This window comes from Afipia broomeae ATCC 49717 (genome assembly GCF_000314675.2).
Taxonomy (GTDB): domain Bacteria; phylum Pseudomonadota; class Alphaproteobacteria; order Rhizobiales; family Xanthobacteraceae; genus Afipia; species Afipia broomeae.
This window is the reverse complement of sequence record NZ_KB375283.1, coordinates 162080-271167: the sequence shown is the minus strand read 5'-3', so window position 1 is coordinate 271167 and position 109088 is coordinate 162080. Positions and strand designations below refer to the sequence as shown.

Genomic DNA, 109088 nt, shown 5'->3' with positions numbered 1-109088 from the left:
ACGCCCGCGCGCGGCAGCGGTAAGGCGGCTTACCTCGCCCGCTTGCGGCGAGTGGCGTTGAGGCGACAGCGTGCGCCACTTCAATTTTCCGATTCAATTTTCAAACAGCATGCGCGTGTGGGGCTCGCCCCACCCGCGCCAACGAAAGGCGTGCGCATTCGCTCTCGCGATTGATCGCGAGTTGATCTGTTAGTTGCCCCAAACAATGAGGGGCATGGAGCGCCGCGAGGCGCACCTTGTGTTCGTTTCGCTCCCGGCATCGCGTGCGAGGCGATGTGAGGTCCGAAAGCGCATCGCCTTGCGGCGCTCCATTGCGGCGATTTTGGGCGAGGGGACCGTACTTCCGGGTGCGGACGGGGGAGGTTACTCGACCCCTGATCCGGACGGCTTTCGCCGCCTTCGTCCGCTCCGCGTCCAGCCGGCGAACGGCAGAGCCACGTAGTTGGCCCGGACGGTGACCCCAGCCTCCCGGACGCGTGTGTGCGAGACACGCGCGCAGGCGCCGCATCCCGCTCCGCTTCAAAGCGCCCTCGAGAAGCGCCCCTCACGAACAGGACAGGGCGAACTTAAGCGCGCTTCAGAGCACGGGGACGCGTATCCCCATCACGAAATGTTGCAGCCACCGTCATTGCGAGGAGCGAAGCGACGAAGCAATCCATTTTTTTGCTGATAAAAGCACGAGGCAGATGGATTGCTTCGCTTCGCTCGCAATGACGAGCGTGGCGATACATGCCCAAAAGAAAAAGCGGAGGCGAGAGCCTCCGCTTTTTGATTTTTGCTGCGCCTTGGAAAAACGTGAACCTTACCCCAGCCGGCCCGCTGCGTGAGCGAGCAGGGTGTAGACGAGGCCCGTTTCCGAGACGAGATGGCTGCGCAGGGCCGCCGGTCCGCGTTCGTCGCGCGAGACTTCGTCGAGCAGGCGTTCGAACTCGTTGATGTAACGGTCCACCGTCTGCTTGAAGTTGCGGTCGGCGCGATACTTGCGGGCGACCTCGTCGAACGCCTTCTGGCCGGCCGGTGTGTAGAGCCGCTTGGAGAACGCCTTGCGTTCGCCGCGCTGATAGCGATCCCACATTTCAGCCGCGAGTTCGCGGTCCACCAGCCGGGCGATGTCGAGCGACAGCGCTTCAAGCGGGTTTGCGGACTGACGCGGAGCGGACGGCGCGGCACGGCCGCGTGCGCCGTCGTCGTTGTCCGAACGGTTCAGCAGATCGGACAGCCAGCCGTCATTGTTGCCGCCATTGCCGACCGGGGAGACCGGGGGCGCTTCGGTGCGGCGCGGCGCAGGGCTGGCCGGGCCGAACTCCGGCGCGGGCAGGCTGGATGCGCTGGCAACGTCGCGCGGACGCGGCGCAGGGCGCGAGGCGGTCTCGGCGCGGCCGCCGGCTGTCGCCATCACGGTTTCTTCCTCGCGATAGACGGTGCGGGTGGTCGGCGCAACGTCGAGGCCCTTGCCGTGGCGGGCGACGATGCGGTTCAGCTCGGCCAGCGCTTCGATCTGGTCGACGATCACCTTGCGCATCTGCGCGGTGCTCTCGGCCGCTTCCTGCGGCACTTCGAGAACGCCGCGGCGCAGTTCGGCGCGGGTGGCGTCGAGTTCGCCGTGCAGCTCGGAGGCCATCTGCTTCATGCCGTGCACGATGGTCGCAAACTTGTCTGCGGCCTGGCGGAACATGTTCTCCGCCTCGCGGGTGCCCTGATCGTACAGTTCGGCCATGGCTTCGGAGGTCTGGCGGCGCTCGTCCTCGACGGCCATGCGGACCGCTTCGAACTGGCGGCTGACCTCAGCCGAGCTGGAGCCCGCGGTCTGCGCCACGATCTGCGCGATGTCGCGTGCCCGCGTTTCGGCCGCGGCGAGCGAGTCGTCGAGCAGGTTGGTGAAGCGCGAGAGACGCTCGTCGAGGTCGTGGGTCCGCAGGTCGATGGTCGAGACCAGCGATTCCAGCAGGGCGTTGCGTTCGGCGACGGAGTCGCTGGCACGCTCGTTGCTCCGCTCGATCAGGGTCGCGGCCTCGGCGAGGGCGCGGCCGTGGTTCTCGAACTGCGACGAGATCGAGTTGAGGCTTTCCAGCGCGCCCGAGGTCTTGGCGGTGAACAACCCGAGCGACTGTTCCAGCGTTTTGGTGGAGTCGCCGTTGCGGCTGGTGACATCGTTCATCGTCGAGACGAACTCCGCGACCCGCGTAACAAGCGTGCGCTCGAGCGAGTTGAGGTTGTCGTGGGCGCCGGTGAGCACTTCCTGGAGCAGGATGTTGCCTTCACGCAGCCGCTCGAACAGGGCGAGCGTGTCGGTGCGCAGGATCTTCGAGGTCTCCTGCAGCTCGTTGATGGTCGACGTCGCCACCTGACGTGACTGGTCGATCGCCGCGCGCGAGGTCTGGTCGATGTCCTTCAGCGACTTGCTGACGGCGCCGATCGCGATCTCGCTGGCGGTGTTGATCTGGCGGGCCAGATCCGAGGAGTTGTTCATCATCGCGACGGTGAATGCGCCGCCGTGATTTTCGATCGACTTCAGCGCGGAGTCCGCGGCGCTGCCGATGGTGGACGAAATTTCCGCGGCCTTGCTGCCGAGGGCTTCGACCAGTGCACCGCGGCGCGTGTCGACCAGCTGCGAAAGCTGCTCGGTCTGCTCGCGGACGCCGTCGGTGATCGCCTCGACCTTGCCGTTGAGCGTCGCGCCGAAGCGGTCGGTCGAGACCGCGATGGTGCGCTCGATTTCAGCGGAGGCCGACTTGATCTGCGCGGTCGCGCTGGTCGATGCGACGGTGAGGGTGTTCTCGGCTTCGCGCGCGGCCATCTGGATGGAGCGCTCGAGGTCGCCGGAGACCGACTTGAGGCTGGTGCCGACGTCGCCGGAGATGCCGCGAAGATGCGCGCCGACCTCGCCGGAAATATCCCGCAGCTGGGTGCCGACATCGCTGGTGATGCCGCGAAGCTGCGAGCCCACTTCGCCCGACACCGTCTTCAGATCGGTGCTGACTTCGCCGGACACGGCCTTGAGCTGGCCGGTGATTTCACCGGAAACCGCCTTGAGCTGGCTGCTGACGTCGCCGGAGAGCGAGATCAGCGACTGCTGGGCGGTGCGGGCGCCTTCCTGGATCGTGGTCGAGGTATTGGACATCAGGCCGGTGAGGGCGCGCTCGGCTTCCTCGACGCGGGCCTTGATCGCCTGGGTCATGTCTTCCGAACGCGAGCCGATCGCCTCGGCGGCATGCTGGCCGCTGGTGGTGACGCGGTTCGCCGCTGCCTCGACCCGCGTATCGAGCAGGTTCTCGAACTGCGCGACGCGCGCGCTGATGTCCGAAGCGAGGGAGGAGACGTTGAACTCCAGATTGCCCTGGATGTCCTTGATGCGCGCGGTCATGGCGCTGGCCATATCGTCGACGCCGCCGGTCAGCATATTCATCACCTGCGTGCCGCGCGACTCCATGGCCTCGGCAATCGAGGCGGCGCGGTTTTCGACCACCGACGCGAAGGCCGCGGCGCGGCTGTCGAAGGTCTGCACCAGCGATGCGGTGCGGGTATCGACGGTGTCGGCGAAGGCCGCGGTGCGGGTGTCGATGGTGTCCGCGAAGGCGGCGGTGCGGGTGTCGATGGTGTCCGCGAAGGCGGCGGTGCGGGTTTCCAGCGCATCGGTGATTGCGGCCGTCCGGGCATCGACGATGGTGGCGAAAGCTTCCGCTCCGGTGTCGACCCGTTCGGTGATCGCCGCCGTGCGCGCCTCGATGAGATCGGCGAAGGCCGTGGTGCGGCTGTCGATCGTATCGGTAAAGGCAGTGGTGCGGTAGTCGATCGATTCCTTGAACGCCGTGGTCTTGTCGTTGATCGTTTCGGTGAATTCGGCGGCGCGGGTGTCGAACACCTTGGCGATTTCGGCGGTGTGCTCGCCGAGTTTCTCGGTGAACGCCATGGCGCGGCCGTCGATCGCATCGGTGAAGGCGCTGGTGCGCGTATCCATCACCGTGGTGAAGGACGCTGCGCGGTTGCTGACCGTGTCGCCGAAGGCGGCGGCGCGGCTGTCGAACGTTTCCTCGAGAGCCTTGGTGCGGTTCGCAACGGTCTCGTCCAGCGCGTTGACGGTGGAGAGCAGGGACGTGTCGAGGCTCTCGATCCGGGCTTCGATCGCGGTCTTGAAGCCGGTGAGGCTCTGATCGAGCTTGTTGTGAATCTCGTCGCGATGCGTGGTGACGCGGGTGTCGAAGGTGTCGACATAGGCCTTGAGGTTGTCGGCGAGGCCCTGGGTGTGCTCGCCCATGCGTTCGACGATCTCGCCGCCATAGGTTTTCACCGTGCGGTCGAATTCGGCGATGTGGCGGGTGATCAGGGCGCCGAGCGTGCCGCTGTCGCGCGCGAACTTCTCGGCCAGCTCGTTGCCGTGTTCCTTGACGATGCCGTCGAACAGGCCGATCTGGTTGCTCAGCGTCTCGTGGGCGCTTTCGGTCTGGCTCACGACCTTCGCCACCAGCGTATTGATGGTGACGTCGAGCGCTTCGCCGGCCTTGTCTCCGCTGGACAGAACGCGGTCGGCAAGGCGATTGCCGGCCTCGTCGATCTGCTCGGAGAGCGTGGCGCCACGGACATCGAGCTCGGAGAGCAGGGACTCGCTCGAAACCCTCATCGATTCGACGATTTTGTCGGTACGTTCCGCAACGCTGGCAACGATTTCCTCCGAGCGGGCGGCGATGCTGTCGACGATGGTCGCCGAGCGCTGTTCGAACTCGCCGGTCATCTTGTCGAGGCGTTCGTTCAGGGCGTCGTGGACGCGGTCGGCGAGGTCCGCGAATTCCTCGTGGACGTGGCCGGTCTTGAAGTTGAGGCTGGCGGTCAGCTTTTCGCTGGCGTCGAGCACGCTGGCGGCGGTCTGGGTGCTGGCTTCCTCGAGGCGGTCGAGCAGGTCGCCGCCGCGCTCGCCGAGCGCGATGATCATGTTGTCGCCGGCGCTGGAGAGCGCGCGGGTGATGTGTTCGCTGCGTTCTTCGAGGGCGCCGGTGATGCTGCTGGCCACTTCATCCACGCGCGATGCGATGGCGTCGCTGATCAGGGCAATGTCCTGACGCAGATCGATCTGCACGCCGGAAATGGCGTTGCGGACCTGTTCGGCCTGGCCGACGAGGTTGTCGCGCTGAACCGCGATGTCCTGGAGCAGGGCGCGGATGCGCACTTCGTTGTCGCTGTAGGCACGCTCCAGCGAGGAGACTTCGTTGGCGACGAGGGCCTCGAGTTCGCCGGCGCGCGCGACGGCACGCTCGACGCCGTCACCCATGGCCGCGACTTCGCGGCGGATCGCCTGACCCACGGTCACGATCGCGCCGTTGGCGACATGCTCGGGCTCCGAGAAGCGGACGGCCATCTGCGCCATCGACTGAGCGATCATGCTCATTTCCTGGCTGCGCCACGCCATGTTGGCGATGAAGTAGAACAGCAGCAGCGGTGCAACGAGAACGGCGATCAGGCCGATCAACGCCAGCACACCGGCGCTGCCCTGGCCGACGATTGATTCGAGTGCGGGCAGGAAAGCGAACGCAAGGAAGCCGACGCCTGCGATCCACAGGCCCGAAAACAGCGTCGCGACAGTATAGGCGTTGCGCCGCGGGCGGCCCTTCTGGATGGTCTGGAGAATGGCGCCGATGGTTTCGCGGTCGTCATTGGCGGGACTGCGGTCGAAGCTCGGGACGCCGAGGTCGTCGGCAACAGGCGAACGCAGGTCGGCGCCGCGGCTGGCAGCGCCAAGCGACGGTTCATTGCGCGCCAGATTGTCCCGACTGCTGTCGGACGGAGGCAGATCGCCGATGTTCAGAGCTTCCTGGATCGCCGAAAGGGCGGCTTCAGTTGGATCCTTGACCTTCGGATTTTTCGCCATGTGTCCCGCACGCCTTTATTTTTTACGCATCCGCAAGTGGCACCGCAGCCAGGGCTGCGCGCCGTCGAATGTTCCCCGATACCGGTAGACGAAACGAAGTTACGTTCGCCGATTTGTCCCGCCGGTTGTCCCGCACTTCCGCAAACATCCTATTGGCTCGGTGGGTCGAATGAAATGGGATGGGTTAATAGATTTTTAATCATCGTTAACACCGGCACGGTTAACGCTTTCAGAAATCAACAGTTTTCAAAAGCACTTTGGTATTTCTAGGCGGCGAGGCGGCGAAAACATGGCTAAATCGCGGCAGACACCTAATACATTTCATTAACCATTGGTGTGATTGCCTGACGGTGTTTCCGGCCGGATTCGATCCGGCGCCGTCAGCAATTCGGATGGGTCATGTCACTTAACCTGGAGCGGTTGAACTGGATGCCGTCACCACCGCTCGTTCCAGAAGACTCCGCCATCGACGTCCAGCATCTCGGACGCATGACCCTCGGCGAAGCCGCGCTTGAAGCCGAAGTTCTCGGGCTTTTCGCGGCCCAGAGCGCCGATCTCGTCGCCCGCCTCAAAACCATCCCGGCGGACGCGGCCGCGCTGGCGCATACGCTGAAGGGGTCCGCGCGGGCGATCGGCGCATTCCGCGTGGCGGAAGCCGCCCTCGGCGTCGAAGCCGCCATGAAGAGCGATGGCGACGTTGCAGGCGCGATCACGCTGCTTCAGCGCGCGGTCGAGGAAGCCAGAGCCGCGATCGGCCAGATGTTGAACCGGTCCTGACCGGCTTTTCCGCACGGCTTTTATCCCCGGGCAGTGCTGGCGTCTGGCCAACTGACCCGTTATAGGACGTCTCCAACTGAATTATCCGGGCAGCACGTCAAATATGGTCAAGATCAATTTCACCGATCACTCGGGCACGACCCGCACCGTCGACGTCGAGGCGGGCGCGACCGTCATGGAAGGCGCGATCCGCAACGCAATTCCCGGCATCGAAGCCGAGTGCGGCGGCGCATGCGCCTGTGCGACGTGCCATGTGTATGTCGATGAAGCCTGGCGCGAGAAGGTCGGATCGCCGACGCCGATGGAAGAGGACATGCTCGACTTCGGCTACGACGTGCGGCCGAACTCGCGGCTGTCTTGCCAGATCAAGGTGACCGACGAACTCGACGGACTTGTGGTGTCGACGCCCGAGCGTCAGGCGTAAGTTCGCTATCGTCCTCCGGCTCCTCAGCCGGAGGCGGAATTTGTCGGGCAATAATCCATTCGATAATCGCGGTCACAAGGCCGACGACGAACGCGGCGGCCACGATTCGCGTGTCCGCCTGCATCAGCATCGCAACAATGCCGAAGATCCAGATCGCGCCGGTCAGCCGGAGCGCGATCGCGAGCGTCGGCGGCAGAGGATGCATGGCCCGAACTCAGAACGGCACTGACGCGCGGGCGCGATAGGTCCAGAGGGCCGCGCCACTGCTGCTGCCGAGCCCGCCGCGCTCCGCGCCGACGGAGATCTGCGCACCGTTGGCGAACTTCAGATTGGCGCCGCTCGCGACACGCGCCGACCAGCCGTCGAGGATGGCGGCTGACACGGTCGCAAGGCTTGCGGGCGGAACGGCCGCAGTGTCGCCGTTGAAGTAATAGTCGCCGTACAATCCCACATACGGCGCGATGGCGACCGACGACCACATCACCGGATAGGCGAGCCGGAGCCCCGCGCTGGCACGGCCTGTGGTGAAGTCGCGCGCGGTTTGAACCGTGCCGAGCGTGTCGGTGTAGGCGTTCTCGTGCTCCCACAGCGCGTAGATGCGCGCCGACGGTTCGATCATCAGGCCGTAGGTTTCATACTTGCCGGTCAATCCGCCCGATACCAGCCAGCGATTGCCGGTGAATGAGCCGGAGGCAGTGCCCGCGGTGCCGTCATAGCCGAGGCCGGAGTATCCGACCGCGGCATCGAAGCGGATGGTCTGGGTGATCTTCCAGCCGAGATAGCTGCCGACCGTCCAGCCGTCGCCCTTCATGCGGCCCTGCAACTGATCCGAACGATAGTCGAATGTCTCGTAGCCACCGAATGCGCCGATCAGGAAGTTCGGCGCAAGCCTGCGCGTAAGACCAGCAAGCACGTTGATCTGGTTGCCATAGAGGGTCGACGTGCCTGCACCCGCCGCGCTCCATCGCTCGAGCGTTGCGCCGCGTACTTCCGCCCAGCCAAGCCAGTCGCGCGGTTCGACGAAACGCTTCGGGGCCTTGACCGGTCCGGCATAGGCGAGGGCATCGAAAGCGTCGTTGACGCGCGACTTGTCCGAGGTCGCGCCGAACGGAGCGGCCGAACTCACCTTTGACGAAGCTTTCGGATCGTCACTGCCGCTGTCGGCGGCGAAGTTGAAACGGATGCCGCTGTTGTTCGGGCTGACCAGCGATCCGCCATCGTCGGCGAAGCCTTCGTTGACGGCATTGTCGATCGCACCGGAGATCGCCTGACCGGAGAACTGGCTCACCACGGGCGTCGCCATGGCTTGCAGCGCGCGGAGTTTCAAACTGTCGGCGGGAATGTTGATCGACTGCATCAGCGGCGATGATGTGCCGCTCGTAAAACCGGGGCTGCCGCTATAGCTCGCGGTGATGGTGTGGCTACCCAGCGCCAGCGCGGACGTGGTGAGCGTTGCGACGCCTGCAGACACGCTGGCGCTGCCGAGCGTTGTCGCACCGTCCATGAAGGTCACGGTGCCGCCGTTCGGCGCACCAGCGCCGCTTGTGACGCTCGCGGTGAATGTCACCGGCTTGCCTACGTCGCTTGGATTTTGCGACGACGCCAGCGTTGTCGTGGTGGTGGACAGGCTGATGGTCTGGGACAGGGCGGAGGATGTCGAACCATTATTGTTGGTGTCGCCACCATACACTGCGGTGATGGAATGCGGTCCCGCAGACAGGGCCGAGGTCGAGAAGGTGGCGCTTCCCGCCGATACAATTCCGGACCCGAGCAGCGTCGCGCCGTCAAAGAACTGCACCGTGCCGGTGGGATTGGTGCCGGTGACTGTCGCGGTGAAGGTTACGGATTGTCCGAACGGACTCGGATTGGCGCTCGAGCCGATTGTGGTGCCTGACGTTCCCGCACTGACCGTCACCGGAAAAGTGGGCGCAGCGTTAGCGTAGTTCGTATCGCCGCTATAGGTCAGGCTCACGGTGAAGTTGCCCGCGGCCGCATAGGTATGCGTTGTGCTGGCGGTTCCACTGCTCAGTGTGAGAACTGTGTTGGATGAACCGTCACCGAAGTTGATCGTCGCCGTGCCGGTCGGAGCCGGCACCCCCGACGCGCCAGGGACCGTCACTGAAAATGTTGACGCCTGGCCCACGACAGCGGGCGACGGCGTGATGTTCAGACCAGGCGAACTGGTGACCTTGTTGACGGTCTGCGTCATGCTGGCCGAGCTTGCGACATAGTTGGTGCTGTCGCCGCTATAGTTCGCGGTCACGGTCTTATTGCCCGCTGTCGCATAGGTATGACTGATGGATGCCGTACCGCCGCTGAGCGTGACGGGTGTTGCCGCTGTGCCATCGCCGAAGTCGAAGGTGACGGTGCCGTTCGGAGTGCCGTTGGATGCGGTGCCGGTCATGGTGGCGGTGAAGGTCACCGATTGTCCGGCGATGCTCGGACTTCCGCTGCTCTGGATTTCCGTCAGGCTGGCATTGGCCGGGCCGGGCGTACATGTGACCGTGATCCAGTTCGAGGCGCCGCCTGCGCCATTGTTATAGATGTAGGCGGTGATGGAGGACTCGTTGCCGGCTGCAGTGAGTGTAATGGTGGAGAAATTCGGAGGGTTGTTTCTCTGCACGCTCCTCTGGCTGCCATCCGCGAACACCAGATAGACCAGGTTTAACGAGCCGTCATTGGTGCGGGCAGTCGCGGTCAGCACATCGCCCGGGGCGAAACGCTTGCCGGTGATGCTACGCGAGGCCATCGGCGTTGAAGTGGACGCGGAGACGTCGAGTTCGCCATTGTTGACGGCGTCGCAGCCTGCCGATGCCCATGCGCTTGACGTGGCCGAGACCGCCAGAAGGCCACCCGCCAACAGCGCGAACGCGGCTCGTTTGATCGCCGCGATCCTCTCAACGCACCCCATGCCCCACCCATCACTCCATGCTCCGTCGCCAACCCGGCGGCGGAGGTCTCAGCAGGAAACGTGTGACAGATCGATTTGGAGGCGTCTTCTCATTGCGCGCACGCGTTCTGTCCGGATGCCTAAAATCCGAATCTTTTCCGGCTTGTGGCGTAGCGGCCACAGGGGGCGGCGCGAGAAATTTTTTGGTGATGAAATGGAAGCGCGAAAAATACGGGCGCAACAAATTCTTACGTCATGAAAGGTGACGTGAAGCCTCGCCGATACGCTCTCCAACGGACATGTTTTACCAAGAGGGCCAAAGGCCGTCTTCTCACTCCGCGCAAACGCCAAACTTTTTCGCGCTACACGCGCCGTGTGATCTCAGAACGTCTGACTGACGCCGAGGCGGGAGACGTAAGTGCTGGCAAGCCCGGTGAGGACATCCATCCCGTCAACGGCCTGCGCTGTGGACGGAATGGCAAGCGCGGCCAGCGCAGTGCCAGCCAGCAGCGCGGCGCGCCATCGTGAACGCGTTAAAAGTCCAGCCTCAGCCATTGACGGCTCCCCAACCGGCCTTGGCCTAACAAATCGGGAAAAAGCCGTCTTCTCATTGCGTGCAAACGCTCGGCCCCAAGGCTCAAAAAGAGAGTCTTTTCAGGCCTGTGGTCCGGGTGCCACAGGGTTCACGCGTTGAGAGACATCGCCCGGACATCGCCCGGCGTCATGCCGTAGGCGCTGCGGAAGACGCGGTAGAATGTCGCGATGCTGTCGAAGCCGCAGGCATAGGCGATGTCCGCGACCTGCCGCGCCGGTGTGAGGCCGAGCAGCCGGCGTGCTTCCTTGAGGCGCATCGCTGTCAGCGTTCGCGCGAAGGACAATCCCGTCGGCTCGAACAGCACATGCACCTGCCGCAGCGAGATCGCGAGTTCGGCGGCGACCGTCGCGGACGACAGATCCGGGCGGTGCAGATCGCGGATCATGATCTCGCGCGCGGCGTGAAGAAATCCGGCACGCAGCGCGGCGCGGCCTTCGGGTGAGCCTTGCGCAAGGCGGCCTCGTGCGATCAGGGCAAGCCGGGCGATGGATTCGATCTCGCCCGATGCCTGAAACGGGTCGTGCTCCAGTGCGCTCAGCGTCGCCTTGATCAGCCGGGTCAGGCGGGCGCCCTGCATCAGCGGTTCAGGAAAGAGATCGTGGGTCCGCGCGCCGAGCGCGAGATCGTTCGTGAGCGGAATCTTCAATGTGCGGAAATCGAAGCCGTCCGATCGTTCCGGCGTTCCCGCGAACATCATGTTCGAGTGGCTGATGGTGACATCGCCTTCGCGCACCAGATGCACGCGGTCTCCCTTGATCTTCATCCAGCCCGGCCCGCGGATCTGCAATCCGATGCTCAGACTGTCGCTCGAGACGCGCGCGATGTCGGCCGGTGTGCGGCTGACGCGGTAGGACGATGCTGTCATCTCCGCCAGCACGGCGTTTCCAATCGGTGTCGCGGAAAACCGGCCGTGGAAGTCGGCGCGTTTTTCACGCTCCAGTTCGATGGTGACGCCGAACAGACTCTTGCCGCGCACTTCGCACCAGTGGTCGAAGCGATCCTGCGGACGAATGTCGTCGGTGGAGAAACTCAGCATCGCAGACGATCAGTCGAGGACGGCTGCGGTCCGCGCATCGCCTGGCGTGATGCCGTAGACATTGCGGAACACGCGGTAGAACGTGGCGGAGCTGTCGAACCCGGACGCCTGCGCGATCTCCGCAACGGGCTGCATCGGTGCATTCCTCAGGAGCCGCAGCGCTTCGGCGGCACGCATCGCCGTCAGCGTGCGTGCGCAGGACATGCCCGTCGGTTCAAACAGCAGATGCAGTTTCCGCGGCGAGATTCCGAGTTCGGCCGCTACCGCCGCCGGTGTCAGGTTGGGGCGATGCATGTTGCGCGCGAGGACATCGCGGGCGGCGTGCAGAAAACCGAACCGCAGCGCGGCGCGGCTCTCCGGTGAGCCGTGCCGTACACGCCCCTGGGCCAGCAGTGCGAGCTGCGCGAGGTGATCGACGGCGAGATCGAAATCGTTGTCGGGATTCCTGGCACAGTCCGCGGCCAGTGCTGTCAGCGAAGCGGATATGACGGTTTTCAAGCGCGGATTGTCGCTCAGCAGCGCCGGCGACAGACCTCGCGCCGCGCGAACGAGATCCTCGCGGCCGGTGAACGGAATTTTCAGAACGCGCAAATCGAAGCCGTGCGTGGTTGCGGGCCGGGTCAGGTAGGGCAGGTCCGTATGGCTGATGGCGATGTCTTTCGCCGCCACCACGAACTCGCCGCCGCCCTTGCTGTTGAACCAGCTCGCGCCGCCGAGCTGCTGATAGATGCAAAGACTGTCGCCGGGGGCGCGGGCAACATCGGCGGCGGTGCGCGACACCCAGTAGGATGAGGCCTGCATCTCGCTGATCATTGCCCCGCCCGCGGGAACGGCCGTAAACCGTCCCCTGAAATTCTGCCGCTCATGCTGTTTCAGCGAGATCGTCACGCCGAAAAGATTGCGGGCACGTACTTCGCACCAATAGTCAAACCGATCCTGTGGACGGAGATCGTCGGTGTTGAAGCTGAGCATGACGGACGACTGGCCCGGTTATCGCAAGTTCGCCTCAAAGATTTAGAGGCGAACCGCCACGGCGGCAACAGCAATTGCGGGGCAGGTTGTCGCTATGCGCGCAGCATCCAGGGCTGAAATCGCTCGATGATCTCGGGCGTCAGCGGGGTCGGTTTGCGGGTCGTGGCATCCACCAGAACCGTGACCGCTTCCGCCGAGGCGGTGCAGACGTCGCCCGCGAACACCACCTGCGCGAAGGTCGCGGAGGTCCGCCCGAGCTTCGAGACGCCGATCCCCAGCTCGAAGCTTCCAGGCCAGTGCATTTCGGCGCGGAAATCGATGGCGAGATGCACCAGCATCCAGCTCAGGCCCTTCGGCATCAGTCCGCGGTCGCCGCTGCGCAGCAGCGTGACGCGCGCCGTCTCGAAATAGGTCGAATAGACCCCGTTGTTGACATGCTTGTTGGGATCGAGGTCGCCGTAGCGGACGTTATCGGCCAGGCGGAACGGGTAGTCTTCCAGCTTGAAACTGGACTGTGGGCGGATCGGCGCGTTCAACGAATAAGTCTCCGGATTTATGCACCCTTACCTGAAAAAAGCCGGTCGTCACAAGCCGGTGGAGCATGCCCGCCAGCCCGAAAATCCCTTCCCCAGAGGGGCCGTCTTGGCTAGACAATGCCCTTAAAAGCGGCGCCTTACGCGCCCGCACCTCGATCTTTCTCCCATTACAGACCGGAACGAGCATGACCGACACGATCAAAACTGATGTCCTGATTATCGGCGCCGGCCCCTGCGGGCTGTTCGCCGTGTTCGAACTCGGCCTGCTCGATATGAAAGTGCATCTGGTCGATATTCTCGACAAGCTGGGCGGACAGTGCGCCGAGCTTTATCCGGAGAAGCCGATCTATGACATTCCGGCGATTCCGATGGTCACCGGGCAGGGCCTCACCGATGCCCTGATGGAACAGATCAAGCCGTTCAATCCGACCTTCCATCTCAACGAGATGGTCGAGACCATCGAGAAGATCGGCGACCCGCTGTTCCGCGTGACGACCGACGCCGGTCAGGTGTTCGAGACCAAGGTCGTGGTGATCTCGGCAGGCGGCGGCTCGTTCCAGCCGAAGCGTCCGCCGGTGCCCGGCATCGAGGCCTATGAAGGCACCTCGGTGTTCTATGCCGTGCGCAAGATGGAGCAGTTCCGCGGCAAGGATCTGCTGATCGTCGGCGGCGGCGACAGCGCGCTCGACTGGGTGCTGAACCTGCAGCCGATCGCCAGGCGCGTGACGCTGCTGCATCGCCGTGACGACTTCCGCGCGGCGCCGCACAGCGTCGATCAGATGCGCAAGCTCGTTGCCGCGGGCAAGATGAATCTGAAGCTCGGACAGGTGACCGCGCTCGAAGGCGAGAACGGTATGCTGTCCGGCGCGATGGTGAAGGGCAACGACAACGAGACCTTCAAGATCGACTGCAACACCATGCTGCCGTTCTTCGGACTGACCATGAAGCTCGGTCCGGTCGCGAACTGGGGCGTCAAGCTCGAGAACAATCTGGTGCCGGTGGATACCGAGGCGTTCGAGACCAACGTGCCCGGCATCTTCGCCATCGGCGACATCAACACCTATCCCGGCAAGCTGAAGCTCATTCTCTCCGGCTTCCATGAAGGCGCGTTGATGGCGCAGAAGGCGAGCCGCTACGTCTTCCCGGACAAGCGCGTTGTGTTCCAGTACACCACGTCGTCGTCGAGCCTGCAGAAAAAGCTCGGCGTGAATTGAAGCGTTCGAGTTTTTCAACCTGTCATTCCGGGATGCGCCTCTTGGCGCAGGCCCGGAATCCATTCTTTGTCGCAACCTTGGATTTCGGGTTCGCGCGAAGGGCGCGCCCCGGAATGACGGTTTTTCCGATAGTCAGGCTGATTATTGTCTTGTAGGCGTCGCCGGCGAGAGCGGTTCGCTGACCACTGGTGCTTCTGACAGACCAAGTCCCAGCACGCTCATTGCGGCGGGGAGTGCCGCGTCCGCCATTGCGGCATGACCTTCGGCGGTCGGATGGATCGCACCGCCATAGACGGCGGAGAGCACGCCCCACGTCGCGTCATGAATGTCGCCCGGCTGGTTGGTCGGCGCTTTCTGTGCCTGCGGATAAGTCATCGCCGTGAAATAGCTGTCATTGGCATCGCGGATCCAGCGCGCGCGCGGCGAGTACGGACGGAAGTCGCTGGCGCCCGCGCCGCAGACCAGCGGATTGTTCGCGGCATCGACGATGTCCGCGACGAAGCTTTCGCCCTTTGCGGAGAAACATTCACGGTCGAACGGCGGATCGGTCTCGGCGCGCGCGCAGAACCCGTGACTGGCGAAGGCGGCTTGATGCTGATCGACGAAGGTCATGCGGTCGCGCGCGGGATTGCCGCACAGCACGCCGCCGGTGCATGTCGCCAGCTTCTTGAGCGACGGCAGAAACTCGCTCTGCACGAATTCGGTGACCTCGGCGAGGCGCTGCGGGTCGGCGTTGAATGCGGGATGAATGTCGAAGCCGGCGCGTCCGCCGGGGCAGGGGGCGCCATTCAGCAGCGACGGGTTCGCGTAGGATGTGTAGATCACGCGCGAGAGGTCGCCGCCGACGAAAGGTTTCAGCGCCTGCCGCAGTTTGTTGAAATCCTGCGGCAGTTCGCGTTGCAGGGTGGAGCGTGCCTCATCGACCGAACTAAGGACGCCGGTGCGCCGTGACAAGGCGCGTTCGGTCTGCCGTTCGACAATGACGTCGGCGACAAGTCCCGAGAAGTCGACATCGTTGGCGCCGATCGAGAGCAGAATGAGATCAAGCCCGCGATCCGGCTGGCGCTTCGTTGCCGCGGTCAGCGCCTCGCGCAATTCGGCGATCTGCGCATTCACCGTGCCCTGACAGGTCAGGCTGTTCTTGCCGACCACGCATTCGCGGGCGCGCTGCGCGCCGAACATGCCCTCATCGATCGTCGCGCCGGTGCAGGCCAGCGGCAAATAAGTCACCGCGATCTGCGGATTCTGCGCGGCCAGCGCGATCGCCATGCGGGCCTGGTAGCTGTAGAGCGAACGGTGGCACGCCGGATTCATCCATTGCGCGCCGGCGCGCTGCCAGTTCTGCAGGCTGGTGCCGTCGGAGGTATCGCAGGCACGCGCGCCCTTGAAGCCCGCGCGGCCGGGTCGGAAGTACATTCCAGCAGGCCCGCCGAGATAAGAACGGAAACAGAAGCCATCGTCGCTGAGCGTCACTGCGCGGTCCGGGTTGCCTTCGCCCGATGCGATCGAGTCACCGAGGCCTGCAATGAAAATGTCGCGCACCGCGATCTGTGTCGTGACCCGTTGCGGTGCCTCCGATCCGCTTGAGACGTCCACGGTGACGGGCGTCGGCCGGCCGTAGCGGACGCGCAGGTTGATCGGCTCGGCGCAATCGAGCGTCGACTGCCGCGGCGGATCGCCGTCCTCGAAGGTCCATGCGCAGGTCGCGCCGACCGGCACCGCGCCGGTGAGACGGATCGTCACCGGATGATCGGTGGGCGTGAGATAGCTTTCCTTCACGCCGTCGCGCGTGCAGGGCTCGCTGACACGGCCCGTTGCATCAATGCACAGGCGTCCCAGTATGTTGCGCGCCCAGCCGCGGCCGTCGCTCTGCGTTGCCAGTGCCTGTTCGGATTCAAGAATGGAGCGGCCGCTGAGCGACGCGATATGAAGCTGGAAATCGCGCTCCTCGCGAAACAGGCGGAAGCGATTGCGGACTTCCCACGAAATCTGCATCGCCGTCGTGAGCTGCGGAACGGGCTGTGCGACGGAAGGCGGCACGAGCGGCGTCTGCGCCGCAGCAGCACTTGCCATCGCGCCGCCGAGCGCCGCGATCAGGAGCGATAAGCGGATGACGCGCGACTTGAGCATGAGGGTTTGAAGCCGACGGATAAGGCCAAAATGTGGGGCGGGGCTGAAACCTAAGATACGTTTCGCGACCCCACAAGCCACATCTTTGTGCGCAGAATTACTCCGCGGCCTGCTTCGGCTTCGACTGTGGAGGTGACGATTGCGCGACGGCGGGCGCGGGCTGGAGTTTTCGGCTCTGTTGCCACGGCAGGATGACGCTGAGCCACAATTCCCGGATGCCGAGGATCGTGATCGATGTGGCGAACGGGATCAGGAAGTAGAGGATGCGGAACACCAGCAGTGACGCCAGCAATTCCTCCTTGCCGAGCATCGGCAGGCCGACCAGCATCGCCGCATCGAACACGCCGAGACTGCCGGGCGCGTGACTGGCAAAGCCGAGCAGGGTGGCGAGAATGAACACGACGGAGAGCGTCACGAAATCGAGGTCGGGGCTCGACGGCGCGAGGAGATACATCGCAAACGCGCAGAATCCGAGATCGACCACGCCGATCAGGATTTGCAGCGCCGTAAGCGGCGCTGACGGCAGATGAACCTTCCAGCCGTCCTTGCCGAGCTTGCGGCGGCCCTTGCCGGTGGCGATCCATGTCAGATAGATGCCGATGCCTGCGAGCAGACCGACGCCGATCAACTGGTTGATGCTTTCGGGCAGCAGATCGATCGATGATGCGGCGGCCGGGTGCCAGATCATTCCGATGCCGAGCACGAAGGTGTTGCCGAGCCAGAATGTCAGGCCGGAGATGAAACAGATTTTCGCGACATCGATCGCGGTCAGCCCCCAGTCCGAATAGATGCGGAAACGGATCGCGCCGCCGGTGAACACCGTGGCGCCGATGTTGTGGCCGATCGTGTAGCTGGTGAAGCTCGACAGCGCGGCGATGCGATAGGGAACGTGCATCTTGCCGATCGTGCGCAACGCGAAAAGGTCATAGAACGTCAGCGTGAAGAACGCGCACAGCACGCACACTGCGGCGAGCGCGATCTGGCCTTGGGATTTTTCGGCAAGCGCAGTCAAAACGATCGCCGTATCCACGCCCTTGAGGGTGCGGAACAGATGCATGATCGCAATGGTCACGATAATTAGGCTGGCAACGATCCCGAGCCGTTTCCAGCCGATTCGTTCCCTGAAAACACGCCCTAGCGTGCTCAACACTTGTTGCATTCGTCCTCCCGGCAGGGCGCGTAACCTATAGAAGCCGATTGAGGCGACAGTGAGCAAGCGGCTGCGGCGGTACTCATACGCGAAATCCCATGCTTGGAAAATAGGTCGTTGTGCGGCGCAAGGTGCCGTTATTGCTAAGAAACCGGGGCCGGCCGGGCTGTCATCTTTGCTTCATATCAGGCCGGATGCCGCGATTCATCGATTAGCCGGATATGGGAAACGAAGATGCTGTTGCAAAGGGTGAGAGACGCCAATCCTTTTCATTGGTTGCGATGATCTTCAGGAACATCCGCGTCTTCTTGATGGAATCTATGCGCTCAGGCAGAGCAGCCGTGTTGTAAAGGATTGTCGACGAGGAAAAGGCAGCCGACCGGAAGCTGACACAACTGGGCGAAAATGGGATCAACCAGAAGGCGGCAAGCCAGCCACGGCTACGATTCAACGTGAGGCTGAATGAGGCAAAAAGCCGCGCCGGCGCAAGCTCGGGGCGGCCTTTCATGCCAAGGGATCAGGCCCGGCGCATTGCGAACTTCGCGCCGCAGAACGCCATGACGGCGCCAAGCCCGAGGGCGGCGAGACCTGCGAGCACACCGGCCAGTGTCGGGATCGCGCTCGGTGCTGCCGCGGCCTGACCCGCGGCCGCCAGCATGATAACGCCGACCACGACCAGAAACTGCCGCAGCCGAAGCGAGATCTGACCGGATACTGCGCTCTGCATCAGCGACGCGGAAATGAAGCCTGCCAGAAACGCCACCGCGGCGATCAGCCACCAGGCCAGCGCGGCACGCGCGGGCATCAGTTCGGGCACATCGGTGCGCCACAGGTCGCCGAGATTGAGATTGAAGCGCTGGATGATGATGTGGATGCCGAGCGCAAGCAGCACGCCGAACAGGATCGATGCGGCAAGAACGATAGTTTGCGAGAAATAGGCAGGCTTGGCCATCAGGGTGTTTCGTCCGGGCACGGCAGGCTGCTATGACTTGTAGAATAGCGGCCGGTGGTCCCGCAAGGTGACCGGCCCCCGATTGCAGCCGATTGAAGGATTTTCATGCTCTCGCAATTGTTCGGTGCCACGCCGCGCGCCGGAGTGAAAGGCCTGGAGGTGGCTGGCGACGGCACGCAATATATCTTCAAGCCATCACTGGTCGGGGGCGCGTCGCAATTCGACCTCACCGGCGAGGGACTGTCCTGGCAGGTGAGAGGAAAGCATGGTGTCTGGCCGCTGGAGAAGATAGCGGCGATTCGTCTGTCGTATCGTCCGGTGTCGATGCAGTCGCGGCGATTTCGTGCCGACATCGAGGACACGCGCGGCGAACGCGTGACGCTTTACTCAACGACGTGGCACACCGTCGCGCTGATGTCGCCGCAGGACAACGGCTACCGCGCGTTCATCGTGGAATTGCATCGCCGCCTTGCCGCGATCGGCAGCAAAGCCGTGCTGGTGGTCGGAATTAACCCGGCGATCTACACGGCGGGGCTTGTCGTGCTTGGACTTGTCGGTGTCTCAATGCTTGGATTGCTGATCCGTGCGCTGATCACGGGTGAGTTTGCCGGCGCGCTGTTCCTGATCGGGTTTGCTGCGCTGTTCGGCTGGCAGATCGGCGGCTTCCTGCGGCGTAACAAGCCGCGCATCTACACGTTCGATGCTTTGCCGAAGGACGTCCTGCCGTAACAGGAGGTCAGCTCGGCCGGGCGTCGTTGGCCGGCCCGGCCAAACCTTACCGCCCGATGATGGGGATCACCCTCTGGCGGCGAGCGGACCATAGTCCAGGATGAAGCTGGAGAGAAGTCAGCAGAAACGGCGAAAACCGTTTCGTGATGGGTGTGCAACCTTAATGCCGCACCACGAGCACTGAGCATTTTGCATAACGCACGACGTGCCCTGCGTTCGAGCCGAGAAAATAACTCTGCATCGAGGGCCGGTGCGATGTCATGACGATCAGGTCGGCGCCGATGTCGGCGGCTTCCTCGAGCACCTCATGATAGATGCCACCCTGGCGCACGGTGACCGAGATGCGCTTGCTGTCGATTCCGGATTCGCGCGCCACGATGGCGAGCGCTTCCTCGGATGACTGGCGCTGCTGAATCTCGAAATCGGGCGGCACATATTCCGCCAGCATCACCGGCGTGATCGGCATCACGTTGACCAGCCGCACCAGTCCGCCGGAGGATTTCGACAAGGACGCCGCCGTCTCGATGGCCGGTTTTGCGAGATCGGTATCGGCAAGGTCGATGGGGACGAGGATAGATTGAAACATCGGTCTCTCCGGTCGCGCGCGTTGGAATGATCACGATGGATTCGTTGGCGGCAAGATGCAAGGCCGCTTCACCTGAGGGCGTTACGCCCCCTCAGATCCTTCGCGCAGCAGCTTCGGGCTTGCGAAGCGCTCGAGCCGTCCGGTGCGAAAGCCGACCTTCTCCCAGTCGTCGATCTTGAAATCGATCACGGTGACGCCCGCCGTCGGCAGGTTGCTCGCCAGCGCCTGACGCCCGGCGGAATCGCCGCTGGCGACAAGGCCGAGCGCCAGTTCATGCAGTCCCGGGTTGTGCGCGAGAATCAGCAGACATTGCGGATCTGCATCCGCGACACCGTGAATGATCCGCAGCAGTTCGGATGGATCGGCGCCGTACAATGCCGGCAAATGTTTTACCCGCACAGATGGCATCGCTGCGCGAAGCAACTCCCAGCTTTCCTGGGTGCGCGTTGCGGTCGATACCAGCACGAGGTCCGGCCGATAGTCGTGCAGGGCAAGCCATCGCCCCATCTCCGCGCCGTCATGCCGGCCGCGCTCGTCGAGACGGCGATCCTGATCCCTGCCGGAAGGGGCGTCCCGCTCGGTCTTGGCGTGGCGCAGCAGGATCAGACGGCGCATATCGTGATCTCGTTTCGGTGGGCGTGGCAAATGATGCGAACTTCGGTGGTGAACCACTAGGGCACGGCCCGGAATAGTGTACAAGCTTACGTCCGATATTGTGACGGACGGGGACACCGTTACACCCAGAAAATACAGCTTGCGACAGGCGATCTTGGAACAGCGACCATGGACAACCCTTCGGTGAATTCGTCGGCGGATCTGCCGGGCCGCCCGCGGCTGACGTTCGACCTCGATGTCGACATCTGCGTGATCGGGGGAGGGCTCGCTGGTCTGACCATGGCGCGGGAAGCGGCGCGAATGGGCGCAAGCGTCGCGCTCCTTGAAGGCCGTGAGATCGGGTGGAATGCGTCGGGCCATAATCTCGGCACCGTCATGCCGGGCTACGGCATCGCGGTGTCCGATTTGATCGACCGTGTCGGCTTTGATAACGCGCGCGAACTGTGGTCGCTGGCGCAGGAAGGCGCCGACTATGTCCGCGCCACCGTGACCGGCAACGCCATGCCCGGCGTGACGCTGACGGAAGGCGCGCTCGAAGTTTCCACAGTCGATGCCGGCGATGAACTCATCAGCCGGTTGCAGACGCTCGGAGAAGATTTCGGCACCGAGATCGAAGGCTGGCAGATCGACCGCGTTCGCGAGACGCTGAAAACCGATCGCTACTTTCATGCGATTCATTTCCCGAAGGCGTTTCAGATCGACGGGCGGCGATATGTCCATGGTCTTGCGGCGCTGGCGGAAGAGGCGGGCGTGCGAATCTTCGAGGACACGCCCGTGATCGGTCTCGATCCGGCGGGCATCCGCAAGCGCGTCTTCACGCCGTCCGCGAAACTGCGTTGCACCCATGTTGTGCTCGCGGGCAATGCGCATCTTGGCGCGCCGGGCCGGCGTCTCACGGCAACGCTGCTGCCGACATGGCGATACGCGGTGCTGACCGAGCCGCTCGGCGAGCGGCTTGCCGATGCGATCACCTTTCAGGGGTCGGTCACCGATACCCATGACATCGATCACTTCCGCATTGTCGAGGGCGACCGGCTGTTGTGGTCGAGCCCGGAAACGACATGGCAGGGCGATCCGCAGCGTTATGCGAAGCGCATCCAGAATCGCATCTCCGCGTTTTTCCCGAAACTCAAGCAGGTCGGGATTGCCGAGGCCTGGAGCGGGATGTTCGGACAGACCGTGCACGGCATGCCGCAGATCGGCGAACTGCAACTGGGTCTTTGGGTGCTGAGCGGCTTCGGCCGCCAGGGATTGAACACGACGGCGATGGGCGGTCAGCTTCTCGCGCGCAGCATTCTGCATGGCGATGATCGCTGGCGGCTGTTTTCGCCGTTCGAGTTGGTCTGGGCCGGCGGCTCGGCCGGGCGTGCGGCGGGGCAGGTGTTCAACATCTGGTCGCGCGGCTATTCGAATGCGGCCAGCGCATTGTCGCGCTATCGCGAGCGCGCCCGCGGCCGCGAACAGATGCGGGAACGCGCCCGGGAGGCGCGGATTGCGGCGGCCAGGGCGCAGACCGCCCGATTGAAATAACACTCTGCCGGCGGGGTTATTGGAACATGAGGGCTGAGGCCGTTCCGGCCTCGCGGGAAAGTGAGCCTGCGGCTGGAGCGTTGCTGTAACTTTTCGCGAAATGGACCGTAGATCGTGATGGACAGCCCGTTTCCCGACTTGCACGGAGCTTTGACGATGATCGACCGCCGTATCCTGCTCGCATCCGCGATGAGTCTCGCCGCATTTTCGGCATTCCGCTGGCTTGGTCTGGGCAGTGCCAGTGCGGGTGAAAAATCCGCCGAGAAATTCGAGGTCGAGAAGACGCCCGAGGAATGGCGCAAGCAGCTGACCCCCGCCCAATATAATGTGCTGCGCGAAGCCGGCACCGAGCGCCCGTTTACCAGCCCGCTGAACAAGGAGAAGCGCAAGGGAACCTTCACCTGCGCCGGCTGCGACCTGCCGCTGTTTGCCTCCGAGACCAAGTTTGACAGCGGCACCGGCTGGCCGAGCTTCTATCAGGCGCTCCCCAACGCCATCCTCGAGAAGTCCGATCGCAGCTACATGATGGTGCGGACCGAGACCCTGTGCCGGCGGTGCGGCGGCCATCTCGGCCATGTGTTCGACGACGGCCCGAAGCCCACCGGCCTGCGCTACTGCATGAACGGGCTGGCGCTGACCTTCAAACCCGCGGACGGCTCATCCTCCTGATTTCGCGCGGCAATTCTTGCCCGCTAGGCAATTGTGCCCCGGTCTTTTGGCCGGGGTATTTCTTTTAGTGCATTGATATTGCAGCATAAATGCTGTTGGCACGGCGCTTGCGATCTCTTCTTCGAATACGGCCATGGCTATGGACACACCGGCGGGCCGCCCGGATCGAAGTTGGAGAAAATGTAATGGGTCTCTTTGGCGCACTCACCACGTCCGTCGCAGGTCTTCGTGCTCAGTCCTATGCGCTCGAAAACATCTCCGGAAACATCGCGAACTCGCAGACAACAGCGTTCAAGCGCATCGATACGAGTTTCCTCGACCTCATTCCCGAAACCGGCACCAACAACCAGCTCGCCGGCAGTGTCGCGACCAACTCGCGTGAAACCAACACGGTGCAGGGCGACGTCCAGAAGGCCGCGGTTTCGACTTACATGGCGATCAGCGGCGACGGCTTCTTCGTGGTGCAGAAGCCCGGCAGCTTCACCGACAGCAACCCGGTCTTCAACGGCGTCAACAACTACACGCGCCGCGGCGACTTCACGCTCGACAAGAACGGCTATCTGGTGAACGGCGCCGGTTATTATCTCGAAGGCATTCCGATCGACCCGACCACGGGCAACGTCACCGGCAGCAATCCGCAGGTTCTGAAATTCGGGGGCGACTTCCTGCCCGCGCAGCCCACCTCGACCGTGACCTATCGCGCCAACCTGGCCTCGTATCCAATCACCACGAAGAGCGACAAGTCCGTTCCGGGTTCGGAACTGCTCAACGTCGGCGACTTCACCGTCAATCCGAGCACGGTCGGCACGCCGCCGCTGCCTTATCTCGACAACGTCGGAAGCGGCGCGTCGATGAACAGCGCGCTGACCACCGCGACCAAGATCAACGGCACGACCGCGCTGTCGGGCGCGCCGAACACCAACTCACTGTCGGCGAGCTTTGCGGCTGGCGACACGATCACGGTGAACGGAACGCCGATTACTTTCACCGACGCATCCAGCGTTCCGCCGAACCAGAATGACGCGACCCATATCCCGATCGGCAGCACCATCGATCAGCTCCTCGACAAGATTGACGGGCTGAGCGGCAACTCCGCGCTGTCCTCGACCGTCAGCAACGGCTCCGTGCAGTTGCATACGGGTCTGGCGAATAACCTGGTTATCACCTCGAGCAATGCAACGGCGTTTGCTGCGCTCGGGTTCTCCGGCACCGTCACCGTGAATCGCCTGGGTGGCGGTTCGGCGGGCGCCGGTCAGGTCATCGGCTCCGACGCCGCGACATTCATTTCGCAATCGATCGCGGGCGGCGCCACCACCGGCTACGACATCTCCGGCTCGCCTGTCAGCATCCAGTTCCGCTGGGCGAAGATGGACTCATCCACGCTCGGCCCAGGTCATACCGACAAGTGGAACATGTTCTATCAGGTCGATCCGAACGCGACGGGCGGCGCGACGGCCTGGCAGAATATGGGCACCGATTTCACGTTCAGCGCAAACGGACAGCTCACCCCGGCGGTGGCATCGGTGACGCTCACCACTCCGACCATCAGCGGCATCACGCTGGGCAACGTCACCGTGAACTTCGGCGTCAGCGGCCTGACCTCGTTCGCCGATGCCAACGGCAACGCGCAGGTCAACGACATTCACCAGGACGGCTTCCCGGCGGGTTCGTTGCAGACGGTTTCGATCGGCGACAACGGCCGCGTAGTCGGCAACTATTCCAACGGCCGCAACATCGATCTGGCGCAGATCACGCTGGCGACGTTCAACGGCGCGAACTTCCTGAAGCGCCTCGATGGCGGCGCGTTCGAGGAGACCGATCAGTCCGGTAACGCGGTTTTCGGAAAGGCCGGCACCATCACGGGTTCGGCGCTCGAAGGATCCAACAGCGATATCGCGGACGAGTTCACCAAGCTGATCGTTACGCAGCAGGCTTATTCGGCGAACACCAAGGTCATCACCACTGCAAACCAGATGGCGCAGGATCTGCTGAACGTGCTGCGATAATCGCTGAACACATCGTCGCGTGATCCGACCTGAGATGGGCAGTATGTTATGGGTCTGAGCCAAGCTCTTTCAACCGCGATGGCCGGCTTGCGGGCAAACCAGGCGTCGCTCGCGCTGGTTTCGTCCAACGTAGCGAACGCGGAAACGCCGGGTTACGTCCGTAAGACGACCAACCAGATCCAGACCGCGGTCGGCAACGGCGCCGGCGTCGAAACCATCGGCGTCAATCGCGTCCTCGACGATTACATCCAGAGCCAGTTGCGGACGGAAACCTCGGGCGCGGCCTACACCCGCACGCGTGCGAATTTCCTGAACAACCTCCAGAGCGTCTATGGTGATCCGGATTCGTCTGCCACGATTGAAGCGGCATTCAATTCGCTCACGACCGCGCTTCAGGCGCTCTCGACGAGCCCCGACTCGCAATCGGCGCGCACCGGCGTGCTCAATGCGGCGCAGGCGCTGGCCCAGCAGTTGAATTCGACCTCGCAAGGCATCCAGGCTCTGCGCAACAGCGCCGAGACGGGGATAGCCAATTCGGTCTCCACGGCCAACAACGCCCTGACCCAGATCGCCAAGATCAACCGGCAATTGCAGGGCTATGCCAACCAGGACGCCGCGACGGCGGCGTTGCTGGATCAGCGCGATCAGTTCATCACGCAGTTGTCGGGACTGATGGACGTGCGCGTGGTCAAGGGCGAGGGAAATCAGGTTTCCGTTTACACGACCTCGGGCACGCAACTCGTCGGCGGCTCCGATGCGGCGCAACTGTCGTTCAACACTCAAGGCACGGTCACGCCGGAGGCGCAGTGGAACGCTGATCCGTCAAAAAGCACGCTCGGCACCATCTCCATTTCCTATCCGAATGGCGGAAGCATCGATCTCATCTCCAGCGGAGCAATCCGCTCTGGATCGATCGCGGCGTTTCTCGAATTGCGCGATAAGACGCTGGTGCAGGCGCAGGACCAGGTCGACCAGCTCGCGGCAGCGATGGCGAGTGCGGTGTCCGACAAGACCACAGGCGGCACTGCATACCCGCCAGCCACGCCTGTTCCGCCGCCCGGCACGCCCGCCGGCTTCGATCTTGATCTTGCCGGCCTTCAGGCCGGCAACACCGTTCATCTGACCTACACCGACAATATCACCGGCGTTCAACACAATATTTCGATCATCCGCGTGGATGATCCGAGCGCGCTGCCGCTGAAGGACACGGCGACGATCGATCCGAACGACAAGGTGATCGGCGTCGATTTCTCCGGCGGCATGTCGTCGGTCGTCTCGCAGCTCAATGCTGCGCTGGGCGGCGCCAGCATCCAGTTCTCGAACCCGGCCGGCTCGACGCTGCGTGTGGTTGATGACGGCGCGACCGGCTTGTCAGACGTCAATGCCGCATCGGTCACGACGACCGCAACATCGCTGACCGGCGGCGGTCCGCAGGTCGCATTGTTCACCGATGGCGGAAGACCTTACACCGGAGCGATCACGGCATCCGGTTCTCAGCAAACGGGCCTCGCGGGACGCATCACCGTCAATTCCGGATTGCTGGCGGACTCGTCGCGCCTGATTGTCTACAGCACGAGTCCCGCGACACCAGCCGGCGACACCACGCGTTCCGACTTCATCCTGTCGCAACTGACGTCCGGCACTTACAGCTATTCGGCAACGACCGGTATCGGCTCGAGCAGCACGCCCTATAAGGGCACGCTGCTCGGATTCACCCAGCAGTTCACGAACATGCAGGCCAATGCCGCGAGTTCGGCGCAGCAGCTCTCCGACGGTCAGGACGTCGTGCTGAACACGTTGCAGAAAAAAATGGATGCGACCTCGGGCGTGGATATCGACACCGAAATGGCCAACCTGCTGGCGCTGCAAAACGCTTACTCGGCAAATGCCCGCGTGATGTCCACGGTCAATTCGATGTTTCAGTCATTGATGCAGGTACTGTGAGGATCTCATGACAATCGATGGCGTTAGCGGCCGGACTTCGTATCTCGGCTCGTCGATTCTCAATCTGAAGAGTCAGCTCGACACGCTGACGCAGCAGCTCGCTTCTGGAAAGAAGGCGACATCCTATGCCGGTCTCGGCGTCGACTCGGGAACCGCGACGGGGCTGCGCGCGCAGATTTCGTCGATCGCCGCTTTTGCGAACACCGGCACCGTCCTGAATACGCGCATCAATGTCGCGAACCTGTCCTTGCAAGGCATCAAAGACGCAGGCAGCCAGGTCAAGGCTGCGGCCGCAGGCGCAACGCTGAATCTCGACAGCAACGGCAAAACCGCCGGGCAGAAGACCGCGATGGCGTCGTTCACGCAGGTTATCGCGCTTCTCAACACCGAAGTCGGCGGGCGTTACATGTTTTCCGGCCGTGCCACCGATACACCGGCGACAGAGCCGGCCGATGTGATTCTCAACGGCAGCGGCACGCGCGCCGGGTTGAACCAGATCATCGATGAACGTGGTCAGGCTGACGGGATCTCGGGTCTAGGCCGGACAGTGATCACGTCGCCGACGCCGACCTCGGTGACGATCGGCGAAGACGTCGCGGGATCTCCGTTTGGCCTCAAGCTGAGCGCGATTACGACGACCTCGGCGACTGCGACCGTGACCGGCCCCGCGCCGCCGGCGGCGCCTCCCGGCGCGCCTTCGGAAATGTCGGTCGATCTCGGTGCGACCAATCCGGCCGATGGCGACAAGGTCCGCTTCACATTCAGCCTGCCGGACGGCACGTCTGAAACCATCGAACTCACGGCGACGACGACGACGCCGGTGCCTGCCGGCGGCTTCGCCATCGGCGCCGATTCAACGGCGACCGCCGCCAATCTCAAAACCGCGCTCAACACCGCGGTCGGCGCCTTGTCGAACACCGCGCTGGTCGCGGCTTCCGCCATGGCCGCATCCGACAACTTCTTCAGTTCGTCGCCGCCATTGCGGGTCGGCGGTTCTCCGCTCAGTACCGCAACGACGCTCGTGAACGGCACCGCCACCGACACCGTGTCCTGGTACACCGGTGAGGACGGTCCTGATCCGGCGCGCGGAACGGCAGTTGCCGGTATCGATCAATCCATTTCGGTGCAGTACGGCGCGCGGGCCAACGAAGATGCGTTCGTTGCGCAGTTGAAGAACATCGCCGTCTATGCCGCGGTATCGACCAACGCGAGCAATCCGAACGCGAACGGTCAGCTCACCGCACTGAACTCGCGGATTGTCGACAATCTCGCGGTGCATCCGGGTACGCAATCGATCCAGGATATCCAGGCCGATTTCGCCGGTGCGCAGGCTGCGATCCAGACGGCGAAGGATCGGCAGACCCAGACCGGGTCGGTTGCGCAGTCGATGCTGGATTCGATCCAGGGCATCAACGACAACGAGGTCGCAACCAAGATACTTGCGCTGCAGACTTCCTTGCAGGCGTCCTATCAGACCACGGCGTCGCTCTATCAAATGAGCCTTGTAAAGTTCCTCTAGCCGCGCCTGCAACGATGAAACGAAAAAGGCCTCCTTCTGGAGGCCTTTTTTGTTCATTGGTCTGCGTGTGGTGTCAGGCGGCGCTGCTGAGGCTGGCTTCGCGCGCCTGTCCGTCCTTGGCGCTGTCGAGAAGCTGCTTTTCGTAAGCGATCAGTTTTTTCGATTCCTTCAGCGCTCTATAATAGTCGCCGCCTAAAATGTAGTTATTGATCTCTTCGACGAAGCCGGCCGCGCTTGGCGCGACGCTGAGGAAGTCACGCATCACGTCGAAGTACACCGAATGATGCTCCTGCGGATCGTGCGAAATGTACATGAGCTGGACCGCCAGATAGATCAGCTTCGCCGGCGTGTCGGCGGTGTCCGGCGTCAGGATATCTTTCTCTCGCAAGACGGGCAGCCTCTCTCCTTCGATCAGGAATTTCGCGCGCTGATCGGTATTGGTGATGACGCACGACCCGACGATGATCTTTTCGTGCGGCTTGAGTTCGACCTTCAAAGCCATGGCGGTTCTCCGTGCGAGCCGGTTTCAAATCGATCCGGCGGATGGCGCGATCCTTTCGCGTTATGGTTAACGCGAGGTAAACGCCACGGTGACCATAGGGCGGCGGCGTTTAAGAAATAGCCCTGTCAAATCAACGTATTTGCGGTTTGCCGCAGTGCGTCCGCAGCCGCGTTATGCGGACAGTTGAACGAAACCGGTTCACACCTTTTTAGACTGTTGGTTTCAATGTCGGACGGCTCGCTGATCGAAGCTATCAGCGGCACGCTTGTACACGTTGCGTTTTGCGTCACACCAGAAAGGTACGCCCAATGTCTTCTATCGTTCTCTCGTCGTCGGTTCGTCAGAACCTGCTCTCGCTCCAGTCGACCGCAGAGCTTCTGTCGACCACCCAGACCCGCCTTGCCACTGGCAAGAAGGTCAACACCGCTCTCGACAACCCGACCAACTTCTTCACTGCCGCCGGCCTCGATGCCCGCGCCAGCGACATCAACAACCTCCTCGACGGCATCGGCAACGGCGTGCAGGTCATTCAGGCCGCCAACACCGGCATCAGCTCGCTCCAGAAGCTGGTTGATACCGCGAAGTCGATCGCCAACCAGGCTCTCCAGACCCCAGTCGGTTACACCAAGTCGTCCGTGACGTCGCTTGCGACCACCGGCGCGACCGCTGCCAACCTGCTCGGCGATCCTGATACGGCTGCTACGCTCACCGGTGCTGCCACCGGTACTATCGCGGCTGCTTCGGCTCTGACCGGCGCGACCGGCGGTAGCTTCTCTGCCGGCGACACCGTCATCGTCAACGGCACCACGATCAAGGTCACGGCTGCCGGCGCTGGTACTGCGACCGTCACCACCGATCCGGATGGCACGATCAACCTGAACACCACCGCGACCACTGCTGCGACCACGACCGACTTGACCGATGCGATCAAGACGGCTCTTGGCGGCGGCACCGCGGCTGCGTCGATCGCCAGCAACAAGGTCACGATCACGGCTGGCAACACCTCCGACAGCATCACCCTCGGCGGCACCGCGCTGGCCAAGATCGGCCTCACCGCCGGAACGACTGCTCCCACCTCGACGGTGACCGGCAAGACGCTGACCATCGGTGCAACCGGCGGCGGCACTGCGACCAACATCACCTTCGGTAAGGGTGCTGGTCAGATTTCGACCCTGAACGACCTCAACGCGGCTCTGCTGTCGAACAACCTGCAGGCTTCGATCGATACCGCTGGCAAGATCACCATCACCACCTCCAACGATGCCGCTTCGGCGAACATCGGAACCATCGGCGGTACGGCGGCGGCGTTTGCCAGTGCAGCGGCTTCCCAGGCGGTTGCCGATCCGAACTCGCAGGCAACCCGCACCAGCCTGGTCAACCAGTACAACAACGTCATCGACCAGATCCGCACGACGGCTCAGGACGCGTCATACAACGGCGTGAACCTCCTGAACGGCGACCAGCTCAAGCTGGTGTTCAACGAAACCGGCAAGTCGACGCTGAACATCACCGGCGTCAACTTCAACCCGGCTGGCCTTGGTCTTGGCTCGCTGAGCGTTGGCACCGACTTCGTCGACAACGCGGCGACCAACAAGGTTCTGGCTTCTCTGAACACCGCCAGCACCACGCTTCGTTCGCAGGCTTCGGCTCTGGGTTCGAACCTGTCGATCGTGCAGACCCGTCAGGACTTCTCGAAGAGCCTGATCAACGTGCTGCAGACCGGCTCGTCCAACCTGACGCTGGCCGACACCAACGAGGAAGCGGCGAACAGCCAGGCGCTGTCGACCCGCCAGTCGATCGCGGTGTCCGCACTGTCGCTGGCCAACCAGTCGCAGCAGAGCGTTCTCCAGCTGCTCCGCTAATACCGGAAGCACTGCAAACCATCAGAACGGCGGGGGGACCCCCGCCGTTTTTTTATGGGTTTTGCTCGCGGAACGGTGCCGGAAGGCTCAAGCGGAAGGGATTTGAGGGGCAGGCGAGGTGTCGAAACGCATTTACCCTTCGTTAAGGAAACAATTTAATCGGCTCTTAACCATAATTTAAACGGTGCCTCCTAAGAATTGGGGAAAGACGGTCGTTCTCCAAGTTGCATCACGCCGCTTCGTCGCCGGCTTTTGCTTATCTAAGGAAGGTACACAAATGTCCGATATCGTTCTTACGGCGTCAGTTCGCCAGAACCTGCTGTCGCTGCAATCGACGGCGGACCTTCTCGCAACCACCCAGAACCGCCTCGCGACCGGCAAAAAGGTCAACTCGGCCCTCGATAACCCGACCAACTTCTTCACGGCCGCCGGGCTCGACGCCCGCGCCAGCGACATCAACAATCTTCTCGACGGCATCGGCAACGGTGTGCAGGTCCTGCAAGCCGCCAACACCGGCATCACTTCGCTGCAAAAGCTGATCGACAGCGCAAAGTCGATCGCCAACCAGGCGCTGCAGACCAACGTCGGCTACGCCAAGTCAAGTTTCACAACTGGCCCGAACCCCGGGGCGACGGGCGCCAACCTGCTTGGATTGCCCGATACCGCTGCAACCGTGACCGGCGCTGTCGTCGGCGGCGGCCTGACTCCGGCCACCACGCTGGCCGCTGCCGGCTTTGCCAACGGCGACTCGTTCACCGTTAACGGCAAGACGATTTCGTTCGTCACCGGTTTGGCTGCCGATCCGGCGTCCACGACCGATCCCGTCACCGGTAATGTTTCGATCAGCCTGGCGAGCACCACCGGCGGTACCGTCGCGACCATCCAGAGCGCTATCAACAGCATCACCGGCGGTACGACGAGCATCGCGGGCAACCAGCTGACCGTCAGCAACGCAGTCGCCGACACCAGCAACAGCATTGTCTTCGGCGGCACCAGCAGCGTGCTGGCCAAGCTCGGCCTCTCGACCGGCACCACGCCGCCGACCTATACCTTCTCAGGCAAGACACTGACCATCCCGTCGACTGCGGGTGGACCGGCGACCAACATCGTCTTCGGCAATGGTGTTGGACAGATCTCCACCATCAATCAGCTCAACGCGGCGCTGCTGCCGAACAATCTTCAGGCCAGCATCGATTCGACCGGCGCGATCACCGTCACCACGTCCAACGACGCCGCGTCTTCGACGATCGGCGCCCTCGGCGGCACCGCGACGGCGCCCGGCGAGTTGTTCGCGGGCGTGATCGTCTCCGCGCCGGTTGGCGAAGCCAACTCGCAGGCAACGCGCGCGAACCTCGTGTCGCAGTACAACAACATCATCAACCAGATCAAAACGACATCGCAGGACGCATCGTTCAACGGCGTCAACCTGCTGAACGGCGACCAGCTCAAGCTGGTGTTCAACGAAACCGGCAAGTCGACGCTCAACATCACCGGCATTAATCTCGATCCAGCCGGACTCGGTCTGGGCGCCTTGAGTCAGGGCACCGACTTCATCGATAACGTCGCGACCAACAAGGTGCTCGACTCTCTGAACTATGCCAGCAGCTTCCTGCGCTCGCAGGCATCGACCCTGGGTTCGAATCTGTCGATCGTGCAAATCCGTCAGGACTTCTCGAAGAACCTGATCAACGTGTTGCAGACCGGTTCGACGAACCTGACGATCGCCGACACCAACGAGGAAGCCGCCAACAGCCAGGCGCTATCGACCCGCCAGTCGATCGCGGTCTCCGCGCTCGCGCTGGCCAACCAGTCGCAACAGAGCGTGCTCAAGCTGCTGCAGTAATCGGTTAACTGAGCCGGAACAAAGCAGCGGGGATAAAATCCCGCTGCTTTCTTGCGTCGTGGAGTTCCGCTATTCTTTCATGCCGCTGTCGATCGCCGTAGCTGGACGCGTTGCGCAACGACGCAGGTTCAAGGGAGACAGAATGTGGCCCTCAGAGTCGAACTCAAGCCGTTTGAACGCATCGTCATCGGCCAAAGCGTCATCACCAATTCGGAAACGCGTGCGACGTTTCTGATCGATGGTGAGGTGCCGATTCTGCGCGAGAAGGATATTCTGACTGCGGAGACCGCGAACACGCCGGTCAAGCGAATCTATCTCTGCGTTCAGCAGATGTATCTCGAAGACGACATACCGAAATATCAGGATCTCTATCTCGGCTTCGTCAAGGATTTGCTGGAAGCAGTGCCGAGTTTCCGCAGCCACATAGAGGCCGCAAGTAATCTTATTTTAAGCGGTTATCTTTACAAAGCTCTAAGAGAAATCAGGAAACTGATAAGTCGCGAAGACGAACTCCTATCGAGGTGATGAATGTCTCACGCTGCCTACGCGCGCACCGCTCAAACGACGGCGTCTCCCCGCGAGATTGAAGCGCAGGCTCTTCTGAAGGCCGCGAACAAGCTTCAGCATGCAATGACGAACTGGGATCATCCCGATACGAATTTCGCCGAAGCGCTGCTCTTCAACCGCAAGCTCTGGGCGATCCTTCTGAGCGCGGTGACCAGCGACGAAAATCCGCAAACCATCGAGGTTCGTCAGAACATCGCCAACATCGGCACGTTCGTCCTGACGCAGACCGCGGAATTGCAGCTCAATCCGCAGCCAGAAAAGCTGAAGTCGCTGATCGACATCAATTGCAATCTGGCGGCTGGCCTGTCCGGCCGCGCCTGACACCAGCGCATGGACGAACGATGGCCGATCTTTTAAGCATCATATCGTCGAACTACGTGGCGGTCGGCTCGAACGTCAACTATTCGAAAGGGCCTTACGTGCCCGTCGATGCCGCCAGCTACGAGGGTAACTGGACCGGCAAGTACGCCAACAACGACACGTTCAGCATTCAGGTCTCCAACGTCATCGGCTTCCGCGCCAAGGCGCGGTATCAGAGCGGCTCGACGGTGAAGTACCAGGACGTCCTGATCAGGGACAACTCGTTCAAGATCGGCGATTCGAAGTTCACGCTGACGAAGCATGGGACGGCGCAGATCAAGACGGTCATGACCACCAACGGCACCCAGACCCTCGAGACCGCCTACGCCCAGCAGAACGGCCGTTAAACCCTCAAATCCGTATTTCTGCGCATGTTGTCCTCACGGGCGAGATCCATTGCCCGCAGATAGGCGCGTGCGCGCAGCCGCGCCTCGTCAGGATACTGGCGGATGACCAGGCTGGTTCTGCTGTCGACGGTGCGATAGACGATCTCGGCCGCGGCGCGATCGATAATCACCTGCTTCGAAAGCCGATCGGTTTCCGCCTGGGGATTGATGCGTGCCTGAACCGAGGGATCCGGCGCCGTAACGGCCTTGTCAGGTGGCAGCTGCGTCTGGACAGCCGTCTTCGCGCCGTTGGATGCCGGCTCGACGTATGTTGCAGAAACCGATGCCCCCACCGGTTTGATGTTGAAATCCGCACTCATGGCAGCCTCTGGCTTCCCCTTGAGTCAAACCCCAACCCATGCCGATTATGAGTGGAACCGGATGAATTCGGTCCTTATGTTCCCGCGCGGAATTGAATCAAATTATCTGCATTTCGCATCGCGGCGACGTGCGAACGTCATTGCGAGCGAAATGAAGCAATCCAGACGTGCTCCTCACAGGCAGTCGCTGGTGCTTCGCCGCTTACTTCTCGCAATGACGGCGCCGAATATCTAAAAATAATCGCTAAAGCGAGCGGCTGACAGACAGCGGCGTCACCTGACGCGGTCCCGGCGTTGCGCGCTGTCCGCCGGCGGTGTAGCCGTTCGGAAGATTCTTCCGCTGCATTTCGCTGTTGACGCCGCGCACGATGCCCTCGGAGACCGCGTGAGCCGTCGCAAGTACGGTGAGATTGACCTGCAGCATCGCGCGGAACGTGTCGTGATGGCGGTGCAGCGCGGCGAGCAGTTCAGGCGTCGATTGCTTGAGGTAGTCGCGGCTGTGCGCCAGTCGGGAAATCGCGTCGGTGTACTGCCGCGACATCTCGTTCTTTTCGGTCTCCAGCGTCATCGCTTCGCGGATATTGCCGGCTCGGACCAGTTCGGTCTCGCGCTCCACGATCCCGAGCAGGGTACTCATGATCTGCAGCAGCCCTTCAGCCAGCTTGCGCGCCTCGACCGGTGTCGCTGCCGGCGCGGGAGCCGTGATTGCTTTGGCATTTTGCTGTTGCGTCATGGGTGCTCTTCCGTTGCGTCTAGCTGGCGCGGTTGGCCTGCTGAAGAATGAGAGTGCGGTAGACGTCGTTTGAAATTCCGACGCCGCCCGCCTGCGCGAAAGACTTGGAGTATTGCTCCGTCATCATCGAGCGCCAGACGCCGGTGCCTGGCGTGTTGCCGTAAGGCCCGTCGCCCTTGATGCCGTTCATCATCTGCGAAAACATCGAGTTGAGAAACACGGCCTCGAAATCCTGCGCCTGGCTCTTGGCTTTCGCCTGCGCCTGCGGCGAAACTTTCGTCAGCGCGTCTTGCAGCGTGAGGTCGGGACGTCCGCCGGTGAAGGTGGTGGGTGCCCGGGTGGTGGTCGGGGTGATGCTCATTACATCACCTCGATGTCGGCCTGGATCGCGCCCGAAGCCTTGATGGCTTGAAGGATGCCGATCAGGTCGCGCGGGCCGATGCCGAGGCCGTTGAGGCCGTCGACCAGTTGTTGCAGCGAGACGCCGTCCTTCACCACCGCGAGTTTCTTGCCGTCCTCCTGAACGCCGACGCGTGTATTCGGTGTGACCACGGTGCGTCCGCGCGAGAATGGCGCGGGCTGGCTGACCTGCGGGCTTTCCGAAATGGAGACGGTAAGATTGCCCTGTGCGACCGCGACGGTGGCGACGCGCACATCGCGGCCCATCACGATGATGCCGGAGCGTTCGTCGATGATGATCTTGGCGCCGAGATCCGGCTCGACCTGCAACTGTTCGATCTCGGTCAGCAGCGCGACCACGTTACCCTTGAACTCTGCCGGAATGCTGAGCTGTACGGTGGAGGGATCGACCGGCTCGGCGGTCTTGGTGCCGAGATAGTCGTTGACCGCGGCGGCAATGCGCTTGGCGGTGGTGAAGTCGCCGTTGCGCAGGGCAAGGCGGACGTTGGGCAGGCGGTTCAGCGCGAACTCGATTTCGCGCTCGATGATCGCGCCGTTGGCGATGCGGCCGACTGTCGGGACGCCCTTGGTGATGCTTGCGGCCGCGCCCTCGGCGGAGAAGCCGCCGATCGCCAGCGATCCCTGTGCGACGGCATAGACGTTGCCGTCGGCGCCGAGCAGGGGGGTGACCAGAAGCGTGCCGCCCTGAAGGCTTTTGGCGTCGCCGAGCGCCGACACAGTGACGTCCATCCGGGTGCCCTGGGTGCCGAAAGCGGGCAGGTTGCCCGTGACCATGACGGCCGCGACGTTGCCGGTGCGGATGGTGGAGCCGCGGATGTTGACGCCCATGCGCTCAAGCATCGCCTGCAGCGACTGCTTGGTGAAAGGGATGTTGTTGAGCGTGTCGCCGGTGCCGTTCAGGCCGACCACGAGGCCGTAACCGATCAACTGGTTCTGACGCACGCCCTCGATGTTCGCGAGATCCTTGATCCGCGATGTCGCCTGGGCCGATGCGCTGAACGCGGACAGCAGGGCGATCGCCATGCAGGCAGCCTGAAAAATCCGAAACATCCTCTGCTCCCCGCTGAGGTCTCTGTGGTCCGACCCCGTGCTCCCCACAAGGTTAGTCCGCAGTTAACTATGCGAGGGCCGTGCCAGAGCGTGCCGCTCCGTAAGATATTGTTTTGGCTAATTAATTATCGAAGCTGTCAGTTGGCTGTCCGCCACCCGGAGCGCCGAACTTGCCGTATCCGGCATAAATTGCCGGGTTGTTTACTTCCCGTTAACCATAAATGGCCACTTTGGGGCATGGGGTTCCGCGGACCGGTGTAACAGCAGAGCTGGTGGTCCCGACCTGTTGTCTTGCGAGATAGGCACGATGCGAATCTACGGACCGAATGGGACCAATCTGACGTCGCCGGCGGCAAACGCGCGGCGCTCAAGCTCGACGTCCTTTTCCCTCGGTGACATCGGCACAACATCGGAAACCCGCCCGGCGGCAGCGCCGCGCGCCACCAGCGGCATCGATGCACTGCTGGCGATGCAGGGTGTTGAAGACTCCACGGAGCGCCGCCGCCGATCGGTGGCGCGGGGCCGGACTGCGCTCGATGTCCTCGATGATCTCAAGATTGGTCTCCTGGCTGGATCGTTCGATTCGACCACGGTCGCCCGCTTGCGCACTGCAGCGGCCGACCTGAAAGCCAGTTCCGGCGACCCCGGACTTGACCAGGTGCTGTCTGAAATCGAGCTGCGGGTGGAAGTCGAACTCGCCAAGGCCGGGCAGTAAGGCGGCTCGAAGGCGGTTCCTTTAGCCCGGAATTCCGGCCATTTCCGCGCCCCGGGCGGGGTGAGGTTCCCTGTGGAAGGCCTTATTTTAGCGCCCTATTCGGGTGCTTTCCGGCCCATCCGCGATATTGTCTGTCACATAGCGTAGCTATATAAGCTGCCGCGCGGACAGGCATTTTCCGTCCGCCTTGCATGTCGACATGGACCGCACTTGGAAAAGTTGAAGAACTACAGGCCCTCTGAAAAAGAGCCTTTCATGAACGAGCGTCAGCGGGAGTATTTCCGCCGGAAGCTGCTCGACTGGAAGGAAGAGATCCTTCGGGAATCGAAGACCACGCTTCAGCAGCTTCAGGAAGAGAACGTCAATCATCCTGATCTTGCCGACCGCGCTTCATCAGAAACCGATCGCGCCATCGAACTTCGCGCGCGCGACCGTCAACGCAAGCTCATCTCCAAGATCGACGCCGCCTTGCAGCGGATCGAGGACAATACCTACGGCTATTGCGAAGAAACCGGCGAGCCGATCTCGCTGAAGCGGCTGGAAGCGCGCCCGATCGCGACGCTGTCGGTCGAGGCGCAGGAGCGCCACGAAAAGCGCGAGAAGGTTTACCGCGACGAATAACGCAACCCGCGTCGCAACCTGTTTATCGATTTAGCCCGGTGGTCGAAAGATCATCGGGCTTTTTCGTTCCGTTTCGGAACAGGAGGGGCCTTCGCGAATTACGCCTAACAACAAAGGGAGGATAATCGTGAAGCTACTTTTGATCGCACTGGCGCTGGCGACAGCATCGTTCGCTTTCATCGGTCAGGCCGATGCGCGTGGTTACAGGTATTGCCTGAAGAGTTCGCCTGGCCCCGGCGACTGTAGATACGCAAGCTATCAGCAGTGCAAGGCTTCGGCATCGGGTGTGGGCGGGACCTGCGTGCGCAACTATGGGCGGCGCTGAGCCGGAATTCTCCGGCTATGCGGCAAGGCTGAAGCCGGAGATCTGAACCCGGTTGCGGCCGGAAGCCTTGGCTTCATAGAGTGCAGCATCTGCTCTGCTGAGCAACGCCTGAAGCGTCTCCGGCTCCGCCGAACGGATTGCGATTCCTGCACTGAGCGTTGCCCGGACGGGTCCATTCTCGGTGTGAACGATCGTTGCTTCGATTTGAGATCGGATGCGGTCCGCAACAGCGGCCGAAGCTTTCGGACTGGAGTCCGGCATGATGATGCAAAATTCTTCGCCGCCCATCCGCCCGGCAAGATCGTTCGCACGGATGTTCGCGTGGATCACGTCGGCGAACGCCATCAGAATCCGGTCGCCGGAATCATGTCCGAAGCGGTCGTTGATCGTCTTGAAGTAATCCAGATCCATCATCACGACCGCGGTGCCGGCTGGAGCGGTCCCCATCCGGCCGTCGAATAATGCGCGCCGGTTGAGAAGGCCGGTCAGCGCGTCTCTCATTGCCTCCGACTTGTGGCCGTTCGCGATCCGCATCTGATTGAGGGTGAGGGAGAGGGCTCCGATACCGGTCAGCCCGGCGATCGCCATGATCGAGTTAAACTCCTCGGCCCAGTTTGAAGGCCGTGACGTCAGCACGATCTGACCCTGCTCGGCGAGGGCGTAGCCGCATGCGATGAAGGACGCCGCTGTGGCGACACAGCATATGGTGTTCGCCGTCATCAGGAGCGGGGATTCGGCGCGCGCCAGCCAGTAATGACGCGCAATCAATAGAAGAAGCGCGCCAATCGCGATGTTGCCGATCATCGTTCCGATACCGGAGTACCCCAGCGCGAAGGCTGCAGATGTCGAGATGAAAGCAAGCGCGACGGATACGGTTGTCGACGTCCAGTTGGTCCGGCCCGTGCAAAACCTGGCGCAGCCCGCGTGAAGCAATCCAAATCCCGCGATCAGGAACAGGAAGGATGTCAGCAGAAGTCCCGAATTGTACTTATCAACGACAGCGCCGAAGACAACGACGCCGGTTACGATGAGTGCAAGTCCGATCGACCAGATCAACAGATGGGTCTCGGATCGTCCGATCGCCCACATCATGAGGAACGTGATGCCGAGCGATGCGCCCGAAAATCCGATGGCGACGAGGACGGATAGCTGATCGAGAAACATGACGCGTCCGCGGGTGAATTCTGGCCCCTAGATAGGTCAATGATCGTTACCTAACCAACGACAGCGGCGTCATTCGCTCCTCAGGGTGATCAAATGGTTACTCTGTTCAATCAAAGGATCGAAGTACCTCTTGCGCCGAGAAAGCCAGAGGCACGTACGAAGAAAAATGACCCCGTGAGGGGCCATTTCCTTGCTGTACGATCGGTGATGTATCGAATCAGCGATAGTCATGATGATGGTGGTGGCCACGCTTGATGACGATCACCTTCTTGTTGTGGCCGCGATGCCATCCATGATGGCGATGCATTTCGGCGCGCGCGCCGCGATATTCACCGTGATGATGACCACGATGCATTCCACGATCGCCGGTCTTGACGACAACGGTCTGCGCGCTGGCGATCGACGGGACTGCGATGGCGAGCGCCGCAACAGCCGCAACAACAAAACCAAACTTCTTCATATCTTTCTCTCCTTTGAATAAAGCGAGAGTAGAACAGAAGCAGCAGGCTATCGTTCCGTGTGTTTCGCCGGTATTTTTATGAACCGCTGTTCATGCGCGGCCGCTAGGCCAGTGTATGTACGATGACGGGTCCGGCGACGGCGGTGGCCGGTCCAGTGAGCAACGGCGCAAGACTCTGCTCGATCCATGCAAGTCCGCGCCTGTTCGACTCTTCCGCGCCCGCGAAATTGTTGAAGATGCTGATCGCCGTCACCGTGTCGTCCGGCGCATAGATCACATAGTAAGCGATAAAGCCTTCGACATCGCTGATGATCGGGATCGCGCCTTCCTTGATCGTGCGCGCGAGTTCCTCGGCCATGCCGGCCTTTGCCTTTCCCTGACGAATAGCGGCGTACATGACACCCTCCTTCACCGGTCGGCTGCTCAAGGTTGCGAACGCTGCGACGTTGCATCGCGCCCATTCAGAGGCGGCCGAGCAGCAGGACTTTCCGCGCTGAAGGGTACGCAGCTTGCGCGGATGGAAATTATCACTTCCGTCGCCCTCTGAACACGGTGAATGTTTGCCCAAACGATCACGGCTCTCATCAGGGGAGCTGATGAGAGCCGCGTCGTGAACACCTTGCTGCGCCTAGGTTCGCCGCCGGGTGTGGGAGCTGGGAGAGAGACGGTGGGAGCCGTCCCTTATCGAAGAGACATCATCCTTTCCGGAAAATTGGGCCTGTCTTGAATTGCGCCTCGGTGTGGCGGTTAGAACGGCAGCAGAATATCGAAGGCCTGCTGGCCGTAGCGAGCTTGCTGCACATCGGTGAGCTGGCCGCGGCCGCCGTAGGCGATGCGGGCCTGCGCGATCTTGCTGGAGTCGATGGTGTTGTCGCTCTGGATATCCTCAGGGCGCACGATGCCCGCCACGACCAGTTCGCGGACTTCGAAGTTGACGCGGATTTCCTGTTTGCCTTCGACCACAAGGTTGCCGTTCGGCAGCAACTGAGTCACGACGGCGGCGACGTTGGTCTGCAATGCTTCCTGTCGGTTCACCGAGCCCTTGCCGTCGCTGGACGAGGTGGAGTCCGTGGTCAGCATCCGGCCCGGAGGGATCGCGGCATTGGTGCCGGGAATCTTGTTGATGCCGAAGAAACTGGTGACGCCGGAATTTTCCGAGTTGGTGCGGCTGCGCTGGGTCTCGTTGGCGATATTGGCCTTGTCTGTAATGTTGACCTGCACCGTGAGGATGTCGCCGATCTGGTGCGCGCGCTGATCTTTGAAGAAGGCGCGCGATCCGTTCCGCCACAGCGAGTTCGGATTGAACGACGCCGGCTGCGGCGCGGGCATCGGCATCGACACCGGCTTGTAGCCCGCCTGCGTTGTCGGATTGTCGATCGCCGAGAGTTTCGGCTTTTCACCGATCGCCGCGAGACGATCGAGGGACGAACAGCCGCTGGCCATGGTGCCGAGTGCCAGCAGGCTGCCGGCGACTATAAGGCGATTGAACACGTGGGACTTGGACATGACTGATTACTCGGCTTTTCTGGATTCGGGTGCGGGAGCGGCAGGTGGCTCGCTGTTCGAAAGTGCTGCGGTGGTAAGGCGAGGGCCGGGGGCGGTGATGGTGACCTGACCGGGGCCGGTCACAACGCCCTGGACGGTGCGTTTCGATTGCAGGTTGACGATGTTGACGATGTCGCCTTCGGTGCCGCTGTCGAGCGCTTTGCCGCGGCCGGTGAGATAGAGGCCCGGTGCTTCGTAGATCAGCATGACGCCCTGATCGCGCGAGACCAGATCCGGCTTTCCAAGGTCGGCCGCTTTCAGCGCCTGTCCGGCGCGCATCTGCTTGCGGGCCTGCATGCCGACCGAACGGTCGCGGTTGATCACGTCGTTTCCGATTTCAGTCTTTGGCCGCCGCTCGACCACCACGTCCGATGATCGCAGAATCTCGTTGCGCTCCACCGCGCGGGTGAGCACGGCTGCTTCGATGGTTTCGACCGCGGTGCCGATGAAGCGCAGCTTGGTCGGATTGTAGGTAACGTCGTTGGGAATCTCGAAGGTGATGTCGAAGCGTCCGTTGCGCGGGTCGAACCGCACGATGGTCGCGCGCATGTCGCCGGTATGGGCGGCGTCGAGCTGCAATTCGCGCAGGTCACGCTCGAATGTGACGGAGATGTTGGCGGCGTCGCCGAGGCCGTTGCGCCGTTCCAGCACGCGGGCGATCTGCTGTTCGATCTCTTTCGAGACGAGGGTGCGCGAAGAGCGGGTGATCGACACTTCGCGAAGGTCGCGGGTATCGACGCCGATCACCTGATGCGTGCGCAGCGCGGTCAGGAGCTGCGCGACGGGCAGCGATCCGGTGGTGCCGAGATCGGGCGCACGGAAGATCGCGATCTGCGCGGCGCTGCCGGCGTTCTCCACGATGTCGCCGATGCGGACAATGTCGCTGCTCACCGTCACGCTGGCGCGCAGCGACGGCTGCGCAAGCGTGTCCTGGTCCGACTGCGCCAGCACGGCGCCGGACATTGTGGCGAGGAGGGCGGCGGCGATGACGAATGAACGCAACATCACTCTCTCCCTTAGCGGAACATGCCGGTGGTGGATTGCATCATCTGGTCGGCGGCGCTGACGACCTTGGCGTTCATCTCATAGGCACGCTGCGCGGCGATCAGGTCGGAGATTTCCGAGACGACCTCGACGTTGGCCGATTCAAGATTGCGCTGCTGCATGTCGCCGAAGCCATCGGCATTGGCGAGGCCGTCCTGCGGCGGGCCGGAAGCCGGCGTATCGGTGAACAGGTTGTCGCCGATCGATTGCAGGCCGGCCTTGTTGATGAAGCGCGTCAGACCGATCTGGCCGACCACGGTGGGCGTGGTCGAGCCCGGCGTCATGACCGACACCTGGCCCTGCTGGTTGATGGTGAGCTGCGATGAATTCTGCGGGATCGTGATGGTCGGCTGCACCGGGTTGCCCTGTGCCGTTACCACGCGGCCCTGGCCGTCGGTCGTGAACGAGCCGTCCCGCGTGTAGGTGTAGGTGCCGTCGGTCATCTGGATCTTGAAGTAACCCTCGCCGCGGATGGCGATATCGAGATCGCCGCCGGTCGGATTGAGCGTGCCCTGTGTCATCAGGCGCGGCGTGCCGACGGTCTTGACGCCGCCGCCGATATCGATGCCGACCGGAAGGATGGTGCCCTGATCCGACGCCTGCGCGCCGACGCGCTTGACGTGTTCGTAGATGAGATCCTGGAACTGCGCGCGCTGCTTCTTGTAGCCGGTGGTGCGCAGGTTCGCGATGTTGTTGGAAATGACCTGGACGTTGAGCTCCTGAGCCGCCATCCCGGTCGCTGCTGTGTAAAGTGCGCGCATGGATCAGTTTCCTTATGCCGGAACGTCGGCGAGTGTCTGGAGTGCGGTTTTGCGGAGGTCATTCTGCTGCTGCATCAGCGAGGCGACCGACTGATAGGTGCGCATGACTTCCATCATGCGGGTCATTTCAGCCACGGCGCTGACATTGGACTTCTCGACGAAGCCCTGATTGAAGCGCGAGGCGAGGTCAGGCTGGGCCACGGTGCCGGCCGGCGCCGAATACAGGTTCGCGCCTTCCTTCTGAAGCTGCTGCGGATTGTCGAACTTCACCAGCTTGAGCTTGCCGCGAATGGAGTCGAACTGGGTCACGATGCCTTCGCGCACCGTGACCGTGCCTTCGCTCGAGATCACGATCTCCTTGTCGGTCGGCTGGAACACGATCGGACCGTTGGTGCCAAGCACGATGTTGCCGCCGGTGGTGACAAGCTGGCCCTGAGCGTTGATCTGGAACGAACCGTCGCGGGTGTAGCGTTCGCCCTGCGGGGTCTGCACCGCGATGAAGCCCTTGCCGTCGATCGAGACGTCGAGCGGGTTGCCGGTCTTCTCAGCGGGGCCTTGCGTGAAATCGTGATAGGCGGCGCGGTCCTGGACGAAACTGACGCGGCGGTCGCGAACCGAGAAGTTGTCCTCGTGCGCGCCCGTGTTCAGGTATTCCTCGAACAGCGACTTGTTGGCCTTGAAACCATTGGTGTTGGTGTTGGCCACATTGTTGGCAATGATGTCGATCTGCCGCTCAAGCGACATCTGCCGCGACAAAGCGACGAGAAGCGTATTCTCCATCGGCCAATCTCCCCTTGTTGAGCCGCGCCGTGCCTCTCCCAAGGCGTGACGCGGATCGTGCGAACCGTGGAGGCTCTCCCAAGCCGCGGTTCGCCATCTACAATGCGAGAGGTGTGCCAACTCGAAAATACAAATAATTTCAATTTGTTATTGATTCTGAAGGGTCGCGGGGAGTCGGCAATAACCTCTTGTTGACCATGTTGCCCCGGCAAAATTTTCCCACCTGGAGAGCAAAAGAAAGATTTCGTTAACCATTGCGTCCGTACGGTGCTCAAACAGGGCGCTCACGCGCCGGCGGCCTTTGTATCGCGTCATTTAAAGCCAGTTCGGCAGCATCGAGCCCATCCCAGGACTGCGGGCGGGGGCAATGGCAGACGACGATCAGGTCGAGGAGGGCGCGGAAACCGCGGCTCCGAAGAGCAAACGCAAACTCATTATGATTGGCGGCGCCGCGGTGCTGGTGCTCCTGCTGGCCGGGGGTGGCTGGTTCTTCTTTATGGGCGGACACGGCAAGGAGGAGCACGCGGCTGCTCCGCCGCCGAAGCCGCCGGTGTTCCTCGATGTGCCCGAGGTCCTGGTCAATCTCGCGAACGCGCCGGGCGAGCGGGTTCAGTATCTCAAGGTCAAGGTCGTGCTCGAGGTCAAGGATCAGCCCTTGGTGGCGCAGATCCAGCCGACCATGCCGCGCGTGATGGACCTGTTTCAGACCTATATGCGCGAACTGCGTCCGACCGATCTCAACGGATCGATCGGACTGTTTCGCCTGAAGGAAGAGCTGACGCGCCGCGTCAACGCTGCGATCTCGCCCAGTCAGGTGAACGCTGTGCTGTTCAAGGAAATCGTCGTTCAGTGACGGACGGAAGTTGAATCATGTCTCCGGGCGATAACAATGATGTCGATCAGGATGCGCTAGCCGCCGAATGGGAAGGCGCGCTGGATTCTGAAGACCCGGCCGCGGCTGCGGCTGAGGCGGAAGCCAACACGCTCACCGAGACCATGGCCGAGCAGTGGGCCGCCATGGTCGACGACGGCAGCCGCAACCTTGAAATCGGCAAGGCCGGTGGCGAGCGCGTCCTGTCGCAGGAAGAAATCGACAACCTGCTCGGTTTCAGCGACGGCGAACTCAATATCGACGAGAACTCCGGCATTCGCGCCATCATCGATTCCGCGATGGTGTCGTACGAGCGCCTCCCGATGCTCGAAATCGTGTTCGACCGCCTGGTGCGGCTGATGACGACGAGCCTGCGCAATTTCACCTCCGACAACGTCGAAGTCTCGCTGGACCGCATCACGTCGGTCCGCTTCGGCGACTATCTCAATTCGATCCCGCTGCCCTGCGTGCTCTCGGTGTTCAAGGCCGAGGAGTGGGAGAACTTCGGCCTGTTCACCGTCGATTCGAGCCTGATCTATTCGATCATAGACGTGCTGCTCGGCGGCCGCCGCGGACAGCCATCGCTGCGCATTGAAGGCCGTCCCTACACCACGATCGAAACCAATCTCGTCAAGCGCCTTGTCGAAGTCGTGCTCGCGGATGCCGAGCAGGCGTTCCGGCCGCTTTCGCCCGTGACCTTCACCATCGACCGGCTTGAGACCAATCCCCGCTTTGCCGCCATCAGCCGGCCCGCCAACGCCGCCATCCTGGTCCGCCTGCGGATCGACATGGAAGACCGCGGCGGCAATATCGAGCTTCTGCTGCCTTACGCCACCATCGAACCCATCCGCGACGTGCTGTTGCAGATGTTCATGGGTGAAAAATTCGGCCGTGATCCGATCTGGGAAGGCCATCTGGCCACCGAGATCGCGCGGGCGGAAATCGCGGTCGATGCCGTGCTGTACGAAGCCAACATCCCGCTGAAGCAACTGATGATGCTGAAGGTCGGCGACACCCTGCCGCTCAACGTTCGTCCCGATGCGCTGGTCACCGTCCGCTGCGGCGACGTGCCGCTCAGCGAGGGCCGGATGGGACGCGTCGGCGACCGTGTCGCCATCCGCGTCACCAAGCCGCTGCGCAAGCCGCACACAACTTACGCGATGTTCGAGAAGCAAGACGAGCAAACCAAACTGATGGAGGCACAATGAGTCACTCATTCGGACTGGTGATCGAGAGCCTGGTCGCGGTGCTGCTTCTGCTCACGATCGGATATTGCATGCTGCTGAACCGGCGGCTCAAGCGGCTCCGGGCCGACGAGCAGTCGATGCGCGGCATGATCGCCGAACTGATTACGGCAACCGAAATCGCCGAACGCGCGATCGGGGGCCTGAAGGTGACCGTGCGCGAATGCGACGAAAATCTCGGCGCGCAACTGAACGCTGGAACTGCGCTGTCAGCAAAGCTCAGCAAGCAGGTGATGGCCGGCGAGGCGATCCTCAACCGTTTGACGCAGATCGCGCTCGCGGCACGGCCCTCTACCCCTGAGCCGGAAACCGCGGCGGAAGCCGAGGCACCCGCGGCGCACAAGCCGTCGAATGCGAAGACCCTGCTCGCCGCCGCCCAGGCGTTCTCCGAACGGCGAAAGGCCACTGGTCTGGCTGCATGAAAGCGCTTCTTCGCGATATCCGGATCATTCCGATACTGCTGATCGCGACCTGTTGTCTGGTCGTGCTCAAGGTATCGGGCCTGCTTCTCGACGGCGGATACATCCTGAACGACACGCCGAAGCCGAAGTCATGGGCGCAGGACACGTTCAACTTCCCGTCGCCGGGCAAGATCGATGCGTCGGACATCACCGGCTCGGTCGCAGCGAAGAAGGAAGAGAAGCCGGTGGTGGCGGCTCCGGAAGCCGCGCCGATCCCGGATGGCAAGGTGGTCTATCCCGATCCGAACCGCGCGGTGACGGCGTCCGAACGGGCGGTTCTTGAAAGCCTTCAGTCACGGCGGCAGGAGATTGAAGCTCGCGCACGCGAAATCGAGATCCGGGAAAGCCTGATGAAGTCCGCCGAGAAGCGGATCGAAGGCAAGATCGAGGAGATGAAGGCGACCGAGGCGCGGGTGTCCGTTGCCGGGCAGCAAAAGAGCGAGGTGGAGGCGGCACGGTTCAAGGGGCTCGTGACGATGTACGAGTCCATGAAGCCGAAGGACGCCGCAAAGGTGTTCGACCGGCTTGAACTGTCGGTGCTGTTCGAGATCGCTTCGCAAATTGCGCCACGCAAGATGTCCGACATCATGGGGCAGATGCAGCCGGAAGCCGCCGAGCGGCTGACGGTCGAAATGGCACGCCGCGCGACTGGAGATAAAATGTCATCCGCGAACGACTTGCCCAAGATCGAGGGCAGGCCGCAAGCGCAAGGCCGTAACTGAGGCGTGTTGGGAATGTCCTGCAAGGCCGCCGGCATATACAAGCCCATCCGCAAGTCCGGCTCGAAAGCCCGGTCTTTCGCGGACAGGCTTCGTCGCGGCCTGCGGCCATCGGCGTTTGCGCTGGCTGTCCTGTTGTCCTGCCTTTCCATCACTGCAGAAGCCGCTCCGGCTGATCCTGTGAAAGGCGAGGCGACGCTGACGGCGCAGCCCGGCTACGCGCGCCTGGTTCTCAAGTTCAAGGAAGACGTTCCGACCGAGGTCATTGTCGCGGGCGCGATCCTGGTCATTCAGTTCAAGAACTCCGTCGATGTTCCCATCGATCTCCTGGCGGATTCCGCGCCAGCCTATGTCGGATCGGTTCGCCGCGATCCTGACGGGACTGCGATCCGCATGGCGCTGACGCAGAAAGTCAGCGTCAATGTGATGACCGCGGGCGAGCGCGTGTTCATCGATCTGTTGCCCGAGAAATGGGTCGGCCTTCCGCCGGCATTGCCGGCCGAGGTCGTGAAAGAACTGTCCGAGCGCGCGCTGGCAGCGGAACGGGCGCTGCGGATGCAGAAGATCGCCGATGAGGCGAAGAAGCGCCCGCCGGTTCGCGTGCGGGCATCGGTTCAGCCGACCTTCGTCCGGTTTGTCTTTGAGATGCCCGATGGCGTGAATGTGTCATCCTCGTTGGGAACGGAAAAGTTCACGCTGTCGTTCACAGCGCCGCTGGTGTTCGATCTCGCGGACGCCAAGATTGCGATGCCGGCGAACATCACCTCGATCAATCAGAAGATCGACGGCGAGGCGTCGCGCGTCGATATTGCGCTGGTCGGCGAGGCGGATATTCATTCGTTCCGCGAGGACAAGAACTACGTCGTCGATGTTGCTTTCGAGCCGTCGCAGAAGCCGCAAACCGTTTCGCCGGCGAAATCCTCTGTCCCCGGTGACAAGGCGAGCGAGTTCGCGCAGCCGACGTCCGAACAGATCGCGCGGCTGATGAAACCGGACGCCAAGCCGTCCGAGATAAAGCCGCCCGAGGTCAAACAGCCGGACGTCAAGCCAGTCGACGCCAAGCCGCCTGCGCCATCGCCCGAGGCCAAGACGGAGGCGGTGATCGCAAAGCCGGAGCCCGCCGCGCCAGCGCCGACTCCGGCTGTGGTCGCGGAAGCGCCCGCGCCGGTGAAGGTGCCGCCGGTGGCTTCGCCGCCCGCCGTGAAGGCACCGCCGCCCGAAGTCGCGACGGCCAAACCCGCAGCCGGGGTGACGGTTGAGGCAAGACTGACCAGTGACGATCTCCGTCTGACATTTCCGTTCAGCACTCCCACCGCCGCGGCGGTGTTTCGCCGTTCGGACTCGATCTGGCTGGTGTTCGACACCGATCAGGTGATCGATACCAGCGCCGTCCGCCGTGACGGCGGATGGATTGTCGCTGACGTGGAGCCGGTCGATCTGCCGAAGGGCCGCGCGCTGCGGATCCGCCTGAACCGTCCGCAGCTCGCGAACCTGATCGGAGACGAGCGCGCATGGACCCTCGTGCTTGCCGACAAGGCGCTGCCGCCGCAACAGCCGCTGATCGCCACGCGCAACATGGCTGATCCGGGCCGCGCCAGCGTCAGCGTCAGCCTCGCGAAGCCCGGACAGCTTCATCGCCTGAACGATCCTGATGCCGGCGATCTCCTGCTGGTGATGACCGCCGGTGCGCCGGCGCGCGGCTTCATCAAGCGCCAGGACTTCGTTGAATTCTCGCTGCTGGAATCGATCCACGGCGTCGTCATCCAGCAGAAGTCCGACGACATCACTGCGGGCATATCCTCCGACACCCTGACCCTGACCCGGCCCGGAGGATTGACGCTATCGACCGCGACATCCGCGCCGGAGCGCGCCGCGTCGCTGATCCGCCCGGTCTTCGATGTCACCGAATGGCGCGACTATCAGAACGCCGAGTTCATCCCGACGCGCAACAAATTGCTGACCAAGGCCGCGCAGGCAACCGGAACGGCGCGCTTGCCGGTCCATGTCGATCTGGCGCGGTTCTATCTCGCGCGCGGGATGTATCCCGAAGCAAAGGGCGTTCTCGACCTGGCGTTTTCCGAGATCAAACCGGGCGAGGAAGACGCGCCGTCACTGACCGTTCACGCGGTCGCCAGCACGCTGGCGGGTCGTCCTGCACTTGCGATGGCCGACCTCAACAATCCCTTGGTGACGGCGAATGTCGATTCCCAGCTCTGGAAGGCGCTCGCGCTGGCGCGGCAGGAAAAATGGGCCGAGGCACGCGAGAAGTTCAAGAACGTCGAGTTCGCCATCACGGCGCTGCCGCTCGATCTGCAGCGGATCGTGATCGCGGATGCGTTTCGCGCGTCGCTGGAGGTGAGGGATTATCCGGGCGCAGGGGTGCGGAGTAACGATCTGGATGTTGTCGGCGTCGGTCCCGAGCAGACAGCGGCGATCGCTCTGCTGCGCGGGCGGCTCGCCGAAGCGCTTAGCCGCGATCAGGATGCACTGGCTGCGTTCCAGGCGGCCGCAGGATCAGCCGATCGCCCGTCCGCGGTCGAGGCGCAGGTCCGCCAGATTGCACTGCGCCAGAAGCGTAGCGAGATCAGCGATGATGACGCGCTTCGCGACCTTGAAGCCATTTCGGTCACCTGGCGCGGCGATTCCATCGAGGTGAAGACGCTGGAAATGCTGAGCCGGCTCTACGCGGCCAAGGGGCGCTATCAGGAGGCCTTCAGCGCCGTGCGCACCGCGACCATGCTGCAACCGAACTCCGAAGCGTCGCGGAAGATGCAGGACGAAGCGTCGGCGATGTTCGAACAGATCTACAACGGCGCCAGGGGGGACGACCTTCCGCCTGTCGAAGCCCTTGCGATGTTCTATGAGTTTCGCGATCTGACGCCGATCGGCCGCCGTGGTGACGAGATGATCCGGCGTCTGGCGGATCGTCTTGTCGCGGTCGATCTGCTGGAGCAGGCGGGCGAACTGCTGCAATACCAGATCGATCACCGGCTTGAAGGTTCGGCCCGCGCGCAGGTCGCCTCACGGCTGGCGATGGTCTATCTGATGAACCGCAAGCCCGAGCGCGCCATTACCGCGCTGCGCACCACGCGAATCGCCGATCTGGCCGGCGAGATTCGCCAGCAGCGCCTGCTGCTCGAGGCGCGGGCGCAGAGCGACATCGGCCGACACGATCTGGCGCTCGACATCATCTCGAACGTCGGCGGCCGTGAAGCGGTCCGGCTGCGGTCGGATATTTACTGGGCGTCGCGGCGCTGGCGCGAATCCGCCGAACAGATCGAACTGCTCTATGGCGATCGCTGGCGCGATTTCCAGCCGCTGTCGCCCACCGAGAAGAGCGACGTCATTCGCGCCGTGATCGGATATGCGCTGGCGGAGGATGCCATCGGCCTTGCCCGGTTCCGCGAGAAGTACAGTCCGAAGATGGATGGCGGCGACCGCGCGGCCTTCGACGTGGCATCGCAGCCGGCGACGGCGAACAGCGCCGACTTTGCCCGGATTGCGAAAATGGCGGCGACCATCGACACGCTCGATGGCTTCCTGCGCGAGATGAAGGCCCGTTTTCCCGACGCCATGGCCCGTGCCAAGCTGCCGCCGGAAATCAAGGCCGACCCGAATCCGACGGGCAGTCTGCCCGAGATTATTGGATTGAAACGGGTGAAGTCTGGGCGGTGATTGTTATCTCGTCATTGCGAGTGAAGCGAAGCAATCCACTCTTCCCAGGAACAAATCCCAAGAACAAAAGCTGCATTGCTTCGTCGCTGCGCTCCTCGCAATGACGTAAGTGGGCACGCTGACATCACCCGCCGCCGTAGCTTTGCACGAGGCTGCCGGCCACCAGCGACCAGCCGTCCACCAGCACGAAGAAGATCAGCTTGAACGGCAGCGACACCACCACTGGCGGCAGCATCATCATGCCCATCGACATCAGGACCGATGCGACGACGAGATCTATAATCAGGAACGGCAAGAACAGCAGGAAGCCGATCTCGAACGCGCGCTTCAGTTCGGAGATCATGAAGGCGGGGACAAGGATACGCAGCGACATCTGCTCCGGCGAAGCGGCCGGCGGTTCGCCCGACAGGTCCATGAACAGCTTGAGATCCTTCTCGCGCACATTCTTCTGCATGAAGCTGCGCAGCGGCACGGTGCCGCGCTCGAACGCCTGCTCGACGGAGATCTGGTTGGCGACCAGGGGCTTGATGCCGTCGTCGTAGGCCTGTTGCAGCACCGGCCCCATCACGAAACCGGTCAGGAACAGCGCCAGCGCGATGATGACCGAGTTCGGCGGCGCAGTCGCGGTGCCCAGCGCCGTACGCAGCAGCGACAGCACCACCACGATGCGGGTGAACGACGTCATCATCACCAGGATCGACGGCGCGATCGACAGCACCGTCAGCAGCGCGATCAACTGGATCGCGCGTTCGGTGACGCCGCCGTTGCCCTGACCCAGATTGATGCTGATATCCTGCGCGCTCGCGGGTTCGATCAGGAACCCGGCGGCGGCGACAAGACTGGCAAAAAATAAAACTCTACGCGGTGATGTCGAGGATCTCACGCGGGAGGCTTTGGACGGCCGAGGAGATTGGCCATCTCGTCTTCGAGATTCTCAAACGCAGCCTTCGGAGTGGGCGGCGGCGGAGGCGCCGGCGGCACTGGCGGACGCGGAGCGCCTTCGGAACGGGGCGCCGGCCCGTTGCCCATCGGTTCGGGAGCAACCGGTGGCGCGCCCGGCCGCTCGACCGGGCCGATCGACGGCGCGGTATCAAGGCGCGGTTCGCCGCCGGGGCGGCGCAGGGCGGCTTCGAGCCGCTGCGCCATATCGGCAAGATTCTGATCGGCCGATGACAGCGAAGGATCGGCGGCGGGACGCGCCGGCGGACGCGGCGGCAGCGGCGGCGCTTTCGGAGCGTCGCCCGAGCGCGGCAAGCGCGGCGGCAACGGTTCGCTGCGCTCGCTTCGCGGGATTGCGCGAGGCTCCGAACGCAGCATCGGTTCGGGCCGCAGCGAGGGCTCCGGACGGATCATCGGTTCCGGCGTGAAGCTCGGCATCACATCGGGGCTGTGACGTTCAGGCAGCGGCGCCGCAGGGCGGCGGGTGTCGTCGAAATGGGGCGCGCGCAGCGGGCGCGGCGGCGGTTCAGGCGCGAGGGGCTCGCGATGTTCAAATGTGTCGGCATGGGGGGCTTCGCCGTCGGACCAACCGGCATCAGGCGCCAGACGTGGCGGAAGCTCGGTTCCCACAGGCCCGCGCGGCGCTGCCTGGTCGCGCTGCGGCGTGCTGCGCACGATGTTGGGTTCGACCACGAGATCGGCGGGGCCGCCAATCATCAACAGGTGCTCGACGTTGTCGCGCCGGACCAGCACCAGCCTGCGGCGGCCATCGACCGCCGCGGCGTCGATCACGGCGAGCCGGGGCATGCGTCCCCGGCTGGCTCCGGAACCGCCGAGACTGCTTCCGCCAAACCGGCGAACCAGCCAGGCGGCCACTCCGATCAACGCAAGAACGATGACGAAGGCGATGAAGAACCAAAGCGTTTGCGGCATGTCCTGTCCCCGTCAAACAACACTCGCATCTATGCCAGATTCGCAGGTCACTGGCCGCGAAACAAGCAGTTTGGGACGAATTGAGTGCTAAGTGCGCGCTACCGGTTAATTCTTGGCGGCAAATGCTGCCGCCGGCGGATCAGTACCCTATCAAAGCGCGGCGGGCCGAAATAGTTCTTCTGCCGGTACTTCAATGACTTGTCCGTTGAAGGCCATTCGTGGCGAAATTGGGTCCGGCCGGTTCTTAACTCCTTATTAACCATACACACGGCAAATTCTGCCTACCTGAGGCGCTGCGCTTCGGGCTGAGGGCTGGCCGATGGCGATCACCGATCTTCCGATGTTGTCCGCGCTTCGCATCAAGATGCAGTGGCATCAGGAGCGGCAGCGGGTGCTTGCGGACAACGTCTCAAATTCCGACACGCCGAATTTCAAGCCGCGCGACCTGGTGGAACCCAAGTTCGACAGCAGCGGCGCGGGCCCGGTGACCGGCGCCATGCCGTCGCTGTCGATGGCGCGCACCAGCGCCGGGCACATCCAGGCGACGGGCGTCAGCGAGAATTTCAGCTCAAGCAACCGCGGCGGCTACGCGACGCGGCCCGCGGGCAATGCCGTCAATCTTGAGGACGAGATGCTGAAAGTCTCCGCCAACCAGGGCGACTACGCGGCGGTGACCGCGCTCTACACCCGCAGCCTCGGGCTTCTGAAGACCGCCATCGGAAAGCGGTAACGCGCATGATCCTGCCTAGGAGAGTCAAAGCATGAGCGACGGCAACGATTTTCTCAGGTCCATGAGCATCGCGACGTCCGCTCTGCGCGCGCAGGCAGGCCGGATGCGGGTGATTTCGGAAAACATCGCCAACGCGGATTCGACCGCAAAGACCGCGGGCGGCGATCCGTATCGCCGCAAGGTGCCGACGTTCTCCTCCGAACTCGATCGCACGCTCGATTCGCGCGTCGTGACGCTGGGGAAGATCAAGCCGGACAATTCGGAATTCCGCATCAAGCACGAGCCGGGCAATCCGGCGGCGGACGCCAACGGCAACGTCAAATACCCTAACGTGAACTCGCTGGTCGAAATGACCGACATGCGCGAAGCGCAGCGATCTTATGAAGCGAACCTCAACATCATTTCCGCAACGCGCCGGATGATCCAGCGCACCCTCGACATTCTCAAGGCCTGACAAAAGGGAATTAACTCATGGCTTCGCCAACAGTCGCTGCCAATGCCTATGCAAGCCTTGCGAAAATCATGGAATCAGCCGGCGGAGCCGCTGGTGGCGCCAAGGTTGGTGACACCGGCGGGGTATCGTTCGGCGCACTGCTCAAGGAAAGCCTCGGCAGCGTGATGGATGCGGGGCGCAAGTCCGACGCGCAGACCATCGCGATGGCGCAGGGCAAGGCCAACGTCATGGATGTCGTGACCGCGGTGGCCGAAACCGACGTCGCGGTGTCGACGCTGGTCTCGGTGCGCGACCGGGTGATCCAGTCCTACGAAGATATCATGCGGATGCCGATCTGATTCTGGCTTTTGAAATGCCTGCGGGCGGGGGATTGAAATGACAGGTGCTGAAGTTCTCGACGTCTCGCGCGATGCGATCTGGACCATCGTGAAGGTGTCGTCGCCGCTTTTGATCGTCGGCCTCGTGGTCGGCGTTGCGATCTCGCTGGTGCAGGCGCTGACGCAGATTCAGGAGCAGACGCTGGTGTTCGTGCCGAAGATTCTCGCAATCTTCGTCACACTTGTTCTGGCGTTGCCGTTCATGGCGGACGCGCTGAACAGCCAGATGCTGCGGATATCGTCGCGAATCATCGGCGGCTAGCGCATGATCGGGGACTTGTTCAGGGACACGTCGTTCAGGGGCGGGGCAGGTCTTCTCGGAGCAGGTCTTCCATGCGTATCGACATCTCGCTGCTTCCGGCGCTTGCTGCGGCCTTCATGCTGGTGTTCGCCCGCATCGGCGCCATGGTGATGCTGCTGCCCGGATTCGGCGAAGCCAATATTCCTGTCCGGGTCCGCCTTGGCATCGCGCTAGCGCTCACGCTCATTCTCCTGCCGCTGCATCGCAATGCCTATACCGTCAGCATGACCTCCATCGCGCCGCTGCTGGTGCTGATGGTTCAGGAAATCATCATCGGCGTGGTGCTCGGCGCTACCGCGCGCGTCACGCTCTCCGCACTGGCGGTGGCCGGTTCGGTCATCGCCCAGCAGCTCGGCCTCGGTTTCGTGACCACGATCGACCCCACGCAGGGCCAGCAAGGTGCGCTGATCGGCAACTTCCTGACCATGCTGGGGCTGACGCTGCTGTTCGCGACCGACATGCATCATCTGGTGATCGCGGCGCTGAGCGAGAGCTACAACGCATTCTCGCCGGGCGAACTGATGTCGAGCGGCGACGTCGCGGCGCTGGCGACCAAGGCCTTCGCGACGGCTTTCAAGATCGGCATCCAGTTGTCAGCGCCGTTCATCGTGTTCGGTCTGGTCTTCAACCTCGGCCTCGGCGTGCTGGCGCGCCTGATGCCACAGATGCAGGTGTTCTTTGTCGGCGTGCCGCTTTCGATTCTCGGCGGCTTCCTGATCCTGGCGGCGATCATCGCCACCATGATGGGAACTTACCTCGACTACTTCGGCGGTGTCCTCCACGAACTCGCGCCGCGGCGCTGAGGGCAGGGCATGTCAGACGAGGACAAGGAATCAAAAACACAGGACCCGACGCAAAAACGTCTCGACGATGCGTTGGAAAAGGGCGATGTCGCCAAGAGCCAGGAGGTCAATACCTGGTTCGTGATCGCTGCCTCGACGCTGCTGCTGTCGTCGTTCTCCGGATCGATCAGCAAGGGCATCGAGGTGCCGATGCGCAACCTGCTGATGAACATGCATCAGATCCGCGTCGACGGTCCCGGCCTGCTGTCGTTGCTCAGCCAGATTGAACTGATGCTGATCGGCGTTCTCGGCGTCCCGCTGCTGCTGCTCTTGATCGCGGGCGTCGGCAGCAATCTGATCCAGCACCGGCTTGTGTTCTCGACAGAGCCGCTCAGCCCGAAATTCAGCAAGATCTCGCCCATGGCGGGCTTCCAGCGGCTGTTCGGCAAGCAGGCGGGTGCGAACTTCCTCAAGGGCGTCTTCAAGGTCGTCCTGCTCGGCGTCGTGATGTTCCTCGTATTATGGCCTGAGCGTCACCGGGTTGATGCCATGATCCGGTTCGACCCGATGTCGATCCTGAACGTCACCAAGACCATCTCGGTTCAGTTGATGGGCACGGTGGTCGCAGCGCTCGCGCTGGTGGCGGCGCTCGACTATCTGTTCCAGTACCGGCAGTGGTTCGAGCGGCAGAAGATGTCGCTGGAGGAGATCAAGGAAGAATACAAGCAGTCTGAAGGCGACCCGCACATCAAGGGACGCATCCGGCAGCTTCGCCATGCGCGTGCAAAAAAGCGTATGATGGCGGCGGTACCTACGGCATCGGTGATCATCACCAACCCGACCCACTATGCGGTCGCGCTGAAATACGATCGCGGCATGGCGGCGCCGGTCTGCGTCGCCAAGGGTGTCGACGCGCTGGCGCTGAAGATCAGGGAGATCGCGACGGCCAACGATATCCCCATTGTCGAGAACGTGCCGCTGGCCCGCGCACTGCACGCAACCGTCGATATCGACGACGAAATTCCGGTCGAGCACTATCATGCGGTCGCCGAGGTGATCGGCTACGTGATGAAGCTCAAGCGCAGGATTTCCGGCCTTGGCTAATCGCTTGTTGACCTTGGGGAACCGGGTCTGGCGCGGGCAGGAGCACGGACGTAATGTGCCTTGCATTAGAAGGCCCGATTCAGGCACTCAGAGGCCGGTCGACTGCGAACTACAATGACTTGCGCGTCTTTTGCGGACTACGCGCGAACAGGCTGAGATGACAACCGATACGGGCAACGAACTTCGTCCCTCTTTCGCCGCCGTGCATGAGCCGGCCCGGCGAAGCGGAAGCATCTTTCTTGTGCTGCTGGTGGCGGGTGCGATCATTGCCGCGGCTGTAGCCTTTATGACCCTGGGCCGCACCCAGGCCCAGCCTTATATCCTGGTACTGCTGGCTTTGCTGGCGATGGTCGGGCTGTTCACGCTGTTCGCCTTTGCCGCCGGGATCGTGCGGTTCGCCGATCGCCTCGCTGAAGACCCGATCACGCGGCCGATCGCCGATCATGCGTTCGACGGGCTGGCGGTGACCGATCCGCGCGGTCATGTCGTCTACGCCAATACGGCCTATCTCGCGCTGACCGGCGCATCCGGTCCGAACGATGTGCGGCCGGTCGAGCGGGTCTTCATCGGCAATCCCGACGTCTCCGAAGCGGTGTTTCGCCTGCTCAAGGCCGCGCGTGAGGGCAAGCGCCAGCAGGAGGAGGTCCGCGTTGCAGGCGTCGACAGCGCCCATGGCCGCTGGCTGCGCATGCGCGTTCGTCCGCTGGGCACCGACAAGCGGCAGGCAAAATTCGCGGTGTGGTCGGTGGCCGACATCACCCGGGACCGCGAGCGCCAGGAAGACGTCTTCCAGGAATTGCAGCACGCCATCGAATATCTCGATCATGCGCCCTGCGGCTTCTTCTCCGTCAACGCCAAGGGCGAACTGGTCTACGTCAACGCGACGCTCGCCAACTGGCTGGATTACGATCTCGCGGAAATCGGGTCCGGCGGCCTGAAGGTCGCCGACATCATGTCCGGCGACGGCGCGTCGCTTCTGACCTCGATCACCCCGGAGCCGGGCGAGGTGAAGACCGAGGTGTTCGATCTCGACCTGCGGATGCGCAACGGCAAGACCATGCCGGTGCGGCTCTATCACAAGCTGGCGTTCGGCGCCGACGGCACGCCCGGCGCATCGCGTACGCTGGTCATCAATCGCGCGCGCGACGATCATTCCGATCCGCAGCGCGCGGCGGAAGTGCGTTTCATGCGCTTCTTCGATCATACGCCGATGGCGATCGCCACCGTCGACAAGGCGGGCAACATCGTGCGCGCCAATGCGCGGTTCGCAAAGCTCACCCAGAGCCTGTCACCGGCCGGCACCGGCAGCAAATCGATCTTCGCTGTGGTGCACGAGCGCGAGCGCGGCGAACTGGTTACCGCGATCAACAAGGCCGCCGACGGGCAGGGCGATATTCCGCCCGTCGAGGCGATGCTGGACAGCACCAAGGAGCGCTGGGGCCAGTTCTTTGTCACCTCCGTCGAGCACGACGCGCGCGATGCGGAAGCCGCGATCGTCTATCTGCTCGACACCACCGAGAAGCGCACGCTGGAGAACAGCTTCGCGCAGTCGCAGAAAATGCAGGCGGTGGGTCAGCTCGCCGGCGGCATCGCCCACGACTTCAACAACGTGCTCTCAGCCATCATGATGGCGAACGACTTCCTGCTGAACGCGCACAAGCCGACCGATCCGTCGTTCCAGGACATCATGCAGATCAAGCAGAATGCCAACCGCGCGGCGGCGCTGGTCCGGCAATTGCTGGCGTTCTCGCGCAAGCAGACGCTGCGTCCGCAGGTGCTCGACATCGGCGATGTGCTCTCCGACATCAACGTGCTGCTGAAGCGCCTGCTCGGCGAGAAGGTGAAGCCCGAATTCGTCTACGGCCGCGACCTGTGGCCGGTGAAGGCCGACCTGTCCCAGTTCGAGCAGGTCATCGTCAATCTGGCGGTGAATGCGCGCGACGCGATGCCTGAAGGCGGCAAGCTGACCATCCGCACTGCCAACGTATCGGCGAAGGATGCCGAGCGCGGCGAATACAAGGGCATGCCGGCGGCGGACTATGTTCTGGTCGAGGTCACCGACACCGGCAGCGGCATTCCGGCGGACATCGTCGACAAGATCTTCGAGCCGTTCTTCTCCACCAAGGAAGTCGGGAAGGGGACCGGGCTCGGTCTCTCCACGGTCTACGGCATCGTCAAGCAGACCGGCGGCTTTATTTATGTCGACTCGGTCGAAGGACGCGGCACCGTGTTCCGGATTTTCCTGCCGCGGCATTTCCCGGAAGTCGAAACCGTTCAGGAAGCTCCGGCCGCCGCCAGCGCGGTGGCGCAGGCACCAGCTCCAACCCGCGCGCCGGATCTGACAGGGCACGGAACCATCCTTCTGGTCGAGGACGAGGACGGTTTGCGCTCGCTCAACGCGCGCGGTCTTCGCTCGCGCGGTTACACGGTCATCGAGGCGGAGAACGGTCTGGATGCCTTGGAAGCCTTGGAGCGCGAGGAAGGCGCGGTCGATCTCGTTGTGTCCGACGTGGTGATGCCGGAAATGGACGGTCCCACCATGCTGACCGAGATGCGCAAGCGAAATCCGGACCTGCGGATCATCTTCGTATCGGGTTATGCGGAAGATGCCTTCGAGAAGAGCCTGCCGGAAGGCCAGCAGTTCAACTTCCTGCCGAAACCGTTCACGCTGAGCCAACTTGTGGCTTCGGTGAAGGAAACCATGACAGCTCCGTCATAATCCGGGCCTGATTCGACCACGCCCCCGCGACTGAGGGCCGCAGGCCCTGTCCTACCTATCCGCTTCCCTTATCTCGCGACGCTCCCCATGTATTGCGGGTCCCCTTTGCCGGGGATCAATGCCCCTTGAGGGCCGAGAGGGAACAGACATGGTTTCGTCGCAGCGCTTGCGCTCAGTCATCAAAACACTTGCTGTGGTCATGGCCGTCGCCATGCCGCTGGCAGTCACCATTTCATCGTCGGTGGATGCCCGCCCGAGCAGCGGCGGCAGCCGCGGTTCGCGCACATTCTCCGCGCCGCCATCAACTCCGACTGCGCCCAACGCTGCGCAGCCGCTTAACCGCACCATCACCCAGCCCGGCGCGAAGGCACCGGCAGCGGCGCCCGCAGGCGGCGGCTTCTTCAACCGTCCCGGCATGGGCATGCTCGGCGGTCTTGCCGCGGGCTTCCTCGGCGCCGGCCTGCTCGGCATGCTGTTCGGCGGCGGATTGTTCAGCGGCCTCGGCGGCCTGTCGTCGATCATCGGCCTGATTCTCCAGATCGGCCTGATCTACCTCGTGGTTCGTCTTGCGATGTCGTGGTGGAAGCGCCGCAACGCGCCGGCCTACGCCCACGCATCGGCTGCGCCCGGTCAGGCTCCGCAGCCGGATCAGGGACCGATGGCCAACGCGCGATCCGGCTTCGGCTTCGGTCTGGGCGGCGGTTCGAACGACGCGCCGCTTGAGATCAAGCCGGACGACTACGATGCGTTCGAGCGTCTGCTCGGCGAAGTTCAGACCGCGTGGTCGAACGAGGACATCGGCAAGCTGCACACGCTGGCGACGCCGGAAATGGTCTCGTACTTCACCGAAGATCTCAACGCGAACAAGGAACGCGGCGTGATCAACAAGGTGTCCGACGTCAAGCTGCTGCAGGGTGACCTTGCGGAAGCCTGGCGCGAAGGCACCACCGATTACGCAACTGTCGCGCTGCGTTACGGCCTGATCGACAAGACCATCGAGCGCGCCACCGGCAAGATCGTCGAGGGCAGCGATGCGCCGCAGGAGGTCACCGACGTCTGGACGTTCGTGCGCCGCCCCGGCAGCCAGTGGGAACTCTCGGCCATCCAGGCGACCTGATCCCGCCGGATCGCTCAAAGATAATGAGAAAGGCGTCGCGCTCGCGCGGCGCCTTTTTGTTTGGTGGCTGGAAAGCGATCCTTCTGAACATCCGGCCGTGCCGGGTGTTACCATCGCCGGACCATCAAGGGATTCCCCATGCGGTACGAACTCTATTACTGGCCGACCATTCAGGGCCGCGGCGAATACGTCCGGCTCGCGCTGGAAGACGCGGGCGCGGATTACATCGATGTCGCGCGGGGCAGGGGCGGCGACAGCAGGATGATGGCCATGATGAAGCGCGGAGCGAAGCCGCCGTTCGCACCGCCGTTTCTGAGGGCCGGCAAGCTGGTGATCGGACAGACTGCGAATATCCTGCTCTATCTCGGTGCGCGTCACGGGCTCGCGCCGAAAGCCGAGGCGCAGCGCCTATGGGTGCATCAGCTTCAACTGACCATCGCGGATCTCGTGGTTGAAGTTCATGACACCCATCATCCGCTCGGGCCGACGCTTTATTACGAAGATCAGCGCCCCGCCGCCAAGACGCGCACCGGCGAATTCTGGAGTGATCGTGTGCCGAAGTTTCTCGGCTATTTCGAGCGGCTGATCGGCGCCAGCGGCGGGCCGTATCTCAATGGCCGCAGGCTTTGCTACGCTGATCTGTCGCTGTTCCAGATCGTCGAGGGGCTGCGCTATGCGTTCCCGAACAGCATGAAGCGCTTCGAGCGCAAGGTGCCGCGCGTGATCGAGCTGCGCGACCGGATTGCAGCGCGGCCGAACATCAAGGCCTATCTCGCAAGCGACCGGCGCATTCCCTTCAACGAGGACGGCATTTTCCGCCATTACAAGGCGCTCGACCCGTAGGACGGAATATTCCCTGACGCCATAACAAATCAATTTGATCTGCAATGGCAAATCCTGTTGCGGCTTCCCTGCTAATAGTAGCGCGGTAGCGAAGGTACTCAATCAGGGAGCAGACCTATGACGAAATTCGCGCTTTACGTTCCGCTTGAAGCAAAGCCGGGTAAGGAAAAGGATGTCGCCGCATTTCTGAAATCGGCCCTGCCGTTGGTCGATGCCGAACCCGGCACGATCTCCTGGTTTGCCATCCAGGAAGGTCCGTCGTCGTTCGCGATCTTCGATACATTCAACGACGAAGCCGGCCGTGACGCCCATCTCAACGGCAAGGTGGCCGCGGCGTTGATGGAAAAAGTGAAGACGGGCGATCTGTTCGCCAAGGCTCCGCAGATCATGAAACTCGAGATTATCGCTTCCAAGCTTCCGAAATAGGCTTCAGAGCATGGCGCATCGGTTTTATATCGCTCCTATATCGAAGGCGGCCCGGCCCTCTCGAATTCCTATGGCCCACAGATCATCTTCCGGTTGTCACTCCGCATCTGCGTCGTGGCGATTTGGGAGATGGCCATGGCCGCTTTGTTTACCGGCGACGACAATCGCAACTTCTATGCCGAGGATGATTATCGCGCCTATCTGATCAGCCGCAATCCGCCGCCGATCGTTCATCACTCCGGCTCGGTTTATGTGAAGCGGTTGCGCGTCCATGGGCGGCGCGCTGTGAATCTCGTGGACTTCGTTCTGCATCGCATGGTCGAAGCGCTGGCCAGATCCAAGACGCGCCGTATCCAGCGTGAATTGCAATTGCGCGGCATACGCTATCCGCAAGAGACGCATGACGAGCCGTCATCGCCGCGCTGAAATAAGAACTCCCCGATTGCCGGATTGCCGCGTAGACTGAGCGTCTGTTTCGATGCCGGTCCCGGCGATCCCTCACTCCGGAGTTTTTCTCATGAAGATCACACCATCCGGCTCCGTGCCGACCAAGCGCGCGCCTGCGTCCTATTTCACCGGCACGGTATGGCAGGATCCTGTGATCGACACGCCTGCGCCGGGACGGCTCAATGCGACGCGCGTAACCTTCGAGCCCGGTGCGCGTACGGCGTGGCACACCCATCCCGTCGGTCAGACTCTTTATGTGCTGTCCGGCACCGGCCGCGTGCAGACGGAGGGCGGCCCGGTGCTTGAGATTCACCCCGGCGACGTGGTGTGGATTCCGCCGGGTGAAAAACATTGGCATGGCGCCGCGCCGACAAGCCTGATGACTCACCTCGCGATGCAGGAATCCGAGAACGGCAGCTTCGCGACATGGCTTGAGCACGTGACCGACGCGCAATATGTAGTGGAGCCGTCAAAGTAACGGGTGTCATCGCGCTGTCGTGCATCTGCCGCAGCGAAACGGCGTGAATAATTTCGTCGCGAAACATGTCCGAAGTGCTGACGCATCGCGTTGCGCGGCGCAACGACGAATGCGCTTGACGATTGGTGTGCATACGACTTTAGTTTGCGCGGTCTGGGAGGTGCGTATCATGCCTTATGGGTCCGGGTTTCTTCTCAACAAACATCCTTGCGCTCAATGCGGTCAGCCGATCGCTTCACCGCTTTGGTCCGAGCGGGAGCGTAATCGCGTTTCGTTTCTCTGGTCATGCCATGCGTGTGACTATCAGTTTGTCACCATCGCGATCCTCAAGTCCGAGATGAGGGAGGATCCGGTTCCGCGGCAACCGCGAATGGCTGAAGTCGCGGTCCACGACGAGCCGGCGATCGCAGCCTGATTGTCTTCAAGCGTCGATGCGGATCAGCGCCAGTCCCGATTCGGGGTCGTGACGCTTGCGCAGGTGCGCCGGGCTTTCGGTGAGGATGACTGCGAGGGTGGGCGCACATGCGCCTCGCCGAGATGTCCCGCCAGGGCGCTGCCGTCGCGCCGCCCTGCGCGCTGTCCGCCGGTGTCGTACAGCGGTTTCGATTGCGTCGCAGGTTCCATTTTGACCGAAACGTCAGCGCGCGCGCGATCAGGGTTCCCGAATCACCCATCTCGCCGCAATACTGTCGCATTCGCCCTGTCTGTTCCGGCTTCATTCACATCGCGAAGCAGGAGGATCGATGCGCATCATCACCCCCGCCATCTATGCGGCCCTGCTCGGGGGCGCGATCTACATCGCCATCTCGCAGAATCCTCTGCCGAACGCGGTCGCATCCGTACAGCCCGAAGGCACCAAGATCGCCTACGCGGTGCCGACCGACAGCAAATCGCCCCCGGTGGTGCGCACCGGCAGGCGCGAAGTCTGCCGCCAGGCGGTGACGGCGAAGCATCTCAGCCGCCATCAGGCCCGCGATCATATGCAGCTCTGCGTGGCGCAGGCGCGGGTGGAATGCCTGAAGCAGGCGATCGACCAGAAGCTCCGCGGCGCAGCCCGCCGTGTCTATGTGAAGAGCTGCGTCGCGGCGTAATCCGTCCCTAGCGGATCATCAAATCCTCAACGCGTGCAGCGACAGGCTCTGCTGCCTCCGGCTGTGCTTCGTGGAGAGGCACTGCGGGGAGTTGCAGGACCGTGGCGCGCTGACCGGGATCGAGCTGGGTCAGCAGCACGAGCTGCCCGTCGGGAAATTCCAGCGCGTCATGATGACGGTTCGGATTGTCGAGATCGACGGTCCGGAACCGCGCGACGGTATGACGAACCTTCTTCCTGAAAAACGCTCCGTCGTATTCCACCTCGCGTTCGAACGCGAGTTCGGTGCCGGGGCGAACGCAGACCGCAACATTCGGCTCACCTTCGCCGGTGAAGCCGCGGGTTACGGTCATGGGAAATTTCGTCGACACCAGCTTTTCGCCAAGCCTGGCGGGGCGGCTTGCGACGGCGTGCAGACTATAGTCACACATTGCGGCCACTCCTGTTGTTGATCGATCAACCGGGTGATGCGCGGTGACAAAAAGGTAATGCTCTTGGAGCGGCGTTGTTATGCTGGAGCGCCGTCACCTTTTCGTGAAACGGCGAAGGCCGTGTTGCTCCATCCCTGATGTGTCATGGACGGGACTGACGTGGCCATCCATCTTCGAGTGATGCTTTTTGCAAGGAAGGATGGATCGCCGGGTCAAGCCCGGTGATGACGTCATGATTGGTTGAGACGTCGCGCTCAGCCCGGTGGGCGGTCAGCGGCTCAGGTGAGCGGGCGTTCTGTCGCGCATGTGTGCGGCGCACTTCTCCCGCGCCATGCGCTCGGCCAGTTCGACGATCTTCAGGCGTCCCTGCATGTTGGGAATGGCCCTGAACGCGGCGAGCAAACGCTGCGCTTCCTCGTCCGATGTCACCAGAATATCCCTCAGCATTGTCCGTCCCTGCGACTTTAAGCGTCTCTTGGTTAGGCGCTTCTTAGTCGCGGGACGTTACCATCCGGTTCATGCGCGAATGTGACGGTTTTATCAGGGTGCTGGCGTGGTTAAGCGGGCGTAAGCGCGGCGAGGGAACAGCGCAGTTCCTTATGGCGTGTCCGCGCACGCTCTCTCGTCGGCCCCGCGATCTTTCTCCGCTCGTCCCCGCGAAGGCGGGGACCCATACTCCCTGGACCATCGTGTTGTTGGGAGCGGGATAACTCTTTCCTTCGTCATCACAACGCTTAGTGGTTATGGGTCCCCGCTTTCGCGGGGACGACATCGGTCGTGTTGCGCGATCGCGCGCACCATCTTCTCCGGATTCAGTTTTCAAACAGCCCGCACTTGCAGATGTGCGCCATCGCCCCTGTTGTTGTGACGGCGTCGCGCGCGGGGCTTGCCCCGTTCGCGCAAAAGACAACCCGCGCCACCAGCGGCCACGCGCCATCGCCCCTGTTGTTATGACGGCGCGGGGGCGCCCGAAACTCTTTCATCGCTTCGCCCTGAGTGAGGGCGCGCGGAACGCCGGATGCGCGAGCGCATCCGCAGCCCCGTGTGCAAAGTAGTGAAAGCACACGAGCGTAGTCGCCACGGTCGCGCCGTTTTCATCCGGCGTTCCGCACGCAATGGTTGGAACGGCTTGCTGCGTGAGGCACCCCCGGTGGCCGGTGCTGAGTACACCACCGTTGTGTGGACTGACGGACTCGTCCATCGCCCTCTGTACGAGGAGCGACGGCGTCGTCCTGCCCCTTGGCGCGAAGCCGATGCGCCGGGATGACACGCCTTGGGCCGTCCGCGATACGGTGTGGTCGTCATCTCCGTGCAGCGCGAAATCACCCGGCAGGCCGGGACATTCCACACGCGTCACGGCCTTCGAACACCGCCGCGGCCACCGCATCCCGCCCCGCGTATCGTGACGATCGCGAAACGCCCCTCATGACGGGGCGGGACGAGAAGGAATATAGTCCTAAAAATGAAATTGTCAAGTCCGGCGACGCGGAGATTTATGAGCAGGCTGGTGCAGTTATGATTGTCATTCCGGGGCGCGCGACTTCGCGCGAGCCCGGAATCTATAGCCGTGCGGTCACAATGGCCTATTACGTCTACCTGCTCGCGAGCAAAAAGAACGGGACGCTCTATCTCGGCGTCACGAACGACATCGTTCGGCGCGGATACGAACATCGAACCAAAGCTGTCGATGGTTTTACAACGCGATACGGCGTGGACAAGCTCGTCTGGTTTGAAGTTCATGATGACGCGCTGACCGCGATCACCCGCGAGAAGGAATTGAAGAAATGGCGGCGGGCGTGGAAGATTCGGCTGATTGAGGAAAACAATTGCGAATGGGTTGATCTATATCCCGAGATTGCAAGTTAGCCATGGATTCCGGGCCTGCGCCAAGAGGCGCATCCCGGAATGACGGGCTGAGGCATTCATGTGGGGCTAAAGCGAGTAGGGCTCCCTGCTATTGAGAGTTCTTCGAGCCTTGCAAGGTCTCGCTGTTCTTGGCCTTTGATCCAACATTCTCTCCACAGCTGAGCTTAGGACAAATGACGTGTTCGCCTCACACACCCTTCTCGCGCGACATCGTGATGCGCACGCCGGTCTTGGCGACGGTGCAGTGGACGTCGAGCTTGCGGTAGCGTGAATCGATATTGTAGCCGCGGATGATATTGGTGCGGCTCACGCATCGCTTTGCGCCCTTGACCGCGTCGGGCTTCGGGATGGTGAACACCAGCGCCGCCGCCGTGCCGATGAAATCGTAATAGGCTTCCGCCGGCTTCTTCTTGTCGGTGGAGGCGAACACGTCATTGGTGCGGTTGCGGCTCGAACAGCCGAGCGAGGCCTGCGTCACGGCGGGGTGCTCGAGATAGATCACGCCGGCGACCGTCTTGCCGATCTTGAGCCCGGGAATCTGGTTGACGAGATCTTTTGCGAGATCGTCGCAGCGGTCGGCGCGGGCAGGGGTGCTGCCGAGCGCGGCCATGGCGGCAGTAAGCGCAGCCGCGACGGCGGAATGTCTAAAAACCGGGGTGCGTTTTGTCATGGTTTCTCCCATGGCATTGAAGCGTGCGGGAAGGGTGAGTGCAAGGGGCGCTCTTTATCCCTCCCCTTGTGGGGAGGGTAGCTGGTCGCGCACTTGTGCGCGGCAAGCCGGGTGGGGGTGTCGTTCAGCGTCGAAGATTTCAAGCGTAATGATGTACCCCCACCCCGGCCTCGCTTCGCTTGGCCGACCCTCCCCACAAGGGGGAGGGAGAAGATGCGTCGTTGTGAGAATTCAAAACCCGTAGATCATCACGCCGATCGCGAACCCGACGAGCAGCACGAGATTGAACAGCGTTGGCACGGCGACAAGGAATGTGGCGCGGCCGAGATGTTCGTTATGCGCCGCATAGGCGATGGCGCAGGCGGCGATCAGCGGGAAGGCGATGACCTTCGCGGTGGTTTCCACCGCGCCGAACGCGCTCCTGAACGCGAGCCCGTGCGCGACGACCGACGGCATGTCGCTCAGCCACGCCATGATGATGATGGTGCCGAGCGCGACGATCGCGTGCCGCACGCGGCCCATGGCCGCGAACACGATGGCGGCAACCGCCAGCACCGGATGCGCGGCGAGGTGGGCCTTGACCAGTCCGCCGCCGATGCCCGAGCCGATATGCGACATGTCGCCGAACAGCGTCGGCGCGTCGGACAGACCGAGCCCGGCCTCGATCAGGGCCAGAATAATGAGCACGGCGCGCAGCCCGAGCATTTGCGGGGCAGGCATGGATGTGGGCTCGGGCGCGGCGGAATCGGCAATCACCGGCGTAGCGGGGGACATGTCTGAAAGTCCTGATCGAAATCCATTCTGAAAGGCCGCACCGTAGCGCGTCCTCAGGCCGCGCACAGCCGCCCTGCAACGCTTCTGGCCATCTTCCCTTTGTCGGAAAAGCGATTAGAACGGTTCAAACCTAAGATGAGGCGCGAGCAGGACCCTTGAAAGTCCAACGCTTTTCGCCCTTCCAACCCGCGAGACCTTCCATGAACGCCCCGATCCCTGTGCCCGCGCCCAAAGCTGTTCCGCCCTACAAGCACACCCCGCTGTTTCCGCTGGGCGCGGACAAGACGCCGTACCGGAAGATCACGGCTGAGGGCGTCCGGGTCGAGACGGTGATGGGCAAGGAGATGTTGGTGGTGACCCGCGAGGCGCTGCGTGCGCTTTCCGAGGCTGCGTTCGGCGACATCAACCACTACCTGCGGCCGGGCCATCTGGCGCAGCTCCGCAAGATCCTCGACGACCCGGAAGCCAGCGATAACGACAAGTTCGTCGCGTTCGACTTTTTGAAGAACGCCAACATCGCCGCCGGCGGCATCCTGCCGATGTGCCAGGACACCGGCACCGCGATCATCATGGGCAAGAAGGGCGCGCGCGTCATCACCGAGGGCGACGACGAGGCGGCTCTGTCCGAGGGCGCGCGCGATGCGTATCTGCGCCGCAACCTGCGCTATTCGCAGGTCGCACCCCTGTCGATGTTCGAAGAGAAGAACACCGCCAACAACATGCCGGCGCAGACCGAGATCTATGCCGAGGGCGATGACACTTACAAGTTCATGTTCATGGCCAAGGGCGGCGGCTCTGCCAACAAGAGCTTCCTGTTTCAGGGGACGCCATCGCTGCTGACCAAGGATCGCCTGCATGCGTTCCTGAAAGAGAAGGTGCTGACGCTCGGCACCGCCGCGTGTCCGCCGTATCACCTTGCCATCGTCATCGGCGGCACCTCGGCCGAACTCTGCATGAAGACGGTGAAGCTCGCCTCCGCGCGCTATCTCGATGAACTGCCGACGCACGGCTCGCCGGACGGCAATGCGTTCCGCGATCTGGAGATGGAGCAGGAAATCCTAAAGATGACGCAGTCGCTCGGCGTCGGCGCGCAGTTCGGCGGCAAGTATTTCTGTCACGACGTGCGCGTGATCCGCCTGCCGCGTCACGGCGCGTCGCTCCCCATTGGTCTCGGCGTGTCGTGCTCGGCGGACCGTCAGGTGCTCGGCAAGATCACCAGGGACGGCGTGTATCTGGAGGAACTCGAACACAATCCGGCGAAGTATCTGCCGGAGGTGGAGGCCAAACTCGGCGGCGAGGTGGTGCAGATCGATCTCAACCAGCCGATGAAGGACATTCTCGCCACGCTGACGAAGTATCCGACCAAAACCCGCCTCTCGCTCACCGGCACCATGATCGTGGCGCGCGACTCTGCGCATGCCAAGCTGCGCGAGCGCCTCGAGAAGGGCGAGCCGCTGCCGGATTACTTCAAGAACCATCCGATCTATTACGCTGGTCCCGCGAAGACGCCCGAAGGCTACGCGTCCGGTTCGTTCGGCCCGACCACTGCGGGGCGCATGGATTCGTTCGTGGATCAGTTCCAGGCGGCGGGCGGCTCGATGGTGATGCTGGCGAAGGGCAACCGCTCTGCGGCGGTGCGCGACGCCTGCAAGAAGTACGGCGGGTTCTATCTCGGCTCGATCGGCGGCTCGGCGGCGAACCTCGCCGAACACTGCATCAAGAAGGTCGAGGTGGTGGAATATCCCGAACTCGGCATGGAAGCGATCTGGCGCATCGAGGTCGAGAACTTCCCGGCCTTTATCATCATGGATGACAAGGGCAACGACTTCTTCAAGGAATTGAATCTGGGGTAAGATTTGACAGTGCCAGCCAAATCCAGCAAGCCGCCATGGAAGAAGCCGAGCCCGCGAAAAAGCCGCGGCGGCAAGTCGTCGAAGCTCTCCCCGGAATTGCGGGAACTGGCGCGCGAACGCGCGGCGAAGGCGGGGCGTCGCTATCCCAACCTCATCGATAATATGTGGGCGGCGCAGCGTGCCAAAGCCTCAAGGATCGATGGCGATGCATGATCGCCCTCGGGCTTGATGGATTCAGAAACGGCTGGGTCGCCGTCCGCATCGATGGCGCGCGGCGCACGATTCATTTCATTGAGCATGTGCGTGAGATTGTTGCGCTCGGCTTTGACCGCGCCGGCATCGATATTCCCATCGGCATGACGGAGAACGGCGTTCGCGACTGCGATCTGAAGGCGCGCGAAAAGCTCAGGCCGCATTCGTCGCGCGTTTTCACCGGCGCGCGCCGGTGGCTTTGGCAGGAGTTTACTGACCCCGACGATGCCAACGTTGAAGCGCACCGGCGTGGGCAATCGCGGGTGTCCCGGCAGCTCTGGCACCTCGGCCCGAAGATCATGGAAGTTGATGCCTTCGTTCAGACGAACCCATCGCTTGAGGTTCGCGAGGTGCATCCCGAACTCGTGTTCCTGCGGCTCAACGATGGCAAACCACTGGATTCGAAGAAATCAGAGCGAGGCGCGGAGCTGCGCCGCGTGCTGCTCAAGCGTGACGGTTTTGCGATGATCGACACGTGGCTGAACGAGACCCGCATCGGCCAGGGTGCGAGAGCAGACGATGTCCTTGATGCCTGCGCCTGCGCGATTGCGGCGAGAGATTTCTCGGCTCGTCTGCCCGAAGGGGATGCGCCGCGAGATTCCAGCGGACTGCCCATGCAGATATGGTTCTAGAACTGGCTCTGCCGCAAGTCGGGCGGCAGTTTACTTCCCCGGCGCGATGCCCTTGAACGACAGCCGCAGCGCCGCAGCGACCCGCGGATCGTTCTTCTTCCACATGCCGTCGCTGATCAGCGACGCCACGCCGTGCGCGACGGCCCATGCCAACGCCAGCGTATCGGGATCCGTCGGTTTGCCCGGATCGGACTGGACGCCCGCAACGGCGATCCGCAACTGGTCGAATGAACCGGGGATGCCGTCGGTCTCGGCGCGGCTGTCCGAGCCGAAGCGGCTGAACGCCAGGCGAAAGAGCCGCGGCTCCGCGGAGGCGAAGTCGATATAGGCCATGGCTGCGGCGTTCAGCCGTTCCTTGCCCTTGAGGCCCGTCGTCGCCTTCTGCGTGCGATGGGCGAGCAGATTGAGCGCCTCGGCTGCCACCGCCGCCAGCAATTCATCCTTGTCCGCGAAATGCTTGTAGGCGGCTCCTGAGGTGACACCAGCGTCGCGCGCGGCTTCGCGCAGGCTGAAGTTCTCCGCGCCGCCCTTGCGGACGCGCTCCATTGCGAGGGCAACCAGGGCGCTGCGCAGGTCGCCGTGGTGATAGGCCTCTTTTTTTACCGGCTTCATGTAACTGGTGTTTACATTGGCTTGGCCGAGTCGTAAAGTATGCACTGTTTACTTAAGCCAAAAAGGCGTTCAGGGAGAACAATGATGAGTCAGGTGGAGACCACAGCCGAGAAGCCGTACTGGGAGCGGGGCAACCTCGCGCCGGTCTTTGAAGAGGTGACCGCGTTCGACCTGCCGGTGGAGGGCGCAATTCCGCCCGAGCTGAATGGGCTCTATGCGCGTAATGGCGCCAATCCACGCGAGGGCCATGCCGGCCATTGGTTCATGGGCGACGGCATGCTGCACGGCGTTTCCCTGAAGGACGGCAAGGCGGAGTGGTACCGCAACCGCTGGGTCCGCACCCCGCGCTTCAACGGCGCGCCGTCGCGGCCGGGTATCCCCGACATCCGCGCCTCCACCGCCAACACCAACGTCATCGCCCACGCCGGAAAAATCATGGCGCTGGTCGAGAACGCGCTGCCGATGATGATGACCCGCGACCTTGATACGGTCGGTTTCCATGACTACGGCGGCAAGCTCGATACGCCGTTCACCGCGCATCCAAAAATCTGTCCGACGACTGGCGAAATGCATTTCTTCGGTTACGGCTTCATGCCGCCGTTCCTGACCTATCACGCAGTGGACGCGGGCGGGACGCTGTTGCGCAGCATTCCGATCCCGACCAAAGCGCCGACCATGATGCACGATTTCGCGATGACGTCGGACCACGTCATTTTCATGGACCTGCCGGTGGTGTTCGATATGCCGGCCGCGCAGCGCGGGACGATGCCGTTCGCGTGGAACGACAGCTACGGCGCACGGCTTGGAATTCTCAAGCGCGGCGCGGGGATCGAGTCGCTGCACTGGGTCAAGATCGATCCATGCTATGTCTTCCATGTCGCGAACGCGTTCGAAGAGGCAGACGGCACCATCGTGATCGATGTGGCGTGGTACAACGAACTGTGGCGCGGCGGACCTTCGGCAACGAGCTTCGACAAGGCCTCGCTGAAGCGCTGGCGGATTCCACCCGGAGCAACCAGAGCGCAGGAGCAGTTGCTGGACGACAAGGCGATCGAGTTTCCGCGCGTCAACGAAAGCCTGACCGGCTCGCGGCACAACATCGTCTATTCGGTCGATACCGGATCGGATCTCGCGTCCGGGCGCTACACCAGCGTGCGCAAATACGATCTGAAGTCCGGCAATAACACCGTTCATGACTTCGGGACCGGTGTGCCGAGCGAGTTCGTGCATATCGCCCCCGAGGGCGGCACCGGCGAGGATGACGGCTGGCTGATGGGATTTGTCTACGACCGCGCCCGCGACGCCAGCGATCTCGTCATTCTCGATGCGCAGAAGATCGAGTCCAAACCGGTGGCGCGGATCGGTTTGCCGGCGCGGGTGCCGCAGGGCTTCCACGGCAACTGGATGCCGGGAGTGTAATGGATTTCGTCATTCCGGACGGCCTGCGCAGCAGGCCGATCCGGAATCTCGATGCGTTATTGTATTTATTTCTCGGAGAGATTCCGGGCTCGATTGCTTCGCAATCGCCCCGGAATGACGTGCGCGTTCTTACGCCCGCGTTCCCTTGAACGGGAAGCTGCCCATCGGGCCGATGCTGACATCGCCGGAAATGGAGTCGCCGTCGACCTTGCCTGAGAAGGCGAGCGTCAGCGGCATCGGATTGGTGATCGAGGCCTTCCATGCCACGTCATTGCCGTTGACCGTTCCGTCAACGATATCGGCTTCGTTGCCGTCCGCCGCCTGCTTGCCGGTCAGCGCGCCGCCATCGGATTTCAGCGTCAGCGTCGCATCGCGATCGCCAAGCGGCGTGCTCAGGGTGATATTCCAGTTTCCGTCGACTGCCATGTGTTTCCCTCTCTCCGCGCCCCGCAAGCCTGAATTGGTCTGAAGCAGGACGCGCCAGCGACGATATAACGCATTTTCCAGACCCGGATGCAATTTGCCCGCGTCAATTTGTCAGGCTGATGACACCTGGGCCGCCGCGGCTGCGGCGCGGAGCTTCCGGGTGATGGTGACCCGGAAGACCACATACTGAATGGCGAATGCCAGCACCTTGGCGCCGATGGCAATCACTGTCACGTAAAACGCCCACAGTTTCACGTCGCCAATCATGGCGAATACAATGACGCCGATGCCGAGGACGAACATCAGAACGGCCCAGGCATAGCCCGCGAGGGTGACGAGGTGAGGGATGTTCTCCTGCACGATCGGCGGCAGGTAACGCAGCATCCAGCCTTTGCGCAGCATGATCGCGCCGATGGCGAAATGCGCGATGCTGGGTTTGATCAGGACGAAGCGGGGATCCTTTGTCAGCAGCGTCGCGCTGCCGAGAACGATGACGAGCCCAAGGCTCGCCCACGTCATGATGTCGAGCTTCTGCCGCTTGATCCGCGCGCGGATGAATTGCCCGATCGCGCCTGCGATGGCGACGCCTGTCGCGATTAAGATGTCTCCCGTCGCGGCATAGACCACGAGGAAGACGATAGTGGAGAAGAAATCGACGAAGAGCTGACGAAAGACGGCGGCCATGCCGCAACTGTCACACGGGGCCGGGCGCCGGAGCAAGGGCTTTCGGGGTTTGCGGAGCGTGGCGGAACGGGACGGGCAAGCTGCGCACCTTGGCCGCGGGCTTGCAGGCGCAATCGGTCACCGTGCCGGTGATGTCGGTCTGCGATACCAGCGGCTCTGTCGTATCGTCGCCGGCAAGAGAAACGCCGGTGAGCGTCAGGACAATTGCGAGACTGCCCCAGATCGCAACGCTTGGCTTCGCGCTGGTGGTTCGCCCGAACACGATCTGGGCGACGACCACGGAGATCGCGGCCAAGGCCGCCAGCACGACATCGCCGACGAGAACGAAGGCCGCGAAAAAGACAGCAGTCGAGAGGAAGCCGAGGACAATCTTGAGAGCAGTGCGGGCCATCGAAGGCTCCTTGAGTTTGTAACGATTGCGCTGTGGTCGGGATCAGGCAGCAGCCGCATTGGCGCTGGCCGCGATCCCGGCGCGAACGTGCTTCGGGTACCATTTCGTGAAGTAGGTGGCGGTGTTGCGGGCGGCGAACGCGATAGCGGCGCAAACCCACAGCGGCGTGCTGGGCAGATAGATCGTCACCATGTCGGCGAGGAGCATCAGAACAAAGGCTGCGCTCCAGACCCAGGTGAGGATGTAGTTGGTCCGCATGAAGTGCGGCAGCTTGGCGGTTTCGGCATCAACCACTTCCCGCGCATGCTGAATCGTGAAGGGCAGGCGGATTGCGATGGAAACGAGTGCGATGGCGAGCACGCTGCCATCGACGGCGAGACGGACGGATGTCGGGCTCATCTCGGCGGCAGCGATAAAGTGGTATCCGGCGAGCGAAGTGAAAATGACGAGGGCGCCGATGGGCAGCATCTTGACCGAGCGGCCTTCGATCATATCTCGGAGGACCAGGCCGAAAGCGACCAGAGCGCTGGCCGCAAGGCTGATCTTCACCGTCGTCAGCAGCATGAGCGTGGCGAAAGTGGCGAACGGAGCGAGGATCAAAAAGAGGGCCATGGCGGTCTGCCTGGAAATATCTTGACGTTGTAAAGATGCATTTAGGCCCTCGCCGGGGAGTCGTCAAGGAAAATCTTGACAGCGTCAAAATGCATACCTAGATTGCGGTCATGGGTGCTCAAAACGCAGCAAAGCGGGAGAAACTCCCGAAGACCGCAGCGGCTGGAAAAAAGCCGCTGTCCAAGCCTGCGTCTGTGAAAAAAACCTCTCCGGCCGCTGCCAGGTCCGCTCACAAGGGTGATCGCGGCCAGCCCTATCATCACGGCGATTTGCATGAAGCCCTGCTCAAGGCGGCCAAGACGGTCGCCGAGCGCGAGGGCATCAACGGGCTGACGCTGCGCGCGGTGGCACGCGAGGCGGGTGTCTCACATGCCGCGCCGGCGCATCATTTCGGCGATGTCACCGGTCTTTTGAGCGAACTGGCGGCCATCGGTTTCAAGAAGTTCTCCGAGCAACTTGGCGCAGCGACGTGCAGCGAGGTTGCTCCGGAGGCTGTCGCTGCACGCAAGGCCAGCGCTTACGTCGCCTTTGCGCAGGATAATCCGTGCATGTTCCAGTTGATGTTTCGGGGCGAGCGCCTCGATCACGACCGGCCCGCGCTGCGCGAGGCATCCGAAGCCGCCTTTATCAAGCTCGCCAACATCGTTGCTGCCCGCCGTCACGAAGAGGTCGTACCCGACCATCTGACGCTGGAGCAGGCGGCCGATATCGCGCGGATCTGGTCGATGGTGCACGGATTCGCAATGCTTTATCTGGATGGCCGGCTGTCGCCGATCATGGACGGCCTGCCGCCCGGTACGACCGTGGAAGCGTTGCTTGCCACGATGATGACGCCGGACCATCGGCCGATTTAAGTTCGGCCCTCATGCTGCCGATATTTTGAGCGGTTGCCCCGATGCCCTGCCGGGGAAGGCGCGCGGGGTATCACCGTCATCATGAAAACGCTGTGAAATGTGCCCGGCGCGAACTGGAACCCGTTTTGCCAGGCGCTGTTGTCACACATCGCCATTGGCAGCGTCAGGCGTGTGGATCGTTCTTGGGCTTGACGCGAAAATCATGTCATGTTGTGCGGAATCGCATTAGAACACCGCTAACGCGCCTTGTGTCCTCGTTGGTTTTGCAGTGAGCCATGCCCGAAATATCCTCGAATAAGCCCTATCGCATCGGCCGCTCCAAGACCGGCCTCGGTCTCTTCGCCACGCAGAAGATCAAGAAGGGCACCAAGATCATCCGCTACTTCGGGCCGATGCTTGATTCGAAGAACAAGAAGCACGACGACATCGACAACAAGTATCTGTTTGAAATCAACAATCGCTGGACCATCGACGGTTCGGTCCGCAAGAACATCGCCCGCTACATCAATCACGCCTGCCGGCCGAACGCCGAGTCCGACGTCAACTCGCGCAAGCGCAAGGTCGTGATCCGCGCCATCAAGACCATCCAGCCGGGCGAGGAGATCAACTACGATTACGGCACCGACTACTTCAAGATTTTCCTGAAACCGATCGGCTGCAAGTGCGACCACTGTGAGAAGAAGCGCGCGAAGAAACGCGCCGAGGCTCGCGCCGAGAAACTGCGGCTGAAGCTGAAGGCCGAGAAGAAGGCCGCCAAAGAGGCGCTGAAGACCGGCAAGAAGGCCGACAAGTCCTTGAAGAAAGTGGTCAAGGCGGCGAAGTCCAAATCCCTGAAATCCAAGGCCGCGCCGAAGCGCAAGACCGTGGTGGGCGGCGCCAGGACGGGCGCAAAGGCCAATCCGCATGCGCGCGGCACCGGCAAGCCGACCAAGACCAAGTCGGCGCGGACCAGGCCGCTCTCGCAGATCGTCCAGGCGCAAAGCCCGGATCGTGCGAGCCGGGCTTCATCGACCTGATCATCCGGCGGCGGCGCGCAACCGCCGCCCCGACATCCGCGCTCACAGACCTCTGAAAAGATTTCCTGCCAGCAGCAGGATGTAGCCGATGCCGAGCGTGGCGAAGGCGTGACCGCTGACCAGCGGAATCTTGACGCCGGCATAGGCGACGAGTGCGGCCAGCACGGCGAGAATGACCGAAATCAAAAAGATCGGAAACGTCGGTGCGCTGAGATTCATGACAAGTCCCCCGGAGAGATGCTCCGCACGATTGCGGTGGGGGGACTGAAGCCTGCCCGGACTGGCCCCGGCAAGGGCGCGGCCACGCTCGCCTGTGGATGAATGCCGCCCGAGTTATTCGGCGATGACGGCTTCCACGGCCTTGATGGTCTGCTGAATCGCCGCGATTTCCTGAATCAGAGCCTTTGATAGGGCAGGCGCGCCGGAGCCCATCTGCATCACCAGTTCGCGGCGGCGTTCGCGCAGCAGAACGAGCGGCAGGCGGTGATCGAACGTATCTTCGGTGTTCGTTCCAAATTCCGCTTCGATAACCGACATCTTCGTCTCCCATCAACGACAGGGATCAAAGCTAGCCGTTTTGAATTAAATGGCTGGAACAGAGATCGTTAAACTTGGATCGAATCCGGAAATCATGAGGCGGCATGAAAATGCCGGGCGGACGGGATGTCCGGCCCGGCATTCGTTTTGAAATCATGACAGTCAGCGTGCAGTCACGGCGCCTTCGCTCTTGCGCAGCCCGATGAATTCCAGTTCCGCGAACACGCCGACGGCGATCGCCTGCATCACGATAAAGGCCTGTCCGAGAAGATTGGGCGAGACCCAGCCGCTGGCGAGCAATGCGATGCTGTCGATGGTCCAGATCGCGTTGATGGCGATCACGGCCCATACGGCAGTCTTTGACACCACGTCGCGCGAGGCGAGGTAGCCAACGCCCAAAGCGAAAGGCACCAGCACGAGGCCGGCGTTACGCAGAAAGGCTTCCGGCAGATTCAGCAGTGCGGCGAAGAAGCCTGCGCCAAATATCAGCATCAGCGCGGCTGCACCGCTGAAGATGGCATCGATCTGAAGGGCGCGGCGAAGGAAGGGGGACGCATTGAGCATGTCAGTTCTCCTTTGGGGTTGACGGGTGGGTCGGGTCAGAACTTGCGGCGGCGGGCGAGGTATTGACGCAGCAGGGTGAGCGGGCAGAGCGTCTTCAGCGCCCGGTCTTCGGCGGCCCGCACATGGGCAAACACGAACACGCCGGTGTCGTGCAGCAGCGGCTCGGGCATGTTGAGCGATTGCGCGAGCAGGCGCTTGGCGAGTTTGGTGATCCAGCCCAGCGGGCTTGTCGCGATGATGGAAGTGTCGCACCCTGCGGTCCGGCCGGCCTTCGCCGAGGGCGGCTGCTGATTGGCGGGCTGTGGTTGTGATGTCGTTCGCGTGGTCATCGGTCATCTCCTGTGATGCGGAAGATGATCCGGCGAGGGGATCAAATCGATTACCTTGCAGGTAATGGAACGTGCGAAATCTGCATGGTAGGTTTTTCACCATGATGAACGCACCATCTTCGGCGCGCCGCGCCGTCAAATCGTCCGCCAAGTCTTTGGTGAAGACTCCGCCCAATCACTTCGGTGAGCACCTGCGCGAATGGCGGCAGCGCCGCCATCTCAGCCAGCTTGATCTTGCAGGCCATGCCGAGATTTCCGCGCGGCACTTGAGTTTCGTCGAGACCGGCCGCGCCGCGCCGTCGCGCGACATGGTGCTGCGGCTTGCCGAGCGGCTCGACGTGCCGCTGCGCGAGCGCAACGTGCTGCTGGTCGCGGCTGGATTCGCGCCGGCGTTCCCCACGCGCTCGCTCGACGATCCTGCGCTCGCCGCCGCGCGTCAGGCGATGGAGCTTGTCCTCAAGGCCCACGAGCCGTATCCGGCGCTGACCGTCGACCGGCACTGGAATCTGGTGTCGGCCAACGCCATGATCGCGCCTTTCCTTGCCGGCGTCGCGCCGTCGCTGCTGGAGCCGCCGCTCAACGTCCTGCGCCTCAGCTTCCATCCGCAGGGCCTCGCGCCGCTCACGGTCAATCTTGCGGAATGGTGCGGGCATCTGCTGGAGCGGCTGCATCGCCAGTGCGAGGCCACCGCCGATCCGGTGCTGGTCGCGCTTTATGACGAGCTGAAAACCTATCCGATCCCGGCGCGGGGCGGGGTGCGCTCGAGCCTCGCCGATTCCGTGGCGATCCCTTTCCAGATGCGGTTCGGCAACGAGGTGCTGAGCTTCATCTCCACCACCATGATTTTCGGCACGCCGGTGGACGTCACCCTGTCGGAGCTGGCGCTCGAGACCTTCTTTCCGGCAGATGAGAAGACCGCTGCGTTCATGAGGGCAATGCAGCCGCGGTGATTGCAGGTTCTCTCGTTCATCGCCTACAAGCGCAAAAAAACGCATGGATCGATGGACATGATGATAAGCCCCGCTGACGCCGTTGAGACCTACATTCTGGCCAAGGACGGCAACCGGCCGTTCCTGATGCAGCGCGCCTTCGACGCGAATGCCGAGCTTGAAATGGTGGTGAAGACCGACGCCATTTCGTTTCCGAGCACGGCGAGGGGCGTGAAGGCCATCGCGGACGTGCTGGTCCATCGTTTCGGCATCGACTACGAAAACGTCTACACGGTTTGCCTCTCGCGCCCGTCGGACGCCGACCGCCGCAACTTTTCATGTCACTGGCTGGTCGGGATGTCCGCCAAGAGCGACGGCAAGGTCCGGGTTGGTGCCGGGCGTTACGGCTGGACGTTCGGTTGGGACGGTCTGGTTGAGAAACTCGTCATCACCATCGATGTGATGAACATGTTTCCCGCCGCCGAACTCGCGGCGACAATGAACTGGCTGTCGCGCCTGCCGTATCCCTGGTGCACGCCCGGCGACGTTCTTGACGGCATGCCGAAGGCCGAGGGATTTGCGGCAATCGAAGCCTACGTCAAGCAGGCCAAGGCGATTCCGCAGGCGCAGTAACGGCCGTCGCGCCTTGTCTCATGGCCTCAATGGCTTATCTTCCGGTCACATCAGGCCGAGAAACAGCCCCGAGGATTCCATCATGAGCACTTTGAAGCCGTTGAAGATCGATATCGTGTCCGACGTGGTGTGCCCGTGGTGTTACATCGGCAAGAAGCGGATTGAAGATGCGCTGGCGCTGGTGCCGGATGTTCCAGTCGAGGTGAACTGGCGGCCGTTCTTCCTCAATCCGTGGGTGCCGCGCGAAGGCATCTCGCGCGACGAATACCTCACCGCCAAGTTCGGGTCTCCCGAGGCCTACAAAGGCATCGCGGGTCGCGTGGTCGCGGCTGCTGCTGAGGAGGGGCTCGAATACAATTCGGACCGCGTGAAGCGCCAGCCCAACACCATCGATTCCCATCGCCTGATCCACTGGGCCGCGGCGGAGGGCAAGGCGGCGCAGATGAAGCAGCGCCTGATGGAGCTTTATTTCCGCGATGGCGGCGATCTCACCGATACCGATGTGCTGGTGCAGGCGGCGGCTGACGTCGGTCTGGACGCGGACAGCGTGCGCAAGCGCCTTGCCACCGACGAGGACGTGGACCGCATTTCAGGTCAGGCGCAGGAAGCCTCGGAGAAGGGCATTTCCGGCGTACCGACATTCGTGTTCGCGCAGAAGTACGCGGTCTCCGGCGCGCAGCCTGCGGATCAGCTCGCCCGTGCGATCCGTCAGGTCTCGGCGGAGATCAATCAGGCGGCGTGAACGGTTCCGGTAATGCCGTCATTCCGGGATGCGCCCCTTGGGCGCAGGCCCGGAATCCATTCTTGCATCTGAGGTGATGGATTCCGGGTTCGCCTGCTTCGCTCGCGCCCCGGAATGACAGGGAGGAGCTGCTACGCCGCCGCCGCAACCGGCGTCGGCAGCTTCGCCGGCAGACATGCCACCGCGACGAAGATGACCGCCGCCGCGCTTGCCATCAGCCGGAACAGCGTGTCGAAGCCGTAGTTGCCGTAGACGAACGAAATCATCGGCAGCGCCAGCGCGAGCACCGTGAAGCTGACGACATAGCGCACGCCGTAGATCCGCGCGCGGGCTTCGCCGCTCGCCATCTTGCCGATCATGAAGTCGTTGATCGGAATCTGGCCGAACGCGCCGAGCATGAAGCCGAACGCCGCCGCCAGCGCCCATACGTCGCGCAGGCCGGGCATCACCGCGAAGAACACGATCTGGATCGCGGCGACGATCATGAAAACCGTGCGCGGCCCGAGCCTGTCGAGCAGGCTGCCGACCACGAGCTGCGCCAATGAGGCCACCGCGAACACGATGAAGGTGAATGCGCCGACCATGGTGGCGATGTCGCCCTTGGCTGCCGCCACGCCGCTCGCCGCCAGCCATTGCGTCATGTCGGTCGCGATGCCCTGCAGCCGCTCGTCGAAGATTTTCGGCAGCGCGAAGGTCGTCGACTGAAACACCAGGCTGGAAACAGCCGTGGTGAGAAACACGATGGCGGAGATGCGCAGCAGCAGCGCCTTCATGTCGGCGGATTGCGCAGGCGGGGCGGCAGCGGCTGCCGGCGCCTTCTGGTGCGCAGTGGACACTTCGCTCCACTGGTGCGCGGCATAGAGCACGCCGATGACGATGGACAAGATGCCCGGCACCACGAAAGCGGTGCGCCAGCCGCCGTGATCGATGAAATAGCCGGTGATCAGCGCAGCGCTGGCGACGCCGAGATTGCCCCACACGCCGTTCACGGCGAGGCGCATGCCGGTGTTCTTCCATTTCTGGGTGACAATGGCGAGGCCCACCGGATGATAGATCGCGGCGAACATGCCGACGATGAAGAGACCGATGCCGACCTGAAGCGGCGTCTGCGCGAATGCGGTTGCGATCGACGAAATGCCGATGCCGATGAAGAAAACGACGATCATGCCCTCGCGGCTCCACTTGTCCGCGAGCCAGCCGGCGGGCAGCGAGAACAGCCCGAACGCGAAGAAGCCCGGCGTCGCATATTTCAGGAGTTCGCTGTAGCTGAGGCCCCATTCGCGCGAGAGCGCGAGCGCCGCCACCGTGGCGAAGATCAGCGTGAACAGATGATCCAGATAGTGGCCGATGTTCAGGAACAGGAAATGGATGCGGTCGCGCGTCATGGGAGCCTCGAAACAGAATCTCTGACGAAAAAGTACCCTTGGCAGGATGGCGTGGTCATGCCAATTTTCGTCGAGAATCTGCCATCGGGACTTCGACCGGCCATGACCCCGCGTTCACGCCGCAGCACTGACGCCAACGACTATCAGTTCGTGCCGCGTCCGCTGGCGGCGATGTCGAAGAGCTTCAAGGACGGCTTCGAGATCGAGCCGCATCATCATGCGCGCGACCAGCTCGTTTATGCGGTGACGGGCGTGATGCGGGTGCGCACGGCTGGCGAGGCGTGGATCGTGCCGCCGGATCGCGCGGTGTATCTTCCGGCGCGGACGGTGCACGCGATCAGCATTCGCGGGCATGTGGAAATGCGCACGCTCTACATCGCGCGCGATGCCCGTGACGATCTTCCGTCCGCACCGACGGTGCTCGAAGTCTCACCGCTGCTGCGCGAACTGGTGCTGGCCCTGATCGAGGAGCCGGTGGTCTATGACGAGCAGGGGCGCGGCGGAGCGGTGGCGCTGCTGATCCTGAGCGAGATCGCAAAGGCGAAACGGCTGTCGCTGGTGATCCCGATGCCGCGCGATCCGCGCCTGCTGCGCGTCTGCAACGCGCTGCTGGCCGATCCGGCAAGCCGCCTCACCCTGGACAGTTGGGTCGATACCGCGGGCGCATCGACGCGGACATTGGCGCGGCTGTTCGAGGCTGAACTGGGTTTGAGCTTCGCCGCCTGGCGGCAGCGCGTGCGCTTTCACAACGCGCTGGAGGCTATCGTGAGCGGCGAGCCGATCTCGCGCGTCGCGGAGCGCAACGGCTATCGCAGTTCGAGCGCGTTCTCGGCGGCGTTCCGCAAGGCCATGGGCCAGCCGCCGAGTTCGCTGAGGAGCGAGGGGAGAGCGTGAGCGATTAGCTCACGCCTTCTTCAGATAGTAGTTCGCGTTCTTGCCGAGCGCGATGCGGCGGATGATGCGGCGCATGGTCTCCGAGCCGCGCAGCGGCTCGATGATCGCAGCGGCGGTGCGGTACACGGCGAGTTTCATAGCGTCGAGCGCCGGGTTCTTGCCCGGGGCCGCCTGCGGCAGGCCCAGGCTGCGCAGCATCGAGTTGAAGCGATGCAGGTCGTTCAGGCGGCGGACTTCCTCGGTCTTCCAGGTGATTGCCATGGAGATCGAGTAGGAGCCTGCGGTCTTCACCCAGTGCGGCCACTGATAGGGGATGTAGCAGCCGTCGCCGGCGTCGAGATTGAATTCGGTGCCGCGCGGGCGGAAGCTCTCATGGAACGGAACGTTGCGGTGCTTCACGGTCGAGTGCTCGACCTGCGCATCGTCGGCGATCTTGCCGTCGCGGTTGTCATAGACCGCGAAGACCTTCTCGCCATGGATCTGCACGAAGAAATTGTCCTCGGCGTCCATGTGGAACGGCGTCGTCGAGTTCGGCGACGACACGAACAGGAAGCCCTCGATCTGCGAAAAGCCCGCGTCCTCGATGCTCTTGAAGCCGCGCGCGCGGGCGACCGATGTCAATGCGTCTTCCAGAAGCTGGCGATACTCAGGCGTTTTCTCGATGCGCTTGAGCACCATCCATGCGCCGGCGGTCTGGATGCGGTTGACCACTTCGATCGGATCGAGGTCGACGCTCTTCACCTTGTCGGGGTCCTGGCTGATCGCGGCGTCGCCGGAATTGTACTCGATCAGGTCGCGGGGCATGCTTGATGCGAGCTGCGCGATGCGCGGCAGCGTCAGCAGCGGATGACCCGAGAGCTTGTGACGGATCGCGAACGGCTTGAGCGGAAAATCCCGTTTCAGCGATTCATTATCCGCAGTGATGACCGGCGAAATGCTTGAGGCGACGTTCATGAGCGTGTCTCCCGGAATTTTCTGATGAAATGAACGAGGCGGCGCGCGGGCTCGCGAACGAGCGCGCGCAGGGCGAGGCCGAGCCGGATGGCCGGCACGAACGGATCGCGGCGATTGAGCGGGATGAGGACGTCGCCGATGGCAAGACGTCCGCGCCAGATCGGATCAATCATGGGGTGGCCGGGCATTGCGGTGGAATCCACCATCGCGATGCTCGGGTCGGCGCACATATGGCGCGTCAGTTCGAGCGTCAGTTGCACGCCGGGCGAATATTTGGCGAAGTTCTCGTCGACACCGAGCTTGAAATAGAAGGCGCGGTCGAGGTGACGCAACACGATGGCGGACGCGACCGGCGTCTCACCCGCATGCAGTGTCACGATTTCGCAACTGCCGCGCGCGGCCGCATCGAACACCGCGCGGCGGACGAACGCGGCGTCGCCTTCGTTCTGGGCCAGCGCTGTGCCGCGCCTGGCTTTCCAACCGCTGGCTTCGAGGGTGAGGAAAATTCCAAGGTCGCGTTTGATTTCGCTCGGCGCGGTCACGATGGTGAAGATGACCTCGCCATGGTCGGCGAGCCGGTTGCGCTGGCGGCGGAGTTCTTTGAGTTTCTTCGGGCCGAGCGCGTCGCGCAGCAGATCGTCGGCATTGCGCGTGGCGTCGAGGCTGGCGCGGGCGTGACTTTGCAGGATGCGCGGCTTCAATCCATCGCTCGCGAGAGCGCGGGTGAACGCCATCATGGCGGCGCCGTCGATCGGAATGTCGCGCAGGATCAGCGCATGCGCGCCGGCGTTGCGTGCCTGCTGCATCAGGTCTGCTGCAGCCTCGTCCGCGCCGTCGCGGTCGAGCAGCGGCGTTGCCAGTGTGCCGTAAGGGTCGGCGCTGACAAGCGCGGGCAGGGGAAGGTTGTAGGCGCGCCATGCGGAAATCACCGGCAGCAGGCCGATCAGGCGCGGCGTGTCGTTGGGCACGATGGCATCGACGCTCGCCGTGAGGGCGCTGACATTGGTGCGCGCCTGTGCGGAAGCATTCACCGCCAGTTCCCATTCGGGCAGGTAGTAGCCATTCGGCTCGATGGCGTTGTCGCTCAGGCGCCGCCAGCGTTCCGCGGAAATTGTATCGAGCAGCGGCAGCGCGGCCGATGCTCCGGCTGCGGAGCGGCCGCTGTCGTCCGCTCGCTCGCGGGCCAAGCCCACCGCGCGGCGCGCGGCGGCGGCTTGTGCTGCGTTGGCAATCTCGACCACGTCCCAGTCCCTGTTCACGCGTTTTTTGAGCGCGCGGCTTTTGGCATCGCGCAGTTTTGTCGTGCGTCCCTGGTCTTCGACGCTATGCGGGAAACATCAAAATCGGATGTGGGGTTCGGGTTAAATGCGCGGTGCTTTTTTCATCAATCGTTAACGATGACGCGGGCGCGGATAATGGCGGCGATAACGCCTGCCGGTATCATCTGGTTGAAAAAGGGCCTTACGCTTAAGGAAGTTTAAGTAATTGCGCGTAATGTAGAACTATTATGACACTACCGGCGTCCGGTTTTTGCGGCGCCGGCCGTTTAAGACGACAGTTTCTGTAAACCGAAATTCTGGAAATACATTTTCACAAGCAGCCTCTGAAGGAGGTCGCAATGAGCAAGGAACTTCGTAAGAGCCAGCGCATCGATTTCGAGCGTGGTTTCGATGTTCAGATCATGGGAATAGACGGCACCTGGCGCCGCCCATGCAAGATGCTGGACGTTTCCGAGGGCGGCGCGTTGCTGAAGGTCGACGGCTCCGTCGGGAATCTGGACCTGAAGGAATTCTTCCTGCTGCTGTCCTCGACGGGACTGGCTTACAGGCGTTGCAAGATGGTGCGCGTGAACGGCGACCAGATTGGCGTGATTTTCCTGAAACCGGAAACCACCAAGAAAAAGATGGCCTCACCGTCGGCGAGACGGGCGCCAGTGCAAGGGGTGGCCTGACTGTAATCTCTGCAAAATCATTCACGGATGTTCGCATGCCTCAAGACCGCCGCTTTAACCGCGTGAAGCCGTCGGGGAGTCTCTCCCGAGCTGCCAAGATCATCGTCGATCCGAAATCTCCGGTGATCGGCTGCAATGTCGTGGATTATTCCGCGGGCGGAGCGTGTCTCGAGGTGACGCCTCGTATGCCGCTGCCGCAGCGGTTCGAACTGCTCTACGCCGGCTCCAAGAAGAAATGCCGCGTCGTATGGGTGAACGGCCCGCGCCTCGGGGTTTCGTTCTAGCTCATCTTCCGGGCTCTGCGGCCGATGCGTTCAGTCGAACGCAATGCCGAAACGTTTGCCGTTGCTCCAGACCACACGGCACCGGGCGAAAAAATCGTCCGCCTTGATCGCGAGCCGGAACGTCGGCGGAATGACCGCCGCGTTGGCGACATCCAGCGCCGCGCCGCCGCCCGAGATGTTGCGCACCGTGCAATCGATTCCCGCGCCGCCGAATGTGATGACGCCGCCCTTGAACACGCGGCGGCGCGCTTGCGACCGCCTGTCCACCTGTGGTGCTTCTGTCATGGCTGCGAGCCTCTGGATCATGGGCGCCAGACTCGTGTGGTGGTTCGCAAGTCCGCATCGTTTCTACGGCGCGCTCCATTGCGGACTTGCGAACCCAAACCTCACGAGAGTTATATTTTCCTAGTGTCTCCCGAATCCGAAGTTCGCTCCAGACGGTGCCGCAGAATCAAGCGAACTTCGGATTCGGACACTAGGGTATGGCCGGTTGCCAGCCTTTAAACCGATGCCCCGCGCCGGGTGCGGTCGCATTCAGGATTGATTCACGATAGGGGCCGCGCGGCAGGGCTCGGCCGTGCGGACAGATAAAATGACCGTGAAACCGGCTGATTCCGGCCGTTGCGGGGTACTCGCCCCGTCTTGGCCATCGTTTCACGGTGGAGTAGAACGGTGCACGGTCGCCGGACGGGCGGCGATAACAGTCTCAAAGACGAACAACCTCAAAAATTGACCGGGGTGGGGAGAGTTTCAATGCACGTGTTTCGGGTGGCGATGCTGATCGGAGCAATGACGGTTTCCGTCTCTATCCCGGCGCTTGCCCAGTTCACTCCCGGTTTCAGGCTCAACGAGACCAAGGAGCTTACCGAGGAAGAAAAGGCGCGGAACAAGGCCAATGAGGATGCGGCCAAGGCCGCCCGTTCCAAGATCCCGGACGCCAAGGCGAGCAACGATCCATGGGCCTCGGTCCGCAGCGAGCCTGCGGCCAAGCCGGCAAAATCGAAATCGACCGCCACGAAGTGATGCCGCGCGGGTGGCTATTTCAGAGGTTTCGGATCTGCTGACAGCCAGTTGTTCAGGTTGACGGCGATGTCGAGCTGACTGGCCTTCTTCAAAAGCTCATCGCGCTTCTGGCAGGGCGGCATCTTGCTCGCCTGGTTTCGCGTGTCGTCCGCGATCTTTTGCCACTTTTCTTCGATCGAGATTGAATTGGTCCGGGCCATGGATGGCGCTCTCCTGTTCGTCAGGGGTGAGCCAAGGCGGCAGCCTTGTCGAAGCAGCCGCCGGTTTCCGTAAACCGGTTCAACCGGCGGTTGGCCGAAACGATCCCTTGGCGAGGATGGCCGGCCGCGACATATTTTTGCATCGCGGTGGAACGAAAGCCGCGGCTCATTTGTCTTGCTGAGATATGACGAGCGGGGGACGAATGTTCAGCCTGATCCGGCTCATCCAGAGATGGCTATGGCCCGCGGGGGACGAGACTCCGTCCCCGGCGCAGGATTCGACCAGCATGGCCGACCTGGTCCGGCTGCTCGAGACGGACGCCGAGCCGTCCGACCCAGCGGGGACATCCAAGACGGACGCTGCCGATGGTTCCGGCGCCTGAGGCGTGATGCGGAAATCTTACTTCCCCTCGGGCGGCCGCACCGCGTGCACAAGCCGGTCCCACTTCGGCGATTTGAACGGATCAAAGCCGTCGCAGGTGTCGCACACGTACTGTTTGTGCCTGTTCGTGAAGACCAAGGTCATCCGTTGCCCGCAGACGGGACACATTGAAGGATCGAACGAGTTCATGGGTAGCTCCGCGTGGACGAGGCGGGAGCGCAAAACTCTCAGTCACCGGTGATGCCACAGTCGGACGGTGATGAGACAAGCCTAGCGGGTTCTGTTTTTCGCTGCATCAGAAATCGCGTCGGAAAGATCAGAACACGTCTACCTCATTGGAAGTAGGCCAAGGCGATTTTCAAAACTCGGCGGCGCGCAAAGCGCGAGTTGAAGAAGATTTTAACAAAGAGACCGCCTGAGCGGCCGTATGTTGATGCCCGCGCAGCGGATCTAGTGAAGGCGCCCGGCTTCCTGCTGCTGTGCAAGTTTTAGTTCTTCGGCGCGCTCCTGGCGTTCCCTGGCCAGAAACTCCCTCTCGCGTTTTTCAAACGCTTCCAGCTCTTTGTGGACCACCTGCATGAACTGGTCGTGCGCCGATTTAGCGATCTGGGTCGGGTTTATGGTCGGCACTCCTGTCAAGAAACTGTCACAGGAAAAAGCATAGCCGTGGCAAAAGTTCGGCTCCATTCATCACTTCGGGTTACAGCCCTGCGGCGCCTTGCAAAAAACCTTGAACGGCGAAGCAACGGAACGGCGGAGAGCGGGCTCGGCGAGGGGGTCTGCAACGCTCGGCGCCCGGGCCTGATCGCCGACGTTGCGGACTGTGATCATCTTCACAGACCCGGCCGTCAATTCATGGTTTGAAGACGCCGGCTCACGCGAGCCGTCGTGAACCTCAGCGGCGCTCATACCGCTGGGGTGCCCTTGTCGGGCGTTCCTCCCAGACTTGGCCGCCGCTTCCTTGACGGGAGGCGGCGGCTTTTTGGACCAGCCACGGGGCCTTACTTCTTGGGCTCGTGCAAAAGCCCTTTAATCAGCTTCTTCAACTGCGGCGATTTGATCGGGTCTGGCCGATCGCAATGGATGCACTGGTAGGTGCGCGGGCCTTCGCCACCGGGCGGCAGCATCAACTTCAAAGGCTTCCCGCACTTGGGACAGATGTGGTCCTTCACGGGCATTGCGATCACCCTGCCAAGGGGAGCTCCATCCTAGTTCCTGCGCTGGATGAGAATCGAGTCCAATCTTTGGATGAGTCTACGCCCAGAAACCCCCCGCGCCGGGAGGCTGGGGGAATTGTTGGATCGGCTCCTGCTCACCCGGTCGTTTGTATGCTTTTCAAAATCCGTGTCAGGCGACGAATAAAGCTGTCGATCCATGTGTCGGGCAAAGGTCGCGCCTTTGGCTTGCGATTAAATTGGTCCAGGCATGAGAGATGGATCGTAGTTTTTGTTGGGCCTGTCATTTGATATGGTCCTACCGGCCGCCTGAAGGCGGCTGTCATGGAACCAAGTTCGTATAGCGAACATCGTTCCATGAGAGGCCGCTTCCATAATCAAATCAGGCCACTAAGGGTTAAAACAGGCCAGTACCCCGCCCCTGAAAAGAACATATTGCGAACTTGGAACAAAAAGGGTACATTCTCGTCCATCGGATCACCACCGATTCCGGTCCGCCGACCCTGGGAAGCCGTTTGTCCGGCAGGCGAATCCCATACATAAGAGGAGCATCAGATGGCCCCCGCCGCCCTGCGTATCGTTGAAGGATCGTCCATGGACAAGACCAAGGCCCTGTCGGCCGCGCTCTCCCAGATCGAGCGCCAGTTCGGCAAGGGCTCCGTGATGAAGCTCGGCAAGAACGACCGCTCCATGGACATTGAGGTCATTCCGTCGGGCTCGCTTGGGCTGGATATCGCACTCGGCGTCGGCGGTCTGCCGAAGGGGCGGGTGGTCGAGATTTACGGGCCGGAATCCTCCGGCAAGACTACGCTCGCGCTGCATACGGTGGCCGAAGCCCAGAAGAAGGGCGGCATCTGCGCCTTCATCGACGCCGAACACGCGCTCGATCCGGTCTATGCCCGCAAGCTCGGGGTCAATGTCGATGAACTCCTGATTTCGCAGCCCGACCACGGCGAACAGGCGCTGGAAATCGCCGACACGCTGGTGCGCTCGGGCGCGGTCGATGTGCTGATCGTGGACTCGGTGGCGGCGCTGGTGCCGCGCGCCGAACTCGAGGGTGAGATGGGCGACGCGCTGCCGGGATTGCAGGCGCGACTGATGAGCCAGGCGCTGCGCAAGCTGACCGCCTCGATCAACAAGTCCCATACCATGGTGATCTTCATCAACCAGATCCGCATGAAGATCGGTGTGATGTACGGCTCGCCGGAAACCACCACCGGCGGCAATGCGCTGAAGTTCTACGCCTCGGTGCGCCTCGATATCCGCCGCATCGGCCAGATCAAGGAGCGCGACGAAGTCGTCGGCAACTCGACCCGGGTCAAGGTGGTGAAGAACAAGCTGGCGCCGCCGTTCAAGCAGGTCGAATTCGACATCATGTACGGCGAGGGCGTCTCGAAGATGGGCGAAATCCTCGACCTCGGCGTCAAGGCCGGCATCGTCGAGAAGTCCGGTGCCTGGTTCTCCTACGATAGCCAGCGCCTCGGGCAGGGCCGCGAGAATTCCAAGGCGTTCCTCAAGGCGAACCCCGAGATCACCGCCAAGATCGAGGCTTCGATCCGGCAGAACTCCGGCCTGATCGCCGAGCAGATTCTGGCAGGATCGCCCGAGCGCGATGCCGACGGCGAGGAGCCGCAGGACGAATAAAGCGTTTTCAGGCGAAGTGGGAACCGGTTCGCGTTAAGAAAACGCGACAACTAAAAAGAGTTCATTTTCGACCGGGCTTCACGGCCCGGCCGGTGCGATCCGAAAAGACGGGAATCCTTTTCGGGCATCCATCGCACCTTCGGAAGCAAACGGGCGTTGTGGATGTTGAGTTGCCGACATCCCCAGCGCCCGATTTGTTTTTGAGCTGTGAGCGCGGCTGTTCTCTCGCGGCGTCGTCCCCGCGAAAGCTGGGACCCATACTCCCTGAGCTATCGATGCCGTGGGATGTGGGGCGGATGCGTCGTTCTCTTCAAATGAGAAAGAGGAAGGTGGATCCCCGCTTTCGCGGGGATGACCGGTTTAGAAATCGCGCGTGCGACTACTCCGCCGCCTGCGCGTAATCCGCGACCGGCGGGCATGAGCAGACCAGATTGCGGTCGCCATGAACGTTGTCGATGCGCCCCACGGGCGACCAGTACTTGTCGCTGCGCGAGGTGCCGGCCGGGAAGCAGCCTTCCGCGCGCGTATACGGCCGCTGCCAGTGATCCTCGGCGATGTCGTGCACGGTGTGCGGCGCATGACGCAGCGGCGAGGCCTCGATAGGCCATCGTCCGGCCTCGACGTCGGCGATCTCGCGGCGGATCGCGATCATGGCGTCGCAGAAGCGGTCCAGTTCCGCCTTCGATTCGGATTCGGTCGGCTCGATCATCAGCGTGCCCGGCACCGGGAAGCTCATGGTCGGGGCATGGAAGCCGTAGTCGATCAGCCGCTTGGCGATGTCGTCCACGGTAACGCCCGATCCTGCCTTCAGCCCGCGCGGATCGACGATGCACTCGTGCGCAACGCGGCCGTTGTGGTTGCGATAGAGCACCGGGAAATGCGGATCGAGCCGCCTGGCGATGTAGTTCGCGTTCAGGATTGCGACTTCCGTCGCCCGGGTCAGGCCTTCGCCGCCCATCATCAGGATGTAGATGTAGGAGATGACGAGGATCGATGCGGAGCCGTAGGGCGCCGCCGACACCGGACCGACCGGGGCCTTGCCGCCGTCGGTTGCGACATGTCCGGGCAGGAACGGCGCGAGATGGGCGCGCACGCCGATCGGGCCCATGCCCGGTCCGCCGCCGCCATGCGGAATGCAGAAGGTCTTGTGCAGATTGAGATGGCTGACATCCGCGCCGTAGTCGCCGGGGCGGGCGAGCCCGACCTGCGCATTGAGATTCGCGCCGTCGAGATAGACCTGTCCGCCGTGACCGTGAACGATGTCGCAGATTTCGCGGATGTGCTCCTCGAACACGCCGTGGGTCGACGGGTATGTGATCATCACCGCGGCAAGATCGTTCGCGTGCTGCGCGGCCTTCTTGCGCAGGTCCTCGACATCGACGTCGCCGCGTACGTCGCAGGCGACCACCACCACGTCCATGCCGACCATGCTGGCGGATGCCGGATTGGTGCCATGGGCGGAGGAGGGGATCAGGCACACCTTGCGGTGCGCCTCGCCGCGCGAGCGATGATAGGCGCGGATCGCCAGCAGCCCGGCATATTCGCCCTGCGCGCCGGAATTCGGCTGCAGCGACACCGCGTCATAGCCGGTGATGTCGGCCAGCCATTTCTCGAGCGTGGCGAACATGGCGTGATAACCGGCAGCCTGTTCCTTCGGCGCGTAGGGATGCAGTCCGCCGAATTCCGGCCAGGTCACCGGGATCATTTCGGTGGTGGCGTTCAGCTTCATGGTGCAGGAGCCGAGCGGGATCATGGCGCGGTCGAGCGCGAGATCGCGATCCGAAAGCTTGCGCATGTAGCGCAGGAGTTCGGTCTCCGAGCGGTGCTCGTGGAACACCGGATGGGTCATGAACTTGCTGGTGCGTGCGAGGCTGGACGGCAGCGCGTCGCGTGCCTCCTTCTCGATGTCGGCGTAAACCAGATTGCCGCCGAAGGTGCGCCACACGCTCTCGACAATCGCAGGCGTTGTGGTTTCGTCCAGCGCGATGCTGACCGTCTTTTCGTCCAGCCGCAGATTGATCTGCTCATGCGCGGCATGAGAGATGATCTTCTGCCGCTCGCCGTTCACCGCAACCGTCACGGTGTCAAACCAGCTGTCGTTCAGCGGCGCGAAGCCGAGTTTCTTCAACCCGGCTGCCAGCACTGACGTGCGCCGGTGCACGGTCCGTGCGATATGGCTCAAGCCTTCGGGGCCGTGATAGACCGCATACATCGACGCGATCACGGCGAGCAGCACCTGCGCGGTGCAGATGTTCGACGTCGCCTTTTCGCGGCGGATGTGCTGTTCGCGCGTTTGCAAGGCGAGGCGATAGGCAGGCGCGCCGCGCGAATCCACCGACAGGCCGACAATGCGGCCGGGAAGCGAGCGCTTCAGCGCATCCTTCACCGCCATGTAGGCCGCGTGCGGTCCGCCGTAGCCCATCGGCACGCCGAAACGCTGGGTCGAGCCGATCGCAATGTCCGCGCCGAGATCGCCCGGCGATGCGAGCAGCGTCAGCGCCAGCGGATCGGCAGCGACGACGGCAATGCCGCCTTTTGCTTTCAATGCTGCAATGGCCGCGCGCGGATCGAACAGTCCGCCATGCGTGCCCGGATACTGGAACAGCGCGCCGAACACGTCGGCATTGCCCAGATCACGCGCAGGATCGCCGACGATCAGCGACCAGCCGAGCGGTTCGGCACGGGTGCGCAGCACCGCCAGCGTCTGCGGATGCACTTCATGATCGACAAAGAACGCTTTGGTCTTCACCGATGACGAACGCTCCGCCAGCGCCATGGCTTCCGCTGCCGCGGTGCCTTCATCGAGCAGCGATGCGTTGGCGATGTCGAGGCCGGTGAGATCGCAGATCATGGTCTGGAAGTTGAACAGCGCTTCAAGACGTCCCTGACTGATCTCGGGCTGATACGGCGTGTAGGCCGTGTACCATGCGGGATTTTCGAGAATATTGCGCTGGATCACAGCGGGGAGGATCGTGCCGGAGTAGCCTTGGCCGATCAGCGACGTGAACACCTGATTGCGCGCCGCGATGCCGCGCATGTGCGTCAGCGCTTCGGTCTCGGAAAGCGGCTTGCTGAGATCGAGTGGCGCCTTCTGCCGAATGGAAGCCGGCAGCGTCTGATCCATCAGCGCACTCAGGCTGGCCACGCCGACGGTCTGCAACATCGCGTTGATGTCGCGCGGCGAAGGGCCGATATGCCGGCGGACGAAATCGACGGCGGGTTCAGCGGAGGGGCGGATGGCGGTCATGCGTAGGTCCTCACTCTGTCGGGCTTATGCCGTGTGGGCCTTGTAGGCGGCTTCATCCATCAGGCCGTCGAGATCGCCCTTGTTGGCGATCTTCAGCTTGAAGAACCATGCGGCCTTGCCGGGATCGGAATTGATCAGCGCGGGATCGGCGACGAGTGCGTCGTTGACCTCGATCACTTCGCCGGTGATCGGCGCGTAGACGTCGGACGCCGCCTTGACGCTTTCCACCACAGCGGCGGCTTCCGCCTTCTTCAGCGCGCGGCCGACCTTCGGCAGTTCGACGAACACCACGTCGCCGAGCTGGGTCTGGGCGTAGTCGGTGATGCCGATGGTGGCGACATCGCCCTCGATGCGGAGCCATTCGTGATCGGATGTGTACAGTGTGGTCATGAAATCCTCAGCCTGTTGATTGCTATCGTTTGTAGCCATTGGGCACGAACGGCATCGCCGATACGCGCAGCGGCAGACGCTGCCCGCGCACATCGGCGAACACAGCCGTGCCTTCGGTGGAAAGAGATGTCGGCAGATAACCCATGGCGACCGGCGCGTTCAGCGTCGGTCCGAAGCCGCCGGAGGTGACCGCGCCGATTTTCTCGGGCGATGTTTCGCTGGCGTACAGCGCAGCGCCTTCGCGCACCGGCGCGCGGCCTTCCGCCCGCAGGCCGACACGGCGGCGCGGTGCGCCGGTTTCGAACTGCTTCAGGATGACGTCCGCGCCGGGGAAACCGCCCGCGCGCACGCCACCCAGGCGGCGGCTCTTTTGCACCGACCATTCCAGCGCGCCTTCGACCGGCGTGGTGGTGGTGTCGATGTCGTGGCCGTAAAGACAGAGGCCTGCCTCCAGCCGCAGGCTGTCACGCGCGCCGAGGCCGATCGGCAATACGGCGGGATCGGCGAGCAATGCCGTTGCGAGACGTTCGGCGTCTTTCGCGGGCACCGAAATCTCGAAACCGTCCTCGCCGGTGTAGCCGGAGCGTGAGACGAAGCAGCCGATGGCTTGACCAGAGATTTGCACCGTGTGCGGCCCGGCATCCATGAACTTCATCGCAGCTATTGTCGGCGCATGCTTGCTGAGCACCTCGACCGCCTTCGGTCCCTGGAGCGCGATCAGCGCGCGGTCCGGCAGCGGTTCGATGATGCAGGTGCCGGAGAGATGCCTGCGCAGGTGCGCTTCGTCTTCGGTCTTGCAGGCGGCATTGACCACCAGGAACAGGTGATCACCGAAATTCGCCACCATCAAATCGTCGAGAATCCCGCCGGCATCGTTGGTGAATTGCGCATAGCGCTGGCGGCCGTGCGGAACCGCGAGAATGTCCTGCGGGACCAGCGTTTCGAGTGCGCGGGCTGCGTCTTCGACCCTGCCGGATTTCGCCGTCAGCGTGATCTGCCCCATGTGGGAGACATCAAACAGGCCGGCGGAGGCGCGGGTGTGGAGATGTTCCTTCAGCACGCCGGCGGTGTACTGCACCGGCATCTCGTAGCCTGCGAAGGGCACGATCTTGCCGCCGCGCGCCACATGCAGTTCGTGCAGCGGAACACGCTTCAGGGCATTTTCGGCGGAGTCTGGTTGGCGCTCGGTGGCAAGCATATTCAGGGCTCCTGACGGATTCCGGGACGGTTCCCGAAACCTTGTCGAAGCCCCATCTGTCGCTGTGCCTGAGAGTATTATCCCGTCGGCGGATGCCGCGCCGGTCTGCCGGCCGCATCTCTTTCCAGATTTCAGTCAGTCACACGGTCCGTTTGCCTGAGAGTTTCCGGGGCGGTTGCTCCTTCGGCGCCGGCATGAAGCCGGTCTCTCCCGACGTGACTTGTCAGCTTAGTATATAGCTTACTTAGGCAGGGAAACACGCCTTTCGAGGCCCTGTCAACGCAACTGCGAGATTATCAACGGCCTTCGTGGCGCGCTTAAGACTGCTTGCAAGCCGCTGATCTGGTGCACACTTTCTGGACATACCCGGCCTGTTCCGTCTAGAAACAGGGCGGGACAAATTGCGCTGCACGCGTCATTGAAGGCGGGCGGCACATCCGAGTGTTTTCGGGCGAAACAGAGCGTGTTTTGCAAGCCGAAAATGCACCAGAACATTCAGGCTTCTTGAAAGCTTTTTGGGCGCGATTGGACGAGCATGAGCGGCGTTAACGAGATCAGGTCGGCGTATCTGAATTATTTCGCGAAAAACGGCCACGAGATCGTGCCGTCGTCGCCGCTTGTTCCGCGCAACGACCCGACATTGATGTTCACCAATGCGGGCATGGTGCAGTTCAAGAACGTGTTTACGGGCCTTGAGAAGCGGCCGTATCAGCGCGCGACCTCGTCGCAGAAATGCGTCCGCGCCGGCGGCAAGCACAACGACCTCGACAATGTCGGCTACACCGCGCGGCATCACACCTTCTTCGAGATGCTCGGGAACTTCTCGTTCGGCGATTATTTCAAGGACCGCGCCATCGAGCTTGCCTGGAATTTGATCACCAAGGAATACGGGCTCCCGAAGGACAAGCTGCTGGTCACGGTCTATTCCGAGGACGACGAGGCGTTCGGTCTCTGGAAAAAGATCGCAGGCCTGCCCGAATCGAAAATCATCCGAATCGGGACGTCGGACAATTTCTGGCAGATGGGCGACACCGGCCCCTGCGGCCCGTGTTCGGAAATATTCTTCGATCACGGCGACAAGATCTGGGGCGGCCCTCCGGGTTCGGCCGAGGAAGACGGCGACCGCTTCATCGAGATCTGGAATCTGGTGTTCATGCAGTTCGACCAGATCGCGCCGGGCAACCGCGTCGCGCTGCCGAAGCCGTCGATCGATACCGGCATGGGCCTGGAGCGCATCGCCGCCGTGCTTCAGGGCAAGCACGACAACTATGAGATCGACCTGTTCGTCGCGCTGATCCGCGCGATCGCCGAATTGACGGGCGCCGATCCGAATGGCGAACAGAAGGCGTCGCTGCGCGTCATCGCCGACCATCTGCGTGCCTCGTCCTTCCTGATTTCGGACGGCGTGCTGCCCTCGAACGAAGGCCGCGGCTATGTGCTGCGCCGGATCATGCGCCGCGCGATGCGCCACGGTCAGTTGCTCGGGGCGAAAGAGCCGCTGATGTATCGCTTGGTGTGGGCGCTGGTGCGCGAGATGGGACAGGCCTATCCCGAACTGGTGCGCGCCGAGAACCTGATCGAGGAAACGCTGAAGCTGGAAGAGACCCGGTTCCGCAAGACTCTGGATCGCGGCCTTTCGATTCTGGACGAGAAAAGCGCTTCCCTGAAAAAGGGCGACATGTTCGACGGCGAGACTGCGTTCACGCTGTACGATACCTATGGCTTCCCGCTCGATCTGACGCAGGACGCGCTGCGCAACCGCGGCATCGGCGTCGATATCGCGTCGTTCACCGATGCGATGGACCGCCAGCGTGCCAAGGCGCGCGCCTCGTGGGCGGGGTCCGGCGACACTGCCACGGAGACCATCTGGTTTCCGCTGCGCGAGAAGCTCGGCGCCAGCGAGTTCCTCGGCTACGACACGGAAGTCGCCGAAGGCGTCGTCACCGCGCTGGTGAAGGACGGCAAGGAAGTAGATAGCGCCAAGAGCGGCGACAGCGTCGCTATCGTCATGAACCAGACGCCGTTCTACGCCGAGTCTGGCGGTCAGGTCGGCGACACCGGCGTTCTGACCGGCGACGGCGTGCGCGTGCGCATCACCGACACCCAGAAGAAGGCCGGCGATCTTTATGTGCATCTCGGCACCGTCGAGCAGGGCACGGTGAAGCTCGGCGTGCCGCTGCAGCTCGAAGTCGATCATGGGCGGCGCACGGCGATCCGCGCCAACCACTCGGCAACACATCTTCTGCACGAGGCGCTGCGTCAGGTTCTGGGCGATCACATCGCGCAGCGCGGCTCACTGGTCGCGCCGGAACGGCTGCGGTTCGACTTCGCGCACAACAAGCCGATCACGGCGGAAGAACTGCGCCGTATCGAGGATATCGCCAACGATGTCGTGCTGGAGAACGGCGAGGTCGTCACCCGCTCGATGGCGGTGGACGATGCGCGCGATTCCGGCGCGCGGGCGCTGTTCGGGGAGAAATACGGCGACGAAGTCCGCGTGGTGTCGATGGGCGCGGGCAAGGGCAACGCGCTCGGCTGGTCGGTCGAACTGTGCGGCGGCACCCATGTGCGGCGTACCGGCGACATCGGTCTGATCTCCATCAGCGGCGAAAGCGCGGTGGCTTCGGGCGTGCGGCGTATCGAGGCGCTGACCGGAAACAATGCGCGTCACGCCGTGAATGCAACCATTCACACCGCGAAGGCGGCGGCGGCAGAGCTGAAAACCACGCTCGATGATCTGCCGGCACGCATCGCCGCGCTCGTTGAGGAGCGCAAGAAGCTTGAGCGCGATCTGTCGGATGCACGCAAGAAACTCGCCATGGGCGGAGTCAGCGTTGCGAGTTCTCACCGCACGGAGGACGACTTCCAGGAAGTGAAGGGCGTCAAGTTGATGGCGAAGAACGTGTCCGGCATCGAGATGAAGGACCTCAAGAGCCTTGCCGACGATGGCAAAAAGCGTCTGGGCTCCGGCGTCGTGGCCATCGTCAATGTGGGCGAGGACGGCAAGGCCGGAGTTGTGGTCGGCGTCACATCGGATCTGACCTCGCGGTTCAGCGCGGTTGATCTGGTCAAGATCGCGTCCGAAGCGCTGGGCGGAAAGGGCGGCGGCGGCCGTCCCGACATGGCGCAGGCCGGCGGCCCCGATGGCGCGAAGGCGGACGCTGCGCTGAAGGCGATCGAAGCCGCGATGGGTGCCTAGCGCGACTTAGCGCAAAAACACGTAGTCCGCTGAATAAGGCACGCTCTGGTAAGTGCCGGGTTTGTCGCAAGCACCTTGCAGCTTTCCGCCCGCGGTGTTGATCCGCTGCACGGTCGTGATTCCGCTGAGCGCGCCGCTTCCCCGCTGCGAGACGACTTCGAGCTTGAGCCACGGGATGTCCTTGTCCGTCGCGCCCGGCGCATTGCCGGCCGCCTTGCCGACAACAGCGCTGCCGTCGCTGTATTCCCAGTTCGGTCCGGCGTAATGGCGCCCAACGGTCTTTCCGTCGGCAAGCAATGTCGCAATCGGCTCGCGGAAAACCCACGCGGGTTTTCCTGACGCGTCGGCCTTGCATTCGTAAACCTGCGCGCCTTCCGCGTGCAGCGTCAGCACAACCGTGCCGGTGGCCGCGATAGCAGCCGGCGTTTGCGCGTATGTGGCGGAGAGTGGTGCGAGGACGAAGCCTGCAATCGACAGCAATGCGAGGAGATCAGCTCTTATCGGGGTCATCGCGAGGTCCAATCATCGCCGGCGCTGTCGTCAGCGTGCCATCGTCTCCCGTCCATGTGTCGTAACCTTGTCGTGACTGCATTTAGATCGAGACGCGATTTACTGCGGCGATGGGTAGCGAAAGATGCACTGGCATCCATTTCCCCTATGCGTCAAAATGCGGCATGCATCACAATACTCCATTGATTTCGACGGTCGTCGTCGGCCTTGTGCTGGCTTTTGTTCTCGGCGCGCTTGCCCAACGGGTCCGCATTTCACCGCTTGTCGGCTATCTCCTCGCGGGCGTGGTGATGGGCCCGTTCACGCCCGGCTATGTCGCGGATCAGAACATCGCCAACGAACTCGCCGAAATCGGCATCATTCTGCTGATGTTCGGCGTCGGTCTGCATTTCTCGCTGAAAGATCTGCTGTCGGTGCGCGCCATCGCGGTCCCCGGCGCAGTGGTGCAGATCGCTGTGGCGACGCTGCTCGGCATGGGGCTTGGCTGGACGCTGGGCTGGCCGGTCGGCGGGGGGCTGGTGTTCGGCCTCGCGCTGTCGGTGGCAAGTACGGTTGTGTTGCTGCGCGCTTTGCAGGAGCGGCGGCTGGTCGACACAGAGCGCGGGCGAATCGCGGTCGGATGGCTGATCGTCGAGGATCTCGCGATGGTGTTGACGCTGGTGCTTCTGCCGGCGCTCGCGGGATTGCTGAAAGGCGAGGGCACAAGCGGTCTCAGTGCCTACGCGATGGCGCAGCCGGTGCTCATTACGCTCGGCAAGGTCGCGGCGTTCGTCATCTTCATGCTGGTGGTCGGCCGCCGCGTGATCCCGTGGGTCCTGCATTACGTGGCGCATACGGGTTCGCGCGAACTGTTTCGTCTCGCGGTGTTTGCGATTTCGCTCGGTGTGGCGTTCGGCGCGGCAGTGCTCTTCGACGTGTCGTTCGCGCTCGGCGCGTTCTTCGCCGGCATGATTCTGAGCGAATCCGAACTCAGCCAGCGCGCCGCGAACGAAACCCTGCCGCTGCGCGACGCATTTGCGGTGCTGTTCTTCGTGTCGGTCGGCATGCTGGTCGATCCCGCGATCATCGTGCGGGAGCCGCTGCCGCTGCTGGTGACCGTCTTCATCATCATCTTCGGAAAATCCGTCGCGGCTTTCGGCATCGTGCGCATGTTCGGGCATCCGACATCCACCGCACTGACGATCTCTGCAAGTCTCGCCCAGATCGGCGAGTTCTCCTTCATTCTCGTCAGTCTCGGCGTCAGCCTTGCGCTGCTGCCGGACCGTGGCCGTGATCTTGTTCTTGCGGGAGCAATCATCTCGATCATGCTGAACCCGCTGTTCTTTGTGTTGCTGGATCGCTATGAGGCGAAAAAACAGGCAGCCGAGGAAGCCGCGGCAGCAGCCTTGTCAGCGGAGGATTCCGCTGCAGAGGTGGCCGCGGAGGCGGCAAGGAAGAAGCCGGCCCGCGTCGAGTTGCCTGTCACCGCTCTCACCGGTCATGTCGTGCTGGTCGGATACGGGCGCGTCGGGAGTGTTGTCGGCGCATCGTTAAAGCAGGGAGGCGTGCCGCTTCTGGTCATCGAAGATAATCCGGGATGCCTCGAAAAGCTCGCTCAGGCGGGAATCGAGAAGATCACGGGCAATGCGGCGGCACCGGGAATGCTGGTTGCGGCAAACCTCGAGGCCGCGCGCGGGCTCATTGTCGCAATACCCGATGCGTTCGAGGGCGGGCAGATCGTCTCCAAGGCCCGCGCGATCAGCGCGACGCTGCCAATCATCGCGCGGGCGCATTCGGAAGAGGAAATCGCGCACCTCAAGCATCACGGCGCGAATAGCGTCATCATGGGCGAGCAGGAGATCGCCAAGGCGATGATTGCGCAGATCGGTCTCGCCAGCATCTGAGCGCTGGCTGCCGCGGGTCAGGATGCGAGATGCTTCTCGCGTGTTGCGATCAGGTTGCGGATCTCCGGAGTGATCGGAGCAGGCCGATGCGTCGATTGATCGGTGTTCACCCAGACGATTTCACCGGTGGCCATCAGATCCGCGCTGTCATTCAGGAAGATCGCCAGTTCGAACGTCATGCTTGAACTGCCGATCCGCGCGACGCGGACGCCGACCTCGATCTCGGCATCGAAGCGGATCGGCGATTTGTACTCGACGACGGACTTCACGACATGGAAGTCCATGCCGGTCTTCTTGGCGTCGGCGTACTGATCGTATTTGAGCTCACGGAAATATTCGGTGATGGTGGTGTCGTAGAACGTCAGGTAATGGGCGTTGAACACCACGCCCTGACCGTCGATCTCCGAATAGCGGATGCGGAAGGGATGGAAGAAGCTGAATTGGTCTCGCGTCATGTCCGGCGTTCCGGTTCTTTTTGAAATTGACAAGCAAACGGCGCAGACAATGTCTGCGCCGTCAAAAACATGAGATGCAGCTTGCGGCGCCTTACGCCGCAGGAGCCATCGCCTTGGTGAGGTTTTCCGCGACCTTGTCGAGGAAGCCCGTGGTCGAGAGCCACTTCTGATCGGCGCCGACCAGCAGCGCGAGGTCCTTGGTCATGAAGCCGGACTCGACCGTATCGACGCAGACCTTCTCCAGCGTCTTGGCGAACTTCGCCAGTTCCTCGTTGTTGTCGAGCTTGGCGCGGTGGGCGAGGCCCTGCGTCCAGGCGAAGATCGACGCGATGGAGTTGGTCGAGGTTTCCTTGCCCTTCTGGTGTTCGCGGTAGTGGCGGGTCACGGTGCCGTGGGCAGCTTCGGCTTCCACAACCTTGCCGTCCGGCGTCAGCAGCACCGAGGTCATCAGGCCGAGCGATCCGTAGCCCTGAGCCACGGTGTCGGACTGCACGTCGCCGTCATAATTCTTACAGGCCCAAACGTAGCCACCTGACCACTTCAGCGCCGAGGCGACCATGTCGTCGATCAGGCGATGTTCGTAGGTAAGGTGCTTGGCTTCGAAGTCCTTCTTGAATTCGGTGTCGTAGATTTCCTGGAAGATGTCCTTGAAGCGCCCGTCATAGACCTTGAGGATGGTGTTCTTGGTCGACAGGTACACCGGATAGCCGCGCGACAGGCCGTAGTTCATCGAAGCGCGTGCAAAGTCACGGATGGAATCGTCCAGGTTGTACATGCCCATCGCCACGCCGGCGCCGGGAGCCTTGAACACCTCACGCTCGATCACCGTGCCGTCCTCGCCGACGAACTTCATCGTCAGCACGCCCTTGCCCGGGAACTTGATGTCGGTAGCGCGGTACTGGTCGCCGAAAGCGTGGCGGCCGATGATGATCGGCTTGGTCCAGCCGGGAACCAGACGGGGCACGTTCTTGCAGATGATAGGCTCGCGGAAAATCACGCCGCCGAGAATGTTGCGGATGGTGCCGTTCGGCGACTTCCACATTTCCTTGAGGCCGAATTCCTTCACGCGGGCTTCGTCCGGCGTGATGGTGGCGCACTTGACGCCGACGCCGTGCTTCTTGATCGCGTTGGCCGCGTCGATGGTGACCTGATCGTTGGTCTTGTCGCGGTATTCCATCCCAAGGTCGTAATATTCGAGCTTCACATCGAGGAAGGGGTTGATCAGCTTGTCCTTGATGTACTGCCAGATGATCCGGGTCATCTCGTCGCCATCGAGTTCGACGACGGGGTTGGTCACCTTGATTTTTGCCATGGGGGATCGGGCCTTAAATTGGGGGCGGAGAGGGCGAGAGAACCGCAACGGTTCCGTAGCGAGGCTATAGCACCCGCGTTCGCGGGCTGGAAGGCAACGCACCTGAGACTTTCTGGCATGTCGGGCGAGACACGCGTGCCGGCAGGTCAATCCTGGAGCCATTTCAGCCGGTGATTTTGAAGCGGTTCGCGCTTTTGCGGCCGCTCGCCGAAACCGTGCAGTGGCAAAACCCTTCAGCACTTCCGCCTGGTGCCGTTTGGCGGGCCGTAACGGCGAGGATTGCCGGCGGGCACTCCCGCCTGGCGTTTCGCGCGAGATTCAAACGATTCGATAACCCCATTGATTTATAAGGGTAATTTCAGGCGACCAAGACCGGAGCTGAATCGATCTGTTCGGTTCTTGAATCAATTCCTTCACGGGTTGAATCAAAATCTTCAGAAGGTGATTCAAAACCTTCACGCGTTGAATCCGCATCATCAGAACCTGATTCAAGACCTTCACCGCGCTGATTCAGAATGTTGGGATTTCGGGCGGAGAACGGCGCTATCGGGCTTTGGGTGTGAAGGGCCCGGGCGGGGATTTCGTAATCAGGGCGGTCACGAGAAGCCCCATGATCGCGAAACCGAAGGTCAGCCAGAAGCCGTCGATATAGGCCAGCACGTTGGCCTCGCGCTGGACCATGCCGGCCAGTGTTCCGACGCTGCGCGCGGGGGCCGTCGCTGTGCCATGGCCAGCGAAATAGCCCGACATGCGGGCAAGAAACTGCTCCACCTGATCGGTGGCGTGGGTGATGTGCTGACCGATCAGGTTGGAGTGGGTCTGTTCGCGCACCCGCAGCCAGGTGGCCATCAGCGCAATGCCGATTTCTGCGCCGCCGAGGCGCATGATCTGGATATAGGCCGCAAACGCCGTCGCCCGGGTCGGATCGGAGTTGGACAGCGCGATGATAATGATCGGGAACAGCGTGAATGCCTGGCCGACCGATTGCAGCAACACAATCGGGATGAAGTCGGCCAGCCGCCAGCTATTGGTGATTTGCGTTCCGAGCAATGCGGCGATTCCGAACGTGATCAGGCCGATGATCAGGACGATTCTCACATCATATCGCCGCAGCAGCCAGATCGAGAGGGGAAACAGCACGGCAAAGGGAAGAACGCCATAGATCACAAGCAGGCGCCCCGTCTGTTCGGGCCGGAGCTGCGCAACGGCCGAAAGGAAGTTCGGCACCAGCGACGAGTTGGAGAGACTGGTCAGGGTGTAGAGCAGGATGACGACCAGCGCGAAGCCGATATTGCGCGAGAACAGCACATTGGCGTGCGCCCACGGCTCCTCCACCACGGCCTCGTTGATGAAAAACGCCACCAGCAGAAACGCACCGCAGCCGAGCATTGCGACAACGGTTCCGGAATTGAGCCAATCCAGACGGTTCCCTTGATCGAGGCCGGCATAGACCATGGCGATGCCGGTCCCCAGCAACAGCATGCCGCCCCAGTCCGCGGTTTCCAGCAGCGTCCGGTTGACCGGATCGCGGGCGGCGCCGAAGTAAACCAGGATCGCCATCAGCACGGCGATGATCGCATCCTGCCAATACAGCCATTGCCAGCCGATCTGATCAACATAGAAGCCGACCAGCGCCGGACCGAAGTTGAGCGCAAAGCCGACTCGCAACGAATAAATCCCGATCGCCACCAGCCACCACTGCATCGGCAGGTTGCGGAAAATGATCATCAGCGTGGCCGGCACGAAGGTGCCGATCAGCAGGCCATGAAGGATCGTGAGGGCCAGAAGTGTCTGGTAATCGCGGACAAATGGGAGAACCAGCGAGATCACCGCGAAGACCAGACTAGGTATGCCGAGAATGCGGCGCAGGCCGAATACGGTGGCAAGCCAGGCCACCGAAGGCGCGATGAAAATCTGCGACGCGGTCGAGGCCGTGCTCAGCCAAGCGCCTTCGTCGAAGCTGAGAGAAAAGGCGCCCTTGATATCGGGCAGCCCGATCGTGAACATCCGGCTGTCGATGTTGGCCATCGACGAGCCGAGCAGCACGGCGATCACGGCGAGCAGCGGATGGTGAACAGCCTGACCGACCGAGACCGGCCCGCTGGCGATGATTTTAGCTTCCGCCACCGGCTTTGGCTCCGGCGTTCGAGGGCACAACGGTTCCCTCTGTGTTGATCCGCGTCACCGCCGACATGCCCGGCAGCAGACGATCGAGCAGCGGCTGGCCCTTGTCGAATTCGATCCGCAGCGGAATTCGCTGCACCACCTTGGTGAAATTGCCCGTGGCGTTGTCGGGCGGCAGCAACGCGAATTGCGATCCGCTCGCCGGGGAAACACGTGCGACATGCCCGCTCAGCTTCGCGTCCGGGAAGGTATCGATGGTGATTTCCACCGGCTGCCCCGGCTTCACGCGCGTCAGCTGCGTCTCCTTGTAGTTCGCGATGACATAGACATTCGGCAGCGGCACCACGTTGAACAGGTTGCTGCCGATGTTGACGTAATCTCCTGGCTGAACCTGCCGTGCTCCGACCACACCGTCGAACGGGGCGACGATCCGGGTGTAGCCAAGCTTGAGTTTTGCGGCTTTCAGCGCGGCCTGAGCGGCGAGAACATCGGCGGCGCGCTGCTTTTTCGTTCCGGCGAGAACTTCGAGCTGGTGCCTTTGTGCGGCGATGACAGCGCGGCTGGCGCGGACATCGGCGTCCGCCTTTGCAAGGGCGGCGGTCGCCTGCTCGAGCCGCTGGCGGGTGAAGGCAGGGCTTTGGATCAGACCATGCTGGCGGTCGTATTCCTGCTGCGCTTCGACCTGGATGGCTTCGGCGGAGGCGAGCTGCGCTTCGGACTGCGCGATGGTGGCGTATTGAAGTTCGACCTGATTGGCGAGGTTGTCGAGCGCGGCCTGTGCTCCGGCGACGGCGGCTTCCGCCTGCGCAACCTGCGCCTCGTAGTCCGCAGGGTCGATCTCGACGAGCAGATCGCCGGCCTTGACGTGCTGATAATCGCTCGCGGCGACTTTCAGCACTTCGCCGGCGACGCGGCTGCTGAGTTGTGTTGTCTCGGCGCGAACATAGGCGTCGTTCGTGGTCTGGATCACGGCGCCGCCGATCCAGGCGTCCCAGCGCAGCGTCGCCACCATCACGAAGGTCGCCGCCGCAATCAGGCAGGCGACGGGAATCGCGACCCGGCGCAGCGTGGCGCTGACATGCGAAGGCTCGGGAGGCGGGGCGGACGCTGCCTGCTGTGGGGGAGTGCCGGCGGCGGGGTTATCTGTCTGAGCCATGGGTCACGCTACTCCAACCGGCGGAGAAAGTTCAAAGCCAAACCTGCAATTTCGGCATGACCGTATTGCAGGGGTTTTGCCGGACTTCCAGCGGCCCGAAAACGAAAAATGTCTTGACCTGTCCGGCGTCAACTGCGTTACGGCATGGGAAAATGTGACACACAAAGCAGGGACAATGACCGGTTCAGGCACCGACAAAACCAAGACGCGCAAAGAATTGAACGGGCCCATCGTGGTGCTGGTCGAGCCGCAGCTTGGCGAGAACATCGGCATGTGCGCGCGCGCCATGGGCAATTTCGGCCTGACGCGGCTGCGCATCGTCAATCCGCGCGACGGCTGGCCCAATATGGCCGCCCAGCGCGCCGCCGCGGGCGCCGATCACATTCTTGATAAAGTCGAACTGTTCGACACGGTGGAAGCTGCGGTCGCCGATTGTTCGCTGCTGTTCGCGACCACGGCGCGGGCGCACGATCAGGCCAAGCCGGTGGTGGGTCCTGAAGAGGCTGCCCGTCAGATTGTCGGTGAAACAGCGGCAAGCGGCACGGCGGCGATTATGTTTGGACGCGAGCGCTACGGCTTGCAGAACGACGAGGTCGCGCTCGCCAATCGCATCGTCACGTTTCCGGTCAATCCGGGCTTCGCCTCGCTGAACTTGGCTCAAGCGGTTTTGCTGATGGGTTATGAATGGTTCAAGCTCGCCACCGGCAACGCACTGCCGTTCGACATGCCGGAACGATCTGAACGGGCCTCGAACCATCAGATGCAGGCGTTCTTCGACAACCTCGTCAATGAACTCGACAAGGTTGAATTCCTCCGCCCGCCGGAAAAGCGGGACACCATGCTTGTGAACATGCGCAACATTTTCACCCGCATGGAGCCGACCAAGCAGGACATGCACACGTTGCACGGCGTGATCATGGCCATCGCCGAAGGCCGGAAAGGCCCGGCGAAAGGCGGGGTTCTCGACGGCAATGAAGCGACGCGGCTCCGTGCCTTGCTGGCGGAACAGTCCGACGGCCGCACACCATCCGAAAGCGGCGGCACGGTGAGGGGACTGGCGCGCCTGCTGCGGCGTAATCCGACCGATGCGGAGCGTATTCTCTGGCAGGCGCTGAGGACGGACCGCCGTTTCGCATCCCACTTCAAGCGGCAGACGCCGGTTGGGCGTCACATTCCGGATTTCGTATCGTTCACGAGGCGGCTGGCGATCGAACTCGTCAACGCCAATGAGACCGATGTCATCGCTCGCGACCGCGCGGCCCGGCGCGAATGGCTCGAGGCGCGGGGATATCGTGTTTGCCTCATCAACGCGGCTGACGTGGAAGCAAACCTCGATGCGCAGCTCGCACGGCTCGCCGCAACGGCCTAGCCCTTCGCTTGTGCAATATCGATTCTTGTTCTGCCGCGGGATTAAAGCAGGATAGGAAGGGTTGCTACAAAAACGCACAAACCAAAAACCATCAAAGGGAGGCTTCCGTATGCGTTCACTCAGTCTTGCAGCATTGACGACTGCTGCAATCGTTCTCGCCGGTCCGGCTCACGCGCAGGCGCCGCAGGTTGAAAAGAACGTCTCGATGGCGATGGCTATCGCCATCATCCAGGGCACCATCGAGCAGTGCACCAAGGACGGCTACAAGGTGTCTGTCACGGTCGTGGACAAGGCCGGCAATGTCGCGGCGCAGGTTCGCGGCGACGGCACCAATCCCCACACCATGGAGTTCAGCCGCCTGAAGGCCTACACCTCGCGCACGCGCGGCCAGACCTCGCTCGAATTCATGAAGCTGGTTGAAAAGCCCGAGACGGCCTACCTCAAGCAGGTCCCGGGGACCGTGGCTGTCGGCGGCGCGGTTCCGATCAAGGTGGGCAACGAAATCATCGGCGCGGTCGGCGCATCGGGTGCGCCCGGCGGCGAAAAGGACGAAGTCTGCGTCCTCGCCGGCATCGCGAAGGTTCAGGACTCGCTGAAGTAACGCGATTCTGAATCGTCATTGCGAGGAGCGCAGCGACGAAGCAATCCAGCTTCAAAGGTGGATTGCTTCGCTTCGCTCGCAATGACGGGAGGGTTTTAGGTCGATGCGCGGCAGGCTTACTGCCCGGCCTTGATCTGGGCGACGGCGACCGCCACCAGTTCGTCCATCTTCTTGCGAACGTCGGCTTCCGACACGCCCTTGCTGGCCAGGTCGGCGGCCACCTTGCGCAGGACGTCGGTATCGCCGGCTTCCTCGAAATCGGCCGCGACGACCTCCTTGGAGTAGGCCACGGCGTCATCACCGGTTTTGCCCAGTTTTTCGGCGGCCCAGAGACCCAGCAACTTGTTCCGGCGGGCTTCCGCCTTGAACTTCTGTTCCTCGTCGAGGGCGAACTTCTTCTCGAAGCCTTCCTGGCGCTTGTCGAAAGTGGACATATATCTGTTCCGTAAGCTGAATTTGATGCCGCGAGGAGAGGAGCGGCGGGACCCTGCATATAGGGGTTGCGGCCCCTGCAAGGCAACGTCCGAGAGGTCGCAGGAAGCCTAAAAGGAGCCGGTAAAACGCCTCTCCTTACATTGTATCGGTCACATCAATCGGTTAGGTTGCCGATGAGTCCGGTTCGCGGTTTGTTTCACGATTCCGGACTTCACGGCAGCTCCGCCGTGGGTCGCGTAAATCACCCGGAGCACCCCATTCATGGACTTCAACAGAACACGGTACATCCCTATGAGCCGTCGGCGTCGCATTTACGAAGGCAAGGGCAAGACCCTTTACGAAGGGCCTGAGCCTGGAACCCTGATTCAGCATTTCAAGGACGACGCCACCGCGTTCAATGCCAAGAAACACCAGATCATCGAGGGCAAGGGCGTCCTCAACAACCGGATCTCGGAGTACGTCTTCCAGCATCTGAACGACATCGGCGTGCCGACGCATTTCATCAAGCGTCTCAACATGCGCGAGCAGTTGATCCGCGAGGTCGAGATTGTGCCGCTCGAGGTTGTGGTGCGCAACGTCGCCGCCGGATCGCTGTCGCAGCGCCTCGGCATCGAGGAAGGCACGCAGCTCCCGCGTTCGATCATCGAGTTCTACTACAAGAACGATCAGCTCGGCGATCCGATGGTCTCCGAAGAGCACATCACCGCGTTCGGTTGGGCCACGCCGCAGGAGATCGACGACATGATGGCGCTGGCCATTCGTGTGAACGACTTCCTCACCGGCCTGTTCCTCGGTGTCGGCATCCGTCTTGTGGACTTCAAGATGGAGTGCGGCCGCCTTTTCGAGAACGACATGATGCGCATCATCGTCGCCGATGAAATCTCGCCGGACTCGTGCCGGCTGTGGGACATTAAGTCGAACGAGAAGATGGACAAGGACCGCTTCCGCCGCGATCTCGGCGGCTTGCTGGAGGCCTACACCGAAGTGGCCAAGCGTCTCGGGATCCTGATCGAGAACGACCGTCCCGCGGGCTCCGGCCCGGTGCTTGTGAAGAGCTGAGTTCGATGAAGGCACGCGTTACCGTCACATTGAAGAACGGCATTCTCGACCCGCAGGGCAAGGCCATCGAAGGCGCGCTGAAGTCGCTCGGCGTCGATGGCATTGCCAGCGTGCGGCAGGGCAAGGTGTTCGACATCGAAGTCGCCGGCGCGGACAAGGCGAAAGCCGAAGCCGCGCTGAAGGAAGCAGCAGACAAGCTGCTGGCGAATACGGTGATCGAGAATTACCGCGTCGAGATCGTCTGATCCGATTGCGTCCGGACATGAAAAAACCACCGGCCGAACGGCCGGTGGTTTTGTTTTGCAATCTCAGACCAGCGTGAATTCCAGGTCGCCGAGCTTCTCGATGCTGGAGACGATCTTGTCGCCTGCCTTCAGCCAGACGCGCTTCTCCGGCGGGTAGCCGAGGATCACACCTTCCGGCGTGCCGGTGAAGATCAGGTCACCGGGCTCCAGCGTCATGTAGCGCGAGGCGTAGCTGACGAGCTGCTTCACGCTGAAGATCATGTTCTTGGTATTGGCGGACTGGCGCTGCTCACCGTTGACCAGGGTTTTCAGGTTGAGATTTTCCGGATCGACCTGATCCCCGGTCACGAGCCATGGGCCGATCGGACCCCAGCCGTCACCGGTCTTGCCGAGCATCCATTGGCCCGAACGCATCTGCTGATCGCGCTCGGAGAAGTCCTGCCCGGTGCAATAGCCGAACACATAGTTGAGTGCATCGGCCTCGC

Annotated in this window: 113 protein-coding genes and 1 riboswitch (2 of these 114 running past the window's edge); of the genes, 57 read left to right on the top strand and 56 right to left on the bottom strand. The window is 62.5% G+C overall.

Translation table 11 applies throughout. From position 1 onward, the window contains the following. Positions 1–23, top strand: the final stretch of a protein-coding gene (locus HMPREF9695_RS13780) for an MlaD family protein (protein WP_006021468.1). 817 nt of this gene lie to the left of the window's left edge; 23 of the gene's 840 nt are visible here — the last part of the coding sequence; the start codon falls outside the window, past its left edge; the stop codon is at positions 21–23. Positions 24–802: 779 nt separating this feature from the next. On the opposite strand, the gene HMPREF9695_RS13775 is transcribed toward HMPREF9695_RS13780, so the two are convergent. Beyond that, complete coding sequence (locus HMPREF9695_RS13775) at positions 803–5860, bottom strand: apolipoprotein A-IV repeat region-like domain-containing protein (RefSeq protein WP_006021467.1); 5058 nt, start codon at positions 5858–5860, stop codon at positions 803–805. 399 nt (positions 5861–6259) lie between these two features. On the opposite strand from HMPREF9695_RS13775, the gene HMPREF9695_RS13770 reads away from it, so the two are divergent. Beyond that, positions 6260–6637, top strand: coding sequence for an Hpt domain-containing protein (locus HMPREF9695_RS13770; protein ID WP_006021466.1), 378 nt, complete (start codon positions 6260–6262; stop codon positions 6635–6637). 103 nt (positions 6638–6740) lie between these two features. After that, positions 6741–7061, top strand: a complete 321-nt coding sequence (locus tag HMPREF9695_RS13765) for a 2Fe-2S iron-sulfur cluster-binding protein (protein WP_006021465.1) — start codon at positions 6741–6743, stop codon at positions 7059–7061. Between the two features lie 214 nt (positions 7062–7275). Here HMPREF9695_RS13765 and HMPREF9695_RS13755 read toward each other — a convergent pair whose 3' ends face one another. The 5 genes from HMPREF9695_RS13755 to HMPREF9695_RS13740 form a co-directional block, all read right to left on the bottom strand. Further along, entirely contained in the window at positions 7276–9972 is a 2697-nt protein-coding gene (locus tag HMPREF9695_RS13755) for an autotransporter family protein (protein WP_006021463.1), read from the bottom strand. A gap of 360 nt (positions 9973–10332) precedes the next feature. After that, a complete protein-coding gene (locus tag HMPREF9695_RS26405; protein ID WP_006021462.1) occupies positions 10333–10506 on the bottom strand; it encodes a hypothetical protein in 174 nt (57 codons plus the stop codon). A gap of 128 nt (positions 10507–10634) precedes the next feature. Then, positions 10635–11582: a helix-turn-helix transcriptional regulator gene (locus tag HMPREF9695_RS13750; RefSeq protein WP_006021461.1), complete on the bottom strand. Its 948-nt coding sequence runs from the start codon at positions 11580–11582 to the stop codon at positions 10635–10637. A gap of 9 nt (positions 11583–11591) precedes the next feature. Further along, positions 11592–12554: a helix-turn-helix transcriptional regulator gene (locus HMPREF9695_RS13745; RefSeq protein WP_006021460.1), complete on the bottom strand. Its 963-nt coding sequence runs from the start codon at positions 12552–12554 to the stop codon at positions 11592–11594. A gap of 92 nt (positions 12555–12646) precedes the next feature. Further along, positions 12647–13090, bottom strand: coding sequence for an acyl-CoA thioesterase (locus tag HMPREF9695_RS13740; RefSeq protein WP_006021459.1), 444 nt, complete (start codon positions 13088–13090; stop codon positions 12647–12649). A gap of 185 nt (positions 13091–13275) precedes the next feature. On the opposite strand from HMPREF9695_RS13740, the gene HMPREF9695_RS13735 reads away from it, so the two are divergent. Next, entirely contained in the window at positions 13276–14304 is a 1029-nt protein-coding gene (locus HMPREF9695_RS13735) for an NAD(P)/FAD-dependent oxidoreductase (RefSeq protein ID WP_006021458.1), read from the top strand. 141 nt (positions 14305–14445) lie between these two features. On the opposite strand, the gene HMPREF9695_RS13730 is transcribed toward HMPREF9695_RS13735, so the two are convergent. The 4 genes from HMPREF9695_RS13730 to HMPREF9695_RS13715 all read right to left on the bottom strand — a co-directional run bounded on the left by HMPREF9695_RS13730 (position 14446) and on the right by HMPREF9695_RS13715 (position 18536). Next, a complete protein-coding gene (locus HMPREF9695_RS13730) occupies positions 14446–16434 on the bottom strand; it encodes an SGNH/GDSL hydrolase family protein (RefSeq protein WP_006021457.1) in 1989 nt (662 codons plus the stop codon). Between the two features lie 97 nt (positions 16435–16531). Then, entirely contained in the window at positions 16532–17593 is a 1062-nt protein-coding gene (locus tag HMPREF9695_RS13725) for a lysylphosphatidylglycerol synthase transmembrane domain-containing protein (protein ID WP_006021456.1), read from the bottom strand. A gap of 202 nt (positions 17594–17795) precedes the next feature. Beyond that, the gene (locus HMPREF9695_RS13720) at positions 17796–18092 is read right to left on the bottom strand and encodes a hypothetical protein (RefSeq protein ID WP_041712392.1); all 297 of its coding nucleotides are present in this window, start codon (positions 18090–18092) and stop codon (positions 17796–17798) included. A 9-nt stretch (positions 18093–18101) separates the two neighbouring features. Further along, positions 18102–18536 (bottom strand): hypothetical protein, encoded by a 435-nt coding sequence (locus HMPREF9695_RS13715; RefSeq protein ID WP_024918921.1) that lies wholly within the window; start codon positions 18534–18536, stop codon positions 18102–18104. A gap of 105 nt (positions 18537–18641) precedes the next feature. Between HMPREF9695_RS13715 and HMPREF9695_RS13710 the strand changes: the two genes are divergently transcribed. After that, positions 18642–19265, top strand: a complete 624-nt coding sequence (locus tag HMPREF9695_RS13710) for a hypothetical protein (protein ID WP_006021454.1) — start codon at positions 18642–18644, stop codon at positions 19263–19265. Positions 19266–19425: 160 nt separating this feature from the next. Here the strand turns inward: HMPREF9695_RS13710 and HMPREF9695_RS13705 are convergent, their stop codons facing one another. Then, on the bottom strand, positions 19426–19851 hold the full coding sequence (locus HMPREF9695_RS13705; protein WP_006021453.1) for a universal stress protein: 426 nt from the start codon (positions 19849–19851) through the stop codon (positions 19426–19428). An 81-nt stretch (positions 19852–19932) separates the two neighbouring features. Next, positions 19933–20466, bottom strand: a complete 534-nt coding sequence (locus HMPREF9695_RS13700) for a SixA phosphatase family protein (protein ID WP_006021452.1) — start codon at positions 20464–20466, stop codon at positions 19933–19935. Between the two features lie 168 nt (positions 20467–20634). On the opposite strand from HMPREF9695_RS13700, the gene HMPREF9695_RS13695 reads away from it, so the two are divergent. The 5 genes from HMPREF9695_RS13695 (at position 20635) to HMPREF9695_RS13675 (ending at position 28134) form a co-directional block, all read left to right on the top strand. Further along, entirely contained in the window at positions 20635–21996 is a 1362-nt protein-coding gene (locus HMPREF9695_RS13695) for an NAD(P)/FAD-dependent oxidoreductase (RefSeq protein ID WP_006021451.1), read from the top strand. Positions 21997–22152: 156 nt separating this feature from the next. Continuing rightward, on the top strand, positions 22153–22665 hold the full coding sequence (msrB, locus tag HMPREF9695_RS13690) for a peptide-methionine (R)-S-oxide reductase MsrB (protein ID WP_006021450.1): 513 nt from the start codon (positions 22153–22155) through the stop codon (positions 22663–22665). Between the two features lie 185 nt (positions 22666–22850). After that, positions 22851–24671 (top strand): flagellar hook-basal body complex protein, encoded by a 1821-nt coding sequence (locus HMPREF9695_RS13685; RefSeq protein ID WP_006021448.1) that lies wholly within the window; start codon positions 22851–22853, stop codon positions 24669–24671. A gap of 48 nt (positions 24672–24719) precedes the next feature. Beyond that, positions 24720–26615: a flagellar hook-associated protein FlgK gene (gene flgK, locus HMPREF9695_RS13680; protein WP_006021446.1), complete on the top strand. Its 1896-nt coding sequence runs from the start codon at positions 24720–24722 to the stop codon at positions 26613–26615. A gap of 7 nt (positions 26616–26622) precedes the next feature. Then, complete coding sequence (locus HMPREF9695_RS13675) at positions 26623–28134, top strand: hypothetical protein (protein ID WP_006021445.1); 1512 nt, start codon at positions 26623–26625, stop codon at positions 28132–28134. Positions 28135–28207: 73 nt separating this feature from the next. Here the strand turns inward: HMPREF9695_RS13675 and flbT (HMPREF9695_RS13670) are convergent, their stop codons facing one another. Then, positions 28208–28636, bottom strand: a complete 429-nt coding sequence (flbT, locus tag HMPREF9695_RS13670; protein ID WP_006021444.1) for a flagellar biosynthesis repressor FlbT — start codon at positions 28634–28636, stop codon at positions 28208–28210. A gap of 308 nt (positions 28637–28944) precedes the next feature. Between flbT (HMPREF9695_RS13670) and HMPREF9695_RS13665 the strand changes: the two genes are divergently transcribed. From HMPREF9695_RS13665 to HMPREF9695_RS13645, 5 genes are all read left to right on the top strand, one after another. After that, complete coding sequence (locus HMPREF9695_RS13665; protein WP_006021442.1) at positions 28945–30498, top strand: flagellin N-terminal helical domain-containing protein; 1554 nt, start codon at positions 28945–28947, stop codon at positions 30496–30498. A gap of 277 nt (positions 30499–30775) precedes the next feature. Next, complete coding sequence (locus HMPREF9695_RS13660; RefSeq protein WP_006021441.1) at positions 30776–32341, top strand: flagellin N-terminal helical domain-containing protein; 1566 nt, start codon at positions 30776–30778, stop codon at positions 32339–32341. 144 nt (positions 32342–32485) lie between these two features. After that, positions 32486–32866 (top strand): flagellar biosynthesis repressor FlbT, encoded by a 381-nt coding sequence (gene flbT, locus HMPREF9695_RS13655; RefSeq protein WP_006021440.1) that lies wholly within the window; start codon positions 32486–32488, stop codon positions 32864–32866. 3 nt (positions 32867–32869) lie between these two features. Next, a complete protein-coding gene (gene flaF, locus HMPREF9695_RS13650; protein WP_006021439.1) occupies positions 32870–33229 on the top strand; it encodes a flagellar biosynthesis regulator FlaF in 360 nt (119 codons plus the stop codon). A gap of 20 nt (positions 33230–33249) precedes the next feature. Further along, positions 33250–33615: a hypothetical protein gene (locus HMPREF9695_RS13645; protein ID WP_006021438.1), complete on the top strand. Its 366-nt coding sequence runs from the start codon at positions 33250–33252 to the stop codon at positions 33613–33615. Here HMPREF9695_RS13645 and HMPREF9695_RS13640 read toward each other — a convergent pair. From HMPREF9695_RS13640 to HMPREF9695_RS13625, 4 genes are all read right to left on the bottom strand, one after another. Beyond that, positions 33612–33974 carry a hypothetical protein gene (locus HMPREF9695_RS13640; protein ID WP_006021437.1) on the bottom strand — a complete coding sequence of 121 codons (363 nt, stop codon included), beginning with the start codon at positions 33972–33974 and terminating at the stop codon, positions 33612–33614. The genes HMPREF9695_RS13645 and HMPREF9695_RS13640 overlap by 4 nt on opposite strands. Before the next feature lie 244 nt (positions 33975–34218). After that, positions 34219–34707: a hypothetical protein gene (locus HMPREF9695_RS13635; RefSeq protein WP_006021436.1), complete on the bottom strand. Its 489-nt coding sequence runs from the start codon at positions 34705–34707 to the stop codon at positions 34219–34221. Positions 34708–34726: 19 nt separating this feature from the next. Further along, positions 34727–35068, bottom strand: a complete 342-nt coding sequence (gene flgJ / locus HMPREF9695_RS13630; protein ID WP_006021435.1) for a flagellar assembly peptidoglycan hydrolase FlgJ — start codon at positions 35066–35068, stop codon at positions 34727–34729. Further along, positions 35068–36177 carry a flagellar basal body P-ring protein FlgI gene (locus HMPREF9695_RS13625; RefSeq protein ID WP_006021434.1) on the bottom strand — a complete coding sequence of 370 codons (1110 nt, stop codon included), beginning with the start codon at positions 36175–36177 and terminating at the stop codon, positions 35068–35070. Before HMPREF9695_RS13625 ends, flgJ begins: the two co-directional genes overlap by 1 nt. Before the next feature lie 307 nt (positions 36178–36484). Here HMPREF9695_RS13625 and HMPREF9695_RS13620 point away from each other — a divergent pair, with 307 nt between their 5' ends. The 3 genes from HMPREF9695_RS13620 (at position 36485) to HMPREF9695_RS25810 (ending at position 37838) form a co-directional block, all read left to right on the top strand. Beyond that, a complete protein-coding gene (locus tag HMPREF9695_RS13620) occupies positions 36485–36892 on the top strand; it encodes a flagellar assembly protein FliX (RefSeq protein ID WP_006021433.1) in 408 nt (135 codons plus the stop codon). A gap of 255 nt (positions 36893–37147) precedes the next feature. Continuing rightward, the gene (gene dksA / locus HMPREF9695_RS13615; protein WP_006021432.1) at positions 37148–37513 is read left to right on the top strand and encodes an RNA polymerase-binding protein DksA; all 366 of its coding nucleotides are present in this window, start codon (positions 37148–37150) and stop codon (positions 37511–37513) included. 127 nt (positions 37514–37640) lie between these two features. Beyond that, the gene (locus tag HMPREF9695_RS25810; protein WP_006021431.1) at positions 37641–37838 is read left to right on the top strand and encodes a DUF3551 domain-containing protein; all 198 of its coding nucleotides are present in this window, start codon (positions 37641–37643) and stop codon (positions 37836–37838) included. Positions 37839–37853: 15 nt separating this feature from the next. On the opposite strand, the gene HMPREF9695_RS13610 is transcribed toward HMPREF9695_RS25810, so the two are convergent. From HMPREF9695_RS13610 to flgF, 7 genes are all read right to left on the bottom strand, one after another. Then, positions 37854–39002, bottom strand: coding sequence for a GGDEF domain-containing protein (locus HMPREF9695_RS13610; RefSeq protein WP_006021430.1), 1149 nt, complete (start codon positions 39000–39002; stop codon positions 37854–37856). Between the two features lie 217 nt (positions 39003–39219). Continuing rightward, positions 39220–39462, bottom strand: coding sequence for a hypothetical protein (locus tag HMPREF9695_RS25805; protein ID WP_006021429.1), 243 nt, complete (start codon positions 39460–39462; stop codon positions 39220–39222). A 103-nt stretch (positions 39463–39565) separates the two neighbouring features. Then, on the bottom strand, positions 39566–39859 hold the full coding sequence (locus tag HMPREF9695_RS13600; RefSeq protein WP_006021428.1) for a hypothetical protein: 294 nt from the start codon (positions 39857–39859) through the stop codon (positions 39566–39568). A gap of 350 nt (positions 39860–40209) precedes the next feature. Beyond that, the gene (flgH, locus tag HMPREF9695_RS13595) at positions 40210–40968 is read right to left on the bottom strand and encodes a flagellar basal body L-ring protein FlgH (RefSeq protein ID WP_006021427.1); all 759 of its coding nucleotides are present in this window, start codon (positions 40966–40968) and stop codon (positions 40210–40212) included. A 6-nt stretch (positions 40969–40974) separates the two neighbouring features. Continuing rightward, entirely contained in the window at positions 40975–42012 is a 1038-nt protein-coding gene (gene flgA / locus HMPREF9695_RS13590; RefSeq protein WP_006021426.1) for a flagellar basal body P-ring formation chaperone FlgA, read from the bottom strand. A gap of 11 nt (positions 42013–42023) precedes the next feature. Continuing rightward, positions 42024–42812, bottom strand: coding sequence for a flagellar basal-body rod protein FlgG (gene flgG, locus HMPREF9695_RS13585; RefSeq protein ID WP_006021425.1), 789 nt, complete (start codon positions 42810–42812; stop codon positions 42024–42026). Positions 42813–42824: 12 nt separating this feature from the next. Continuing rightward, complete coding sequence (gene flgF, locus HMPREF9695_RS13580) at positions 42825–43592, bottom strand: flagellar basal-body rod protein FlgF (protein WP_006021424.1); 768 nt, start codon at positions 43590–43592, stop codon at positions 42825–42827. 367 nt (positions 43593–43959) lie between these two features. Between flgF and fliL the strand changes: the two genes are divergently transcribed. The 5 genes from fliL to HMPREF9695_RS13555 are packed head-to-tail and all read left to right on the top strand — an operon-like array spanning position 43960 to position 50562. Beyond that, the gene (fliL, locus tag HMPREF9695_RS13575) at positions 43960–44445 is read left to right on the top strand and encodes a flagellar basal body-associated protein FliL (protein ID WP_006021423.1); all 486 of its coding nucleotides are present in this window, start codon (positions 43960–43962) and stop codon (positions 44443–44445) included. 17 nt (positions 44446–44462) lie between these two features. Further along, positions 44463–45671, top strand: a complete 1209-nt coding sequence (fliM, locus tag HMPREF9695_RS13570) for a flagellar motor switch protein FliM (protein WP_006021422.1) — start codon at positions 44463–44465, stop codon at positions 45669–45671. Further along, entirely contained in the window at positions 45668–46129 is a 462-nt protein-coding gene (locus tag HMPREF9695_RS13565; RefSeq protein WP_006021421.1) for a DUF6468 domain-containing protein, read from the top strand. Before fliM ends, HMPREF9695_RS13565 begins: the two co-directional genes overlap by 4 nt. Next, a complete protein-coding gene (locus HMPREF9695_RS13560) occupies positions 46126–46890 on the top strand; it encodes a MotE family protein (RefSeq protein ID WP_006021420.1) in 765 nt (254 codons plus the stop codon). Before HMPREF9695_RS13565 ends, HMPREF9695_RS13560 begins: the two co-directional genes overlap by 4 nt. 12 nt (positions 46891–46902) lie before the next feature. Continuing rightward, a complete protein-coding gene (locus HMPREF9695_RS13555) occupies positions 46903–50562 on the top strand; it encodes a hypothetical protein (protein WP_006021419.1) in 3660 nt (1219 codons plus the stop codon). Between the two features lie 124 nt (positions 50563–50686). Here HMPREF9695_RS13555 and fliP read toward each other — a convergent pair whose 3' ends face one another. Beyond that, positions 50687–51445 (bottom strand): flagellar type III secretion system pore protein FliP, encoded by a 759-nt coding sequence (gene fliP, locus HMPREF9695_RS13550; protein WP_006021418.1) that lies wholly within the window; start codon positions 51443–51445, stop codon positions 50687–50689. Then, entirely contained in the window at positions 51442–52434 is a 993-nt protein-coding gene (locus tag HMPREF9695_RS13545) for a flagellar biosynthetic protein FliO (protein ID WP_006021417.1), read from the bottom strand. The genes fliP and HMPREF9695_RS13545 overlap by 4 nt, the downstream gene beginning before the upstream one ends. 319 nt (positions 52435–52753) lie before the next feature. Between HMPREF9695_RS13545 and flgB the strand changes: the two genes are divergently transcribed. The 13 genes from flgB (at position 52754) to HMPREF9695_RS13475 (ending at position 63303) form a co-directional block, all read left to right on the top strand. After that, positions 52754–53164, top strand: coding sequence for a flagellar basal body rod protein FlgB (gene flgB / locus HMPREF9695_RS13540; RefSeq protein WP_006021416.1), 411 nt, complete (start codon positions 52754–52756; stop codon positions 53162–53164). A gap of 31 nt (positions 53165–53195) precedes the next feature. Beyond that, positions 53196–53618 carry a flagellar basal body rod protein FlgC gene (gene flgC / locus HMPREF9695_RS13535; protein ID WP_006021415.1) on the top strand — a complete coding sequence of 141 codons (423 nt, stop codon included), beginning with the start codon at positions 53196–53198 and terminating at the stop codon, positions 53616–53618. Positions 53619–53635: 17 nt separating this feature from the next. After that, the gene (fliE, locus tag HMPREF9695_RS13530; RefSeq protein WP_006021414.1) at positions 53636–53956 is read left to right on the top strand and encodes a flagellar hook-basal body complex protein FliE; all 321 of its coding nucleotides are present in this window, start codon (positions 53636–53638) and stop codon (positions 53954–53956) included. A gap of 37 nt (positions 53957–53993) precedes the next feature. Continuing rightward, positions 53994–54257, top strand: a complete 264-nt coding sequence (gene fliQ / locus HMPREF9695_RS13525) for a flagellar biosynthesis protein FliQ (RefSeq protein WP_006021413.1) — start codon at positions 53994–53996, stop codon at positions 54255–54257. A 71-nt stretch (positions 54258–54328) separates the two neighbouring features. Continuing rightward, on the top strand, positions 54329–55099 hold the full coding sequence (gene fliR, locus HMPREF9695_RS13520) for a flagellar biosynthetic protein FliR (protein WP_006021412.1): 771 nt from the start codon (positions 54329–54331) through the stop codon (positions 55097–55099). 9 nt (positions 55100–55108) lie between these two features. After that, entirely contained in the window at positions 55109–56182 is a 1074-nt protein-coding gene (flhB, locus tag HMPREF9695_RS13515) for a flagellar biosynthesis protein FlhB (RefSeq protein WP_006021411.1), read from the top strand. A 157-nt stretch (positions 56183–56339) separates the two neighbouring features. Further along, on the top strand, positions 56340–58901 hold the full coding sequence (gene cckA / locus HMPREF9695_RS13510) for a cell cycle histidine kinase CckA (protein ID WP_006021410.1): 2562 nt from the start codon (positions 56340–56342) through the stop codon (positions 58899–58901). Between the two features lie 148 nt (positions 58902–59049). Further along, the gene (locus HMPREF9695_RS13505) at positions 59050–60018 is read left to right on the top strand and encodes a Tim44 domain-containing protein (RefSeq protein ID WP_006021409.1); all 969 of its coding nucleotides are present in this window, start codon (positions 59050–59052) and stop codon (positions 60016–60018) included. A gap of 138 nt (positions 60019–60156) precedes the next feature. Further along, positions 60157–60861: a glutathione S-transferase gene (locus tag HMPREF9695_RS13500; RefSeq protein ID WP_006021408.1), complete on the top strand. Its 705-nt coding sequence runs from the start codon at positions 60157–60159 to the stop codon at positions 60859–60861. 117 nt (positions 60862–60978) lie between these two features. Continuing rightward, on the top strand, positions 60979–61287 hold the full coding sequence (locus HMPREF9695_RS13495; protein ID WP_006021407.1) for a putative quinol monooxygenase: 309 nt from the start codon (positions 60979–60981) through the stop codon (positions 61285–61287). A 135-nt stretch (positions 61288–61422) separates the two neighbouring features. After that, complete coding sequence (locus HMPREF9695_RS13490) at positions 61423–61713, top strand: hypothetical protein (RefSeq protein ID WP_006021406.1); 291 nt, start codon at positions 61423–61425, stop codon at positions 61711–61713. A gap of 91 nt (positions 61714–61804) precedes the next feature. Then, positions 61805–62212, top strand: a complete 408-nt coding sequence (locus tag HMPREF9695_RS13485) for a (R)-mandelonitrile lyase (RefSeq protein ID WP_006021405.1) — start codon at positions 61805–61807, stop codon at positions 62210–62212. Positions 62213–62955: 743 nt separating this feature from the next. Continuing rightward, positions 62956–63303, top strand: a complete 348-nt coding sequence (locus HMPREF9695_RS13475) for a hypothetical protein (protein ID WP_006021403.1) — start codon at positions 62956–62958, stop codon at positions 63301–63303. A gap of 7 nt (positions 63304–63310) precedes the next feature. Here HMPREF9695_RS13475 and HMPREF9695_RS13470 read toward each other — a convergent pair whose 3' ends face one another. Further along, positions 63311–63733 carry a hypothetical protein gene (locus tag HMPREF9695_RS13470; RefSeq protein WP_006021402.1) on the bottom strand — a complete coding sequence of 141 codons (423 nt, stop codon included), beginning with the start codon at positions 63731–63733 and terminating at the stop codon, positions 63311–63313. A gap of 270 nt (positions 63734–64003) precedes the next feature. Further along, positions 64004–64180 carry a hypothetical protein gene (locus HMPREF9695_RS26680; protein WP_006021401.1) on the bottom strand — a complete coding sequence of 59 codons (177 nt, stop codon included), beginning with the start codon at positions 64178–64180 and terminating at the stop codon, positions 64004–64006. 1131 nt (positions 64181–65311) lie between these two features. On the opposite strand from HMPREF9695_RS26680, the gene HMPREF9695_RS13465 reads away from it, so the two are divergent. Then, on the top strand, positions 65312–65599 hold the full coding sequence (locus HMPREF9695_RS13465) for a GIY-YIG nuclease family protein (protein WP_024918953.1): 288 nt from the start codon (positions 65312–65314) through the stop codon (positions 65597–65599). A gap of 187 nt (positions 65600–65786) precedes the next feature. Here HMPREF9695_RS13465 and HMPREF9695_RS13460 read toward each other — a convergent pair whose 3' ends face one another. After that, the gene (locus HMPREF9695_RS13460) at positions 65787–66269 is read right to left on the bottom strand and encodes a hypothetical protein (protein WP_006021399.1); all 483 of its coding nucleotides are present in this window, start codon (positions 66267–66269) and stop codon (positions 65787–65789) included. Positions 66270–66500: 231 nt separating this feature from the next. Then, positions 66501–67043 (bottom strand): hypothetical protein, encoded by a 543-nt coding sequence (locus HMPREF9695_RS13455; protein WP_006021398.1) that lies wholly within the window; start codon positions 67041–67043, stop codon positions 66501–66503. A gap of 200 nt (positions 67044–67243) precedes the next feature. Between HMPREF9695_RS13455 and HMPREF9695_RS13450 the strand changes: the two genes are divergently transcribed. From HMPREF9695_RS13450 to HMPREF9695_RS13440, 3 genes are read left to right on the top strand one after another with little or no spacing between them, the layout of a single operon-like run. Next, a complete protein-coding gene (locus tag HMPREF9695_RS13450; protein ID WP_006021397.1) occupies positions 67244–68896 on the top strand; it encodes a fumarate hydratase in 1653 nt (550 codons plus the stop codon). Between the two features lie 9 nt (positions 68897–68905). Further along, a complete protein-coding gene (locus HMPREF9695_RS13445) occupies positions 68906–69109 on the top strand; it encodes a hypothetical protein (protein ID WP_024918957.1) in 204 nt (67 codons plus the stop codon). Beyond that, a complete protein-coding gene (locus HMPREF9695_RS13440; protein WP_006021396.1) occupies positions 69106–69780 on the top strand; it encodes a DUF429 domain-containing protein in 675 nt (224 codons plus the stop codon). The genes HMPREF9695_RS13445 and HMPREF9695_RS13440 overlap by 4 nt, the downstream gene beginning before the upstream one ends. A gap of 30 nt (positions 69781–69810) precedes the next feature. Here the strand turns inward: HMPREF9695_RS13440 and HMPREF9695_RS13435 are convergent, their stop codons facing one another. After that, on the bottom strand, positions 69811–70392 hold the full coding sequence (locus tag HMPREF9695_RS13435) for a TetR/AcrR family transcriptional regulator (protein WP_006021395.1): 582 nt from the start codon (positions 70390–70392) through the stop codon (positions 69811–69813). Positions 70393–70476: 84 nt separating this feature from the next. Between HMPREF9695_RS13435 and HMPREF9695_RS13430 the strand changes: the two genes are divergently transcribed. After that, entirely contained in the window at positions 70477–71811 is a 1335-nt protein-coding gene (locus HMPREF9695_RS13430; protein WP_006021394.1) for a carotenoid oxygenase family protein, read from the top strand. 129 nt (positions 71812–71940) lie between these two features. Here HMPREF9695_RS13430 and HMPREF9695_RS13425 read toward each other — a convergent pair whose 3' ends face one another. The 4 genes from HMPREF9695_RS13425 to HMPREF9695_RS13410 all read right to left on the bottom strand — a co-directional run bounded on the left by HMPREF9695_RS13425 (position 71941) and on the right by HMPREF9695_RS13410 (position 73924). Then, the gene (locus HMPREF9695_RS13425) at positions 71941–72237 is read right to left on the bottom strand and encodes a hypothetical protein (RefSeq protein WP_006021392.1); all 297 of its coding nucleotides are present in this window, start codon (positions 72235–72237) and stop codon (positions 71941–71943) included. A 111-nt stretch (positions 72238–72348) separates the two neighbouring features. Then, complete coding sequence (locus tag HMPREF9695_RS13420; RefSeq protein WP_006021391.1) at positions 72349–72921, bottom strand: inner membrane-spanning protein YciB; 573 nt, start codon at positions 72919–72921, stop codon at positions 72349–72351. Between the two features lie 10 nt (positions 72922–72931). After that, positions 72932–73312 carry a hypothetical protein gene (locus HMPREF9695_RS13415; RefSeq protein ID WP_006021390.1) on the bottom strand — a complete coding sequence of 127 codons (381 nt, stop codon included), beginning with the start codon at positions 73310–73312 and terminating at the stop codon, positions 72932–72934. A 42-nt stretch (positions 73313–73354) separates the two neighbouring features. Further along, complete coding sequence (locus HMPREF9695_RS13410) at positions 73355–73924, bottom strand: hypothetical protein (protein WP_006021389.1); 570 nt, start codon at positions 73922–73924, stop codon at positions 73355–73357. A 110-nt stretch (positions 73925–74034) separates the two neighbouring features. On the opposite strand from HMPREF9695_RS13410, the gene HMPREF9695_RS13405 reads away from it, so the two are divergent. Further along, on the top strand, positions 74035–74778 hold the full coding sequence (locus tag HMPREF9695_RS13405) for a TetR/AcrR family transcriptional regulator (RefSeq protein WP_006021388.1): 744 nt from the start codon (positions 74035–74037) through the stop codon (positions 74776–74778). A gap of 275 nt (positions 74779–75053) precedes the next feature. After that, entirely contained in the window at positions 75054–75794 is a 741-nt protein-coding gene (locus tag HMPREF9695_RS13400; protein ID WP_006021387.1) for an SET domain-containing protein, read from the top strand. 42 nt (positions 75795–75836) lie between these two features. On the opposite strand, the gene HMPREF9695_RS26675 is transcribed toward HMPREF9695_RS13400, so the two are convergent. From HMPREF9695_RS26675 to HMPREF9695_RS13385, 4 genes are all read right to left on the bottom strand, one after another. Further along, the gene (locus HMPREF9695_RS26675; RefSeq protein WP_006021386.1) at positions 75837–76013 is read right to left on the bottom strand and encodes a hypothetical protein; all 177 of its coding nucleotides are present in this window, start codon (positions 76011–76013) and stop codon (positions 75837–75839) included. A gap of 114 nt (positions 76014–76127) precedes the next feature. Further along, positions 76128–76331 carry a hypothetical protein gene (locus tag HMPREF9695_RS13395; RefSeq protein WP_006021385.1) on the bottom strand — a complete coding sequence of 68 codons (204 nt, stop codon included), beginning with the start codon at positions 76329–76331 and terminating at the stop codon, positions 76128–76130. Between the two features lie 162 nt (positions 76332–76493). After that, entirely contained in the window at positions 76494–76895 is a 402-nt protein-coding gene (locus HMPREF9695_RS13390) for a hypothetical protein (RefSeq protein WP_006021384.1), read from the bottom strand. 35 nt (positions 76896–76930) lie between these two features. Further along, positions 76931–77224 carry a hypothetical protein gene (locus HMPREF9695_RS13385; RefSeq protein WP_006021383.1) on the bottom strand — a complete coding sequence of 98 codons (294 nt, stop codon included), beginning with the start codon at positions 77222–77224 and terminating at the stop codon, positions 76931–76933. Positions 77225–77328: 104 nt separating this feature from the next. On the opposite strand from HMPREF9695_RS13385, the gene HMPREF9695_RS13380 reads away from it, so the two are divergent. From HMPREF9695_RS13380 to HMPREF9695_RS13370, 3 genes are all read left to right on the top strand, one after another. Next, a complete protein-coding gene (locus tag HMPREF9695_RS13380) occupies positions 77329–78174 on the top strand; it encodes a helix-turn-helix domain-containing protein (protein WP_041712791.1) in 846 nt (281 codons plus the stop codon). 57 nt (positions 78175–78231) lie between these two features. Beyond that, complete coding sequence (locus HMPREF9695_RS13375) at positions 78232–78786, top strand: hypothetical protein (protein WP_006021381.1); 555 nt, start codon at positions 78232–78234, stop codon at positions 78784–78786. 82 nt (positions 78787–78868) lie between these two features. Then, entirely contained in the window at positions 78869–79528 is a 660-nt protein-coding gene (locus HMPREF9695_RS13370; RefSeq protein ID WP_006021380.1) for a DsbA family oxidoreductase, read from the top strand. Between the two features lie 131 nt (positions 79529–79659). Here HMPREF9695_RS13370 and HMPREF9695_RS13365 read toward each other — a convergent pair whose 3' ends face one another. Next, the gene (locus tag HMPREF9695_RS13365; RefSeq protein ID WP_006021379.1) at positions 79660–80913 is read right to left on the bottom strand and encodes an MFS transporter; all 1254 of its coding nucleotides are present in this window, start codon (positions 80911–80913) and stop codon (positions 79660–79662) included. A 57-nt stretch (positions 80914–80970) separates the two neighbouring features. Here HMPREF9695_RS13365 and HMPREF9695_RS13360 point away from each other — a divergent pair, with 57 nt between their 5' ends. Further along, a complete protein-coding gene (locus HMPREF9695_RS13360; RefSeq protein WP_006021378.1) occupies positions 80971–81807 on the top strand; it encodes an AraC family transcriptional regulator in 837 nt (278 codons plus the stop codon). Positions 81808–81816: 9 nt separating this feature from the next. On the opposite strand, the gene HMPREF9695_RS13355 is transcribed toward HMPREF9695_RS13360, so the two are convergent. Both HMPREF9695_RS13355 and HMPREF9695_RS13350 read right to left on the bottom strand, forming a co-directional pair. Then, positions 81817–82761 carry a cupin-like domain-containing protein gene (locus tag HMPREF9695_RS13355; RefSeq protein ID WP_006021377.1) on the bottom strand — a complete coding sequence of 315 codons (945 nt, stop codon included), beginning with the start codon at positions 82759–82761 and terminating at the stop codon, positions 81817–81819. After that, positions 82758–84002: a GNAT family N-acetyltransferase gene (locus HMPREF9695_RS13350; protein WP_006021376.1), complete on the bottom strand. Its 1245-nt coding sequence runs from the start codon at positions 84000–84002 to the stop codon at positions 82758–82760. Before HMPREF9695_RS13350 ends, HMPREF9695_RS13355 begins: the two co-directional genes overlap by 4 nt. 377 nt (positions 84003–84379) lie before the next feature. Between HMPREF9695_RS13350 and HMPREF9695_RS13345 the strand changes: the two genes are divergently transcribed. Then, the gene (locus HMPREF9695_RS13345) at positions 84380–84712 is read left to right on the top strand and encodes a PilZ domain-containing protein (protein ID WP_006021375.1); all 333 of its coding nucleotides are present in this window, start codon (positions 84380–84382) and stop codon (positions 84710–84712) included. 35 nt (positions 84713–84747) lie between these two features. Then, a complete protein-coding gene (locus HMPREF9695_RS13340; RefSeq protein WP_006021374.1) occupies positions 84748–84996 on the top strand; it encodes a PilZ domain-containing protein in 249 nt (82 codons plus the stop codon). Between the two features lie 30 nt (positions 84997–85026). On the opposite strand, the gene HMPREF9695_RS13335 is transcribed toward HMPREF9695_RS13340, so the two are convergent. Next, positions 85027–85281, bottom strand: coding sequence for a PilZ domain-containing protein (locus HMPREF9695_RS13335; RefSeq protein ID WP_034459147.1), 255 nt, complete (start codon positions 85279–85281; stop codon positions 85027–85029). Positions 85282–85749: 468 nt separating this feature from the next. Between HMPREF9695_RS13335 and HMPREF9695_RS13330 the strand changes: the two genes are divergently transcribed. Then, positions 85750–86019 (top strand): hypothetical protein, encoded by a 270-nt coding sequence (locus HMPREF9695_RS13330; RefSeq protein ID WP_006021372.1) that lies wholly within the window; start codon positions 85750–85752, stop codon positions 86017–86019. Positions 86020–86033: 14 nt separating this feature from the next. On the opposite strand, the gene HMPREF9695_RS13325 is transcribed toward HMPREF9695_RS13330, so the two are convergent. The 3 genes from HMPREF9695_RS13325 to HMPREF9695_RS26395 all read right to left on the bottom strand — a co-directional run bounded on the left by HMPREF9695_RS13325 (position 86034) and on the right by HMPREF9695_RS26395 (position 87779). Further along, positions 86034–86219, bottom strand: coding sequence for a hypothetical protein (locus tag HMPREF9695_RS13325; protein ID WP_006021371.1), 186 nt, complete (start codon positions 86217–86219; stop codon positions 86034–86036). An 832-nt stretch (positions 86220–87051) separates the two neighbouring features. Beyond that, positions 87052–87288: a hypothetical protein gene (locus HMPREF9695_RS13315; RefSeq protein ID WP_006021368.1), complete on the bottom strand. Its 237-nt coding sequence runs from the start codon at positions 87286–87288 to the stop codon at positions 87052–87054. A 314-nt stretch (positions 87289–87602) separates the two neighbouring features. Next, entirely contained in the window at positions 87603–87779 is a 177-nt protein-coding gene (locus tag HMPREF9695_RS26395; RefSeq protein WP_006021367.1) for a zinc ribbon domain-containing protein, read from the bottom strand. Between the two features lie 552 nt (positions 87780–88331). Here HMPREF9695_RS26395 and recA point away from each other — a divergent pair. Further along, complete coding sequence (gene recA / locus HMPREF9695_RS13305; RefSeq protein ID WP_006021366.1) at positions 88332–89420, top strand: recombinase RecA; 1089 nt, start codon at positions 88332–88334, stop codon at positions 89418–89420. 379 nt (positions 89421–89799) lie between these two features. Here the strand turns inward: recA and gcvP are convergent, their stop codons facing one another. The 3 genes from gcvP to gcvT are packed head-to-tail and all read right to left on the bottom strand — an operon-like array spanning position 89800 to position 94255. Then, positions 89800–92667, bottom strand: a complete 2868-nt coding sequence (gene gcvP / locus HMPREF9695_RS13300) for an aminomethyl-transferring glycine dehydrogenase (protein ID WP_006021365.1) — start codon at positions 92665–92667, stop codon at positions 89800–89802. A 24-nt stretch (positions 92668–92691) separates the two neighbouring features. Continuing rightward, on the bottom strand, positions 92692–93057 hold the full coding sequence (gcvH, locus tag HMPREF9695_RS13295) for a glycine cleavage system protein GcvH (RefSeq protein WP_006021364.1): 366 nt from the start codon (positions 93055–93057) through the stop codon (positions 92692–92694). Positions 93058–93079: 22 nt separating this feature from the next. Beyond that, complete coding sequence (gene gcvT / locus HMPREF9695_RS13290; RefSeq protein ID WP_006021363.1) at positions 93080–94255, bottom strand: glycine cleavage system aminomethyltransferase GcvT; 1176 nt, start codon at positions 94253–94255, stop codon at positions 93080–93082. Positions 94256–94389: 134 nt separating this feature from the next. After that, a riboswitch (glycine riboswitch) is annotated at positions 94390–94479 on the bottom strand. A gap of 311 nt (positions 94480–94790) precedes the next feature. On the opposite strand from gcvT, the gene alaS reads away from it, so the two are divergent. Beyond that, positions 94791–97454 (top strand): alanine--tRNA ligase, encoded by a 2664-nt coding sequence (gene alaS, locus HMPREF9695_RS13285; protein ID WP_006021362.1) that lies wholly within the window; start codon positions 94791–94793, stop codon positions 97452–97454. Between the two features lie 6 nt (positions 97455–97460). Here the strand turns inward: alaS and HMPREF9695_RS13280 are convergent, their stop codons facing one another. Further along, positions 97461–97964 carry a DUF3455 domain-containing protein gene (locus HMPREF9695_RS13280; protein WP_006021361.1) on the bottom strand — a complete coding sequence of 168 codons (504 nt, stop codon included), beginning with the start codon at positions 97962–97964 and terminating at the stop codon, positions 97461–97463. A gap of 164 nt (positions 97965–98128) precedes the next feature. Here HMPREF9695_RS13280 and ybaL point away from each other — a divergent pair, with 164 nt between their 5' ends. After that, the gene (gene ybaL / locus HMPREF9695_RS13275; RefSeq protein WP_024918981.1) at positions 98129–99847 is read left to right on the top strand and encodes a YbaL family putative K(+) efflux transporter; all 1719 of its coding nucleotides are present in this window, start codon (positions 98129–98131) and stop codon (positions 99845–99847) included. A 17-nt stretch (positions 99848–99864) separates the two neighbouring features. On the opposite strand, the gene HMPREF9695_RS13270 is transcribed toward ybaL, so the two are convergent. The 4 genes from HMPREF9695_RS13270 to HMPREF9695_RS13250 form a co-directional block, all read right to left on the bottom strand. Continuing rightward, entirely contained in the window at positions 99865–100302 is a 438-nt protein-coding gene (locus tag HMPREF9695_RS13270) for an acyl-CoA thioesterase (RefSeq protein WP_006021359.1), read from the bottom strand. A 91-nt stretch (positions 100303–100393) separates the two neighbouring features. Continuing rightward, entirely contained in the window at positions 100394–101614 is a 1221-nt protein-coding gene (locus HMPREF9695_RS13265) for an NADP-dependent isocitrate dehydrogenase (RefSeq protein ID WP_006021358.1), read from the bottom strand. A 543-nt stretch (positions 101615–102157) separates the two neighbouring features. After that, positions 102158–103741, bottom strand: a complete 1584-nt coding sequence (locus HMPREF9695_RS13255; protein WP_006021357.1) for an MFS transporter — start codon at positions 103739–103741, stop codon at positions 102158–102160. Beyond that, on the bottom strand, positions 103728–104894 hold the full coding sequence (locus tag HMPREF9695_RS13250; protein WP_006021356.1) for an HlyD family secretion protein: 1167 nt from the start codon (positions 104892–104894) through the stop codon (positions 103728–103730). Before HMPREF9695_RS13250 ends, HMPREF9695_RS13255 begins: the two co-directional genes overlap by 14 nt. Before the next feature lie 175 nt (positions 104895–105069). Between HMPREF9695_RS13250 and HMPREF9695_RS13245 the strand changes: the two genes are divergently transcribed. Together HMPREF9695_RS13245 and HMPREF9695_RS13240 are read left to right on the top strand one after the other, a co-directional pair. Further along, positions 105070–106263 carry a TrmJ/YjtD family RNA methyltransferase gene (locus HMPREF9695_RS13245; protein WP_006021355.1) on the top strand — a complete coding sequence of 398 codons (1194 nt, stop codon included), beginning with the start codon at positions 105070–105072 and terminating at the stop codon, positions 106261–106263. Positions 106264–106372: 109 nt separating this feature from the next. Continuing rightward, positions 106373–106864 carry a GlcG/HbpS family heme-binding protein gene (locus tag HMPREF9695_RS13240; protein ID WP_006021354.1) on the top strand — a complete coding sequence of 164 codons (492 nt, stop codon included), beginning with the start codon at positions 106373–106375 and terminating at the stop codon, positions 106862–106864. A 116-nt stretch (positions 106865–106980) separates the two neighbouring features. Here the strand turns inward: HMPREF9695_RS13240 and HMPREF9695_RS13235 are convergent, their stop codons facing one another. Beyond that, positions 106981–107298 carry a DUF1476 domain-containing protein gene (locus HMPREF9695_RS13235; protein ID WP_006021353.1) on the bottom strand — a complete coding sequence of 106 codons (318 nt, stop codon included), beginning with the start codon at positions 107296–107298 and terminating at the stop codon, positions 106981–106983. Positions 107299–107590: 292 nt separating this feature from the next. Here HMPREF9695_RS13235 and purC point away from each other — a divergent pair, with 292 nt between their 5' ends. Both purC and purS read left to right on the top strand, forming a co-directional pair. Next, positions 107591–108358, top strand: coding sequence for a phosphoribosylaminoimidazolesuccinocarboxamide synthase (purC, locus tag HMPREF9695_RS13230; protein ID WP_019196322.1), 768 nt, complete (start codon positions 107591–107593; stop codon positions 108356–108358). A gap of 5 nt (positions 108359–108363) precedes the next feature. Further along, the gene (gene purS / locus HMPREF9695_RS13225; RefSeq protein WP_006021351.1) at positions 108364–108603 is read left to right on the top strand and encodes a phosphoribosylformylglycinamidine synthase subunit PurS; all 240 of its coding nucleotides are present in this window, start codon (positions 108364–108366) and stop codon (positions 108601–108603) included. 63 nt (positions 108604–108666) lie between these two features. On the opposite strand, the gene HMPREF9695_RS13220 is transcribed toward purS, so the two are convergent. Continuing rightward, positions 108667–109088, bottom strand: the 3' portion of a protein-coding gene (locus HMPREF9695_RS13220) for a fumarylacetoacetate hydrolase family protein (RefSeq protein ID WP_006021350.1). It continues 613 nt past the right edge of the window; 422 of the gene's 1035 nt are visible here — the last part of the coding sequence; its start codon lies beyond the right edge, outside the window; it ends in the stop codon at positions 108667–108669.

Excerpts from the sequence above, each read along its gene's own strand:
- purC (WP_019196322.1), top strand. The coding sequence starts at position 107,591 with ATGAGCCGTCGGCGTCGCATTTACGAAGGCAAGGGCAAGACCCTTTAC.
- HMPREF9695_RS13395 (WP_006021385.1), bottom strand. The coding sequence starts at position 76,331 with ATGTCGGTTATCGAAGCGGAATTTGGAACGAACACCGAAGATACGTTC.
- HMPREF9695_RS13440 (WP_006021396.1), top strand. The coding sequence starts at position 69,106 with ATGATCGCCCTCGGGCTTGATGGATTCAGAAACGGCTGGGTCGCCGTC.
- HMPREF9695_RS13770 (WP_006021466.1), top strand. The coding sequence starts at position 6,260 with ATGTCACTTAACCTGGAGCGGTTGAACTGGATGCCGTCACCACCGCTC.
- HMPREF9695_RS13700 (WP_006021452.1), bottom strand. The coding sequence starts at position 20,466 with ATGCGCCGTCTGATCCTGCTGCGCCACGCCAAGACCGAGCGGGACGCC.
- flgH (WP_006021427.1), bottom strand. The coding sequence starts at position 40,968 with ATGTCCAAGTCCCACGTGTTCAATCGCCTTATAGTCGCCGGCAGCCTG.
- HMPREF9695_RS13750 (WP_006021461.1), bottom strand. The coding sequence starts at position 11,582 with ATGCTGAGTTTCTCCACCGACGACATTCGTCCGCAGGATCGCTTCGAC.
- HMPREF9695_RS13710 (WP_006021454.1), top strand. The coding sequence starts at position 18,642 with ATGCTCTCGCAATTGTTCGGTGCCACGCCGCGCGCCGGAGTGAAAGGC.
- HMPREF9695_RS13355 (WP_006021377.1), bottom strand. The coding sequence starts at position 82,761 with ATGAACGTCGCCTCAAGCATTTCGCCGGTCATCACTGCGGATAATGAA.
- HMPREF9695_RS13555 (WP_006021419.1), top strand. The coding sequence starts at position 46,903 with ATGTCCTGCAAGGCCGCCGGCATATACAAGCCCATCCGCAAGTCCGGC.
- flgB (WP_006021416.1), top strand. The coding sequence starts at position 52,754 with ATGGCGATCACCGATCTTCCGATGTTGTCCGCGCTTCGCATCAAGATG.
- HMPREF9695_RS13725 (WP_006021456.1), bottom strand. The coding sequence starts at position 17,593 with ATGCAACAAGTGTTGAGCACGCTAGGGCGTGTTTTCAGGGAACGAATC.
- HMPREF9695_RS13695 (WP_006021451.1), top strand. The coding sequence starts at position 20,635 with ATGGACAACCCTTCGGTGAATTCGTCGGCGGATCTGCCGGGCCGCCCG.
- HMPREF9695_RS13385 (WP_006021383.1), bottom strand. The coding sequence starts at position 77,224 with ATGACCACGCGAACGACATCACAACCACAGCCCGCCAATCAGCAGCCG.
- gcvH (WP_006021364.1), bottom strand. The coding sequence starts at position 93,057 with ATGACCACACTGTACACATCCGATCACGAATGGCTCCGCATCGAGGGC.
- HMPREF9695_RS13325 (WP_006021371.1), bottom strand. The coding sequence starts at position 86,219 with ATGGCCCGGACCAATTCAATCTCGATCGAAGAAAAGTGGCAAAAGATC.
- HMPREF9695_RS13765 (WP_006021465.1), top strand. The coding sequence starts at position 6,741 with ATGGTCAAGATCAATTTCACCGATCACTCGGGCACGACCCGCACCGTC.
- HMPREF9695_RS13455 (WP_006021398.1), bottom strand. The coding sequence starts at position 67,043 with ATGTCCCCCGCTACGCCGGTGATTGCCGATTCCGCCGCGCCCGAGCCC.
- HMPREF9695_RS13250 (WP_006021356.1), bottom strand. The coding sequence starts at position 104,894 with ATGGCTCAGACAGATAACCCCGCCGCCGGCACTCCCCCACAGCAGGCA.
- alaS (WP_006021362.1), top strand. The coding sequence starts at position 94,791 with ATGAGCGGCGTTAACGAGATCAGGTCGGCGTATCTGAATTATTTCGCG.
- HMPREF9695_RS13240 (WP_006021354.1), top strand. The coding sequence starts at position 106,373 with ATGCGTTCACTCAGTCTTGCAGCATTGACGACTGCTGCAATCGTTCTC.
- gcvP (WP_006021365.1), bottom strand. The coding sequence starts at position 92,667 with ATGACCGCCATCCGCCCCTCCGCTGAACCCGCCGTCGATTTCGTCCGC.
- HMPREF9695_RS13380 (WP_041712791.1), top strand. The coding sequence starts at position 77,329 with ATGAACGCACCATCTTCGGCGCGCCGCGCCGTCAAATCGTCCGCCAAG.
- HMPREF9695_RS13375 (WP_006021381.1), top strand. The coding sequence starts at position 78,232 with ATGATGATAAGCCCCGCTGACGCCGTTGAGACCTACATTCTGGCCAAG.
- HMPREF9695_RS13665 (WP_006021442.1), top strand. The coding sequence starts at position 28,945 with ATGTCTTCTATCGTTCTCTCGTCGTCGGTTCGTCAGAACCTGCTCTCG.
- HMPREF9695_RS13330 (WP_006021372.1), top strand. The coding sequence starts at position 85,750 with ATGCACGTGTTTCGGGTGGCGATGCTGATCGGAGCAATGACGGTTTCC.
- recA (WP_006021366.1), top strand. The coding sequence starts at position 88,332 with ATGGCCCCCGCCGCCCTGCGTATCGTTGAAGGATCGTCCATGGACAAG.
- HMPREF9695_RS26675 (WP_006021386.1), bottom strand. The coding sequence starts at position 76,013 with ATGAATCTCAGCGCACCGACGTTTCCGATCTTTTTGATTTCGGTCATT.
- HMPREF9695_RS13755 (WP_006021463.1), bottom strand. The coding sequence starts at position 9,972 with ATGGGGTGCGTTGAGAGGATCGCGGCGATCAAACGAGCCGCGTTCGCG.
- HMPREF9695_RS13485 (WP_006021405.1), top strand. The coding sequence starts at position 61,805 with ATGAAGATCACACCATCCGGCTCCGTGCCGACCAAGCGCGCGCCTGCG.
- HMPREF9695_RS13280 (WP_006021361.1), bottom strand. The coding sequence starts at position 97,964 with ATGACCCCGATAAGAGCTGATCTCCTCGCATTGCTGTCGATTGCAGGC.
- HMPREF9695_RS13705 (WP_006021453.1), bottom strand. The coding sequence starts at position 19,851 with ATGTTTCAATCTATCCTCGTCCCCATCGACCTTGCCGATACCGATCTC.
- HMPREF9695_RS13735 (WP_006021458.1), top strand. The coding sequence starts at position 13,276 with ATGACCGACACGATCAAAACTGATGTCCTGATTATCGGCGCCGGCCCC.
- HMPREF9695_RS13775 (WP_006021467.1), bottom strand. The coding sequence starts at position 5,860 with ATGGCGAAAAATCCGAAGGTCAAGGATCCAACTGAAGCCGCCCTTTCG.
- HMPREF9695_RS13345 (WP_006021375.1), top strand. The coding sequence starts at position 84,380 with ATGAGCAAGGAACTTCGTAAGAGCCAGCGCATCGATTTCGAGCGTGGT.
- HMPREF9695_RS13600 (WP_006021428.1), bottom strand. The coding sequence starts at position 39,859 with ATGTACGCCGCTATTCGTCAGGGAAAGGCAAAGGCCGGCATGGCCGAG.
- HMPREF9695_RS13435 (WP_006021395.1), bottom strand. The coding sequence starts at position 70,392 with ATGAAGCCGGTAAAAAAAGAGGCCTATCACCACGGCGACCTGCGCAGC.
- HMPREF9695_RS13465 (WP_024918953.1), top strand. The coding sequence starts at position 65,312 with ATGGCCTATTACGTCTACCTGCTCGCGAGCAAAAAGAACGGGACGCTC.
- cckA (WP_006021410.1), top strand. The coding sequence starts at position 56,340 with ATGACAACCGATACGGGCAACGAACTTCGTCCCTCTTTCGCCGCCGTG.
- flbT (WP_006021444.1), bottom strand. The coding sequence starts at position 28,636 with ATGGCTTTGAAGGTCGAACTCAAGCCGCACGAAAAGATCATCGTCGGG.
- HMPREF9695_RS13390 (WP_006021384.1), bottom strand. The coding sequence starts at position 76,895 with ATGCTCAATGCGTCCCCCTTCCTTCGCCGCGCCCTTCAGATCGATGCC.
- ybaL (WP_024918981.1), top strand. The coding sequence starts at position 98,129 with ATGCATCACAATACTCCATTGATTTCGACGGTCGTCGTCGGCCTTGTG.
- HMPREF9695_RS13610 (WP_006021430.1), bottom strand. The coding sequence starts at position 39,002 with ATGTTTCTCGATCAGCTATCCGTCCTCGTCGCCATCGGATTTTCGGGC.
- HMPREF9695_RS26405 (WP_006021462.1), bottom strand. The coding sequence starts at position 10,506 with ATGGCTGAGGCTGGACTTTTAACGCGTTCACGATGGCGCGCCGCGCTG.
- HMPREF9695_RS13460 (WP_006021399.1), bottom strand. The coding sequence starts at position 66,269 with ATGACAAAACGCACCCCGGTTTTTAGACATTCCGCCGTCGCGGCTGCG.
- HMPREF9695_RS13430 (WP_006021394.1), top strand. The coding sequence starts at position 70,477 with ATGAGTCAGGTGGAGACCACAGCCGAGAAGCCGTACTGGGAGCGGGGC.
- HMPREF9695_RS13685 (WP_006021448.1), top strand. The coding sequence starts at position 22,851 with ATGGGTCTCTTTGGCGCACTCACCACGTCCGTCGCAGGTCTTCGTGCT.
- HMPREF9695_RS13235 (WP_006021353.1), bottom strand. The coding sequence starts at position 107,298 with ATGTCCACTTTCGACAAGCGCCAGGAAGGCTTCGAGAAGAAGTTCGCC.
- HMPREF9695_RS13315 (WP_006021368.1), bottom strand. The coding sequence starts at position 87,288 with ATGGAGCCGAACTTTTGCCACGGCTATGCTTTTTCCTGTGACAGTTTC.
- HMPREF9695_RS13745 (WP_006021460.1), bottom strand. The coding sequence starts at position 12,554 with ATGCTCAGCTTCAACACCGACGATCTCCGTCCACAGGATCGGTTTGAC.
- HMPREF9695_RS13500 (WP_006021408.1), top strand. The coding sequence starts at position 60,157 with ATGCGGTACGAACTCTATTACTGGCCGACCATTCAGGGCCGCGGCGAA.
- HMPREF9695_RS13450 (WP_006021397.1), top strand. The coding sequence starts at position 67,244 with ATGAACGCCCCGATCCCTGTGCCCGCGCCCAAAGCTGTTCCGCCCTAC.
- dksA (WP_006021432.1), top strand. The coding sequence starts at position 37,148 with ATGAACGAGCGTCAGCGGGAGTATTTCCGCCGGAAGCTGCTCGACTGG.
- HMPREF9695_RS13425 (WP_006021392.1), bottom strand. The coding sequence starts at position 72,237 with ATGGCAGTCGACGGAAACTGGAATATCACCCTGAGCACGCCGCTTGGC.
- HMPREF9695_RS13625 (WP_006021434.1), bottom strand. The coding sequence starts at position 36,177 with ATGTTTCGGATTTTTCAGGCTGCCTGCATGGCGATCGCCCTGCTGTCC.
- HMPREF9695_RS13640 (WP_006021437.1), bottom strand. The coding sequence starts at position 33,974 with ATGAGTGCGGATTTCAACATCAAACCGGTGGGGGCATCGGTTTCTGCA.
- flgJ (WP_006021435.1), bottom strand. The coding sequence starts at position 35,068 with ATGAGCATCACCCCGACCACCACCCGGGCACCCACCACCTTCACCGGC.
- HMPREF9695_RS13270 (WP_006021359.1), bottom strand. The coding sequence starts at position 100,302 with ATGACGCGAGACCAATTCAGCTTCTTCCATCCCTTCCGCATCCGCTAT.
- HMPREF9695_RS25805 (WP_006021429.1), bottom strand. The coding sequence starts at position 39,462 with ATGAAGAAGTTTGGTTTTGTTGTTGCGGCTGTTGCGGCGCTCGCCATC.
- HMPREF9695_RS13545 (WP_006021417.1), bottom strand. The coding sequence starts at position 52,434 with ATGCCGCAAACGCTTTGGTTCTTCATCGCCTTCGTCATCGTTCTTGCG.
- HMPREF9695_RS13365 (WP_006021379.1), bottom strand. The coding sequence starts at position 80,913 with ATGACGCGCGACCGCATCCATTTCCTGTTCCTGAACATCGGCCACTAT.
- HMPREF9695_RS13265 (WP_006021358.1), bottom strand. The coding sequence starts at position 101,614 with ATGGCAAAAATCAAGGTGACCAACCCCGTCGTCGAACTCGATGGCGAC.
- flgA (WP_006021426.1), bottom strand. The coding sequence starts at position 42,012 with ATGTTGCGTTCATTCGTCATCGCCGCCGCCCTCCTCGCCACAATGTCC.
- fliL (WP_006021423.1), top strand. The coding sequence starts at position 43,960 with ATGGCAGACGACGATCAGGTCGAGGAGGGCGCGGAAACCGCGGCTCCG.
- HMPREF9695_RS13560 (WP_006021420.1), top strand. The coding sequence starts at position 46,126 with ATGAAAGCGCTTCTTCGCGATATCCGGATCATTCCGATACTGCTGATC.
- HMPREF9695_RS13335 (WP_034459147.1), bottom strand. The coding sequence starts at position 85,281 with ATGACAGAAGCACCACAGGTGGACAGGCGGTCGCAAGCGCGCCGCCGC.
- HMPREF9695_RS13635 (WP_006021436.1), bottom strand. The coding sequence starts at position 34,707 with ATGACGCAACAGCAAAATGCCAAAGCAATCACGGCTCCCGCGCCGGCA.
- fliQ (WP_006021413.1), top strand. The coding sequence starts at position 53,994 with ATGACAGGTGCTGAAGTTCTCGACGTCTCGCGCGATGCGATCTGGACC.
- HMPREF9695_RS26680 (WP_006021401.1), bottom strand. The coding sequence starts at position 64,180 with ATGCTGAGGGATATTCTGGTGACATCGGACGAGGAAGCGCAGCGTTTG.
- HMPREF9695_RS13720 (WP_041712392.1), bottom strand. The coding sequence starts at position 18,092 with ATGAAAGGCCGCCCCGAGCTTGCGCCGGCGCGGCTTTTTGCCTCATTC.
- flgC (WP_006021415.1), top strand. The coding sequence starts at position 53,196 with ATGAGCGACGGCAACGATTTTCTCAGGTCCATGAGCATCGCGACGTCC.
- HMPREF9695_RS13645 (WP_006021438.1), top strand. The coding sequence starts at position 33,250 with ATGGCCGATCTTTTAAGCATCATATCGTCGAACTACGTGGCGGTCGGC.
- purS (WP_006021351.1), top strand. The coding sequence starts at position 108,364 with ATGAAGGCACGCGTTACCGTCACATTGAAGAACGGCATTCTCGACCCG.
- HMPREF9695_RS13405 (WP_006021388.1), top strand. The coding sequence starts at position 74,035 with ATGGGTGCTCAAAACGCAGCAAAGCGGGAGAAACTCCCGAAGACCGCA.
- fliR (WP_006021412.1), top strand. The coding sequence starts at position 54,329 with ATGCGTATCGACATCTCGCTGCTTCCGGCGCTTGCTGCGGCCTTCATG.
- flgG (WP_006021425.1), bottom strand. The coding sequence starts at position 42,812 with ATGCGCGCACTTTACACAGCAGCGACCGGGATGGCGGCTCAGGAGCTC.
- HMPREF9695_RS13660 (WP_006021441.1), top strand. The coding sequence starts at position 30,776 with ATGTCCGATATCGTTCTTACGGCGTCAGTTCGCCAGAACCTGCTGTCG.
- flgK (WP_006021446.1), top strand. The coding sequence starts at position 24,720 with ATGGGTCTGAGCCAAGCTCTTTCAACCGCGATGGCCGGCTTGCGGGCA.
- flgF (WP_006021424.1), bottom strand. The coding sequence starts at position 43,592 with ATGGAGAATACGCTTCTCGTCGCTTTGTCGCGGCAGATGTCGCTTGAG.
- HMPREF9695_RS13410 (WP_006021389.1), bottom strand. The coding sequence starts at position 73,924 with ATGGCCCTCTTTTTGATCCTCGCTCCGTTCGCCACTTTCGCCACGCTC.
- fliM (WP_006021422.1), top strand. The coding sequence starts at position 44,463 with ATGTCTCCGGGCGATAACAATGATGTCGATCAGGATGCGCTAGCCGCC.
- flhB (WP_006021411.1), top strand. The coding sequence starts at position 55,109 with ATGTCAGACGAGGACAAGGAATCAAAAACACAGGACCCGACGCAAAAA.
- HMPREF9695_RS13370 (WP_006021380.1), top strand. The coding sequence starts at position 78,869 with ATGAGCACTTTGAAGCCGTTGAAGATCGATATCGTGTCCGACGTGGTG.
- fliE (WP_006021414.1), top strand. The coding sequence starts at position 53,636 with ATGGCTTCGCCAACAGTCGCTGCCAATGCCTATGCAAGCCTTGCGAAA.
- HMPREF9695_RS13620 (WP_006021433.1), top strand. The coding sequence starts at position 36,485 with ATGCGAATCTACGGACCGAATGGGACCAATCTGACGTCGCCGGCGGCA.
- HMPREF9695_RS13360 (WP_006021378.1), top strand. The coding sequence starts at position 80,971 with ATGCCAATTTTCGTCGAGAATCTGCCATCGGGACTTCGACCGGCCATG.
- HMPREF9695_RS13475 (WP_006021403.1), top strand. The coding sequence starts at position 62,956 with ATGCGCATCATCACCCCCGCCATCTATGCGGCCCTGCTCGGGGGCGCG.
- HMPREF9695_RS13490 (WP_006021406.1), top strand. The coding sequence starts at position 61,423 with ATGGCCGCTTTGTTTACCGGCGACGACAATCGCAACTTCTATGCCGAG.
- HMPREF9695_RS13730 (WP_006021457.1), bottom strand. The coding sequence starts at position 16,434 with ATGCTCAAGTCGCGCGTCATCCGCTTATCGCTCCTGATCGCGGCGCTC.
- flaF (WP_006021439.1), top strand. The coding sequence starts at position 32,870 with ATGTCTCACGCTGCCTACGCGCGCACCGCTCAAACGACGGCGTCTCCC.
- HMPREF9695_RS13400 (WP_006021387.1), top strand. The coding sequence starts at position 75,054 with ATGCCCGAAATATCCTCGAATAAGCCCTATCGCATCGGCCGCTCCAAG.
- HMPREF9695_RS26395 (WP_006021367.1), bottom strand. The coding sequence starts at position 87,779 with ATGCCCGTGAAGGACCACATCTGTCCCAAGTGCGGGAAGCCTTTGAAG.
- HMPREF9695_RS13565 (WP_006021421.1), top strand. The coding sequence starts at position 45,668 with ATGAGTCACTCATTCGGACTGGTGATCGAGAGCCTGGTCGCGGTGCTG.
- HMPREF9695_RS13505 (WP_006021409.1), top strand. The coding sequence starts at position 59,050 with ATGGTTTCGTCGCAGCGCTTGCGCTCAGTCATCAAAACACTTGCTGTG.
- HMPREF9695_RS13470 (WP_006021402.1), bottom strand. The coding sequence starts at position 63,733 with ATGTGTGACTATAGTCTGCACGCCGTCGCAAGCCGCCCCGCCAGGCTT.
- HMPREF9695_RS13675 (WP_006021445.1), top strand. The coding sequence starts at position 26,623 with ATGACAATCGATGGCGTTAGCGGCCGGACTTCGTATCTCGGCTCGTCG.
- HMPREF9695_RS13415 (WP_006021390.1), bottom strand. The coding sequence starts at position 73,312 with ATGGCCCGCACTGCTCTCAAGATTGTCCTCGGCTTCCTCTCGACTGCT.
- HMPREF9695_RS13495 (WP_006021407.1), top strand. The coding sequence starts at position 60,979 with ATGACGAAATTCGCGCTTTACGTTCCGCTTGAAGCAAAGCCGGGTAAG.
- msrB (WP_006021450.1), top strand. The coding sequence starts at position 22,153 with ATGATCGACCGCCGTATCCTGCTCGCATCCGCGATGAGTCTCGCCGCA.
- gcvT (WP_006021363.1), bottom strand. The coding sequence starts at position 94,255 with ATGCTTGCCACCGAGCGCCAACCAGACTCCGCCGAAAATGCCCTGAAG.
- HMPREF9695_RS13245 (WP_006021355.1), top strand. The coding sequence starts at position 105,070 with ATGACCGGTTCAGGCACCGACAAAACCAAGACGCGCAAAGAATTGAAC.
- HMPREF9695_RS13340 (WP_006021374.1), top strand. The coding sequence starts at position 84,748 with ATGCCTCAAGACCGCCGCTTTAACCGCGTGAAGCCGTCGGGGAGTCTC.
- HMPREF9695_RS13420 (WP_006021391.1), bottom strand. The coding sequence starts at position 72,921 with ATGGCCGCCGTCTTTCGTCAGCTCTTCGTCGATTTCTTCTCCACTATC.
- HMPREF9695_RS13715 (WP_024918921.1), bottom strand. The coding sequence starts at position 18,536 with ATGGCCAAGCCTGCCTATTTCTCGCAAACTATCGTTCTTGCCGCATCG.